Origin of the sequence: Amycolatopsis sp. NPDC024027 (genome assembly GCF_040638975.1) — a bacterium.
In the GTDB taxonomy this organism is placed as follows: Bacteria; Actinomycetota; Actinomycetes; order Mycobacteriales; family Pseudonocardiaceae; genus Amycolatopsis.
Window position 1 is genome coordinate 1 of sequence record NZ_JBEZYY010000003.1, and the last position, 112,396, is coordinate 112,396.

At 70.0% G+C, this 112,396-nt stretch carries 113 protein-coding genes and 7 pseudogenes (1 of these 120 cut by a window edge); 64 read left to right on the forward strand and 56 right to left on the reverse strand.

What is annotated here, in order from left to right; translation table 11 throughout:
* The first annotated feature begins 186 nt into the window (after positions 1–186).
* Complete coding sequence (locus AB0F52_RS09100) at positions 187–396, forward strand: hypothetical protein (protein ID WP_360166702.1); 210 nt, start codon at positions 187–189, stop codon at positions 394–396.
* Between the two features lie 514 nt (positions 397–910).
* On the opposite strand, the pseudogene AB0F52_RS09105 reads toward AB0F52_RS09100, so the two are convergent.
* From AB0F52_RS09105 to AB0F52_RS09150, 10 genes and pseudogenes are all read right to left on the reverse strand, one after another.
* A pseudogene (locus AB0F52_RS09105) lies at positions 911–1,250 on the reverse strand (hypothetical protein); the annotation flags it as partial.
* Positions 1,251–1,350: 100 nt separating this feature from the next.
* The gene (locus AB0F52_RS09110; RefSeq protein ID WP_360166705.1) at positions 1,351–2,112 is read right to left on the reverse strand and encodes a hypothetical protein; all 762 of its coding nucleotides are present in this window, start codon (positions 2,110–2,112) and stop codon (positions 1,351–1,353) included.
* Complete coding sequence (locus AB0F52_RS09115; RefSeq protein ID WP_360166708.1) at positions 2,112–2,723, reverse strand: RNA polymerase sigma factor; 612 nt, start codon at positions 2,721–2,723, stop codon at positions 2,112–2,114. The genes AB0F52_RS09110 and AB0F52_RS09115 overlap by 1 nt, the downstream gene beginning before the upstream one ends.
* A gap of 52 nt (positions 2,724–2,775) precedes the next feature.
* Entirely contained in the window at positions 2,776–2,928 is a 153-nt protein-coding gene (locus AB0F52_RS09120; protein ID WP_360166711.1) for a hypothetical protein, read from the reverse strand.
* An 82-nt stretch (positions 2,929–3,010) separates the two neighbouring features.
* Positions 3,011–3,493: an SOS response-associated peptidase gene (locus AB0F52_RS09125; RefSeq protein ID WP_360166714.1), complete on the reverse strand. Its 483-nt coding sequence runs from the start codon at positions 3,491–3,493 to the stop codon at positions 3,011–3,013.
* A gap of 6 nt (positions 3,494–3,499) precedes the next feature.
* A complete protein-coding gene (locus tag AB0F52_RS09130; protein WP_360168263.1) occupies positions 3,500–3,670 on the reverse strand; it encodes a DUF2188 domain-containing protein in 171 nt (56 codons plus the stop codon).
* Positions 3,671–4,394: 724 nt separating this feature from the next.
* Positions 4,395–4,868, reverse strand: a pseudogene (locus tag AB0F52_RS09135) (hypothetical protein); the annotation flags it as partial.
* Between the two features lie 179 nt (positions 4,869–5,047).
* Positions 5,048–5,524 (reverse strand): hypothetical protein, encoded by a 477-nt coding sequence (locus AB0F52_RS09140; RefSeq protein ID WP_360166717.1) that lies wholly within the window; start codon positions 5,522–5,524, stop codon positions 5,048–5,050.
* 97 nt (positions 5,525–5,621) lie between these two features.
* Positions 5,622–5,990, reverse strand: a complete 369-nt coding sequence (locus AB0F52_RS09145; protein ID WP_360166720.1) for a hypothetical protein — start codon at positions 5,988–5,990, stop codon at positions 5,622–5,624.
* 291 nt (positions 5,991–6,281) lie between these two features.
* Entirely contained in the window at positions 6,282–6,641 is a 360-nt protein-coding gene (locus AB0F52_RS09150) for a hypothetical protein (RefSeq protein WP_360166723.1), read from the reverse strand.
* Positions 6,642–7,302: 661 nt separating this feature from the next.
* Between AB0F52_RS09150 and AB0F52_RS09155 the strand changes: the two genes are divergently transcribed.
* The 4 genes from AB0F52_RS09155 to AB0F52_RS09170 all read left to right on the forward strand — a co-directional run bounded on the left by AB0F52_RS09155 (position 7,303) and on the right by AB0F52_RS09170 (position 10,738).
* A complete protein-coding gene (locus AB0F52_RS09155) occupies positions 7,303–8,058 on the forward strand; it encodes an SDR family oxidoreductase (protein ID WP_360166726.1) in 756 nt (251 codons plus the stop codon).
* A gap of 12 nt (positions 8,059–8,070) precedes the next feature.
* Positions 8,071–8,991 (forward strand): ABC transporter substrate-binding protein, encoded by a 921-nt coding sequence (locus AB0F52_RS09160; protein WP_360166729.1) that lies wholly within the window; start codon positions 8,071–8,073, stop codon positions 8,989–8,991.
* 669 nt (positions 8,992–9,660) lie between these two features.
* Positions 9,661–10,047 carry a hypothetical protein gene (locus tag AB0F52_RS09165; RefSeq protein WP_360166732.1) on the forward strand — a complete coding sequence of 129 codons (387 nt, stop codon included), beginning with the start codon at positions 9,661–9,663 and terminating at the stop codon, positions 10,045–10,047.
* 94 nt (positions 10,048–10,141) lie between these two features.
* Positions 10,142–10,738 (forward strand): hypothetical protein, encoded by a 597-nt coding sequence (locus tag AB0F52_RS09170; RefSeq protein WP_360166735.1) that lies wholly within the window; start codon positions 10,142–10,144, stop codon positions 10,736–10,738.
* A 112-nt stretch (positions 10,739–10,850) separates the two neighbouring features.
* On the opposite strand, the gene AB0F52_RS09175 is transcribed toward AB0F52_RS09170, so the two are convergent.
* Positions 10,851–11,579, reverse strand: coding sequence for a calcium-binding protein (locus tag AB0F52_RS09175; RefSeq protein ID WP_360166738.1), 729 nt, complete (start codon positions 11,577–11,579; stop codon positions 10,851–10,853).
* Between the two features lie 462 nt (positions 11,580–12,041).
* Between AB0F52_RS09175 and AB0F52_RS09180 the strand changes: the two genes are divergently transcribed.
* From AB0F52_RS09180 to AB0F52_RS09215, 8 genes are all read left to right on the forward strand, one after another.
* Positions 12,042–12,674 (forward strand): hypothetical protein, encoded by a 633-nt coding sequence (locus AB0F52_RS09180; RefSeq protein WP_360166741.1) that lies wholly within the window; start codon positions 12,042–12,044, stop codon positions 12,672–12,674.
* A gap of 170 nt (positions 12,675–12,844) precedes the next feature.
* The gene (locus AB0F52_RS09185) at positions 12,845–13,375 is read left to right on the forward strand and encodes a flavodoxin domain-containing protein (RefSeq protein ID WP_360166744.1); all 531 of its coding nucleotides are present in this window, start codon (positions 12,845–12,847) and stop codon (positions 13,373–13,375) included.
* On the forward strand, positions 13,372–14,784 hold the full coding sequence (locus AB0F52_RS09190) for a DUF4389 domain-containing protein (protein ID WP_360166747.1): 1,413 nt from the start codon (positions 13,372–13,374) through the stop codon (positions 14,782–14,784). Before AB0F52_RS09185 ends, AB0F52_RS09190 begins: the two co-directional genes overlap by 4 nt.
* Positions 14,785–14,818: 34 nt before the next feature.
* Complete coding sequence (locus tag AB0F52_RS09195; protein ID WP_360166750.1) at positions 14,819–15,772, forward strand: universal stress protein; 954 nt, start codon at positions 14,819–14,821, stop codon at positions 15,770–15,772.
* A gap of 69 nt (positions 15,773–15,841) precedes the next feature.
* Entirely contained in the window at positions 15,842–16,453 is a 612-nt protein-coding gene (locus AB0F52_RS09200; RefSeq protein WP_360166753.1) for a CBS domain-containing protein, read from the forward strand.
* Positions 16,450–17,346, forward strand: a complete 897-nt coding sequence (locus tag AB0F52_RS09205; protein ID WP_360166756.1) for a universal stress protein — start codon at positions 16,450–16,452, stop codon at positions 17,344–17,346. Before AB0F52_RS09200 ends, AB0F52_RS09205 begins: the two co-directional genes overlap by 4 nt.
* A complete protein-coding gene (locus AB0F52_RS09210) occupies positions 17,343–19,703 on the forward strand; it encodes a phosphoketolase family protein (RefSeq protein WP_360166759.1) in 2,361 nt (786 codons plus the stop codon). The genes AB0F52_RS09205 and AB0F52_RS09210 overlap by 4 nt, the downstream gene beginning before the upstream one ends.
* 168 nt (positions 19,704–19,871) lie before the next feature.
* Positions 19,872–20,510 (forward strand): response regulator transcription factor, encoded by a 639-nt coding sequence (locus AB0F52_RS09215; RefSeq protein ID WP_360166762.1) that lies wholly within the window; start codon positions 19,872–19,874, stop codon positions 20,508–20,510.
* On the opposite strand, the gene AB0F52_RS09220 is transcribed toward AB0F52_RS09215, so the two are convergent.
* Positions 20,507–21,496, reverse strand: coding sequence for a nitroreductase family protein (locus AB0F52_RS09220; RefSeq protein ID WP_360166765.1), 990 nt, complete (start codon positions 21,494–21,496; stop codon positions 20,507–20,509). The genes AB0F52_RS09215 and AB0F52_RS09220 overlap by 4 nt on opposite strands.
* A gap of 134 nt (positions 21,497–21,630) precedes the next feature.
* Here AB0F52_RS09220 and AB0F52_RS09225 point away from each other — a divergent pair, with 134 nt between their 5' ends.
* The 7 genes from AB0F52_RS09225 to AB0F52_RS09255 all read left to right on the forward strand — a co-directional run bounded on the left by AB0F52_RS09225 (position 21,631) and on the right by AB0F52_RS09255 (position 32,938).
* The gene (locus tag AB0F52_RS09225; RefSeq protein WP_360168266.1) at positions 21,631–23,382 is read left to right on the forward strand and encodes a GAF domain-containing protein; all 1,752 of its coding nucleotides are present in this window, start codon (positions 21,631–21,633) and stop codon (positions 23,380–23,382) included.
* Positions 23,383–23,550: 168 nt separating this feature from the next.
* Positions 23,551–26,181, forward strand: coding sequence for a GNAT family N-acetyltransferase (locus AB0F52_RS09230; RefSeq protein ID WP_360166768.1), 2,631 nt, complete (start codon positions 23,551–23,553; stop codon positions 26,179–26,181).
* 10 nt (positions 26,182–26,191) lie between these two features.
* On the forward strand, positions 26,192–27,337 hold the full coding sequence (locus AB0F52_RS09235) for an acetate kinase (protein ID WP_360166771.1): 1,146 nt from the start codon (positions 26,192–26,194) through the stop codon (positions 27,335–27,337).
* A 51-nt stretch (positions 27,338–27,388) separates the two neighbouring features.
* A complete protein-coding gene (locus AB0F52_RS09240; protein WP_360166774.1) occupies positions 27,389–27,856 on the forward strand; it encodes a hypothetical protein in 468 nt (155 codons plus the stop codon).
* Between the two features lie 104 nt (positions 27,857–27,960).
* A complete protein-coding gene (locus AB0F52_RS09245; RefSeq protein ID WP_360166777.1) occupies positions 27,961–30,633 on the forward strand; it encodes a cation-transporting P-type ATPase in 2,673 nt (890 codons plus the stop codon).
* A gap of 186 nt (positions 30,634–30,819) precedes the next feature.
* Positions 30,820–31,809: a nitroreductase gene (locus AB0F52_RS09250; RefSeq protein WP_360166780.1), complete on the forward strand. Its 990-nt coding sequence runs from the start codon at positions 30,820–30,822 to the stop codon at positions 31,807–31,809.
* A gap of 142 nt (positions 31,810–31,951) precedes the next feature.
* On the forward strand, positions 31,952–32,938 hold the full coding sequence (locus AB0F52_RS09255) for a hypothetical protein (RefSeq protein ID WP_360166783.1): 987 nt from the start codon (positions 31,952–31,954) through the stop codon (positions 32,936–32,938).
* A gap of 65 nt (positions 32,939–33,003) precedes the next feature.
* Here AB0F52_RS09255 and AB0F52_RS09260 read toward each other — a convergent pair whose 3' ends face one another.
* From AB0F52_RS09260 to AB0F52_RS09305, 10 genes and pseudogenes are all read right to left on the reverse strand, one after another.
* Entirely contained in the window at positions 33,004–34,041 is a 1,038-nt protein-coding gene (locus AB0F52_RS09260; protein WP_360166786.1) for a zinc-dependent alcohol dehydrogenase family protein, read from the reverse strand.
* 228 nt (positions 34,042–34,269) lie between these two features.
* Positions 34,270–35,289 (reverse strand): NAD(P)H nitroreductase, encoded by a 1,020-nt coding sequence (locus AB0F52_RS09265; RefSeq protein WP_360166789.1) that lies wholly within the window; start codon positions 35,287–35,289, stop codon positions 34,270–34,272.
* Positions 35,290–35,291: 2 nt separating this feature from the next.
* Complete coding sequence (locus tag AB0F52_RS09270) at positions 35,292–36,854, reverse strand: AAA family ATPase (RefSeq protein WP_360166792.1); 1,563 nt, start codon at positions 36,852–36,854, stop codon at positions 35,292–35,294.
* 151 nt (positions 36,855–37,005) lie between these two features.
* A complete protein-coding gene (locus tag AB0F52_RS09275) occupies positions 37,006–37,362 on the reverse strand; it encodes a hypothetical protein (protein ID WP_360166795.1) in 357 nt (118 codons plus the stop codon).
* Entirely contained in the window at positions 37,340–38,023 is a 684-nt protein-coding gene (locus AB0F52_RS09280; RefSeq protein ID WP_360166798.1) for a CBS domain-containing protein, read from the reverse strand. The genes AB0F52_RS09275 and AB0F52_RS09280 overlap by 23 nt, the downstream gene beginning before the upstream one ends.
* A 31-nt stretch (positions 38,024–38,054) precedes the next feature.
* Positions 38,055–38,663: a DoxX family membrane protein gene (locus AB0F52_RS09285; protein ID WP_360168269.1), complete on the reverse strand. Its 609-nt coding sequence runs from the start codon at positions 38,661–38,663 to the stop codon at positions 38,055–38,057.
* Positions 38,664–38,762: 99 nt separating this feature from the next.
* Positions 38,763–38,858, reverse strand: a pseudogene (locus AB0F52_RS09290) (acyl-CoA desaturase); the annotation flags it as partial.
* A 67-nt stretch (positions 38,859–38,925) separates the two neighbouring features.
* Positions 38,926–39,351, reverse strand: a complete 426-nt coding sequence (locus tag AB0F52_RS09295) for an STAS domain-containing protein (protein WP_360166801.1) — start codon at positions 39,349–39,351, stop codon at positions 38,926–38,928.
* 423 nt (positions 39,352–39,774) lie between these two features.
* Positions 39,775–42,468 (reverse strand): HAD-IC family P-type ATPase, encoded by a 2,694-nt coding sequence (locus tag AB0F52_RS09300; protein WP_360166804.1) that lies wholly within the window; start codon positions 42,466–42,468, stop codon positions 39,775–39,777.
* Positions 42,469–42,723: 255 nt separating this feature from the next.
* Entirely contained in the window at positions 42,724–43,032 is a 309-nt protein-coding gene (locus tag AB0F52_RS09305; protein ID WP_360166807.1) for a hypothetical protein, read from the reverse strand.
* 384 nt (positions 43,033–43,416) lie between these two features.
* Between AB0F52_RS09305 and AB0F52_RS09310 the strand changes: the two genes are divergently transcribed.
* From AB0F52_RS09310 to AB0F52_RS09350, 9 genes and pseudogenes are all read left to right on the forward strand, one after another.
* Entirely contained in the window at positions 43,417–43,980 is a 564-nt protein-coding gene (locus tag AB0F52_RS09310) for a hypothetical protein (RefSeq protein ID WP_360166810.1), read from the forward strand.
* A gap of 17 nt (positions 43,981–43,997) precedes the next feature.
* Positions 43,998–44,264 (forward strand): annotated as a pseudogene (locus AB0F52_RS09315) (sigma factor-like helix-turn-helix DNA-binding protein); the annotation flags it as partial.
* A 134-nt stretch (positions 44,265–44,398) separates the two neighbouring features.
* Positions 44,399–44,815 (forward strand): hypothetical protein, encoded by a 417-nt coding sequence (locus AB0F52_RS09320; RefSeq protein WP_360168311.1) that lies wholly within the window; start codon positions 44,399–44,401, stop codon positions 44,813–44,815.
* Positions 44,802–45,545, forward strand: a complete 744-nt coding sequence (locus AB0F52_RS09325; RefSeq protein WP_360166813.1) for a GAF and ANTAR domain-containing protein — start codon at positions 44,802–44,804, stop codon at positions 45,543–45,545. The genes AB0F52_RS09320 and AB0F52_RS09325 overlap by 14 nt, the downstream gene beginning before the upstream one ends.
* Positions 45,546–45,842: 297 nt before the next feature.
* Positions 45,843–48,965, forward strand: coding sequence for an ATP-binding protein (locus tag AB0F52_RS09330; protein WP_360166816.1), 3,123 nt, complete (start codon positions 45,843–45,845; stop codon positions 48,963–48,965).
* A gap of 98 nt (positions 48,966–49,063) precedes the next feature.
* On the forward strand, positions 49,064–49,261 hold the full coding sequence (locus AB0F52_RS09335; RefSeq protein WP_360166818.1) for a hypothetical protein: 198 nt from the start codon (positions 49,064–49,066) through the stop codon (positions 49,259–49,261).
* 439 nt (positions 49,262–49,700) lie between these two features.
* Positions 49,701–49,970, forward strand: coding sequence for a hypothetical protein (locus AB0F52_RS09340; protein WP_360166821.1), 270 nt, complete (start codon positions 49,701–49,703; stop codon positions 49,968–49,970).
* Positions 49,971–50,203: 233 nt separating this feature from the next.
* Positions 50,204–51,241: a hypothetical protein gene (locus tag AB0F52_RS09345; protein ID WP_360166824.1), complete on the forward strand. Its 1,038-nt coding sequence runs from the start codon at positions 50,204–50,206 to the stop codon at positions 51,239–51,241.
* 88 nt (positions 51,242–51,329) lie between these two features.
* Positions 51,330–52,961: a glycosyl hydrolase family 28-related protein gene (locus tag AB0F52_RS09350; protein WP_360166827.1), complete on the forward strand. Its 1,632-nt coding sequence runs from the start codon at positions 51,330–51,332 to the stop codon at positions 52,959–52,961.
* A 206-nt stretch (positions 52,962–53,167) separates the two neighbouring features.
* Here AB0F52_RS09350 and AB0F52_RS09355 read toward each other — a convergent pair whose 3' ends face one another.
* The 4 genes from AB0F52_RS09355 to AB0F52_RS09370 form a co-directional block, all read right to left on the reverse strand.
* Positions 53,168–53,443 (reverse strand): 5'/3'-nucleotidase SurE, encoded by a 276-nt coding sequence (locus AB0F52_RS09355; protein ID WP_360166830.1) that lies wholly within the window; start codon positions 53,441–53,443, stop codon positions 53,168–53,170.
* On the reverse strand, positions 53,440–53,661 hold the full coding sequence (locus AB0F52_RS09360) for a hypothetical protein (protein ID WP_360166833.1): 222 nt from the start codon (positions 53,659–53,661) through the stop codon (positions 53,440–53,442). Before AB0F52_RS09360 ends, AB0F52_RS09355 begins: the two co-directional genes overlap by 4 nt.
* 213 nt (positions 53,662–53,874) lie before the next feature.
* Positions 53,875–57,603 carry a glycoside hydrolase family 2 TIM barrel-domain containing protein gene (locus AB0F52_RS09365; protein ID WP_360166835.1) on the reverse strand — a complete coding sequence of 1,243 codons (3,729 nt, stop codon included), beginning with the start codon at positions 57,601–57,603 and terminating at the stop codon, positions 53,875–53,877.
* A gap of 185 nt (positions 57,604–57,788) precedes the next feature.
* Positions 57,789–57,998 (reverse strand): hypothetical protein, encoded by a 210-nt coding sequence (locus tag AB0F52_RS09370; RefSeq protein ID WP_360166838.1) that lies wholly within the window; start codon positions 57,996–57,998, stop codon positions 57,789–57,791.
* Between the two features lie 331 nt (positions 57,999–58,329).
* Between AB0F52_RS09370 and AB0F52_RS09375 the strand changes: the two genes are divergently transcribed.
* Complete coding sequence (locus AB0F52_RS09375) at positions 58,330–58,791, forward strand: hypothetical protein (protein ID WP_360166841.1); 462 nt, start codon at positions 58,330–58,332, stop codon at positions 58,789–58,791.
* Positions 58,792–58,867: 76 nt separating this feature from the next.
* Here the strand turns inward: AB0F52_RS09375 and AB0F52_RS09380 are convergent, their stop codons facing one another.
* The 3 genes from AB0F52_RS09380 to AB0F52_RS09390 all read right to left on the reverse strand — a co-directional run bounded on the left by AB0F52_RS09380 (position 58,868) and on the right by AB0F52_RS09390 (position 61,416).
* Positions 58,868–59,242, reverse strand: coding sequence for a hypothetical protein (locus tag AB0F52_RS09380; RefSeq protein ID WP_360166844.1), 375 nt, complete (start codon positions 59,240–59,242; stop codon positions 58,868–58,870).
* Between the two features lie 123 nt (positions 59,243–59,365).
* Positions 59,366–60,271: an intradiol ring-cleavage dioxygenase gene (locus AB0F52_RS09385; protein ID WP_360166847.1), complete on the reverse strand. Its 906-nt coding sequence runs from the start codon at positions 60,269–60,271 to the stop codon at positions 59,366–59,368.
* A 74-nt stretch (positions 60,272–60,345) separates the two neighbouring features.
* A complete protein-coding gene (locus tag AB0F52_RS09390; RefSeq protein WP_360166850.1) occupies positions 60,346–61,416 on the reverse strand; it encodes a maleylacetate reductase in 1,071 nt (356 codons plus the stop codon).
* 192 nt (positions 61,417–61,608) lie between these two features.
* Between AB0F52_RS09390 and AB0F52_RS09395 the strand changes: the two genes are divergently transcribed.
* Genes AB0F52_RS09395 through AB0F52_RS09425 form a run of 7 tightly spaced genes read left to right on the forward strand, consistent with a single transcriptional unit; the run spans position 61,609 to position 69,207 of the window.
* Positions 61,609–62,877 carry an NAD(P)/FAD-dependent oxidoreductase gene (locus tag AB0F52_RS09395; protein ID WP_360166853.1) on the forward strand — a complete coding sequence of 423 codons (1,269 nt, stop codon included), beginning with the start codon at positions 61,609–61,611 and terminating at the stop codon, positions 62,875–62,877.
* A 30-nt stretch (positions 62,878–62,907) separates the two neighbouring features.
* On the forward strand, positions 62,908–64,338 hold the full coding sequence (locus AB0F52_RS09400; RefSeq protein WP_360166856.1) for an APC family permease: 1,431 nt from the start codon (positions 62,908–62,910) through the stop codon (positions 64,336–64,338).
* Entirely contained in the window at positions 64,335–66,257 is a 1,923-nt protein-coding gene (locus AB0F52_RS09405) for a primary-amine oxidase (RefSeq protein WP_360166859.1), read from the forward strand. Before AB0F52_RS09400 ends, AB0F52_RS09405 begins: the two co-directional genes overlap by 4 nt.
* Positions 66,250–66,600 (forward strand): hypothetical protein, encoded by a 351-nt coding sequence (locus tag AB0F52_RS09410; RefSeq protein ID WP_360166862.1) that lies wholly within the window; start codon positions 66,250–66,252, stop codon positions 66,598–66,600. The genes AB0F52_RS09405 and AB0F52_RS09410 overlap by 8 nt, the downstream gene beginning before the upstream one ends.
* A complete protein-coding gene (locus AB0F52_RS09415; protein WP_360166865.1) occupies positions 66,597–68,039 on the forward strand; it encodes an aldehyde dehydrogenase family protein in 1,443 nt (480 codons plus the stop codon). The genes AB0F52_RS09410 and AB0F52_RS09415 overlap by 4 nt, the downstream gene beginning before the upstream one ends.
* 8 nt (positions 68,040–68,047) lie before the next feature.
* Positions 68,048–68,596, forward strand: a complete 549-nt coding sequence (locus tag AB0F52_RS09420) for a nuclear transport factor 2 family protein (protein WP_360166868.1) — start codon at positions 68,048–68,050, stop codon at positions 68,594–68,596.
* Positions 68,593–69,207 carry a response regulator gene (locus tag AB0F52_RS09425; RefSeq protein ID WP_360166871.1) on the forward strand — a complete coding sequence of 205 codons (615 nt, stop codon included), beginning with the start codon at positions 68,593–68,595 and terminating at the stop codon, positions 69,205–69,207. Before AB0F52_RS09420 ends, AB0F52_RS09425 begins: the two co-directional genes overlap by 4 nt.
* Here the strand turns inward: AB0F52_RS09425 and AB0F52_RS09430 are convergent.
* The 4 genes from AB0F52_RS09430 to AB0F52_RS09445 all read right to left on the reverse strand — a co-directional run bounded on the left by AB0F52_RS09430 (position 69,204) and on the right by AB0F52_RS09445 (position 72,732).
* Positions 69,204–70,376, reverse strand: coding sequence for an amidase (locus AB0F52_RS09430; RefSeq protein ID WP_360166874.1), 1,173 nt, complete (start codon positions 70,374–70,376; stop codon positions 69,204–69,206). The genes AB0F52_RS09425 and AB0F52_RS09430 overlap by 4 nt on opposite strands.
* Positions 70,373–70,621 (reverse strand): hypothetical protein, encoded by a 249-nt coding sequence (locus AB0F52_RS09435; RefSeq protein WP_360168272.1) that lies wholly within the window; start codon positions 70,619–70,621, stop codon positions 70,373–70,375. The genes AB0F52_RS09430 and AB0F52_RS09435 overlap by 4 nt, the downstream gene beginning before the upstream one ends.
* Positions 70,622–70,646: 25 nt before the next feature.
* Entirely contained in the window at positions 70,647–71,153 is a 507-nt protein-coding gene (locus AB0F52_RS09440) for a flavin reductase (RefSeq protein WP_360166877.1), read from the reverse strand.
* 79 nt (positions 71,154–71,232) lie between these two features.
* Positions 71,233–72,732 carry an ATP-binding protein gene (locus AB0F52_RS09445; protein ID WP_360166880.1) on the reverse strand — a complete coding sequence of 500 codons (1,500 nt, stop codon included), beginning with the start codon at positions 72,730–72,732 and terminating at the stop codon, positions 71,233–71,235.
* A 133-nt stretch (positions 72,733–72,865) separates the two neighbouring features.
* Here AB0F52_RS09445 and AB0F52_RS09450 point away from each other — a divergent pair, with 133 nt between their 5' ends.
* The 9 genes from AB0F52_RS09450 (at position 72,866) to AB0F52_RS09490 (ending at position 81,530) form a co-directional block, all read left to right on the forward strand.
* Positions 72,866–73,990 (forward strand): acyl-CoA dehydrogenase family protein, encoded by a 1,125-nt coding sequence (locus AB0F52_RS09450; RefSeq protein ID WP_360166883.1) that lies wholly within the window; start codon positions 72,866–72,868, stop codon positions 73,988–73,990.
* A gap of 26 nt (positions 73,991–74,016) precedes the next feature.
* On the forward strand, positions 74,017–74,382 hold the full coding sequence (locus tag AB0F52_RS09455; protein ID WP_360166886.1) for a hypothetical protein: 366 nt from the start codon (positions 74,017–74,019) through the stop codon (positions 74,380–74,382).
* 16 nt (positions 74,383–74,398) lie between these two features.
* Entirely contained in the window at positions 74,399–75,682 is a 1,284-nt protein-coding gene (locus AB0F52_RS09460; RefSeq protein WP_360166888.1) for an aromatic ring-hydroxylating dioxygenase subunit alpha, read from the forward strand.
* Entirely contained in the window at positions 75,675–76,181 is a 507-nt protein-coding gene (locus AB0F52_RS09465; protein WP_360166891.1) for an aromatic-ring-hydroxylating dioxygenase subunit beta, read from the forward strand. Before AB0F52_RS09460 ends, AB0F52_RS09465 begins: the two co-directional genes overlap by 8 nt.
* Positions 76,178–76,915: an SDR family oxidoreductase gene (locus tag AB0F52_RS09470; protein WP_360166894.1), complete on the forward strand. Its 738-nt coding sequence runs from the start codon at positions 76,178–76,180 to the stop codon at positions 76,913–76,915. The genes AB0F52_RS09465 and AB0F52_RS09470 overlap by 4 nt, the downstream gene beginning before the upstream one ends.
* Positions 76,912–77,868, forward strand: a complete 957-nt coding sequence (locus AB0F52_RS09475) for a PDR/VanB family oxidoreductase (RefSeq protein ID WP_360166897.1) — start codon at positions 76,912–76,914, stop codon at positions 77,866–77,868. The genes AB0F52_RS09470 and AB0F52_RS09475 overlap by 4 nt, the downstream gene beginning before the upstream one ends.
* Before the next feature lie 60 nt (positions 77,869–77,928).
* Positions 77,929–78,501, forward strand: a complete 573-nt coding sequence (locus AB0F52_RS09480; protein ID WP_360166900.1) for a TetR family transcriptional regulator — start codon at positions 77,929–77,931, stop codon at positions 78,499–78,501.
* Between the two features lie 84 nt (positions 78,502–78,585).
* Entirely contained in the window at positions 78,586–79,923 is a 1,338-nt protein-coding gene (locus AB0F52_RS09485; RefSeq protein ID WP_360166903.1) for an MFS transporter, read from the forward strand.
* Positions 79,920–81,530 carry an amidohydrolase gene (locus AB0F52_RS09490; RefSeq protein WP_360166906.1) on the forward strand — a complete coding sequence of 537 codons (1,611 nt, stop codon included), beginning with the start codon at positions 79,920–79,922 and terminating at the stop codon, positions 81,528–81,530. The genes AB0F52_RS09485 and AB0F52_RS09490 overlap by 4 nt, the downstream gene beginning before the upstream one ends.
* Here AB0F52_RS09490 and AB0F52_RS09495 read toward each other — a convergent pair.
* Entirely contained in the window at positions 81,476–81,703 is a 228-nt protein-coding gene (locus tag AB0F52_RS09495; RefSeq protein ID WP_360168275.1) for a muconolactone Delta-isomerase family protein, read from the reverse strand. The two genes, AB0F52_RS09490 and AB0F52_RS09495, sit on opposite strands and share 55 nt — an antisense overlap.
* Before the next feature lie 206 nt (positions 81,704–81,909).
* Here AB0F52_RS09495 and AB0F52_RS09500 point away from each other — a divergent pair, with 206 nt between their 5' ends.
* From AB0F52_RS09500 to AB0F52_RS09515, 4 genes are all read left to right on the forward strand, one after another.
* The gene (locus AB0F52_RS09500; RefSeq protein ID WP_360166909.1) at positions 81,910–82,200 is read left to right on the forward strand and encodes a hypothetical protein; all 291 of its coding nucleotides are present in this window, start codon (positions 81,910–81,912) and stop codon (positions 82,198–82,200) included.
* Between the two features lie 188 nt (positions 82,201–82,388).
* Positions 82,389–83,180 (forward strand): hypothetical protein, encoded by a 792-nt coding sequence (locus tag AB0F52_RS09505; protein ID WP_360166912.1) that lies wholly within the window; start codon positions 82,389–82,391, stop codon positions 83,178–83,180.
* A 981-nt stretch (positions 83,181–84,161) separates the two neighbouring features.
* Positions 84,162–84,668 (forward strand): nuclear transport factor 2 family protein, encoded by a 507-nt coding sequence (locus tag AB0F52_RS09510; RefSeq protein ID WP_360166915.1) that lies wholly within the window; start codon positions 84,162–84,164, stop codon positions 84,666–84,668.
* Positions 84,669–84,672: 4 nt separating this feature from the next.
* A complete protein-coding gene (locus AB0F52_RS09515) occupies positions 84,673–85,290 on the forward strand; it encodes a TetR/AcrR family transcriptional regulator (protein ID WP_360166918.1) in 618 nt (205 codons plus the stop codon).
* Positions 85,291–85,412: 122 nt separating this feature from the next.
* Here the strand turns inward: AB0F52_RS09515 and AB0F52_RS09520 are convergent, their stop codons facing one another.
* From AB0F52_RS09520 to AB0F52_RS09530, 3 genes are all read right to left on the reverse strand, one after another.
* Complete coding sequence (locus AB0F52_RS09520) at positions 85,413–86,099, reverse strand: SDR family NAD(P)-dependent oxidoreductase (RefSeq protein WP_360166921.1); 687 nt, start codon at positions 86,097–86,099, stop codon at positions 85,413–85,415.
* Between the two features lie 13 nt (positions 86,100–86,112).
* Positions 86,113–86,505: an ester cyclase gene (locus AB0F52_RS09525; protein WP_360166924.1), complete on the reverse strand. Its 393-nt coding sequence runs from the start codon at positions 86,503–86,505 to the stop codon at positions 86,113–86,115.
* Between the two features lie 91 nt (positions 86,506–86,596).
* Positions 86,597–87,205 carry a TetR/AcrR family transcriptional regulator gene (locus tag AB0F52_RS09530; RefSeq protein WP_360166927.1) on the reverse strand — a complete coding sequence of 203 codons (609 nt, stop codon included), beginning with the start codon at positions 87,203–87,205 and terminating at the stop codon, positions 86,597–86,599.
* A 94-nt stretch (positions 87,206–87,299) separates the two neighbouring features.
* On the opposite strand from AB0F52_RS09530, the gene AB0F52_RS09535 reads away from it, so the two are divergent.
* Together AB0F52_RS09535 and AB0F52_RS09540 are read left to right on the forward strand one after the other, a co-directional pair.
* Positions 87,300–87,572 carry an SDR family NAD(P)-dependent oxidoreductase gene (locus tag AB0F52_RS09535; RefSeq protein ID WP_360166930.1) on the forward strand — a complete coding sequence of 91 codons (273 nt, stop codon included), beginning with the start codon at positions 87,300–87,302 and terminating at the stop codon, positions 87,570–87,572.
* 11 nt (positions 87,573–87,583) lie between these two features.
* Positions 87,584–88,255 carry an NAD(P)-binding domain-containing protein gene (locus AB0F52_RS09540; protein ID WP_360166933.1) on the forward strand — a complete coding sequence of 224 codons (672 nt, stop codon included), beginning with the start codon at positions 87,584–87,586 and terminating at the stop codon, positions 88,253–88,255.
* Positions 88,256–88,552: 297 nt separating this feature from the next.
* Here AB0F52_RS09540 and AB0F52_RS09545 read toward each other — a convergent pair whose 3' ends face one another.
* Positions 88,553–89,206 (reverse strand): TetR/AcrR family transcriptional regulator, encoded by a 654-nt coding sequence (locus AB0F52_RS09545; RefSeq protein WP_360166936.1) that lies wholly within the window; start codon positions 89,204–89,206, stop codon positions 88,553–88,555.
* Positions 89,207–89,317: 111 nt separating this feature from the next.
* Here AB0F52_RS09545 and AB0F52_RS09550 point away from each other — a divergent pair, with 111 nt between their 5' ends.
* Positions 89,318–90,235, forward strand: a complete 918-nt coding sequence (locus AB0F52_RS09550) for an NADP-dependent oxidoreductase (RefSeq protein WP_360166939.1) — start codon at positions 89,318–89,320, stop codon at positions 90,233–90,235.
* A gap of 207 nt (positions 90,236–90,442) precedes the next feature.
* Here AB0F52_RS09550 and AB0F52_RS09555 read toward each other — a convergent pair whose 3' ends face one another.
* From AB0F52_RS09555 to AB0F52_RS09590, 8 genes are all read right to left on the reverse strand, one after another.
* The gene (locus AB0F52_RS09555) at positions 90,443–91,027 is read right to left on the reverse strand and encodes a TetR/AcrR family transcriptional regulator (RefSeq protein ID WP_360166942.1); all 585 of its coding nucleotides are present in this window, start codon (positions 91,025–91,027) and stop codon (positions 90,443–90,445) included.
* Positions 91,020–91,856 (reverse strand): alpha/beta hydrolase, encoded by an 837-nt coding sequence (locus AB0F52_RS09560; RefSeq protein WP_360166945.1) that lies wholly within the window; start codon positions 91,854–91,856, stop codon positions 91,020–91,022. The genes AB0F52_RS09555 and AB0F52_RS09560 overlap by 8 nt, the downstream gene beginning before the upstream one ends.
* A gap of 313 nt (positions 91,857–92,169) precedes the next feature.
* A complete protein-coding gene (locus AB0F52_RS09565; protein WP_360166948.1) occupies positions 92,170–92,490 on the reverse strand; it encodes a hypothetical protein in 321 nt (106 codons plus the stop codon).
* Between the two features lie 140 nt (positions 92,491–92,630).
* On the reverse strand, positions 92,631–93,068 hold the full coding sequence (locus AB0F52_RS09570; RefSeq protein ID WP_360166951.1) for an ATP-binding protein: 438 nt from the start codon (positions 93,066–93,068) through the stop codon (positions 92,631–92,633).
* 93 nt (positions 93,069–93,161) lie between these two features.
* On the reverse strand, positions 93,162–94,100 hold the full coding sequence (locus tag AB0F52_RS09575; protein ID WP_360166954.1) for a sensor histidine kinase: 939 nt from the start codon (positions 94,098–94,100) through the stop codon (positions 93,162–93,164).
* The gene (locus tag AB0F52_RS09580; protein WP_360166957.1) at positions 94,097–94,411 is read right to left on the reverse strand and encodes an STAS domain-containing protein; all 315 of its coding nucleotides are present in this window, start codon (positions 94,409–94,411) and stop codon (positions 94,097–94,099) included. Before AB0F52_RS09580 ends, AB0F52_RS09575 begins: the two co-directional genes overlap by 4 nt.
* A gap of 108 nt (positions 94,412–94,519) precedes the next feature.
* Positions 94,520–94,933: an STAS domain-containing protein gene (locus tag AB0F52_RS09585; RefSeq protein WP_360166960.1), complete on the reverse strand. Its 414-nt coding sequence runs from the start codon at positions 94,931–94,933 to the stop codon at positions 94,520–94,522.
* Positions 94,934–95,327: 394 nt separating this feature from the next.
* Positions 95,328–95,588: a hypothetical protein gene (locus AB0F52_RS09590; RefSeq protein WP_360166963.1), complete on the reverse strand. Its 261-nt coding sequence runs from the start codon at positions 95,586–95,588 to the stop codon at positions 95,328–95,330.
* A 787-nt stretch (positions 95,589–96,375) separates the two neighbouring features.
* Here AB0F52_RS09590 and AB0F52_RS09595 point away from each other — a divergent pair.
* Entirely contained in the window at positions 96,376–96,708 is a 333-nt protein-coding gene (locus tag AB0F52_RS09595; protein WP_360166966.1) for a helix-turn-helix domain-containing protein, read from the forward strand.
* 145 nt (positions 96,709–96,853) lie between these two features.
* Here the strand turns inward: AB0F52_RS09595 and AB0F52_RS09600 are convergent, their stop codons facing one another.
* Positions 96,854–97,198, reverse strand: coding sequence for a hypothetical protein (locus AB0F52_RS09600; protein WP_360168314.1), 345 nt, complete (start codon positions 97,196–97,198; stop codon positions 96,854–96,856).
* Between the two features lie 16 nt (positions 97,199–97,214).
* A pseudogene (locus tag AB0F52_RS09605) lies at positions 97,215–97,271 on the reverse strand (hypothetical protein); the annotation flags it as partial.
* Positions 97,272–97,383: 112 nt separating this feature from the next.
* Between AB0F52_RS09605 and AB0F52_RS09610 the strand changes: the two are divergent.
* Positions 97,384–97,518: a hypothetical protein gene (locus AB0F52_RS09610; RefSeq protein ID WP_360166969.1), complete on the forward strand. Its 135-nt coding sequence runs from the start codon at positions 97,384–97,386 to the stop codon at positions 97,516–97,518.
* A 306-nt stretch (positions 97,519–97,824) separates the two neighbouring features.
* Here the strand turns inward: AB0F52_RS09610 and AB0F52_RS09615 are convergent, their stop codons facing one another.
* The 3 genes from AB0F52_RS09615 to AB0F52_RS09625 are packed head-to-tail and all read right to left on the reverse strand — an operon-like array spanning position 97,825 to position 100,901.
* Positions 97,825–99,258: an alpha/beta hydrolase gene (locus tag AB0F52_RS09615; protein WP_360166972.1), complete on the reverse strand. Its 1,434-nt coding sequence runs from the start codon at positions 99,256–99,258 to the stop codon at positions 97,825–97,827.
* Positions 99,259–99,284: 26 nt separating this feature from the next.
* Positions 99,285–100,004 carry an ABC transporter permease gene (locus tag AB0F52_RS09620; RefSeq protein ID WP_360166975.1) on the reverse strand — a complete coding sequence of 240 codons (720 nt, stop codon included), beginning with the start codon at positions 100,002–100,004 and terminating at the stop codon, positions 99,285–99,287.
* Positions 100,005–100,016: 12 nt separating this feature from the next.
* Positions 100,017–100,901 (reverse strand): ABC transporter ATP-binding protein, encoded by an 885-nt coding sequence (locus AB0F52_RS09625; RefSeq protein ID WP_360166978.1) that lies wholly within the window; start codon positions 100,899–100,901, stop codon positions 100,017–100,019.
* A gap of 108 nt (positions 100,902–101,009) precedes the next feature.
* Here AB0F52_RS09625 and AB0F52_RS09630 point away from each other — a divergent pair, with 108 nt between their 5' ends.
* The 3 genes from AB0F52_RS09630 to AB0F52_RS09640 all read left to right on the forward strand — a co-directional run bounded on the left by AB0F52_RS09630 (position 101,010) and on the right by AB0F52_RS09640 (position 104,777).
* Complete coding sequence (locus AB0F52_RS09630) at positions 101,010–102,149, forward strand: histidine kinase (protein ID WP_360166981.1); 1,140 nt, start codon at positions 101,010–101,012, stop codon at positions 102,147–102,149.
* Complete coding sequence (locus tag AB0F52_RS09635; RefSeq protein WP_360166984.1) at positions 102,146–102,748, forward strand: response regulator transcription factor; 603 nt, start codon at positions 102,146–102,148, stop codon at positions 102,746–102,748. Before AB0F52_RS09630 ends, AB0F52_RS09635 begins: the two co-directional genes overlap by 4 nt.
* A gap of 805 nt (positions 102,749–103,553) precedes the next feature.
* Entirely contained in the window at positions 103,554–104,777 is a 1,224-nt protein-coding gene (locus AB0F52_RS09640; RefSeq protein WP_360166987.1) for an alpha/beta fold hydrolase, read from the forward strand.
* Between the two features lie 25 nt (positions 104,778–104,802).
* Here the strand turns inward: AB0F52_RS09640 and AB0F52_RS09645 are convergent.
* Positions 104,803–104,904, reverse strand: a pseudogene (locus AB0F52_RS09645) (IS5/IS1182 family transposase); the annotation flags it as partial.
* 355 nt (positions 104,905–105,259) lie between these two features.
* Here AB0F52_RS09645 and AB0F52_RS09650 point away from each other — a divergent pair.
* The 3 genes from AB0F52_RS09650 to AB0F52_RS09660 all read left to right on the forward strand — a co-directional run bounded on the left by AB0F52_RS09650 (position 105,260) and on the right by AB0F52_RS09660 (position 107,803).
* Positions 105,260–105,400: a hypothetical protein gene (locus AB0F52_RS09650; RefSeq protein ID WP_360166990.1), complete on the forward strand. Its 141-nt coding sequence runs from the start codon at positions 105,260–105,262 to the stop codon at positions 105,398–105,400.
* 290 nt (positions 105,401–105,690) lie between these two features.
* Positions 105,691–105,873, forward strand: coding sequence for a hypothetical protein (locus AB0F52_RS09655; RefSeq protein ID WP_360166993.1), 183 nt, complete (start codon positions 105,691–105,693; stop codon positions 105,871–105,873).
* A 1-nt stretch (position 105,874) separates the two neighbouring features.
* Positions 105,875–107,803, forward strand: a complete 1,929-nt coding sequence (locus tag AB0F52_RS09660) for a caspase family protein (RefSeq protein ID WP_360166996.1) — start codon at positions 105,875–105,877, stop codon at positions 107,801–107,803.
* Between the two features lie 219 nt (positions 107,804–108,022).
* On the opposite strand, the pseudogene AB0F52_RS09665 reads toward AB0F52_RS09660, so the two are convergent.
* From AB0F52_RS09665 to AB0F52_RS09675, 3 genes and pseudogenes are all read right to left on the reverse strand, one after another.
* Positions 108,023–108,283 (reverse strand): annotated as a pseudogene (locus tag AB0F52_RS09665) (recombinase family protein); the annotation flags it as partial.
* A 386-nt stretch (positions 108,284–108,669) separates the two neighbouring features.
* Positions 108,670–109,083, reverse strand: a complete 414-nt coding sequence (locus AB0F52_RS09670; protein WP_360166999.1) for a VOC family protein — start codon at positions 109,081–109,083, stop codon at positions 108,670–108,672.
* Between the two features lie 158 nt (positions 109,084–109,241).
* Positions 109,242–110,441, reverse strand: a complete 1,200-nt coding sequence (locus tag AB0F52_RS09675; RefSeq protein WP_360167002.1) for a low temperature requirement protein A — start codon at positions 110,439–110,441, stop codon at positions 109,242–109,244.
* Positions 110,442–110,539: 98 nt separating this feature from the next.
* Between AB0F52_RS09675 and AB0F52_RS09680 the strand changes: the two genes are divergently transcribed.
* The 3 genes from AB0F52_RS09680 to AB0F52_RS09690 all read left to right on the forward strand — a co-directional run bounded on the left by AB0F52_RS09680 (position 110,540) and on the right by AB0F52_RS09690 (position 112,333).
* Positions 110,540–110,752, forward strand: a complete 213-nt coding sequence (locus AB0F52_RS09680; RefSeq protein ID WP_360167005.1) for a hypothetical protein — start codon at positions 110,540–110,542, stop codon at positions 110,750–110,752.
* Positions 110,753–111,233: 481 nt separating this feature from the next.
* Positions 111,234–111,602: a cupin domain-containing protein gene (locus AB0F52_RS09685; RefSeq protein WP_360167007.1), complete on the forward strand. Its 369-nt coding sequence runs from the start codon at positions 111,234–111,236 to the stop codon at positions 111,600–111,602.
* On the forward strand, positions 111,599–112,333 hold the full coding sequence (locus AB0F52_RS09690) for an SDR family oxidoreductase (RefSeq protein ID WP_360167009.1): 735 nt from the start codon (positions 111,599–111,601) through the stop codon (positions 112,331–112,333). Before AB0F52_RS09685 ends, AB0F52_RS09690 begins: the two co-directional genes overlap by 4 nt.
* 39 nt (positions 112,334–112,372) lie before the next feature.
* On the opposite strand, the gene AB0F52_RS09695 is transcribed toward AB0F52_RS09690, so the two are convergent.
* Positions 112,373–112,396: the final stretch of a hypothetical protein gene (locus AB0F52_RS09695; RefSeq protein ID WP_360167011.1), read on the reverse strand. Its footprint extends 342 nt past the window's final position; the window shows 24 of its 366 coding nt (coding positions 343–366); its start codon lies off the right edge, out of view — the gene reads right to left on this strand; it ends in the stop codon at positions 112,373–112,375.

Genomic DNA, 112,396 nt, shown 5'->3' on the forward strand with positions numbered 1-112,396 from the left:
ATTGGTTTCTCGCGGGTGAGATGTCTCTGAGCCTTAATCGTTGGTGTTTGCTGGCCACCGCCCGCGGGCGCGCCCCCCCCCCCCCCCCCCCCCCCCCCCCCCCCCCCCACGCCCCCGAAGCCTCCGACGGAAAGACTCGATCAGCTGTCGGGTCGGTGGTACGTCGTAGCCGCGGCCGCGATCGTCGTGGGTCTGCTTCTCCTGCGCTGGCCGGCGGCCCAGCCGGCCCGGCAACCGAAGACCCACACCTGGCGGTTCGAAGCCGAACCCGACCGAGGACGCACCGAACTGGCCGCCGCCACCGCGGTCGCCCCATTCCTCGCCGAAGTCGAGGCCTACCCCGGAGTTCAGGCCGCGCACGCGACGCTCGCCGACATCCGCAAAACCCAGCACTAGTACTCCAGCCGCACTTCGTTAGGTGTGGTGTCGTCGTCGGTAATGACTGGTCTTGGCGCGATGTTGATGACGTCGTCGCCATCGTGACCAGGCCCAGGCGTGGATGCGGTCAGGCAGGTGGGTCAGGTGTGCCAGGAGACGGCGGATTTCGGCGAGTGGGGCTGACCCGTTTTGACGGACAGGGTCGTTGAGGTGGTCGGGCTACGCGGTGGGTGGCTTCGTAGGTGTTGGGGCTGAGGTAGCCGAGGCTGGAGCGGCCGCGGTGGCGCAGTTCGGCGTGCAGCCGTACGCGGGCGGAGGGCTTGGCACAGCGAGCGGTGGGCGTAGTAGGCGGCTCGGGAGACCTTCAGCAGGGTGCACGCGCGCTTGACGTTGCCACTGTCGGCAGCGTTCTCCGCCTCGATGAACGGGTACACGTTCACCGGGTCTCCTTCGCGAAGAAAGCTGTCGCTCGTTGAGGACTTCTACGTCCTCGGACAGGCGGCGGTTCTCCCGTCGCAACCGGGCCAGCTACGCCGAGCCTGCGCAGGCCGAGCACCAGCACCACCTGGCACGCCACATACAACACACCCGCGGCGAACACCGCGTCCCGCACCACGAACGTCAATGCCGCCAGGCAGAGCACATTCAACGGCGAGGTCGCCGTGTTGGTGGTGCCCTCGGCCAGCAACCCCCGATGCCCGTGGAACGCGAGATTGCGGGCATAGCTCAACGTGATGTACGCATCGTCGATCAGATGGGCACGTACCAGCATGAACACCAGCGCCGACGCCACGGCCACCCCGATCGGCAGCCACCCGGCCTGCGAGAGCAAGAACCGCGACCGGCCGAGCACCGAACGGTCGTTGCTCGATTGACGCGTCATGGGGCGAATTACGGGGAAACAGCTGTAACACCCGTGGCCGCTCGCAACCACCGAAAGGGAAAGCGCGGCATGAAAACCTGGGCCAGGCTCTATTGCAACGGGGCTTCGATGTCATGCCCGTTCTTCAGGCTCATCCGGGCGCGGTAGCTGGTGCTGCCCGGGATGCGCCCGGCGTCGTTGATTTTCACGGCGAACGTGCCGTCGCGCACCGTCGCGGGGTGCACCGAGTTGTCTGGCCCCACCAGCGAAACCGCGGTCACGTCGTCGGTCACGATCCCGAATCGGAACGTCGGCTCGTTGAGACCCGCGATGCCGGTGAAGCAGTTGAAGGGACGCTCGGCGGTGAGCTTCGCGTAGCCGATGCGCCGACCGGCCATTTCCTCGACGTCGGCACCCATCATGCCGACGGCTTTGCCGTCGTCGATGATGCAGACCGCCGCGGCCTTGTCGTTGCGGATGACCAGGAAACCGTGCGGGGTGTCCGTGTCGATCTTGGCGGCCGGTCGCCAGCTCTCCCGGTCGGGCACTGCTATCCCGTATGCGAGAGTGGCGTTCACACAGTTCCTGACCAGTTTCACATCTCCGGGGTCGGGTGCGGGCTGGGCTTGCGCAGGAGCCTCGGATCCGGTGCCGACGGGTACCGCGGTGGAGTTCCGGCCTGTGTCACGCACCGGCCCGAACACCGCCGCGGCACCGACCGCGAGGACACCGACCGCTGCGGCGACCGTCACCGGCGCGCTCGCCGTCCTACGGCGCGGAACCGCCAGTTCCGGCATGACCCGTCCCCACAGGGCGTCTCGCAGGTGGTCGGGCATCGGACGGTCCGGCGGCAAATCGAAATCGTTGGTCATCACAGCTCCTCGGTAGTCAGTCCGGTAGGGGTGGTGTCCTGCAAAACGCCACGCAGACGGCTGCGAGCCCGGGAAATCCGTGCGCGCACGCTCGCTTCGGCGATCCCGAGCACAGCGGACGCTTCCGCGGTGGACAAGTCACCCAGCAGGCACAGTTCGACGGCCCGCCGCTCGGCTCGGGGAAGCGTGGCGACCGCGTCCAGTACCACCCGCAACCGGCGACCCGCGTCGACCTGGCGGGCAACGTCCTCGGCGTGATCGCGCACGGCGCCACCACGCGGCAGGCGCGACAACGCACCGGAAAACCGGCCCAGCCTGCGCTGCTCGCGGCGGGCCAGGTTGCTGGTCACGGCGTACAGCCACGGCCGGGCACTGTCGTTCACCAACGTCACCTCGCCGAGGCGCCGCCACGCAGAGAGAAACGTCGAGGAGGTCAGGTCCTCGGCCACCGACCACGACCCGGTCAGCCGGTAGGCGTAGTTCCACACCGCACCGGCATGCCGGCTGAACAGCTTCCCGAACGCGGTGACGTCTCCACCCGCGGCCTGTTCCCACAACGCCTGGTCACTATCTGCCGGGGATGCCAGGGCATCCGCGCCGTCAGCCCGCATCCCTCGCCCCCACCTTTGATCCACAACTGCCATCACACCTCTTTGTCCCCGCTCATCCCCACAGCGTTGCATCCACCGGCCTCCGAACCCGGATACGCAGGAAGACCACCTCGGCGGCGTCGTCGAGCACGAGTTGCCTGCCCGCTCTCACGCCCAGGCGCACCTGTATGACGATGCGGTCAAGGCCGTTCAGCTCGCCGAGCAACCGGCCGTGCGGCAACCGGTGCGCAGCGCTTGAGACGAGAAGGTCCGCGGGTGGCTCGCGCTCGCCGCCGAGCCTGCGTCCGTCAACGCCGAACAGCTCGTCGAAGGGGTGCGCGTATAAACCGGGCCGAAGTCGCGACCCTGCTCGGCGCTGCCTCGGCCGTCGACCCGAAGGATGTCGGCGTCGGCGTGCAGGAAATGCGGACTTTCCCGTCGTCGCGGCGTTCCCACTCGTAGTAGCCGTCGGCGGGCACGAGGCAGCAACGTCGGGAGGCGTCGACCTTGAACGCGGGTTTCTCGGTGACCGTTTCGCTGCGGGCGTTGATCAGTTTGCCGAGCTTGACCTCTTTCGCCCACGGCGGCACTAGCCTCCAGGTCAAGGTGCGCAGCAGGCGCACCGGTTCTCCGGCGGGGTCGCTCCGGGGGCTGCGTTCGAGCACGATCCGGGCCTGCTGGGTCGGCACGATGTTCCACGACGGCGGAAGCTCGCCACCGTCGATCTCTGCCACGCCGAAGGCCGCGGCGATGTCTCTATCGCTTGTGGAGGAGGCGTAGCGGCCGCACACAGCAGGTCAGCCGGGGATGTTGCGAGGATCGTTGCCGTAGCTGTTGCGTTCGCCGATCGTGCCGTCCATGTTGCGGGTGAAGTGTTCGACCGTGTGTTCCCTGGCCGGCTCACGGCCCTGCTCGACAGCGACAGCTTTGACGTCGTGGCTTCCAAGCACCTCGGTGATGCCTTCGATCTTGTTGTGTCACTGGTCGTTCTCGTGGTTGGTCTCGACGCCGCCCTTCACCGGCAGGCGCCTTTCCCGTCCTTGATCGTTGCGCGACAGGCAGTACCCGGGAAAGCCTGGGTAACACATCGGCCTGCTCAAGCCGGTAAGGCAGCGAGAACCGAGATCGCTGCGGCGGGTACTTGGACACTGGTCGGCGGGCGGACGTCTGCTGACGGTGGATGCATGGTTGTGCCGCCCTAGGGAAGGGGAGATGCGGGCGCGGAAGGCCGTGCCGGGGCCGCTGTCGGGCAGCGGCGCAGTACAGGTGTAGCCGGGCCCGTGTCTGACGGATCACGATCGCGTCAGGCTATCTGGCCTTTTCGAGGCGCCTCGGCCATGACCGTCTCGACGAATGCGCGCGCCCGCACCGGATTCGGCATTGCCGCCACCCGCTACGCCCAGCGCTCGGCCTGACCCTCGTCGCCGAGCTGGCCCGCGCCACCGGAGGCGACGCCACCATCCACCTCCGCACCGCCACCCCAGCAACCCTGTCGCCGAACCGGGCTGCTCGCGGCTCTGGCCCGCACTGAGGACGGGCGGGCCGCCCCCGCGAGCCTCGGCCGGATCTCGTCAGCTGATGCCAGGGACGGACTTGGCGGTGGTCCAGTCGTCGAGCATGACGTTCTGGGCGGCAGTGAGGCTGCCTTGGTCGGCGTACACCACCTTCCAGGGCTGTGAGGACAAGCACCGGTCATTGTGGCTGGACGACGCTGCGTACGGCGGCGAGGAGTGCGGTCCGATGCCGGCCGAGGCGGTCGGCGGAGAGGGGTTCGTCGCCGGCCGCGGCTTGGAGTGCCTGGGGTGCGCTCAGCCAGCTTTCGGTCATCCGCAGGACGATGGCGAACAGATCCGCCGCCGGGATGTCGGCGCGCAGCCGTCCTTCGCGCTGGGCGGTGGTGACCGCGTCGAGGCGCCGGCGGTAGCTGGCCGTCTCCGCGTCGGTGGGTTCGGCGCGTTCGAAGGCGCGCCAGACGGCGATCCGCCGGGTCGCCGGGTTGGCCAGGACGTAGTCGAAGCGGGTCGCGGCGAACGCGGCATACCCGCTGCCGTGCCCTCGGCGATGTTCGCCTACCAGGGACAACTCCGCGATCGACCGCACCGGTCCATCGGCACACAACACCGCGTCGGCCAGCTCGAACAACGCGTCCGCCCGCCGGTTCAGACACTCATAGACCTGCTACCGGAACCCCGACAGCTCCCCATTGCCACGCCTGTCACTGGCATCAGGCACACTGATCACCGCAGCCCTTGATCGATCTTCCAACTGTCGCAAGAAGGAATGATCGACCAAGGGTTGCACTCATGATCGACAAGGGTAGGCAAGCACCATCCGAAGGTTGAAACTCAAGCTAGCAGCGCGGTCAGCCGCAGGTAGCCGCCGGCGCGGGCCCGGACGCTGACCTCGGGCAGCCGCAGCAGGGTTAGTGCGTGCGCGGCCAGGTTCACCTCGGTTCGTTGGACCTCCGCGGCGTGGCCGGTGACGGTGTAGAGCAGCATGAGCTCTTCTCGCTGGACGTTGATGGATGTGCCGGGCACGAGCTCGCCGCTGGCCGCTGCGACATGGTCCTCGGCGGTACCACCGGCTGCCGCCACGGCCCGGCCGATGATCGGCCCGAGCCGGTAGCGACGCACCTCCGGGTACTGCTCGACGGTGGCGTCAACGATGCGGCCCGAGGTCGGCAGCCACACCAGGCAATGCCCTTTGAAGACGTCGCCGTCCCAGTCCGGGTCCGGTCGGCCGTAGAGGGTCCGTTTGCCGGTGTAGCGGTTGCTGACCACTAGATCCGCAGTGCGGACATGCGCTGGGATGTCCAGCTGCATGTAGGCGCTGCAGAGTGAAGCTCTGTCAGCCGGACCCGGCCGGTCGGTGGACAGGCTTTGCTGCCCCGCCGGCCGGCCGGTCCGCTGCGCGCCGAGCTCAGTAGGTCACGGTGACCCACGAGCCGCAGTTGTCCGGATCGTTGCGGACGTCCCGGCACGCCTGGAAGGAGATCTTCCCGCCGGAACTGGTCACCGGGTAACTGCCACAGTTGGGCGATCCGCCGGTGAATTCGGCGCGGTTGGTCGGTTGGGAATGGCTGGTGCCGGGGTTCCACCAGGCGTAGGGTGACCAGCCGTCGGCTTTGGTGTCACACACCTGAAGGTGGTGTGAACCGGTCGTGTAGCAGACGCTCGAACCGGTCGTCGACGAACAGTTTGTCGCGGCCGAAGCCTGGCCCGCCGCGAACAACGTCATGAGCACGGCGAACGGGATCCCCGTCAGCAACAGCGTCAGTCGTCTCTTCACTTGCAACCCCTCTCTTTCCTGAATACGGCACGATATATGTCGTAAAACCGCGCGGTGATGCAACAGAATACCTGTCGGCAAATGGGTGATAACCGGGTTCGTATCCAAGCATTTCAACCAAAGGCGACACGTGATGCCCCGTGGCGTTCGGCAATCAAACCAGCTCCGCCGCATTCCCGTGCACGCACTGCGCCTGGGGAGATCACGGCCGAGACGTCGCCACGGTGTTCACCACCACGGCGGTCGGCGTACGCCAGCGCCGCCGAGTTGAATTCGCCCCCTCGACCGTGATCACGACAACAAGGCCGGCCGTGCGGCGGGAACGGCCGGTCCGTGTCCGGCGAGCTCGCTCACGCCATCGGGGGCGACGAAGAAATGCAAATAGTCCTCGTCGTACTTCGCCGGTGCCACGGCAGAAACCGGCGGCCTCCAGACCTCGAGCACGGCCAGCAGGGCGTCCTCGAGCTGAATGGCGCCCCGGTGGAGCCATCGATCGCATCCCACACAGACCGCGACATCAGGGTGGTTGCCGAGATGGACGAGTTCGTCGTCGTGTCGTTCGGCGCCGCAACACCAGCACCGTGGCGCACTCGTCGTGGCATCCTCGTGCGCAGGCTGTGCGGTCATCGCATGCGTCCGGGTGTCGGCCATCCTCGCTGTGACCCGCCGACAGTATCCCCGCCGAAGCTCCGCGCTGGGCACATTGCTGTTCGTTGGGTGCCGCCGACCTCGCACCGGCGCTAAAGGCGAATGGGCGCAAGAGTTTCGCCGGAACGGCCGCAGCCTCGTTGCAGATTGTCACTTGTGCGAGTATCCCGATACGACCAGGCTGGCGAAGTGCACTCGCTTGGCGGGTATCGAGCGTCGCGGCGGCAGGAGAAAACTCGGCGGTGGTGCGTGCCGAGTTCTCTTTGCGACGTGACAACCACGTCGGTTCTAGGGAGCGGAGCTCACAATGGTAGCCGCGCCGAGGACACACGCGGGCGGCTGTTCGGGGAGTTGCACAGCGGGTTCTGGTCATGGCCGGTGCCGAGCCGGACCGGATCGCGGCTCAGCCCGCCGCCGGGCGGGGTGAGGCGATGCTGCGTCGGCACGGGGAAGTGCCAGTTGACGCGAGTGGTCTTCCGGCGCCTCGATGAGCTGTTCCAGGACAGGCACCGGCGCGGACTGCCGGGGGAACTCGCCCGCGGCGCCGTCGAGCGGCTGCTGAACTCGCGGTTGCCGCCCGATCCAGAGTGCGCCGCGGCGGGCGGCCGTCGACACAGTGCTCCACCGGGGCGATCCGTCCCGGCAACGGCAAGGAGGCGGACTTGTGACCGAAGGAACCGGCCGGGTGGCGTTGGTGACCGGGGCCAGCAGCGGGATCGGCGCGGCGACGGCGCGGCTGCTCGCCGCGCGCGGAATGCGGGTGGTGGTCGATTACCTGCACAGCAGCCAGGCCGCCGAGGAGGTCGTGGCCGGGATCCAGGCGGCGGGTGGCCGGGCGATGGCCGTGCAGGCCGACGTGCGCGACGCGGCGGCGGTCCGGACCATGGTCGATCGCGTCGGAGCGGCCTGGGGCGGCATCGACGTCCTGGTGCACAACGCCCTGACGCCGTACGCGATCAAGCCGTTCCGGGACATGACGTGGGAAGAACTGGGCGGCAAACTCGACGACGAGATGCGGGCCGCGTTCGTGGTGACCAAAGCCGTCGTGCCGACCATGACCGGACGGGGCTGGGGACGGCTGATCTACCTCGGCACCGGCCTGAGCCGCCAGCCCCGCGCGGACATGATCGCTCTCGGCACGGCCAAGGCCGCGCTGACGCAGTTCGCCCGTTACCTCGCCCAGGAACTGGGACCGCGAGGCATCACGGTCAACGTCGTCGAGCCCGGCCCGGTGGCCGAAACCCGGATCTCGCACGTCCTCGACGAGGAGCAGAAGCGGCGGCAGATCGCCGCCACCCCGCTGGGTCGCCTGGCCCGCCCGGAGGACGTCGCCCGCGTGGTCGCCTTCTACGCCGGCGAGGACAGCGCCCACATGACGGGCACCACCGCCCCGGTCAACGGCGGAATGTCGATGTACTGAGGAGAAACGCTCATGCACACCATCGATCTCGCCTACGTCGGGCGAGGCCTGCACGAGGAACTCGTCGCCTACATCGCCGACCAAGAGGACTTCTACGCCGACGAAGGCGTCCACGTCGCCCTGCGCGACGGCTGCGACTGGAGCGAGGAGCGGCTGCGCCGCGGCGCCACCATCGGGCTCGGCCGCGTGCTGCTGTCCCGGCTGACCAGCGGCACCCCGTGGGTCGCCCTCACCGTCAACACCCACGCCCCGCTGTTCTGGTTCCTCGCCCGCGCCGGCCTCGCTGACCTGACCGACCTGGCCGGCCGACGGCTCGCGGTGCACGCGCCCCGCACGGCGCCGGGGTGCTTCGCCCGGATCGTGCTGCGCCGGGCGGGCCTCGATCCCGATCGCGACGTCGAGTGCGTGGTCCGGGCGCCCGGCGACTACGGCATGGACCTGCGTCACCTGCGCGAGGGCTCCATCGACGCCGCCTTCGTCGGCAGCACCATGGCCCCGGAGGCGGTCGCCGCCGAGCAGGGCTGGCGGGTCCTCGCGTGGGTGGGCGACCACTTCCGGATCCCGACCGTGGGCGTGGCCGTCGACCCCACCTACCTGTGGCCCGACGACCCCGGCGTCCAGGCGGTCGTTCGCGCCCACCGGCGCGCCCTGCGGGTGCTCCACGACGACCCCGGCACCACGGTGCGCTACATCCAGTCGTTCCTCGGCGGCCATACCGCGGCCGAAGCCCGGGCCCACTACGAGGCGTTCATCGCCCCGTACTTCACCACCGGCGGCCAGGTCGACTTCGCCGTCGCCGACGCCGCCATCACCGCGGTCGCCACCGAACTCGCCGTTCCCGTCACCGTGACCGCGACCGCGACCGCGACCGAGTTCTACCGCACCACGACCACTGCTGCCCACCAGGGCCGGTCCTCGACGCCGAGCGGGTGAGGTACCGAAGGGATCAGGCCTTGCCGCGAGGTGGCTCGGCGCTGTCCGGAATGGGCTCGGCCAGACGCTCGGGAGCGAGGCGCCGGGAAAGGAGCGGCGAAGTACTGCGTTTCGTGGGTCACGAAACCGTCGGCGAACTCCATGATGCTCACCGTGTTGGTGGGCACGCCGTCATAGGTGATCACGCATTCCCTGGCGATCCTGTTCGGCTACGGGTGTTATTGTCGTCGCTTTCGCGGGGCGGTCTTGACCGTTGCCGGCCGGGCTTTGGTGATCATCGTTCTTGCCTTCCGTCACGCAAGCGGAGGAACAGTCGGGCGATCAGGATCGTCAGGACGAGCATCAGCAACCCGACGACCGCCGCGTATCCGAAGTCGAAGAACCGGAAGCCGGATTCGTGGAGCCGCAACGGGACGGGTTTTGTCGCGTCCGTCGGGCGGCCGCTGATGGGACGGTGATGATGTCGAAGTACCGCACCGCTTCCGTGGACCTGATCAGCAGCGCCACCAGCATGGGAAGGTCGCGGAGTACGGTACCCACGAGGAGCTGATGGCGGCTCGGGGTGGGTACGCGGAAGCTGTTCAAGCTTCAGGCAAGACCATATCTGGACGAGCTGCCGAGCTGAGGATCGTCGCCCTTTGTGGGGGAAGTATGCCGGGGCGTCGGGTCGTGAAGCGCCCCGATCTGATGCTCTGCTGGTTCATCGTCGCGGGCGTGGTCCTGTCGCCGGTGTACAACACGGATCTGGTGCGTTCGCAGCTCATCGGCGACGCGCCGGTGGGGCCGTCCGGCAGCGTGGCCGTGCTGTGCGCCGGGCTGGCCCTGGCGTGGCGTGGGACGCTGCGTCGGGGCCACCTGCGCGCCGACCCGGCCACGCTGACCTGGGCGGACTTCGACGGCCGCCGCCCACGGGTGCTGACGCGGCGCCTGTTGGGCGGATGGGCCGTGCGGTTCGCCGCGGTGGGGTACTTCTTCGTGGTCGCCGGGGTGCTCATCGGGTTTCCGTCGGTCAGGCGGTTTTCCTGTATGCCGCCGTCGCGGCCCTGGCGCTCATGATGGCTCGGCGGCCGGCAATCCGCGGTGAGGCCGTGCTCCCGCTCGTGCCGGCTGTGCTCGGGGCGTTCCCGATCGGCCACTGTGGATTTTCGCGGTGGTGGTGCTTGTTGCCGCGCTGGTGGTGGCTTTTGCACCGTCTGCCGCTGTGACGGTGTCATGGTCGGAGCTGGTCCGGGCTTTTGGCGAGCGGATGGCTGAGCGCACCGCCACGGCGTTCCTCGACGTCTGGGCCCTGCTGCCCGCCGGCCGGCCCGTCCCGCGGGTCCGCCTGTCGGGCCTTCGCCCGGCGTTGCGTTATGTCGTGGTGGGGACCCTGGCGCGCCGCCATGCGCTGGGGTTGCCGGTGTTCCTCGCCCTCGCCCTCGCCGTGACCGCCGTGCACGCGACGTTCCCCGCGCTGTCGTCCGTCTGGCTGCTCGGACTCGGCGGCTACCTGGCCCTGCTGCCCTTCGCGGCGCCGATCGTGCAGCTGCACCGCGTGCCGGCGCTGCGCCGCTGGCTGACGACGTCCGAACCCAGGCTGCGGCTGACGACGGCGTCGGTCTTGGTGGTTCTCGCGGTCTTCTGGACTTCGGCGGTGGTTCTGCTGGGCGTGCCGGTGTCGCTCGCGTCGCCTGCTCGACGCCGCGCCGGGAGATCAATGGACAATACCGGTCGGCGTATTGGCAACACCCGCGGAATTCCGAGGTGAACCGCGCCCTCGACGCGGAACGGCCGCGCTCTCATTCGAGGCGCGGCCGTTCTCGTCGATCCTGTTCGTCCCGGTGCGGGCAACTGGATCAGTCGGTGGTAATGGGGTGATTTTACCGCGTGGTCGGGAGGAGGCAGGCGTAGCTCAGCGGGAGCAGGTTCACGAATGTTCCGCCGGACCCGGTGCAGATCCTGCCCGCCTCGGCGACGCGGCGGTTGGCGGGGTTGAGGGGGTTGAACACGCAGACGTATCCGACCGGGTTGACGGTGAGGGACAGTACGCCGCCGGTTGTGGTGCACAGCAGGGTGGCGTTCGCCGTGCCCGAGCCCGGGCCCGTCGTCGGCGGGGTGCTGGTGTTTTCGCAGCTGGCGTGGATGTCGGGGTCGGGTGCGGGTCCCTGGCAGGTGTCGGTACCGAGGCCGCCGTCGAGACTGTCCTGGCTGCCGTCGTTGGATGCGCCGATGAGGGTGTCGTTGCCGGCGCTGCCGGAGATCGTGTCGATGCCCAAGCCGCCGGTGAGGGTGTCGTTGCCGGTGCCGCCGGTGATGGTGTCGTTCCCGTCCCCGCCGTTGATCGTGTCGTCGAAGTCCGAGCCGGTGATCGTGTCGTTTCCGCCGTTGCCGTTGATGGTCTTGCCGGGGTTCGTGCCGCCGCAGTCGATCGTGTCGTTGCCGGGACTGCCGGTCACGGTCGTGTCGGTCTGGGTCACGCCGGGGCCCACGACGCAGTTGACGGCGGCCTGGGCGGTCAGCGGAGCGATCACCCACATGACCGGGGCCGCGAGGACTCCGGCCAGTGTGGCGACGAGTCCCCGGCGGAATTGAGTCTGTTGAATTCTCATGGTTTCATTTCCTGGATCGCAATTCGGCGATGACTCACGTGGACGCGGCGCGCCCACGTTACTGAGTTGTGCCGATCATGAGCCGCCCGCATCCGCTGTACTGCCGGCGTCCGCTCCTTGGTGCAGAAGAACCTCGGCTCGTGATCCGCATCCGCGATCATCGCGGAGCTGTCACGTCACCGAGGTCCGGGGCAACAACACACGAACCTACCCCTGCGTCCGCCTGGATCAATGTCCTGTCCCTCGAATGGACGCACACTCTCCGGCGCGCTCCCGCGACGCAGACGAGCTCTGCGCCCGAAGCTCGACGTATGGGGGTACGAAGAAAAAGGTTCAAACGCTTGGCTGTGGCTGAGACGATGAGCGCATCGACCAGCTCCGAGAAAATCGATATGAGCCTGCAGTGCTCGATCCCCACGATGGCGCCACAACGCCGGAAATCCAGCACTGAAGGGCATGCTCATGCGTACCTTCGGCCAAGCCGGTGTCATTGCCCTGATGGCCGTTACCTTTTCTGCCACCGGTGTAGCGGTGGCCACGGGGTTCGACGTGGTCGTGGTGACCGCGACGGTCGACGGCAAGGCCGGCCACTGGGTAACCAGCCGATCCGCCACGCCGGAACCGACGCCGGCGATCGGAGCGACGACGCCGTCGGCCACACCGTCGGCGGAGCCGGTCATCCCGGCCACGACAAACAAGGCCAAGTCCGTCCTCGTCGTCGCCGCTGTCGGCGGACTGGTGGGAGTCGGTGGGTTCGCGGTCGCCGCGTTCGTTCAGGACAGCACCACCGGCGGGGTGTCCGGCTCCGCCGAGGCGATGACCCCCGCCACCGTGACCGGTGCGCAGGTCGGCACGCTGCTGCCCGGCGAGAAGGCCTACGTCACCTTGACCCTGTTTAACCAGAACGCCAACGTGAAGATCAGATTGGTGTCCGTGACCGGCGCCGACCCGCTCCTGCCGACGCTCGCGGTGAGCGAGGCCAACTTCCCGTACAAGCTGACCGACGCCGTGAAAATGAAGGACGACACGGACATTCGCTGCCAGGCCATGACCTTCCACACGACCTGGACCGCCCAGTTCCAGGCCGTCCGCTAGGCACGACCGGCGACACCGCGACCGCAGCGGTGTGCCTCCGCGCTTTCGCGACCGCCGCGCCCGTCCGGGGCGGTCGCGGCAGGCGGTGCCCGAGCTTTCGGTGACTTTCGGCGAGTCCCGAGGGACATTGGCCCCTAAGCCGGGCCCGCCCCCCGCGCGAGGGTGGAAGCATGAAAATCCTCGTGACGGTGGCCAGTCGACATGGCGCCACCAGGGAAATCGCCGAGAACATCGCCGCCGCGGCCGGCACGGCGCTGACCGACGCCGGCGTGTGGTCGCAGATAGAGACCCGCGACGCGAGCCTGGTGACTTCAGTCGACGGCTTCGACGCTGTGGTTCTCGGTTCGGCTGTCTACATGGGACATTGGCTCGAGGCGGCCGCGAAGCTCGCCGAGACCTTCGTGGACGAACTCCGCGGGCTGCCGGTCTGGGTGTTCTCCAGCGGCCCTGTCGGCGAACGGGACCAGCAGGCCGACGAGCCGTCCGGCGTCGCCGACGTGGTGATGCGGCTCGGGGCCCGTGGACACCGGCTGTTCGGCGGCAAGGTCGACCACCACGCCCTGCACCTCACGGAGCGAGCGATGGTCGGCGCGTTGCGGGTCAAGGACGGCGACTACCGCGACTGGCCGTCGATCCGGGCCTGGGGTCGCGAGATCGGCTCGGCCCTTGCGGTGATCGAGGTTGCCGGGAGCCGGTCATGACGGCGCCACGCAGCTACCCCGTCCGGGTCGAAGCCACCCTGGACGAGCCGCTGTCGCGCGGACTGTGGCTGGTCAAGTGGCTCCTCGCCGTCCCGCACTACGTCGTGCTGGCGTTCCTGTGGTTCGCCTACCCCTTCGTCACCATCGCGGCGTTCTTCGCGATCCTGGTGACCGGTCGCTACCCGCGCTCGCTCTTCGCGTTCACCTCCGGTGTGCTGCGCTGGAGCTGGCGGGTGCAGTACTACTCCTACGCCGGGCTGGGCACTGACCGGTATCCGCCGTTCACCTTCGCCGACGTGCCGGATTACCCGGCCCGGCTCGAAATCGCCTATCCGGAGCGGCTTTCGCGTGGGCTGGTGCTCGTGAAGTGGTGGCTGTTGGCCATCCCGCACTTCGTGATCGTGGGCCTGTTCGCCGGGGGCGGCAGCTGGCTGCTGTTCGGCAACGGCACTGACGACGGCTTCGACTGGGCGGCCGGCGGGCTCGTCGGCGTGCTGGTGCTGGTCGCCGGGGTGGTGCTGCTGTTCACCGGCCGCTACCCGCGGCCGATCTTCGACTTCGTGCTCGGCATGGACCGCTGGGTGCTGCGGGTCGCGGCCTACGTGTCGCTGATGACCGACGAGTACCCGCCGTTCCGCCTGGACATGGGCGGCACGGAAGCCGACGTCGAACCGGTGCACCCGCAGCCGTCTCCGGCTCGGGTGTCCGCCTGGACCGGCGGGCGGATCGTCGCCGCGGTGTCCGGCGCGGTCCTGCTGCTCGGCGCGATGGGCCTGCTGACCGGGGGTGGCACGCTGCTGTGGGCCGACCGTACGCAGCGCGACGCCGACGGCTATCTTTCCGGCTCCACGACGCTGGTGTCGGACAGCTACGCGGTCCTGACCGACCCGGTGCGGATATCCGGCGCGCCGGACGTCGTCGCGGCTGTCGGGGACGTCAGGGTCCGCGCGACCGCTGCCGACGGCCACCCGCTCTTCGTGGGCATCGGCCGCTCCGAAGACGTCGCCGGCTACCTGGCCGAGACCGAGTACACGAGCTTGGGCAGCGTGGCCGACAACCGCTCCGGTGACCGAGTGCATCCCGGCGGTGCGCCTGCCACCCCGCCCGGTGGCGCCGGGGTGTGGACGGCGACCGCGTCCGGCTCAGGCACCCAGACTGTCTCCTGGCCGGTGCGTGACGGGCAGTGGACCGCTGTCGTGATGAACGCCGACGGCTCACGCGGGATCTCCGTGCGCGCCGAGGCCGGGACGACCGCGCCCGCGATCGGCTGGATCGCCCTCGGCCTGCTGCTCGCCGGTGCCGTTCTGCTGGCAGGTGGCGCCCTGCTCATCGGGCTCGCTGCCCGTCGTGCACACCACGCCGGGCCGCCGATCACTCCTGTCCCGCCCGATCTGCCGAGCCACGTCTGATCCGTCCACTGTGGCCGTTGGAGGAAGGAAGACCATGCATGGATTCATCGACGGCGCGATCGTCGCCGGGATCGATGGTTCGTCGTCGGCGGTGCAGGCAGCCGGGTGGGCCGGCGCCGAGGCCCGCCGCCGGGGCCGCCCGCTGCGGTTGGTGCAGGTCTACACCTTGCCGAATGTGTGCGCTCCGATCGCGTTCGGATCGCTGGACGATGTGCGGGAAGGCCTGGCGAAACGAGCCGAAGAGTGGCTCGCCGAGGCGCGGGCCGCGGTGCTCGAGAACCTGCCCGGTTTCGAGATCACCACGGCCGCTCGGGAGTGGAGCCCGGTCACCGCGCTGATTCAGGAGTCGCAGCACGCCGAGCTGGTTGTGCTGGGGTCGCGCGGGCTCGGTGGCTTCACCGGGCTGCTCGTCGGTTCGACCGCCGTGTCGGTGGTGGCGCACGCGCACTGCCCGATCGTCGTGGTTCGGGGCCGGACACCGCACAGTCCGCCTCCGGTCGCCGGTCCGGTGCTCGTCGGCGCCGACGGTTCACCTGACAGTGAAGCTGCGTTGGCGTTCGCCTGCGAGGAGGCGCAGTTGCGGGGAACTGGGCTGATCGTGGTGCACGCCTGGAGCGACACCCTCGCCGACGGCGTGCCGCGACTCCATCCGCTTCAGGTGGACGCGGCCGGCATCGATCGCGCCGAACGCGCGAAGCTCGCCGAGCAGGTGGCCGGCTGGCAGGAGAAATACCCGGACGTCCCGATCGAGCTCGACATCGCTCGCGGGCGGCCGGTGCGCACGCTGCTGGAGCGTGGGGAAGACGCTCAGCTCATCGTGGTCGGTTGCCGCGGCCTCGGTGGATTCACCGGCATGATGCTGGGCTCGACGAGCCAGGCGCTCATCGTGCACTCGCCGTGCCCGGTGGCCGTCGTGCGGCCCCAGCTGACCGGGAACGGGTCGTCAGTACCAGGCGGTCCGAGGGACGTAAGTCCTCGCGACCGGTGACCGACGCCAGCTGTGCCCGAGGTGCCGCCTTCCTAGGTTGGGAAGTGACTTGAAAGGCAGGAACCCCCGATGCGAGCACGCGACCTGATGACCGCGCCGGTGATCGCCGTGCAGCCGTGGACGTCCGCCAAGGAAGCGGCCGAGCTGCTGTCCACGCACGGCTTCACCGCCCTTCCCGTGGTCGATGACGACGAGGGCCTGATCGGCATCGTCACCGAGGCGGACCTCATCCGCGGCCGGATCCCGGTCGACGTCCGGAACGCGAACGAGCGCCGTGAAGCCGCTTCCGTGGGCAAGACGGTGGGAGACCTGATGACCAGCCCCGCCACCGCCATGAGCACCGGCACCGACGTCGCCGACCTCTGCCAGGCACTGGTCGACGCGCGCATCCGGGCGATGCCGATCGTCGACGGCTCGGCCGTCGTCGGCATCGTCACGCGCGGCGACATCGTCCGCGTGCTGGCCCGGGATGACACCGACATCGCCAGGGACGTCAAGCACCGGCTGGAGATCTACGGCGGCAGCGGCCGCTGGCAGATCGACGTGCGCGACGGCAATGCCCACATTCTCGACCAGTTCGACGACGATTCCGACCGGCACGTCGTCCAGCTGCTGGCGCTCGCCGTGCCCGGCGTCGTCGCCGCAGACACCGCTTACGCGGGTGAGGAGCAGAACCGATGAGCGCCACCGACCCGAGGATCACCGTGGGCGTGGACGGCTCCGCCGGTTCCTCGGCCGCCGTCGCCTGGGCCGCCCGGATCGCTTCCCTGCGGCACTTGCGGCTCAAGATCGTGTACGGAAGGCAGCCGACCGGCCTGTACGGCGGCGGCCTGTCCGGTCTCGCCGGTCTGGTCGACGCGATCCAGGCCGACGGCGAGCGGATCATCGCCGAGGCCCGCAGCCTCGCCACGTCCATCGACAAGAACCTCGTCATCACGACGGAGCTGCCGAACGATCCGCCCGTGACGATGCTGATCGACGAGTCCCGGCACGCCCGGATGCTCGTGGTCGGCCGGAGCGGTGCCGGCGGGTTCACCGGGATGCTGGTCGGCGGGACCGCGGCCACGGTCGCGAGCCACGCGCACGGCCCGGTCGCCGTGATCCGCGGCCGCCAGGCCACCACGAAGGTCCCCGACTCGGGCCCGGTCGTGGTCGGCATCGACGGCAGCCCCAACAGCGAACCGGCGATCGGCGTCGCGTTCGAGGAGGCCGCGTTGCGCGGCGTGCCGCTGGTTGCCGTGCATGCCTGGAACGACGTCACCTACGAGGACGCGTACGGCACCGCCCGGATCCTCACCCAGCCCGACACCCTCGAGGAGGGAGAACAGCGGCTGCTAGCCGAGCGGCTCGCGGGCTGGCAGGAGAAGTATCCCGACGTCGAGATCCGTTCCCTGCTCGTGCGCGACCGGCCCCGGCACGCGCTGCTCGAGGCGAGCGAGACCGCGCAGGTGGTGGTCGTCGGCAGCCACGGTCGCGGCGGCTTCACCGGCATGCTCCTCGGCTCGACCAGCCAAGCGCTGGTCCAGCACGCCGACTGCCCGGTGCTCGTCGTTCGTCCGGAGTGGACGAAGTGACCGCGCTCGACGTACGGCCGGCGGTGCTGAGCAGCGCCGAGCTGGTCCAGGTGGATGCCCTCTGGCGGGCCGCGAACTACCTCGCGGCCGGCCAGATCTACCTGATGGCCAATCCGCTGCTGGGCGAACCGCTGCGTCCCGAGCAGGTCAAGCCGAGACTGCTCGGGCACTGGGGGACCTCGCCCGGTCTGAACTTCGTCTACGCCCACCTCAACCGGGCCATCCTGACCCATGATCTGAACGCCATGTTCGTCACCGGCCCGGGCCACGGCGGCCCGGCGCTGCTGGCCAACACCTGGCTCGAAGGCAGCTACACCGAGGCATGGCCCGAGGTCACGCGCGACGCCGAAGGCATGCTGGAGCTGTTCAAGCAGTTCTCCTTCCCCGGCGGCGTGCCCAGCCACGTCGCCCCGCAGGTGCCGGGCTCGATCCACGAAGGCGGGGAACTGGGCTACTCGCTCGCGCACGCCTTCGGGGCGGCGTTCGACAATCCGGGCCTCGTGGTCGCGTGCGTGGTCGGTGACGGTGAGGCCGAGACCGGTCCGCTGGCGACGTCGTGGCACGCGAACAAGTTCCTCGATCCGGTCCGTGACGGCGCGGTGCTGCCGATCCTGCACCTCAACGGCTACAAGATCGCCAATCCGACCGTGCTGTCCCGCATCGCCCCAGCTGAGCTCGACGCGCTGTTGCGCGGCTACGGCTACGAGCCGATCTACGTCGAAGGCAGCGACCCGGAGACGATGCACCAGGCGATGGCCGCCGCGCTCGACTCGGCGGTCGCCGACCTCGCGGTCATCCACCGCAGCACCGGTCGCCCGGCGTGGCCGATGATCGTGCTGCGCAGCCCCAAGGGCTGGACTGGTCCGTCCGTTGTGGACGGCCTGCCGGTCGAGGGGACCTGGCGCGCACACCAGGTGCCGCTGTCGCAGGTCCGGCAGAACCCGGAGCACCTTCGCCAGCTGGAGGAGTGGCTGCGTTCCTACCGCCCGGAGGAACTGTTCGACTCTCGTGGCCGCCCGGTCGCCGACGTCACGGCGATGATTCCCGCGGGGGAGCGCCGGATGGGCGCCAGTCCGCACGCCAACGGGGGAGTGCTCCTGCGCCCGCTCACGCTGCCGGACATCGCGGCCCACGCTGTCGCGGTACCCGCCCCGGGTGCGACACAGGCCGAACCGACCCGAGTGCTGGGCCGGTTCCTGCGGGACGTCTTCACCCTCAACGCCGACCGGGCGAACTTCCGGCTGTTCGGCCCCGACGAGACGGCGTCCAACCGGCTCGACGCGGTCTACGACGTCACCGCCAAGCAGTGGCAGGCGGCGATGGAGCCGGTCGACGAGCACCTGTCCCACGACGGCCGCGTGCTGGAGGTGCTTTCGGAGCACCTGTGCCAGGGCTGGCTCGAGGGCTACCTGCTGTCCGGCCGGCACGGGCTGTTCAACTGCTACGAGGCCTTCGTGCACATCGTCGACTCGATGGTGAACCAGCACATCAAGTGGCTGCGGGTGCACCGGCAGATCCCGTGGCGGCGCCCGGTCGCGTCACTGAACTACTTGCTGACCTCGCACGTGTGGCGCCAGGACCACAACGGCTTCTCCCACCAGGACCCCGGTTTCGTCGACCACGTCGCCAACAAGAGCTCCGAAGTCGTGCGGGTCTACTTCCCGCCGGACACGAACACGCTGCTCGAAGTCGCGGCGCACTGCCTGCGCAGCCGGGACTACGTGAACGTGGTCGTGGCGGGCAAGAACGACAGCCCGAACTGGCTCGACGCCGAGCAGGCCGCGCTGCACTGCGCGCGTGGCGTGAGCATCTGGGAATGGGCCAGTACGCACACCGGCCGGGAGCCGGACGTCGTCCTCGGCTGTGCGGGTGACGCCCCGACGGTGGAGGTGCTGGCGGCAGCCCAGATCCTGCGCGCGGAACTGCCGGACCTGGCGGTCCGCGTGGTGAACGTCGTCGACCTGATGCGGCTTCAGCCGGAAGCCGAGCACCCGCACGGCCTCGGGGACCGCGAGTTCGACGCCTTGTTCACCCCGGACCGGCCGGTGATCTTCGCCTACCACGGCTATCCGTGGCTGATCCACCGCCTGGCCTACCGCCGCACGAACCACGTGGGGATGCACGTGCGCGGCTACACCGAGCACGGCACCACGACCACGCCGTTCGACATGCTGGTGCTCAACCACATGGACCGCTTCCAGCTGGTGATCGACGTGATCGACCGCGTGCCCGGCCTGGTCGCGCCGGCGGGCGTACTGCGGCAGCGGATGACCGAGGCTCAGGGGAAGCACCGCCGATGGATCCTGGCGCACGGCGAGGACCTGCCGGAGATCCGGAACTGGAGCTGGGAGGGCTGAGGCGTTGCCGATTCGGGGCAGCCGGCTCCGTAGAAGGGCCGGCTGCGCTTCGAACATGACCTTCGGCACCGGCAAAAGGACTTTCGTCACCGCTGGCCGGCGCTCTCCGGTCGTACGCTGAGTTCCGTCGGGCGGGCATCCGGTCCGTTCCTGTCCGGGAGGTCGGAGATGCTTCGGGTCTTTCTCGTCGACGACCACGAGGTCGTCCGCCGCGGCGTCGCCGACCTGCTCGACGAGGACGAGGAGCTGACCGTCATCGGTCAGGCCGGCAGTGTCTCGCAGGCGCTGGCGCGCATTCCTGCGCTCGACCCCGACGTCGCGGTGCTGGACGTGCGGCTGCCCGACGGCAACGGCGTCGAACTGGCTCGTGAGCTGCGCTCCAAGCTGCCGGAGCTCAAGTGCCTCATGCTCACCTCCTACACCGACGAGCAGGCGATGCTCGACGCGGTGATGGCCGGCGCGAGCGGGTTCGTCATCAAGGACATCAAGGGCATGGACCTGGTCTCGGCGGTGCGGGAGGTCGGCGCGGGCAAGTCCCTGCTCGACGCGCGCGCGACGGCCGCGCTGATGGCCAAGCTGCGCGACGGCCAGACGAAGAAAGGCCCGTTGTCCGACCTGTCGGACCAGGAACGGAAGCTGCTGGAGCTGATCGGCGAGGGCCTGACCAATCGGCAGATTTCCGAGCGGATGTTCCTGGCCGAGAAGACCGTCAAGAACTACGTCTCACGGCTGCTGACCAAGCTGGGCATGGAGCGCCGCACGCAGGCCGCCGTCCTCGCCACCGAGCTGCGCCAGCACGGGAGCTAGGCACTGAGCCGGTCCGGCTTCAGCAGGACCTCGTCCAGAGAACGGCGCGGCGCCCACGGCGCTGGTGTCCGGCGGCCGAAGCGCAGCACGACCTGCGGCCACAACCCCCCGCCCAGCAGGGTGCGCAGCTCCGCCCGTACCGCGGGGACCTCGACCGGCTGCGAGAGGAACGACGCGTCGAACCCGGCGGCGGTGGCTGTCAGCAGGACTCGCTGCATCGCCTGACCGGCCCGGATCCGGTCGGCCTGCTTGTCGTCGAAGGAGCCGAGGACCACGACCAGTGGATCGGAGCCGTCGGCCAGGCCCCGCCGTGGCGAGCCGAAGTCCCTCAGGATCCAGTCTCCGTCGTCCGAAGGCATCCCGTCGGCGGCGTATTCGGGGACGCCGTCGCGGCTGTCCCGGGGGCGAGTGGTCCAGTGTCGCCACTCGGCGAGGAACGCGGGGTCGGCCACCTGGGTGCGGTGGCTCTTGTGCACCAGGTCGCGCAGCCGGTCCAGCTGGTTCGCGTCCATCCGGGGCAGCCAGGCCTGCTCGGCCTCGGCGGCGTGGCGCAGCTCGGCGACGACCGTGTCCGGTATCACGTCGGCCTCGAACGGGTTGCGGTTCGTGTGGCGCCGCGGGATCGCGTCGGCCAGCCGGACGAGCCGCCGGTCGGGCTTCCGGGCCGCGAACGGCCGGACCACCGCGAGCAGTGTCGGGTCTTCGCGCCGGGGCAGCAGCGTCGTGGCCGGGTGCGCGCCGAGCGCGTGGATCGCGGTGCGCAGGTTGAACAACGCGGCCCCGCAGGACAGCAGCAGTTCCCGCCGGCCGGCGTCGGCCACCGGCAAAGCACGGTCCGGATCGGCGTGCAGCTCGATCCCCGCGGCCGTACAGCGGAACCGCCAGGGCTGCGTGTTGCGCGTGGACGGTGCGAGCACCGCCGCCCCGAGCACGGACTTCACCTGATCGGGATCCAGCAGGCCGATCGAGGTGATGGGTGGTGTCATGGTTCCCTCTCGGTGCCGTCGGGCGGCACACTGATGGTTCCGGACAGCTTCCAGTGACGGTCTCTCGTGCCACCGGACGGTGGAAAGGGGAGAAAGTCACCAGCGGTGGGGCTCGAGTGGACGATGTGAAGGTCGTGGGCACGGTGTCGGTGAACGAATCCGGACAGCAGCCGGACTACGGGTCCCGCCGGACGGCCGGAACGCTGTCCGGGCTGCGGCTGCGCGAGGTCCTGCGCGACCTGCAGGACCGGATCGAGCTGCTGATCGGCACCCGCGACAAGATGGACGGCCTGCTGGATGCGGTGCTGGCCGTCGCGTCGGGGCTGGAGCTGGACGCCACGCTGCGGCGCATCGTGCAGGCCGCGATCGAGCTCGGCGAGGCGAAGTACGGTGCGCTGGGCGTGCTCGCCGAGGACGGCTCCCTGTCCCAGTTCATCTACCTCGGGATCGACGACGAGGCCCGCCATCTGATCGGCCACCTGCCCGAGGGGCACGGTGTCCTGGGCGTGGTCATCGAAGAAGCGAAACCGTTGCGGCTCGAGGAGATCTCAGCCCATCCGGCGTCGGCCGGTTTCCCCGCACACCACCCGCCGATGCACTCGTTCCTCGGGGTGCCGGTCCGGGTGCGTGACGACGTGTTCGGCCGGCTGTACCTGACCGAGAAGAAGAGCGGGGAGCCGTTCACCGACGACGACGAGGTCGTCGTGCAGGCACTGGCCGCCGCGGCCGGCATCGCGATCGAGAACGCACACCTCTACGAACAGGCACGCGTGCGGCAGCAGTGGCTGGCCGCGACCAGCGAGGTGACGACCGAACTGCTGGGCGGCACCGACCCGGCCGAAGCGCTCAACACCATCGCAAGCCGGGCCCTGGAGCTGACCGGTTCCGACGTCACCATGCTCGCGCTGCCGAACTCGGGACGGCTCGACGTCGACGAGGACTGGGGTGACGACGTCGACGAGCTGACTGTCACCGTCTGCGCGGGGGCACGCGCGGCCGACTTGTCGGGCCTGCACATCGACCTCGACACGAACGTCGCGGGCGCGGTGTACCGGGACCGGACGCCCCGCCGCGCCACCGAGCTGGAGCTGGGGAAACACCGGTTCGGATCCGCGCTGGTGGTTCCGTTGCGGGCCGGTGACCGCACGAGCGGCGTGCTCATCGCGGTCCGGGAGACGGGTGCGCCGTCGTTCGGTGCCGCTCAGCTGTCGGTCGTCGCCTCTTTCGCCGACCAGGCCGCGCTGGCGCTGCAGCTGGCGGCGCAGCAGCGGGCCGCGCGCGAGCTGGACGTGCTCGGCGACCGCGATCGGATCGCCCGTGACCTGCACGATCACGTGATCCAGCGGCTGTTCGCGGTGGGCCTGTCGTTGCAGAGCACGCAGCGGCGGACGAAGTCGCCGGAGCTGCAGAAGCGGCTCGGGGACAGCATCGAGCAGATGCACGAGGTCGTGCAGGAGATCCGGACCGCGATTTTCGACCTGCACGGCGGCGCGGCGGGAGTGACCGGGCTGCGGCTGCGGCACCGGCTGCACGACGCGATCGCCGAGCTCACCGACGACGCGCCGGTGCATCCGACGGTCAGCATGTCCGGCACGCTCGACACGGTGCCGGCGCAGCTGGCCGAGCACGTCGAAGCGGTGGTGCGCGAGGCGGTCAGCAACGCCGTCCGGCACGCGGAGGCCTCGACGTTGTCGGTGTCGGTCGCGGTGAAGGACGACGTGGTGCGTGTCGTCGTGGTCGACGACGGCAAGGGACTGCCTGATGGCGTCGCGCAGAGCGGTCTCGGCAACCTGCGCGAACGGGCGGAGGTCGCGGGCGGGCGGTTCACCCTCGAACCCGGGGCCGGGGGCGGCGTGACGCTGGAGTGGTCGGCGCCGCTCGGCTGACCGTTCGTGCTGATGGCGCCGGTGAGCGGCGCACTTCGGTGACGAAGGTCCTCGGAGTTCGGGTAGTCCGGCCGCGTCGCGGTGCCCCCTTTCCGAGGTCTCCTTGACAGGCGACGCCAGACGGCCCGTCGGCCGGTTGCGCGCCCCCTGTGCCCGAGGAGTGACAGCATGAGTGTGGACGTGGGCTCCAGGGCCCTGCTCGCGGATGGCGACGTGGTGTTCGTGCGCCCGTTGCACCCGGCCGACACCGCCGAGGTGCTCGGCCTGCACACCCGGCTCACCCAGCAGGACACCTACTTCCGGTTCTTCGGCGCCCGGCCATCCAGATTGGCCGAACTGGCGGCGGAGATCGCCGCCGATCCCGGCCCAGGGCACTACGCCGTGGGCTGCTACCTGCGCGGCGAGCTCGCCGGGGTGGCGAACTACGAAGTCCTGGAGAACTCCACCGACGCCGAAGTCGCGCTCGTCGTCGACGCGGCCGTACGCGTTCAGGGCGTTGCGACCCTGCTGATGGAACACCTCGTCTCCCACGCCCGGAAAGCGGGCGTGAAGCGCTTCGTCGCCGAGGTTCTTGCCGAGAACGCCAAGATCATCCACGTCTTCGCCGACCTCGGGCTGCGGTTCGAGGCGAGCGTCGAGGGCCCCGAGCGGGAAGTTGTGATGATCCTCGAGGAGGACGCCACCTACCTGGACGCCGTGCTGAAGCGCGACGCCGTCGCCGACGCGGCCAGCCTGGCCCACGTCCTCACGCCCGCGTCGATCGCGGTGATCGGCGCGGGACGCCACCCTGGTTCCGTCGGGCACGCCGTGCTCGCCAACCTGCTCGCCGCCGGCTACCCGGGACACGTCGAGGTGGTGAACCCGCACGCCGGCGAGATCCTCGGCGTGCCGTCCGCGGCGAGCGTCGCCGAGCTGTCCCGGACGCCCGAACTCGCCGTGATCTGCCTGCCCGCAGTGGCCGCCGCCGACGCTGTCGAGGCTTGTGGCGAGCGGGGCGTGCGTGCCGTGCTCGTGATCTCCTCCGGCCTGACCGGAACCCCGGCGGGGACGCGGGTCCGCGAAGCCGTCAGCCGCTACGGCATGCGGCTGGTCGGCCCGAACTGCCTCGGCGTCGTCTCCACCGACCCCGTCTGCCCGCTGAACCTGACTTTTCTGGCCGGTGTGGTGCAGCCCGGCAACGTCGGCGTGGTCACCCAGTCCGGCGGCGTGGGGATCGCGCTCGCGGAGTCGCTGAACGATCTCGGCCTCGGCCTGTCGAGCCTGGTCTCGACCGGCGACAAGTACGACGTCAGCGGCAACGACCTGCTCATGTGGTGGGCCGCCGACCGCCGCACGGAACTGGCCGTGCTCTACCTGGAGTCGTTCGGCAACCCCCGCAAGTTCAGCCGGTTGGCCCGGCAGCTGGCCCGCACCCGCCCCGTGCTCGCGGTCCGCTCCGGCAGCGGGGGGACCGCGCAGCGCGCGGCCGCCTCGCACACCGCTGCCGCCGCGACCCCGGCCGTCACCCGCGACGCGCTGTTCGAACAGGCCGGGATCATCGCCGTCGACACCGTCGCCGAGCTGGTCGACGTCATCGCCGGGCTGTCCTGGCAGCTGCTGCCGGGCGGCCCGCGCGTGGCTGTGGTCAGCAACGCCGGCGGCGCCGGAGTACTGGCCGCGGACGCCTGCGAGCGCGAAGGCCTGGTGATGGCGGACCTGTCGGACGCCACCCGGAAACGGCTCGCGAAGATCTTGCCGCACGAAGCCGCGGTGCGGAACCCGGTCGACACGACCGCGGCCGTCCCCGCCGAGGTGTTCGCCGACGCGCTGCGCGCGGTGCTCGCCGACGACGGCGTCGACGCGGTGATCGCCGCGACCGTGCCGACCGCCGTCGGCGATCCCGGGACCTCGCTCGCCGCCGTGCTCCCGCCCGAGTACAAGACCGTCTTCGCGGTGCGGCCCGGGCAGCGCGCCCGCGTCGCCCCGCTGGTGCCCGGCACCGGGGTGACCGCGTGCTACGACGACCCGGCCGCGGCCGCCGCCGTCCTGGCTCGGCTCGTCCGCTACGAGCAGTGGCGGAACCGGCCCGAGACCGGCGGATCCCTGGCCCCGCTGGAAAATCCCGACGCGCTGCGGGCGTTCGCCGCCGGACGCAAAGGCTGGCTGCCGCCCGCGGATGCCGTCGAACTGCTGCGCCTGGCCGACATCCCGATGGTGGAGACCACCTACGTCGAGGCCGGCGACTCGATGGACGCCGCGGCTGCCGACCTGGGCTCGCCGGTCGTGCTCAAGGCCGACGCCGAGGGGCTGCTGCACAAGTCCGCGGGCGGGGGCGTGGTGCTGGACGTGCGCGGCGCCGACCGCATCCGCGACGCGTTCCGCATGCTCCGGTCCCGCTTCGGCTCCGCCCTGCGCGGGATCACCGTCCAGCCGATGGCCGAACCGGGCCGGGAGGTGCTGGTCGGCGTTCGCTCGGACCCGGTGTTCGGGCCCTTGGTCGTGTTCGGCCTCGGCGGCATCGACACCGATCTGATCGCCGACCACGCCGCCAGGCTGGCTCCGCTCACCGGGGCCGACGCCGACCTGCTGCTCGACGGCCTCCGCTCGGCGAAGGCGCTCTGGGCAGGGCAGCTCGACCGGGCGGCCGTGCGCGAGCTGCTGCTGAAGGTCAGCCGGCTCGCCGAGCTCGTTCCCGAGCTCGCCGAGCTGGACCTCAACCCGGTGCGCGTGAGCTCGGACGGCTGCGTGGCGCTCGACGTCCGCGCCCGGTTCGAGCCGGACACGTCCGCCGACCCGTTCCTGCGCCGCCTGCGAGACTGAAGGAGCGATCATGCGTGTGCTGACCCTGAACCCGGGTTCGTCGAGCATGAAGGCCGCGCTGGTCGCCGACGGCACCGCGGTCGGCTGGACCGCGTGGGACCTGGCCGACACCGGCGCGGTCGCCCAGGCGATCCGTCGCTGGTCCGATGTGGACGCGATCGCCGTCCGCTTCGTCCACGGTGGGGCGCAGAAGGCGCCGGCGCCGGTCGACGACGCGCTGCTCGCGAACCTCGAACGCCTCACCTCCCTCGCACCGAACCACCAGCCGCTGTCGCTGGAGGTCACGCGGGAGGTACGCCGGTCGCTGCCGGACGTCCCGGTCGTGGCCTGCTTCGACACCGCCTTCCACGCCCGGATGCCGGAGGCCGCCGCGCGGTATCCGCTGCCGCGGGCGTGGACCGAGCACAACCGCTTGCGCCGCTACGGTTTCCACGGCCTGTCGTGCCAGCACGCGCTGCGCCGCACCGCGGAGTTGCTCGGCCGGGAGCCGTCCGAGCTGCAGATGATTTGCGCGCACGTCGGCGCGGGAGTGTCGGTGACCGCGATCCGCGACGGCCACGGCGTCGACACCAGCATGGGCTTCACGCCGCTGGAAGGTGCGATGATGGCGACCCGATCCGGCTCGATCGACCCGGGCCTGCTGCTGCACGTGATGCAGACGGCGCCGATGAGCGCAGCCGAGATGTCCGACGCGCTGTTCCACCGCTCCGGGCTGGCCGGGATGACCGGTACCGACGGCGACCTGCGCCAAGTGCTGGCCGCCGCGGCCCACGGCGAACAGGACGCCGAGGTCGCCCTCGACGTCTACCGACACCGGCTGCGGCGTGAGATCGGCGCGGCCGCGACCAGCCTGTCGCGGCTGGACGCGGTGGTGTTCACCGGCGGGGTCGCCGAGCATCAGCCGGAGGTGGTCACCGCCGTCCTCAGCGGGCTCGGGGTGCTCGGCCTGCGTGCCGGCGATGTCTCGCACACCGGCCTCGACAGTGACAACCGGGGCTTCGCCCCGGGCCGGGGGCTCCGCCACCCGGAACCGCCGAAGGACCGGATCGTCACCGCGGCGGACTCGCCGGTGCCCGCCCTGATCGTCCGGCCCCGGGAAGACCTCGAACTCGCGCGCGGCGCCGAAGAAGCGCTCGCCCGACTGGCCGTGAGGTGAGCCATGCGGGTCCGACCGAGCGAAGCGACCTTCGCAGATCACATGGCGATCGTGCGCGCTCGAGACACCTCGGCGCGAGTGGATGACAACACCGGGTTCCACTGGGACCGGTCGTCACGGATGGTGCTCGCCGACGCGCTGGTGCGACTCGGCCCGAATCGCTGCGGCACGGAGGTCCGGCCGGACGAGGTCCTGCTGACCGAGCCGCCCACCCGGCGCGAGCGGGCGGGAGCCGCCGCTCTCCTCCCGGGCGACCCGGCCCGCCCCGACGTGGCGGCCGTCGTCCGGGCCGGCGACGCGCGCGGCACATCCGGCGGCGAGTGGGCGCGCTACGCGGCACCGCGCAAGCTCGACGAACCCGGTCGCGGGACGGTGCCGCGACCGGTCAGCCTCGCCGTGCTGGGCGTGCCGGCCGCGGCCGGCTTCTGGCCGGGCACCGCCCTCCGGATCGTCCGCCCGGGCTGGTCCCGGCGCTCGAGAACGTCGGCGCCGACGTCGCCGGGCACTCGTCGTTGCTGATCACCACGGCCGACGACAGCCGCCACCACGTCCTGGCTGCCCGGCATCCCACAGGCCGTGCTCCTGGTCGGCCTCGCCACCCCGAAACGAAGGAACCCCAGACGATGACCACACACCTGAAGCCGAAGCCGGACGCCGGCGAATCCCCGGCGATCGATGCCCGTGAGCCCGTCGCCCGCCTGCTGCGGGACCTGCGCACCGGCGTCACCGGCCTGACCGCCCGCGAAGCCGCCCGGCGGCTCCAGGTGAGCGGTCCCAACGCGCTGCCGTCCCACCGTGGCGCGAGATGGCCGCTGGCGCTGCTGCGGCAGCTGGTCCACCCGCTCGCGCTGCTGCTGTGGGTCGCGGCCGGGCTCGCCTGGTTCGCCGGGACGACCAGCCTCGCGATCGCGATCGTCGGGGTCATCCTGCTCAACGGCCTGCTGGCCTTCTTCCAGGAACAGCAGGCGGAAAAGGCCGTCGAAGCCCTCGGCCGCTACCTGCCCGACCGCGCGACGGTCTTGCGCGACGGCAGCGTCTGCCACGTCCCCGCGACCGAGATCGTGCCCGGTGACGTGCTGGTGCTCGCCGAGGGCGACCGCGTCCCGGCCGACGCCCGGCTCGTGGAAGGCACCCTCGACGTCGACGCCTCGATGCTGACGGGGGAGTCGGCCCCGGTGACGCGGATGGCCGACGTGCCTGATGACGCGTCCCGGCCGCTGGAGTCGCCGGTGCTCGTGTTCAGCGGCACGGTGTGCGTCGCCGGCGCCGCGCACGCGGTGGTGCACGCCACCGGGCGGCACACCGAGATCGGCCGGATCGCGTCGCTGTCGGCCCGGGTGGGGCGCGAGGAGAGCCCGCTGGAGCGGCAGGTGCGCCGCGTCGCGTGGCTGATCGCCGGCGTCGCGGTCGTGGTCGGCCTTGCGTTCCTGCCGCTGGGCTGGCTGGCCGGGCTGTCGTGGTCGGCGGCGTTCGTGTTCGCGATCGGCCTGCTCGTCGCGAACGTCCCCGAGGGCCTGCTGCCGACGATCACCCTCGCCCTGGCCGCCGGCGTGCGGTCGATGGCCAAGGAAGGCGCACTGGTCAAACGGCTCTCCGCGGTGGAGACCCTGGGTTCGACGACGGTGATCTGCACCGACAAGACCGGCACCCTGACCCGCAACGCGATGCACGTCGAAGAGGTCCGGGACGGGCTGGGCGTGACTCTGGAGGACGCGGGTGTGCTGGCCGCGTCCCTCGCCCGCTGCAGCACCGCCGACCTCGCCTCGGAAAGCGGCGACCCGACGGAGCTGGCGCTGCTGGGCTACGCGGCCGGCCACGGGACCGCCCTCGAGCCGACGACCCGGGAGACCGAGCGGCTGACCCTGTACTCGTTCGACCCCCGGCTCAAACGGATGTCCACTGTCGACTCCATTGGCGGCTCGCTGTACGTGGCCACCAAGGGCGCGCCTGAGCAGATCCTGCCCCGGTGCTCGTCGGCCTACGACACCTCCGGCGCCGAACTCCCGCTGACACCCGGGCTGCGGGAACGGATCAGCGAGCGCGTCGACGAGATGGCCGGGCGGGCCCTGCGCGTGCTGGCCGTCGCCCGCCGCGGCGTACCTGCCCTACCCGGGAGCCGCGAAGAGGCCGAGTCGGACCTGTGCCTGCTGGGGCTGGTGGGGCTCGTCGATCCGCCGCGTCCCGAAGTCGCCGCCGCCGTCGCGAACTGCCATTCGGCGGGGATCACCGTCCATGTCGTGACCGGCGACAACGGCCTGACAGCGGCGGAGATCGCCCGCCGCGTCGGGATCGGCGCGGACCGCGTGATCAGCGGCGACGAACTCGCGAAGATGCCGGAGCCGGCGCTCGACGAGGCGCTCACCGCCGGCGGGGAGATCGTGTTCGCCCGCGCCGCGCCGGAGGACAAGCTACGCATCGCCGACGCGCTGCGCGACTGCGGCGAAGTCGTGGCGATGACCGGCGACGGCGTCAACGACGCACCGGCCCTGCGCCGGGCCGACATCGGCGTGGCGATGGGCGTCGGCGGCACGGACGTCGCGAAGGAAGCGGCGACGGTGGTACTCACCGACGACAACTTCGCGACGATCGTCGCCGGTGTGCGGGAGGGACGGCGGGTCTTCGACAACGTCCGCAAGTTCGTGCTCTACATCTTCGCGCACGCGGTGCCGGAAGTGCTGCCGTTCCTGCTGTTCGCGGTGTCCGGCGGGCTGATCCCGCTGCCGCTGACGGTGCTGCAGATCCTGGCCATCGACCTCGGCACGGAGACGTTGCCGGCGCTGGCGCTGGGCCGTGAGCCCGCGGAGCCCGGCCTGATGGCCCGCGGCCCGCGCCGGCGCTCGGAAGGTGTGGTCACCGGCCGGATGTTGTTGCGTGCGTGGGGGATCATGGGTCTGCTGTCCGGGATCTTGGTGCTGGGCGCGTATTTCGCGGTGCTGTACGCGGCGGGCTGGCACCCGGGCGCGGACGTCTCGGCGGGTGCGCCGCTGCACCACGCGTACCTCCAGGCGACGACGGCGACCTTCGCGGCGATCGTGTTCTGCCAGATCGGCACGGCGTTCGCGTCGCGCACGGAGCGGGTCTCGCTGCGGGCTGTGGGGTTGACGACGAACCGGCTGCTGCTGGGCGGTATCGCGTTCGAACTGGTCTTCGCGGCGGCGTTGATCTACCTGCCGCCGCTGCAGACGATGTTCGGCACTGCGGCGCTGCCGGCGTGGGTGATCGCGCTGATGCTGCCGATGCCGGTGCTGGTGTGGGGAGCGGACGAACTCTTCCGCCGGGCGACCCGCGGCGGCTGAAAGTTCGGCTTCGGCCCGGTAGGGCGGCTCGTCGATGTCACCGCGATCGTGGGCCATCCACCGGGGACGTCGGTATGAGGCCGAATTCCGCGGTGGCCGGGGACTTTGTGCTCCGTTGCCGGAACCCGTCGAGGGCTCACGATGACTCAGGCGGAGCGTCCGGCTCCGCGTACCGGAGGGACCGCGATGACCGCTGTAGCACCGGCAGCACTGACCTCCGAGCAGATCGGCACGCTCGCCCGCGCCGTGAGCCGCGCGCCCTCGGTGCACAACACCCAGCCGTGGCAGCTGCTCGTCCGCGGTACCGAGGTGGATCTGCTGGAACGTCGCAGCGTTGTGCTGCGACGGCAGGACCCGTTCGGCCGGGACCGGATGATGTCCTGCGGCGCCGCGCTCACCAACCTCGAACTCGCGTTGCGCGTGCTCGGGCGGGACTGCCACGTCGCATTCCGGGACGACGAAGACGCCGTGGCCACGGTGACCATCGGCCGTCCGCGTGCGGTCTCCGACCGGGACTTCGCGCTCTACCACGCCATCGCCCGCCGCCGCAGTCATCGGCACGAGTTCTCCCACAGCCGGGTGGCGGCGGCAGTGCACACGGCGCTGGTCGTGGCCGGGGAGACGACCGGTGTGCATCTGGTGGTGCCCGCGCATCTGGACAAGTTCGCCCAGCTGCTCGGCTTCGCCACCCGGGTGCTCCGCGAAGACCGCGGCTACCAGCGTGAGCTCGCGATGTGGACCGCCCACACCACAGGCCCGTCGGCGACCGGGGACGGCGTCCCCGAGGACGCGCTGAGCCCGGAAGCCCTGCCGGTCGCCGGGCTGGTGCGCACCGACACCCCGGTGCCCGACGACGCCGTGCTCGCCGACCGGCTGGCCGCGGAGAACCTCCTGGTCGTCTGCACCGACGGCGACACCCGGGCCGAACACCTGGCCGCCGGGACGGCGCTGCAGCGCATCTGGCTGACCGCGACGGCGAAAGCCCTCGCGGCGTCGGTGATCACCCAGCCCCTGCACCTGACCGGATTCCGGGCCCGGCTGGTGTCGGAGCTGGTCCTGCCGGGGGTGCCGCAGGCGATCTTCCGCTTCGGCTACCCCGAGGTCCCGGCTGCTCCTTCGCCGAGGTTGCCTCTCGGCGAGCTGTTCCCCGACGGACACAGGGGAGGAGCCCGGTGACCGCCCGCGATCGAGATCAAGGGCTCCGGAAGTCTGATCGTGGGCCTTTGGTCACCTCGGCTCGTGACACACGACCGTTGTCCCGGCCCCGGCCACGCGGTGATGCTGAAGGGGATCGTCACCCCCGAGCCCGGAGCCACCGATGAGCCGACCGCATCCGACCGTGTTCGACCAGGCCTTCGCCGCGGCCGTGCGCGCGCCGTCTCCGCACAACACCCAGCCCTGGCGGTTCGTCGTGGACGGGGACGTGATCGAGATCTGGCTGGACCGGGAGCGCGTCCTGTCCGTGGCCGACCCCCACCGGCGCGAAGCCCGCCTGGCTTGTGGCGCGGCCGCGTTCAACCTGGCCATCAGCCTGCGGTCCCATGACCTCGCGGTGGTGGTGCGGACACTGCCCGACCAGGCCCAGCCTGACCTGGTGGCGGTGATCCGCCTCGACGGCAACCAGAAAGCCACCCAGGTCGAGCGCCGGCTCGCGGAGGCCGTGTTCCGGCGGCACACCAACCGCCGTCCGTTCCTGGACAAGGAAGTGCCACCGGGAGCGCGTACCGCGCTGAAGTCCGCGGCTTTGGCGGAGGGTGGCCAGGTCGAGTATCTCGACGCATCGGGCCGGTACTCGACGGTGGCGTCGCTGGTCCGGCAGGCCGAGGTGATGCAAGAGGACGACCTGGCGTTCCAGACGGAAACGGCCTTCTGGACCCACCGCCCGCCGGAGAGCCCCGACGGGGTGCCGAAGACGGCGGCCGGACCGCCCCCGGACCACCACGGCGTGGTCACGTTGCGCGCGTCGCACGAAGACGCGGCTCTGCCGGCCCGCGAGTACGAGCAGCAGCCGCTCCTCGCGGCGGTGCTCACCCGGGACCGGGGGCCGCACGCGGAAGTCCGGGCCGGCATGGCGATGCAGCGGGTGCTGCTCACCGCGACAGCCGAGGGCCTCGCGGCGTCATTCCTGTCACAGCCGTTCGAGACGCCTCGGACCCGGGAATCGCTGGACCGCATCTTCACCGGGCTGGGCCAGCCGCACACGCTGCTGCGCATCGGCTACGGCTACCCGACGCGGCTGACGGCCCGGCGCGCGGTCGCCGACGTGCTGACCCACCGCGCCAGGCCGGACGTGCCGGCCGGCTGAGCGTGAACCGGCACGGCGAAGCGGCCACTGCCCGATCCGGACAGTGACCGCTTTCGTTGTCGTCATCAGCTGCGGAACAGAGCGACCTTCAGCGCGTTGCTGTCCTGCGGGTGCGCGAACACGTCGTAGGCCTCGTCCATCTCGTCGAGGCCGAACCGGTGCGTGATGAACCGGCTCGTGTCCAGCCGCCCGGCGGCGAGCATCCGCAGCAGCATCGGTGTGCTGGAGGTGTCCACGAGGCCGGTGCTGATGGTGACGTTGCGGATCCACAGTTCCTCGAGGTGCAGCGTCGCCGGTGCGCCGTGTACACCGACGTTCGCGACGTGCCCGCCGGGGCGCACCAGCCTGGTGCACAGCTCGAAGGTCTCCGGGATGCCGACCGCCTCGATCACCACATCCGCGCCGAGCCCGCCAGTGGCTTCGTTGACCGCGGTCGCGGCGTCGGCGGGTAGGACGAGCACGTCGGCCCCGAACGACTTCGCCGCGTCCAGGCGCGCGGGTTCCTTGTCGACCACGATGATCGAGCTCGGGCTGAACAGCTGCGCGGTGGTGATCGCGGCCAGCCCGATCGGACCGGCGCCGACGATCGCGACGGTGTCGCCCGGCTTGACCGCGCCGTTGCGCACCCCGACCTCGAACGACGTCGGCATGATGTCGGCCAGCATCAGGGCGGCCTCGTCGCTCACCCCGGCCGGGAGCAGGTAGGTCGAGGTGTCGGCAAACGGAATCCGCGCGAACTCGGCCTGCACGCCGTCGATTCGATGGCCGAGGATCCAGCCCCCGCCGCCGAGGCACTGGCCGTAGGCCGCGACGCGGCAGTATTCGCACCGGCCGCAGGCGCTGATGCACGAGACGAGCACCCTGTCGCCGGCCTTCACGGAGCTCACGGCGGAACCGGTTTCGACGACTGTGCCGACCGCCTCGTGGCCGAGGATCCGGCCACGGTCGACGGTGGGCACGTCGCCCTTGAGGATGTGCAGGTCGGTGCCGCAGATGGTGACGGCGTCGATCCGGACGACCGCGTCGGTCGGGGCGGTGATCGTCGGGTCGGCGTGGTCGGTCCAGCTGCGCCGGCCGGGACCGTCGTACACGAGTGCCTTCATCGATTCTCTCCTTCGGTTCTTTCAGAACAGCGCGAAAGGGCAGCCGCCGGAGTGGCCACGGCTCCGCCAAAGCGGCGCTCAGGGACGCGGTGGTCAGCGCAGCCGCAGCGGCCGCCGGTGATTTCGGCTGGTTCGTGCTGCGGGCGGGCCGCAGCTCAGATCCCCGGTCAGCGCGCCGCGACGGCGTTCGTGCTCGTCCTGGTCGATCTCGCCACCGCGCGATCCCTTCTAGTGGCTCTGGTAGCGGAAGTGGTTCTTCGGCGGGGCTTCCAGCGGCTGCAGGACGTCGGCAAGGGCGCGCCGCGAAGTCGCGAGGAGCGGGTCGGTGTTGGCCGGCGCCCAGCCGATGCGCAGCACCATCTGCGGGTACGAGCCACCGGTCACGTTCTCGGTGACGGACTCGCGGACGTCGGCGATCTCCAGTGGCTCGGTGAACGGGCAGGAGGACAGGCCGAAAGCGGTGGCGGTCAGCAGGACCGCGCTGGTCGCCTCGCCCGCGCGCAGCCGCGACATCCGGTCGTCGGAGGCCGTGCTCAGCACCAGCAGCACGGTCTCGTCGTCCTCGGCCTTGGCGCCGGCCGGCTGGGTCAGGAGCGGGTCGGCGAACGCCCGGGCCCGCAGCGCGCCCGGGGTGTCGTCCGGCGCCGGGGAGTTGCGGGCCGGGACGCCGTCGGGCGCGAACTGACGCCCGCTCCAGGCCGCGAGTTCGGTGCGGTAGGCCGGGTCTGCGGCGTGGCGTCGGGACGCTTCTTCGATCGCGGTCGCCAGGTGGTAGCGGGCGGCGTTCTCGGCCGCCTGGAGCTCGGTGCCCTCCAGCGCCGCGGCTCGGGACATCGCCTCGACGTGCCGGCCGGGCACAACCCACGAGCTGAGGCGACGCCGGTCGGTGCGCCGCCGCGGGATCGCCGCGGCCATCGCGACCTCGTCCTGCGACGGTTCGTGCTGGTGCACGGTGACGGCCGCGAGGTGGTCGGGTTCGTCCGCGTTGGGGAACCGGTGTACGTCGGCGGCCCAGCCGAGCGCGGCCAGGCCGACCCGGAGATGGTGCAGCGCGGCGCCGCAGCTGAGCAGCAGGTCCCGCCCGTCCGGGTCGGTCTCCGCCAGCCGCCGGTCCTGGTCGGCGTACAGGTGCAGGGAGCTGTGGCCGATCCGCCAGGACCAGGGCTGGGAGTTGTGCACGGACGGGGCGCGGACCGCCATGGCCACCGCGGTCTTGACGGTGAAGTCGTCCGAGAAGCCTCGGTCCATCATCAGCCTGCTTCGCGATCGGTGTGGAGTTCCTCTGACGGCTCGACCCTCGCACCGGCCGTGCGCTCACCGGGAGGGCCGGAATGCCTCTGGGCCGGGGACTTTCGGTGTCCGGGTACCAGGCACGCCACCGCCAGCGCGAGCGACTCCCGCGGGGTCCCGCCGGTGTCGAGTGGGTGCGCTTCGGGCCACGGGTCGGCGTCTTCGGTCATCCGGTGCGCGATCTCCGGCGTGGCATCCGACAGGGTGGCCGTGCGGGCCGCGATGCGTTCCTCCGCCACGGCTTCCGCTACCTCGCAACGCACGGCCAGCACCGGGCCGCTCGCCGCCTCGGCGGTGTCGGTGGCGAGCCGGCGGTGCCGGGCAGCGGACCAGGACGCGTCCAAGACGACCGTTTCGCCGAGTGCCAGCAGTTTCCTGGTGCGACGGGCCAGTTCGGCGTATGTCGAGTCCGTGTGGGCGCCGTCGTAGAGACCCTGCCGGTAGCCCTCGGCGGGTAGTCGCACCGGCGCCGGCCCGGCCAGTTCCTTGCGCAGCCGGTCCGACTGCAAGAGGGTGGCGCCGAGCCAGTCGGCCAGGCCGCCGGCGATCGTGGACTTGCCCGTGCCGGGCGCGCCGCCGACGAGGATCAGCCGGACCCGGCCGAGCCGCAGGTGCCGCAGCGCGACGTCGGCGTAGTCACTGGCGAGTTCAGCGGCCTCCGCGTCACCCTGCGCGGCGCGCAGGCAGGCGACCTTGACCCGGACGAACGCCCGGTAGGCGAGGTAGTGGTGCAGCAGCGCCGGGGGAGCGGGATCGCCGGCGAATTCGCGATAGCCGGCGACGAGTTGTTCGGCCAGTTCCGGGGAACCGAGCCGTTCGAGGTCCATCGCGAGGAAGGCGACGTCGTCGAGGACGTCGACGTGCCGGAGGTGGTCGTCGAACTCGAGGCAGTCGAGCACGCGCGGGCCGTCGTCGAGGCAGAAGATGTCGTCGGCGAGCAGGTCACCGTGCCCGTCGACGACGTGCCCTTCGGCGATCCGCCGGTCGAACAGCGCCTCACGGCCGGCGAGGAACTCCTCGGCCAGAGTCTCGATCTCGATCGCCGTGGCCGGGTCGAGCACGGTCCCGTGGAAGGGCCGGACCTGCTCGAAGCTGTCGCGCCACCGGGCCCGGACCGCGTCGCGGGTTTCGTCCGCGTCGATCGCGGGGCTTCGGTCGGCCTGCGTGTGGAAGGCGGCGAGCTGCCTGGCCAGGTGCCGGATCGTCACGGCCAGGGGCGCGCCTTGGCTGACCAGCGTGGAGAGGCGGCGCTCCTCGGGCATCCGACGCATGACGATGAGGTGGTCGCACACCGAACCGTCGGGCCCGGTGACGTCGGAAACACCGAGGTAGACGTCCGGCGCGAGCCGCCGGTTGAGTGCAACCTCGCGGTGGCAGACGCGTTCGCGGGTCTCGCGGGCGGAGAAGTCGAGGAAGCCCAGGTCGACCGGCTTCTTGAGCTTGTAGGCGAGGTCTCCGACGAGGAAGACCACGCCGATGTGAGTTTCGTGCACACCGGCCCAGGCGGGCGAAGGAACGGCCATGTACCCGAGCATCGGCGGTTCCGTCCCCTTCCCGAAGGGCGTTAGGTCACCGGCTCCGCGGCGGAAGTCCCCGGCCGCAATCCCACGATCATCGCCGGGTGCGCGGTTCTCGCGTGCCGCCGGCCGGAGCCGCGTCCGTCATCCGGCTCGCTCACCGGCGGAGGTTCCTGAGGTGCAGGACGATCGTCAGGCAGCGCAACCCGTTGGCCAGGAAGACCGTGCATTCGGCGATGACCACGGCTCCGGCGATCGCGGCACGCCGGTCGCTCCGCTTCGCGAACCCGCGTACAGCAGATAGGTCATGCACGACTCGACGGACAACCAGACCAGGGTGAAGGAGCCTGATGCCCGTGAGCGCTCCGCCGGCGCGTTCGCGATTCCCGTTCTGCGGGATGGTTTCCCCCTCCGGGGCCGGCCCCGCGGCCGGCAGCCGCTTGGTCAGCTCGATGTCCGGTGTGCGCAGCAGTTCCGCAGGGTGAAGATGCTCAGGTCGCCGTGCTGTGCGCACCTTGGCCGGTCCAGACGAAGTCCATCCGGTTGCGTACGTCCACCACGCCGGCGACGGCACGGGTCATGCGTTCCGCTGTGGCCACGTCAGCTTCGTACTCGAGCCGCCCGGTCAGCAGGACAACGCCGTGCTCGACGCTCGCGCGTACGTTGTTCCGGTTGGCGTGCAGGGCTTCGTCGAACACGATGTGGTCGACGTCGGCCTGCACTTCGTCGTCGGTACGCAAGAACGTCCGGAGCACGTCACGTCGCGCGATGACTCCGACCAGCTTCTCCTCCCGCAGCACGAACAACCGGCGCACCTTGCTCTGCGTGAGCAGCCGCGCGGCTGCCGGCAAGGTGGCCTCCGGCGTGGTGGTGCCGGATGTCGTGGACATCAACGTGGCGGCGGTCTGGCCGGCGGCCTTGCGCCAGTCCTCTTTGGTCAGGTGACCGGCGAAGTGCGGGCAGCCGGCGCCGGGTACGTCGTCTTCGTGTGCCTGGCGGCAGAGCAGGTCGGCTTCGGTGACCACGCCGATCATCGCGCCGTCCGGAGCCAGCACCGGGACCGCGCTGACGCCGTTGGTGACGATTACCTGGACGAGGTCCTTGAACGGCAGTTCCGGTACGACGGTGATCACCTCTCGGGTCATCACGTCGCCGACCGTTGGCTTGTCTTGCAAGGTGTTCTCCTAGGGAGTCGAAAGGATCCGGTCAGCGGAGCCAGGGGGTGCGGCGGACGAGATCCAGCTTCGCCCAGCGGCGGCCGAGGCCCCAGGTGTCACCCGCGGCGAAGGCGGCCAACACGATGAGCACGACGAGGTACACGAGGTGGTAGTCGATCAGCGGGTTGGTCGACGACGTCGCCGTCCCGGCCGAAGTGGACTGAGCGAGCGGCCATTCGGCGATCCACATGAGCGCGAGCAGGACGGTGCCCGCGACGGCGGCCGGGCGCAGGGCCACGCCGAGCAGGAGGGCGACGCCGAGGCCGAGCAGTGCCAGCATGAACAGCCAGTCGGCCCAGTCGGCGCCGGCCCAGTCGCGCAGTGTCGACTGCATCGGTCCGACCTGGACGTGGCCGAGGAACCCTTTGGTCGGCGAGCCGCCGCTGATCCAGGCCTTCGCCGAGCTTGTGGAGTAGCCCAGCCCGAACATCTTGTCGAGGAAGGCCCAGAGGAACGTCAGGCCCATCACGATGCGTAGGACAGCCATTGCCGAGCCGCGGGCGAAAGGGACCTGCCGGCGCCGCTGGGCTGTCCGCGTTTGCGGCTGGTCGGGGATGAAGGGGGTGGTCAGGGACGGGCCGCGGTCCTGGACAGACATCGTGGGCTCCTTTTCGGTTGTGCACCGAGCATGGGCCGTCGCATCGGCCGGCGCTGGTGCCGAAATCCCCGGATCACGGTGACTTTGGTGCACAGCCCGGCGGTGGTACCCGACGGTCCCGCCCAAGGTCGTCACGACATAGAAACCCGTCGCGATCCCGATGTCGAGCCGGCTCAGCCCCCAGCCCCACACCAGACCACGACCGAGGAGGGGTTTCGGGCGGCCGGGAAGTGTCGTGGTGGCGAAGCGTGGTCGATTGTGGTCATGACGGTGCCGATTCGAGCGACGGGACAGGTCGGTGGGTTTCCACCGGTGGACGGCGGTCGTCATCTCCGCGTCGGGCGGGCGCGGCGACGGCCTCGGCCTGCGAGGTGTGGATGGCCAGTTGTTCGTGCAGCCGGGTGATCTGAATGGGACGCCAGGTCGCGCGGGTGGTGGCGACCACCCGCACGTCGGTGTGCGGCGCGGCCTGCCGGCGTGCGGCCAGCAGGACCTCGAGTCCTGCGGAATTCAGGAACTGGACGAGGGACAGGTCGACAACCAGCCGCCACGGTCGCCGGCTCAGCGCCGATTCGATCGCCTGGCGCACGGCGGGGACGGTGTGCAGGTCCACGTCACCGTCCACGACGAGCACGAGCGTCCGTCCACATTGCTCTGTCGCCACAGTCAGCGGCGAATACCGGCGCATCGGGGGCTCCTGCCCTCCGGGCACCTCGATGACCGCACGAACCACACCGAGTTCTGCCGCGCCTCCGCTGTGACTCCGTGGTGCCGGGAGTTCCGGCGGAGTGGGTTCCGCGAGTGGGCGGCGGAGACGACGAAGATCGAGTGATATGCGTCTCACGATCGTGGCTCCTGACCTTGCCGACCGCCACTGATCCTCACCGCTGTGACGACATGCCCGCGGCCGATGGACAGATGCGGCCGTCTTTGGCGGTCTATCGTCGCGAGGGCAGGGACTGGGCGCTCCGGCGCTGTCTCCCCGATCCTACCGCGATGCCGGAGCCAAATTGATGTTTCCGGGCCGCTTTCTGAATGCCCCACGCCGGCAGAGCGACCCTGGCTGATCAGCCGGTGTTGACGCCGTGAGCTGATCAGACCCGGCCACCGGTCATCGCGTCGTCGCCGGAACGAGGGGGACGGGATTCGGCCGGCCGGTTCGGCGTCGGGGACGCCAGAGGAACTTGTCGGCCTCCGCGACCACGAACGTGGTGACGGCGAGGCCGAGCACCAGCAGCCAGCTCCCGGCGGTCAGCGGCGCGGTGTGGAACAGCTCGTTCATCAGCGGGAGGTAGAGGATCGACACCTGCAGGGCGATCATCACGGCGACACCTCCGAGCACCCACGGGTTCCATCCCGTCGGCCGGAACCGGTCGAGGGACCGGCAGCTGAACAGGTACGCGATCTGCGCGAACACGAACACGGTGACCGTGATCGAGCGTGCTTCGGTGACGGACGCCCCGGCTCGCAGCTGCCAGGTGAACACGGCGAACGAACCCGCGACGAGGATGACCGACACGAGCGTGATCCGCCGGAGCAGGTCGGCGGTCATCAGCGCCTGGCCCGGTGGGCGGGGGCGGCGGGCCATGATGCCCGTTTCCTTCGGTTCGAACGCCAGCGCGAGGCCGAGGAAGACCGCGGTGGTCATGTTGATCCACAGCACCTGGACCGGCAGCATCGGCAGCTGGGCGCCGAGCACGATCGCGACCAGGATGACCAGTCCTTCGGCGATGTTGGTCGGCAGCGTCCAGGCCATGAACTTGCGGATGTTGTCGAACACCGCCCGGCCTTCTTCTACGGCGGCCTCGATGGTCGCGAAGTCGTCGTTGGCCAGGACCATGTCGGCGGCCTCTTTGGCGACTTCGGTCCCGCTGCGGCCCATCGCGACCCCGATGTCGGCCTTGCGCAGCGCGGGGGCGTCGTTCACCCCGTCACCGGTCATCGCAACCACGTTGCCGCGCTCCTGCAAGAGGGTGACCAGCCGCAGTTTCTGTTCCGGGGAAACGCGGGCGAACACGTCGACGCCGGCGAGGGCTTCGTCCGGGGTGGCGGCGATTTCGGCACCGGTGAGGACCACTGGTTCCCCGTCGGCCAGCGCGAAGTTCCGGGCGATCGCCCGGGCGGTTTCGCCGTGGTCGCCGGTGATCATCTTGACCGCGATCCCGGATCTCCGGCACGCGGCGACGGCGGCCACCGCGGCCGGGCGGGGTGGGTCGTGCATGGCCTGGAAGCCGACGAGGGTCAGTCCTTCCGGAGGCGCGCCCGCGGGAAAGGCGTCCTCGTCCGCCGGTGTGAACGTCGCGAAGGCCAGTACCCGCAGTCCGCGGCGGGCGAGGACTTCCGCGGTCTCCCGTTGCCCCTCCGCGAGCGGCTCGGCGGTCCCGTCCTCGTGCAGCTGGTCGTGGCACAGTGCGAGCACCTTTTCAGGCGCTCCCTTCAGGTATCCGGCCAGCCGGCCGTCCGCGGTCCGGTGCACCGTGGCCATCAGGTTCCGCCCGGACTCGAAGGGCAGCACGTCGACGCGCGGCTGAGCCGACCGCTCCGCGCCGACGTCCAGCCCGGCTTCCCTCGCCGCGGTGAGGAGGGCGGTTTCGGTCGGATCGCCGGTCGCCGTGGCCGTGCCGTCGGCGGGTTGCGCCTCGTTGCAGAGGACCCCGGTGAGCAGGCACTCCCGCAACGCCGGCGCAAGCGGACCGCCGCCGGTCCACTCGTGGGTGCGGCCGCCGGCGACCACGGTGGTCACCGTCATCCGGTTGGTGGTGAGGGTGCCGGTCTTGTCGGTGCAGACGACCGTCGTGCTGCCCAGGGTCTCCACCGACGGCAGCCGCCGGACGATCGCGCCGCGCCGGGCCATCCGGACGACACCGATCGCCAGCACGATCGACACCGCGGCGGGCAGGCCTTCGGGGATCGCCCCGACCGCCATCGTCACGGCTGCGGTGAACATCTCTCCGGCCCGGTAGCCCCGGAGCAGGCCGATGACGAACAGGACGACTGCCAGAGCCACGATGCCGACGGAGAGCCGGCGGCTGAACCCGGCCAGTTTGCGGGTGAGCGGCGTGGTCGGTACCCCGGTGGCGGTCATGAGCTGGTTGATCAGGCCCAGTTCGGTGTGGGCGCCGATCGCGACGACGACGGCCGTGCCTTCGCCCCGCGTCACGACGGTGCCCGCGTGCGCGATGTTCCGCCGGTCGGCGAGCGCGGTGGCCGGGGGGAGTGCGCCGGGTGTCTTCGTGACGGGTGCGGCTTCACCGGTGAGCGCGGATTCGTCGATCTGCAGTGAGTGTGCCGACAGCAGGAGGGAGTCCGCCGCGACCTTGTCCCCGGCGCGGAGGAGGACGATGTCCCCCGTGGCCAGGTTTTCGGCTCGCAGCCGGATCGGTGCACCGTCGCGCACCGCCCGGACTTCGGTGGTCACCATGCCGGCCAGCGCGGCGAGTGCGTGCTCGGCCCGCGATTCCTGGAGCAGCCCGACGACCGCGTTGAGCAGCACCACGGCGAAGATGACGCTCGAGTCGACCAATTGGCCGAGGCTGAGGGTCACGGCGGCCGAGGCGAGCAGGACGTAGACGAGTGGATCCTTGAACTGGCGGAAGAACCGGCCGAGTGCGCTGGTGGCCCGGCCGGTCGGTAAGACGTTCAGTCCGTTGTGGACGTTTCGGGCGGTGGCTTCGGCTTCGGTCAGCCCGGTTCGCTCGTCGGTCTCGAGCAGGTTGACCGTATCGGCCGCGTCGAGCGCGTGCGCCGGTGCCCGGACGGCCGTGTCGGCCTGCTCATCCGGCCGGGCCAGTGCCGGTACTCGCATGATCGTGTCCCGTCGATGGCCGTGGCGAACATTTCATCCCGATTGTCGAGGTCGCGGGGTGCTCGGCACAGGGCCGAACTGCTCCGCAGTTGTGGACCGAAGACCTCGGGCTCCTGAGCCGGTGGTTCCGTCTGCCCCGGGCCGAGGACGGCGGCCGCCACAGCGCCACGATGGCCATCGGCGAACGCCCGCTGATCACCTGGTCGTCTTCTCCTCGGCTGCGAGCCACGGGGACGGCCAGTCGCCGGCGACGGTTCAGTTCCGGGGACGCTCGTCGAAGCCGGGTGGCTGGGCGTCGACGATGTCGGTGGCCCGTACGAGGCTGGCCTGCTCGTCGGAGGGGGCCCCCTGGGGGCGGACGGGTACCCAGGTGGTGCTGGTGTGCTCGTCGCGCAGACTGTGCCCGGCGACAGTACCGATGTGCTCACGCCACAGCGGTGCCGAGCACGACGCCGGCCCGGTCTGACCGACGCGGCTGCGGTAGCGGACGAGCCAGCCGGGAGGGTAACCACCGCCGTGACGCGTCGGCCAAGCCCGGTACGTGTTGCCCGTCGGCTGCCTCACAACTCGCCGATCGGCCTGCTCGCCATCCACCGGCGCCCGCCTTCGCTCGCGGTGCACCGGGGTGCACGGCATCGGTCGCCGGGGTCTGGGGCGCGGTCTTCCAGCCTAGGACGGGCAGCGCCGGGAGCGGTTCACCCGGGCGAGTGGTTTTCCGCGAGGCGGCCGGCGAGAACCGTCGCGACGTAGAGACCCGTCGCGGTCCTGACCGCCGGTCTATGGTGAGGGTGACGCCCCAGACCTCGGCGGTCGTGTTTTCCGTGGCGCGGGCCGTCCGGCTCGGCGCCCGACCGGACGGCGAGGCACACGGTGGTGGCACGCGTGGCAGGACTGCTCCTGGTCGTCCCAGGCTGTGTCCTGGCCATGATCGGTGCGAGGAACACCCCCGTGGACGCACTGATCGGCTGGAGTCTGGTGGGAGCGGGCGCGGGGGTTCTCGTCGCCGTCGGCGCTCCCCGGCTGCGGCGTTGGCGGCAGGTCGGGGTGAGCGGGCCCGACGTGCCGACGGGCGTTGCCGCCGCGGCGGCGTTCATCGCGGCCTATCTGGTGATCGCCGGCCTGCTGGCCGCGTTCGGCGGCGGCCTCACCGCGGCTGTCCTGATCCTGCTCGCCGTGGCCGGGCTGCGAGCCGGGCAGCGCGACCGGCCCGGGTTCCGGGACACGCCGGCCGCCGCGCCGAACCCGCGGGACGTCCTGGCCCCGGCCACGCTGTCGACGTCTTCCGTGCTGGTGGCCGATATGGCGACCGAGGATCTGTGCGTGGCTTGGCGGCACAGCTACTTCCTCCTGTTCGTCACCGCCGACGACTCGGCGCACCAGCTCGTCGTCCAGCGTCGGCAGGACTTCCTCGACGAGATCGAACGACGGGACCGCCGTGGGTTCCTCCGCTGGCTCGACAGCGGCGCGAAGGCCGGCAGCGATCCCGCTCCGTACCTCACCACCCGAGGCTGACCGAGCGAGAGGACACCATGTGGGTGATCGACGGCGCACGGTGCCGACGTCAGTGTCCCGGTCCCGGAGTTCGCCCCGGTGCCCTCCGCACAGCCGGGGCCGCTCCGCCACGTCGAGGATCTCGAGCGGCGCGGCGGCGGCTGTACCTCCTGCTTGATCTGCTGGCCCCGCAGCAGCGCGACGGCGTGGTCCTGCGGGTCGGTTTCGGCTTGTCAGCCCGGGACACGGCGGGCGTGCTCGGTGTCGGGAGCGCGGGTGCGGTGCGGGTGAGCCGGCATCGGGCGCTGGCCGCACTGCACCGGCAGATCGCCGCCGCGCCGGTGCCGTGGCGGCGGGGCCGGCCCGATGGGGGAGGTACGGTCGGTGCCCGCAGCCGCGGTAGCGGTGCTGATCCGGACCTGGTGGTGTCGGAGTCGGTGTGGCGATCACGAACGCCGACTCGGGAGCGGCCGAGGCCGCGGCGCAGCCGGTGGCCGCGTTGTTCACGTTCCCGGTGCAGATCGGCGCGGTCCGGGTGGCGACCCTCGACACCTATCGTTCGACGCCAGGTTCGCTGAGTCCCGGCGAGCTGTCGACGGCGCTGCAGGTGGCCGACATCGCGGCGCTCGCCCTCTCGGGACTGCGCGCCGGACGTGGCCTTTGGCTGGAGGGGACGGCGGGCGCGGGGGTGCGGTACCGGGAGGTGCACCAGGCCACCGGGATGCTGATCGCGCATTTGGACCCTGTCCGCGTCCGCCGCCGTGGCCGGGCGGTTGCGGTTGGACGAGGCGTTTGGTGGGGATTCACCGTGAAGGCAGCTGACGAACCAGGAGATGGTGGGCATGGCCGACCGTGAACGACAGGTGACTCGGGCGTTCGTCGCGTTGGCGGACACGCTCGTCGACGACTATGACGTGGCCGATCTGCTGCATACGCTGGTGGTGCAGTGTGTGGAGCTGCTCGACGTCGCCGCGGCCGGGTTGACGCTGGTGGATGAGCGGGGTGGTTTGCAGGTGTTGGCGTCTTCGACCGAGCAGGCGCGGCTGTTGGAGCTGTTCCAGCTCGACATCGACGAGGGCCCGTGTATCGAGTGTTTCAGCACCAGCACGCCGGTGCTGGTGGCCGACATCGCCGGGGCGGCGGGGCGGTGGCCGCGGTTCGCGGCCGAGGCGGCCAAGGACGGGTTCGCGTCGGTGCACGCGTTGCCGTTGCGGCTGCGCAAGCAGACGATCGGGGCGCTGAACCTGTTCGGGTTGAAGCCGGGGGATTTGTCGGCGGAGGACGTGGCGCTGGCGCAGGGGCTGGCCGACACCGCGACCATCGGCATCCTCCACGAGCGGGCCTTCCGTCAGGAGGAGATTCTTTCCGAGCAGTTGCAGACCGCGTTGAACAGCCGGGTGATCATCGAGCAGGCCAAGGGTGTGCTCGCCGTCAGCGGGCAGTTGAGCATGGACGGGGCTTTCCGGGCGTTGCGCGGTTTCGCCCGGCGGAACAACCTCCGGCTCAGCGACGTGGCCCGCGCTCTGGCCGACCGCGAACTCGCGCCCGCGGCCGTGCTGGCCCCCGCGACGAGCCACCCGAACTGACCGGGTGGTCCCGGCCATTGTGGATGGCAGATTCAGGGGCCTCGGTGCGGTTCCGAGTGCCGGGGCTCGAGAACAAGCCGCCGTACCGTTGGTCAGCGGTGTGGCGACATCGAATACCGCGTGCTGTGCGCCTTGAGCGGAAAAACAAGGTCGAGAACAGCGGGGGAGTCGAATGGTTGTCCCGGTTTCATGGAAGATTCCTGCGATTCGTGCAAATTGGTATTGTCGTGTAAATAGACGCGTCGCGGTTGTGTTACGGGATGGCACAACCGGCGGCGGAGGTGGCACTCTGGTGCGATGGCTGGCGACGGCTCGGGCGATGTGGTGGGCAGGGATCCGGAGTTGTCTCTGCTTGATCGAGCTTGTGAGGCCGGCCGAGGTGGGCAGGGGTCGGCGATCTGCCTGACCGGCCCTGCCGGCATCGGCAAGACGACACTTGTCCATGTCGCCCGCGAACGTGCGCGGCAGCGAGGGATGCGCACGGCGAGTACTTGGTGTTGGGCAGAGGGGGCGCCACCTCTGTGGCCATGGCTCGATGTTCTTGCTCAGCTGGATCTCATGCAGGACGCCGGTGACATTGCCGCGCAGGGGTTCCGCGGCTTCCCGATCGTCGAGCACGCGCTGGCCACCATGGCATCGTCGAGGCCGCTGTGGATCGCCGTCGACGATCTCCACCACGCAGACGAGGCGACGAAGCTGATCACTCGCTATCTGGCGGCGCGAATCTCCGAATCATCGGTCGTCCTTCTGCATACACATCGGCCGATTGACATGACTTCGGACGGGAATGACCGTGTCATGGCGGAGATCGACCGAGTGTGCGACACCATGGCGTTGCAGCCCCTGCCACCTGCAGACATCGCCGAACTTGCCCGGACCCGTGGATATGACGAGCTGTCACCGGATGTCGCTGCTGCGCTGACTGCCGCCAGCGGCGGGATTCCCCTGCACGCTGTCGCTGCTCTCCAGGCATGGGCAGCCGACACGACCGCGACGCCGCCGACCGTCAAGTTGCGTGCTCATGTCGTGTCCAGGTTGGGCGACATTTCCGCTGATGACGCGGCCATCGTGGCGCGAGCTGCGGTCCTTGGCCAGGTGGTCGGAGTCGACCTGGTCGCCGCCGCGTGCGGCACGACCCCGTCGCGCGTCCTGAGTGCGGTCGGTGCGGCCCGAGACCGGAATCTGCTTCGCGTGAGCGACCCACGGGTTGTCGACTTCGGTCACGATCTCCTCCGCGAGGCGGCAGAGCAGTGGCTTGACGCAGACGTGGTCGCGGCAACTCACGCCGCTGCCGCAGACCTGTACGACCCTGATTCGTCTTCGCCGGAGGCCGACGTCGTCCGTGCCGCCCGGCATGCCGTGCAGGCAGCCCGTCGCAGCCCTGCCGCCGCGGCGCGTGCGGTCGATCTCGGGTGCCGCGCGGCGCAGGTGCTGGCAAACGGAGGAGCCCCCGAGGACGCGGCGACACTGCTTGGCCAGGCGGTCACGGCCAACGACCTTGCCGGGAGGCCCACCTCACGCGCACTTTTGCTGCTCGAACTGGCACATGCCGTCCTTCTCTCGGGCCGGCTCAATGCGGCACACGACAGCTACGGTGACGCTGTAGCCGCAGCACTCGAGGAGGGACTCCCTGTCATCGTGGCTGAGGCCGCGGCCGGGCTGGGATCTTTGTGGGTGAACACGGTGCGGTCGCCGACGGCTCAACGTCGAGTACTGCGGACCCAACGACAGGCGCTTGCGCGCCTGCCCGCCGGGCACACCGAGCTTCGCCTGCGACTTCGAGGGCGGATCGCTGCGGAGGCGATGTTCTGGGAGACGGCCGGCCCCGACGCGCTCCTCGGCGTCCTGCGCGATCTTGGTCAGCTCGACGAGCCGGCCACCATCCTCGACGTGCTGTCGGTGGCTCACAACCCCCTGTTGGGTCCGCAGCACAATGAACTGCGGTTGCGGATGTCCGAGGACATGCTGCGGGCTTCAGCTGCTGTCCCCGGGGGCATCCTGCCGCTCATGGCTCTGTGCTGGCGCACTGTCGATCTGTTCCTGGCCGGTGACCAACACGCCGAGCGAGCATTGGCAGACCTTCGTGACGCCGCGGAAGCCATGCAAAACCTCTCAGTGCTGTACGTCGTCCGCCTCCTCGAGGTCATGCTCCTGATCAACCGCGGCCGGTTCGAACAAGCCGAACGAGCAGCGCAGGCCGCGTTCGAACTAGGTACACAAACCCAGGATGCCGACGCCATCAGCTACCTCGGCGGCCACCTCGTCGCCATCCGCTGGTTCCAAGGCCACGAGCAGGACATGCTCGACCTGATGCAGCACATCGCCACCTCGGCGCACGTAGACGTCGTCGACCACTCCTTCGAGGCCGGGATCGCCGCACTCGCAGCCCGAACCGGGCAGGACGACCTCGCACGCCAGCACCTCAACCGGGTCAAAGGAGCCGGCCTCCATCAACTTCCCCGCTTCAGCACATGGCTCATGACTCTCGCCACGGTCGTCGAAGCGGCGTCCGCGCTGCAGGACCGAACCACCATGAGCGAGGCCTACGAACTGCTCGAGCCCTTCGGTGACCTGCCAGTCGCGCCTTCACTGGCGATCGTCAGCTTCGGCTGCGTCCACCACTGGCTCGCGACCGCCGCCGCCGCAACCGGCAGGCCAACCGTGGCCGAGGACCATTTTCGAGCCGCCATCAACACGAATATCGCGCTCGGACACCTGCCCGCCACCCTCGTGGCCCGCGCAGCCCTCGCGAACCTGCTCACCACACATCAGCCAACACCCACCCGGGAAGCTGAGGCCAGGCTTCTGCTCACCACGGCGTTGGAGGGAGCCAAGGCGCTCGGCATGGACGACGTGGCGGCCAGGTGGGAAGCCACAGCGAATCGCCTCGACCGCCGCAGGCACGTGCAGATCCGCGAAGCCGAAACCGGCAGCGGTCAAGTCTGGATCGTTGACTTCGCCGAGCATCAAGCCACAGTCCGCGACCTCGCAGGCATGCGGATGCTCGCCCAGTTGACCGCGTCACCAGGACAATGGATCGCCGCCAGCCGCCTGGCGTTCGAGCACCCGCCCCTCCCGCACGCAGCCCCTGACAGTCTGCTCGACCCAACGGCCCGGCGCGCACTCGAGGCACAAGTCCGCAAGCTCGGCGACGCCGTCGCCGAAGCCCGCGAGGCCGGCGACCTCGCGGCGCAGGCCGCCCGCGAGCAGGACATGGACGCCATAGCAGAGCACTTGGCCGCAGGAACAGGGCTGGCCGGCCGTGAACGCCGGTTCGCGGACGAGACGGAGCGTGCGCGGACCGCGGTACGCAAAGCCATCGTCCGGGCCATCAAGGAAATCGAACGTCACCATCCCGCCGCGGCCCAACATCTGACAGCCAACGTGGTCACTGGCGCAGAATGTCGCTATCAGGGATGAGGCAGGCCAGACGTCATTTCCGGGCGCACCGGTAGCCTGCCCTGGGAGCCCTCAGGCTCACGCCAGCCGCCTCCCTGTTCGTCCGCGGCCGTCCGGCCATGTCGTTCGTCGCGATTGCCAAGGTCGAGCAGGTCGGCGGCGTCGTCCGGTGCGCCTCCGTGGGCCAAGACTTCAGCCGCTCGCCGGCCGAGGGTGACAGCGTGCGTGGCCTCGGCGACAGATCGACGGGCCGCGTGAACGGCATGCCGCGCCGCGCGAACGACATCATCCGTCTCGTGGAGAGCTGCAGCCGCTGAATGAGCGGCCGCAGCCTCGTCCGGGGTCAGCCAACTCCGCGCCGCCGCGACAGCGGCGGTGACACGAGCTGGTGAAATCTCACGGACTTTCGCCACCGTGGTGACGTCGACGGCGAACTTGCCCGGCACTGCGGCGCGCGTGACGTACAAGGGTATTCCGCTACTGCCGCCATGAGCGCGTTCACCGCGTCGGCCGGGAGTGGACCCGCTTCGATGCAAGGCGCGATCAAGCCGGGGCAGTCCCGCATCCCGGCCCACGACGTCGGTCTGGTTTTCACATACGTCATCGCCACATTCCTTGGCCGCGTGTGCCGCTGCGTGGCACAACACGCGTCACGCCTTGAGGGCGTAGTTGTCTACGGGGAGGAAGTCCCATGAAGAACGGAAAGACGATCGCATTGACGGCCGCTGCTGCCACGATCCCACGGCGGAGTCGTGGGTGCTCAGCACCCTGGCGGTTTGCGCGGATCCGGTCGTCGGTGTCGGTTCGCCCGTGCAGCAGCTTTTCCCTGGGAAAGAAGGCCAGCTTTCTTGTCCGCAGGGCAAGAAAGTCTACGGTGTCGGCGGCGGCGGGTCTCTGGCCGACTCCGGCAATTCGTACCTCAACTCCGTCGTTCCCAGCGCTGATCTTCGTGACGCCAAGGTCACCATGACAGCGCCACCGGCCGGCGGCATGGTGGTGCAGGTGATCTGCGGGCCGGCATCATGAGGCACCTGTCCTGCGGCATCGCCGCGTTCTCGGCGTTGCTCCTCGCGGCACCTGCCGCCGTCGCACAGCCGTCTGAGGAATTCCTGGACGTCGATGCCAAACCGGTCCTGACGTGGAGTGTTCCTGGCAGGTCTGCGGCGAGTTGGGACGCCGACTACCACGAAGCGACGAGCTACGCGCCGGAGTGATCACCGATTCGGAGGGGGTGGAGTGCGATGGCAACAAAAGGAGCGGTGAACGCGTCGGTCGGTCTCGGGCTGGCGGTCGTCGGGGCGGTGTGCGGGACGGTGGCGGGCAGCCTGGCCACCGAGCAGAGCGTGGTCAGGCTGGTGGGACTATGCCTAGGCGCGGCCATTCCCCCGTTCGTCAGCACGGTCGGCCGGTGGCGCCCGGTCCGGGCCGGTCTCGCCGTGCTGATCACGGTGGTCGCGGCGCTGCTCACCTACTCGGGCTCGGTCGGTGTGGGAGCCGCGACCAATAGCAAGATCGTGCCTCCGCCGACCGAGCTGGTCGAGGAGATCAAGACCTGGCCTGCCAAGCGGACGCCGACAACCACTCCACCCTCTCCGCTTCGCCTGCTCGAGGCTATGCCGGCGAAACTGAGCTGCCGGCCGGTCTGTGACAGCAAAGTCACGATCAAGAGCACCGGTACGGCACCGGCCCACGTTGACACCGTGGATGTCGACGGCCAGGGGAAGGCGAAGTTCACCCGCACCGATGAATGCGTGGGAAAGACGCTCGAACCCGGTGACGAGTGCAGTTTCGAGGTGACGTTCAAGCCCGCCGGCGCCACCGGCACGCAGACCGGGCAGGTGGTGATTCGCGGCGACCAGGGCAACGAGACGAAGGTCGAGCTGAGTGGTACGCAGCCGCCGCCCCTTCTCGACCTCGGCGTGTCGTCGCAGGGACTGAGCTGCGTCCTGCAGCCCGGTGGGACGGTCGACGGCCGCGAGGCGCTCCAGGTCTTCTTCCACGTTTCGCTGACCGGCGCCACCCCCGAGCAGCTGCCGGGCCTCGTTCCGGTCAAGGTGACCAGTGTCCCCGGCGCGACGGTCACGGTGAACACCGCGGTGAGCGGGAGTTCGACCGGCTCGACGGTCGCCGCGCTGCCGTTGAGCGCACTCGACTACGGCCGCAGGCACTCGGTCACGGTCACCGTCGACCCCGGCCACAAGATCGCGGAACGCAGTGAGACGAACAACGTGCTCCGATTCCGCGTGACGATCCCGGCCAAGGCGCCGGCACCCCGAACCACCGAACTGTCCTGCTGATCGCGTACCCGCCCTCGGGTGACGTAGCACGTACTCGGCAATTCGGAAATCCGATACCACTGATGCATTCGCCGCTCTGGAGAACAAGATGACAGGAAAGTGCGCAAGCGTGGCCGACTTCGGTGCGAAAGGGGACGGGGTCACGGACGACCGTCCATATCTCCAAGCCGCGATCGATGCCTGCAAAGCGCGGGGAATCAACCGGTTGTTCGTTCCGTGTGGGATCTACCTGATCTCGCGGACCGTCTCGGAGGGCATCGGCGTCGGACTGGACCTGTCCGACGTGCACGGCCTCACGATCGTCGGAGAGGGCCCGGACGCCTCGGTCCTCAAGATGACGAAGACGTTCGACAAGGGCTGGCGCCTGATCCGCCCCCGCGACGCGTCGGAGGTCGTGTTCCGCGACCTGACGCTGGACGGCAACTGGTCCGGCGAGACCGGGTTCGCCGAGCACATCCACTTGACCGAGGTCACCTCGCAGAAGACCGACACTTCCGACGTCTACTTCGACAACGTCTGGTTCCGGAACTGCTGCGGCGACGGGTTCCGCACCATCGGCAACACATCCGGCCTGTTCGTTCGTCGCAGCCACGCCAGGAACTGCCGATTCCTCAACGTCAAGCGGGCACCGGTCAGCGGGCAACGGGGATCCATCGACTGCAGCGTGACCCACTGCTACATCGAAAGTGTCACCGACAGCGCTGTGGACTTCGAACCGAGCGCCCTCGGGCCGCCGTCCGACACCCCTGACCCTTCGCCGACGAGGTGGGACATCTCGCACAACACGATCGTCCACAACCCGTCCGCCGGGGCCGGTTTCGCTGTCTCTCTCGTGGGCCTGCGTTCACCCGGCATGGAAGACACCGGCTTCTGCTTCAACAAGGTGATCGGCGGGTCGGTGCAGATCAGGAACTGCCGTGGCATCAAGGTCATCGGCAACTCCGTCGTCAGCCGGACGACGGGGCCGAAGCGCCAAACCCCCACCCTGCAGATCACGCTGAGCACCGACGTCCACATCGCGGGGAACACCTTCACCAGACCCCGCGGGGCGGCGGCCGGCAACGTGCTGCTCGTCGGCACCGACGCGAGCGCTGGCAACGATGGAGTCCTCATCACCGGGAACTGCCTCCACCAGTACACCGAGGCGGACATCGTCCAGATCGCCTCGGCCAGGAACGTCGTCGCCACCGCGAACACGCTTCGCTACTACGGCGCGGCTGTGGGCGAACACCGCGGGTTCTTCGGTACTACGACGGTCCCCGGAGTTCCGCTGAGCAACGTCAAGTTCACCGACAACGACGTCGTCGGCGACGCGGGCGGCGGCTCACTGGCCCGGGGCGTGTTCGTCAACTCGAGGGAGTCGCAGGTCGGCCCGGTGGACGTTCGGGGCAATGGTGGCTCCGGGATGGTGATCGGCGCCGAGTTCAGGGGTGGTGTCGACGCCCCGGGGTTCACGGCCCAGCCGATCTGTCACGGCAACACGTGGCTGCTTTCGGACGTTGCGTACGCGGGCGCCTTCGGCCAGTGCCCCGGACTCGAAGCGATCATCGTGGCGACGAGCGGCAAACGCGTCACCTACGAAGGCGTAGGTGCGCCGGAGAACAACGTCACGGGCAATGTCGGAGACGAGTTCCACCAGACGGACGGCGTCGCCGGGACCCTGCGGCACGTCAAGGAGACCGGTGCCGGCACCACCGCAGGCTGGGTCGCCGTCAGGTGACGCGTCGCCCTGCGGAACTCGACTGCGCGCTCGCGCAGTGACATCGGGCTCGTCGCGCCGGCGTCGGGCGAGCGGCTGTGTCGCGGAGTAGAACTCGGCGGCAAACGGTGGGGTTTGCCGCCGAGCCGAAGTGCCGAAGATCGGGACGGCTGGGTTGCGACGTTGAAGCTGCACGTCGGGGTCCTCGGTCACCGACCGCAATGCCGTCACTGTCGGGTGGCCCTCGGCCAGGAGCCGTGCGTCGCTGCCCGGCGGCAACTCGCCCTCGACGACGACGGCGGCCCGGCCCGCCGCGGCGTCCCCACCTCGGCCCGGTTCGGGACGTTCAGGTTCAGGACCGTCCCGGCCGGCATTGCGGCGAGCCGGTCGGACAACGTCGCCGCGACGGCGACCGCGGTGTCCCCATGCTGTTCCGTGCCCGGTTCCGGTTCGACGTCGAGCGACACCGCGAGCGCGCGGGCCCCGTTGAGTGATGCCGTCAACGCCGCGCCGACGGTTCCCGAGTGCAGGACCGCGCGGGCGACGTTCGCGCCGCGGTCACCCGCACCGCGTGGTCCCGGCCGATGGGGTGCTGGGACAGTAGGCTCATCTCCTCCTGTCGAGCGACCCACGCCTCGTGCTCGGCCACGACGAGCTCGTTCAGCAGAGTCTCGGCCACCTCGCGCCACAGCTCCGGCGGGTGCAGGAACAGACCAGGCATGGTGTGACCTCCGCGCAGTCGGGGCTCGCGGCACTTCCGATCGCACTGTGGGAGCTCTCACCGGGCGTGTGGCTGATCGCCAAGGGCTTCAAGCCCTCACCTGACGACGCGGGTTGAGCGATTGTCCGGAACAGGGTGGTGGGTCAACGGGGACCGACCTGGCGCAGGTACCTCGGTACCTGCGCCAGGCCGGTCCGCACCCGGACTACCGGCTCACACGCGCTGGAGGGTGAATCGCTGGTTGGCACCGCCGCCCGGGGTCCACTGCGAGATGCGGGCGCCGTCGGCGGTCGACGCGCTGAACACGTCCATCGCCAGGCCGCTCTGGCGGTTGACCAGGCTCACCGTGCCGCCGCCCTGGTCCACCACGCGCCACTGCTGGCTCGCGGCGTTGGAATCGGGTTGCTGGCTGATGTCGGCGCCGGTGCTCGAACTCGCGACCTGCAACACCAGGCCGCTGTGCCGCGCCCGAATCCGGTAGTAGCCGCTACCCGAGTCGACGAAGTCGAACTGCTGGTTGAGCCCGCTGGACACCGACCACTGGATCAGCAGCGCGCCGGCCGCGGTGGACGCGCCGTTGATGTCCGAGGCCTTGCCGCTGTGCTGGGCCACCAGCCGGTAGTACACGCCGGTCTGCGGACCGCTGCCGACGCCCGCCGTCTCCACCGGTCGCCGGGACAGCGCCAGGGCCTGGCCGACATCCGGCAGGGGCCGCAGCCGGTAGGTGTAGGAGTAGTCCCGGTTGGCGAACAGCTTGTACTGGTCCAGAGTCTGCGCGCCCCAGCTGTCGTTGCCGCCGACGCCCATCTGGCGGTGGTTGAGCCGCAGCACGACCTCCGGCCGTCGCGTCAACTGGTAGTCGTGCCGGACACCGGTCGACAGGTCCTCCGGGGTGAAGTGCGACGCGTTCACCTCCAGCAGCGGTTCGCCGAACGCGAGCAGGCCACGGCCGCTGCCGTTGACCAACGCCACCCACCGCACGTCGGTCTTGTTGCCGTTCTCCTGCGGCCGGATGTAACCGGTCCACTGCCCCGAGACGGTCGAGGAGTACACACCGACGTCGGACCCGCTGTTGCGGTCCCAGTGGTTCTCCTCCGGCCCACGGCCGTAGTAGCGCACCTGCTCCAGGTCCGCGGGCAGGAACAGGATCGTGCCCACCTCCGGGATGTACGGCAGGCTGGTCGCCCCGGGGTGCAGGGTGTTGTCCACCTTGATCTCCCCGTTGCCGTACACCGTGTACGTCGTGGTGTACGTCGACGTGGTGCTGGTCGGCAGGGTGCCGGTGACCGCGATCCGGACGGCGCGGTCCGACGGCTTGCTGACGGAGAACCCGGTCACGGTCCGGTCCAGGCCGGCACGCCGCCAGGTGCCGTTGCGGCTGGGCTGGCCGTTGCCCCGGTCGTTGTCCGTGGGCGCGCGCCAGAAGTTCGGCACCGGGCCGGAGTTGACCAGCCGCACGCCCATCGCGTCGAACGAGCTGATCGTGCCGGTCGCCTTGGCGAAGACGACGGTGAAGTCCGTGCCCGCGACGGTGACTCGGTCACTGGCCTCGGTGACCGTCAACGCCGGCACGTCCGCCACCGGCGTCGGCACGACGGGCGGGCTGGAGAAGTTCACCGGGAGCTGTTGCCGCGCCACCTCGTACCCCGCGTCGGCCCAGGCCGTGGTGGTCGTCAGGGTGAACGACAGTTCGAGGAAGTGCTCCTCACCCGGTGCCGGGGCGGTCGGCCGCTGCACGGGCAGCTGCACGGTCTTGCTCGTCAACGGCGCGATGTCGAGCTGCGCGGCGGTGAGCGCTCCACTTTGGACGACTGTGCCGTCGGCGACCAGCGCCCACCGGCCGGTGAACTCGTTGACGTTGGTGAACAGGTGCTCGTTGGTGATCTTGACGACTCCGCTGGTGACGTCCGCGCCCGCCGAGACGGTGATCGCCTGGTAGACCCGCTTGACCTCGGCCGCCTTGCCGGACGGCCGCCGGTCCGCGGTGACGATGCCGTTGGCGCAGAAGTTGCCGTCGTTGGGGTTGTCTCCCCAGTCGCCGCCGTACGCGAGGTAGGTCCCGCTGCCGCCCGACGGGATCGGCCGGCGCAGGCCCTGGTCGACGAAGTCCCAGATGTACCCGCCTTGCAGGACCGGATAGCGCCGGACGATGTCCCAGTACTCCTTGAAGTTGCCGGTGGAGTTGCCCATCGAGTGCGAGTACTCGATCATCACGTACGGGCGGGTGTCGGAGGTGTCCCTGGCGCGGCTCTCGACCGTGGACGGGCTCTCGTACATCCGGGACCTGATGTCGCTGACCTCGCGCCGGTTGTCGCCCTCGTACTGGATGATCCGGGTCGGGTCGGCCGAGCGGATCGCGTTGCGCATCGTCACGAAGTTGCTGCCGCCGCCCGCCTCGTTGCCGAGCGACCAGATGACGACCGACGGGTGGTTCTTGTCGCGGTGCACCATCTGGACGGCCCGGTCCACGACGGCCGCGGTCCAGGCGGAGTTGGAGTCGGGGTAGTTGTCCCGCACGCCGTGGGTCTCCAGGTTGGCCTCGTCCATGACGTAGAGGCCGTACTCGTCGGCGAGGTCGTACCACACCGCGTTGTTCGGGTAGTGCGAGGTCCGGACGGCGTTGATGTTGAGCCGCTTCATCAGCTTGATGTCGGTGACCATGTCCTCGCGGGTCAACGCCTGCCCGCGGTCGGGGTTCGTCTCGTGCCGGTTGGTGCCGCGCAACGACACGGGCTGACCGTTGATCCGCATCAGGCCGCCCGAGAGCGTGAACTCGCGGAAGCCGACCCGTGCCGACGCGGTCTGGGTGACCGCGCCGGACGCGTCGCGCAGTTGCAGCACGGCGGTGTAGAGGTTCGGGTGCTCGGCCGACCAGAGCTTCGGGCCCTGGACGGCCTGGGAACCCTGCGCCGTCGCGTCCTGTCCGACCGGCACCGCGCCCACGTTCACCGGTACCCGCAGGGGCGACGGCCAGACGGCCTGCCGGTTGGTGTCGTAGAGCTGGACCTCCACCGAGTACGTCCCCGACTGCTGCGCGCCGCGGTTGCGCACCGCGACCTTCACCGCCAGGTCGGCGTTGGTGTAGTTGTCCCGCAACGGGGTGGTGAGCGTGAAGTCGCGCAGGTGCACCGCGGGCACCGAGTACAGGAAGACCGGCCGGAAGATCCCGGACAGCCGGATCATGTCCTGGTCCTCCAGCCAGTCCCCGTCCGGGAACCGGTAGACCTCGACCGCGACCAGGTTGGAGCCGGCCCGGACGTAGTCGGTGACGTCGAACTCGGCCGGCGTGTACGAGCCCTCGCGGTACCCGACCTTCGTTCCGTTGACCCACAGGTAGAACCCGGACTTGACGCCCTCGAAGTGCAGGTGGACCCGCCGCCCCTGCCAGGCGGCCGGGAGGTCGAACCGCCGGCGGTACTGGCCGACCGGGTTGAACCGCGTCGGCGCGAACGGCGGCTGGGCGTTCTCGTTCTGCCCGTTGGCGCCCCACCAGGGGTAGGTGTAGTTGACGTAGATCGGGAAGTCGTAGCCGTGCTGCTGCCAGTTGGCGGGTACCGGGATGGTCGGCCAGGCGGTGTCGTCGACGTCGGTGCGGTGGAAGTTCAGGTCACGGTCGGCGGGCTTGGCGACGTGCTTGAACCGCCACGTCCCGGTGAGGTCGAGCCGGTACGGCGACGTGGTGCGGTCGGCGTCCAGCGCCTGCTGGAGGTCGGCGTACGGCATGGAGGTCGCGTGCGGCGGCTCCGAGTTGACCTCGAAGATCCCGATGTTGTTGTTCCACTCGGGGTAACCGTTGGGCGGGTCCACCCACGCCGCCGCGAGTTCGGGTGCCGCGCCCGACGCGATCCCGCCCGGCAGAGCCACGGCCCCCAGAGCGGCGAGCCCCCCGCCGAGAACCGTGCGCCGGCGGATGGATCGTCCTTGGTCCTGCGGTTCGGACATCATCGTCTCCCGTGAGTGCGTGGAACGGTGGTGGCGGCGTCAGGTCCGCAGCTTCCGCTGCCGGTTCAGTCCGGGCTGTGCTTCGACATCGCCCAACGCGGGCACCACCAGCGGCACCGGGATCGTCGGTGCGGGGTGGGTGCGAGGTGGCCGACCGCGCGACATCCGGCTGGGGCGCGGGCTCTTCAACGGTCGGGAACGCCGACCCGCTGATCGGAGTAGCTCGTGTTGTCGATGTGCAGGTACATCACGTACGTCCGGGTGGTGGCGTTGTAGAGGACCTCGGGCCGTTCGACGAGGGTGAAGGTGCTCGCCGCCGCGTGGGGCCGCGGCGCGCCGGCACCAGCACCCCGGCCAGGACGACGAGCAGGGCGAGCGGCCGGTTCGCCTGGCACCTCGGAACCTGGTGCGGTGAGCTGGACATCGGTGCCCTCTCCACGGGAGCAGTCGGTGTCGAACCGGTTGGCTCGATGGGTTCGCCAGGATGGTACGAACCCGGTCGGCGGCAGGTCAACGACGTCTTGCGCCCGACGGCGGCAGGTGATCATCCGCCGGACGTCGCCGCAGCCCGGGGAGCGCCATGGATCCTTTGTGCCGTCTCGATATCGCCGAGTGTGACCGAGCGGATCCGGCAGCCACTCCCCGACGGCGAGACCGCGCGGGACGTGAAATTTACGCCGCCACCGAGCAGGCCGTCGAATCGGTTCGAAGACGGCCGGTCACTGGTTGCGCAGCACGATCTCCAGGTTGTGCGCCTCTTCCTCCGTCTGCGGGCCTGCGGCTCCGAACGCCTTCAGCTTGCCTGCGCTGGTGCTGCGCCCGACCGACAAGCAGACCGTCGAGAGGACGTTCGGCGCGATCCGGTCGCTGCTGTTCGAGGCGCTACCCGGCTACACCGGCGTCGACGTCTACGACCGCGGCGCCGATCCCGAGGCCGACGCGACGTTCACGGTCGAGGCGATGGCGAGCCTGATCGCGACCTGGACCGTCGGAGTGTGGCAGAACCGGCGCCTCGGCGAGCACTCCCCGGCTTGGGACCCGGGCGGGGTCCACAGCCCCGAACACGCTGTTCGCCGCGGCGAGGAACCAGGGCGGGTTCGTGATGCAGATCTCAGCTCGGGATCTGGTAAGCAGCTTTCCGAATGCACTCAAACCTCGTACGGACTTACGTGTGTCGCTTCGTGGTAACCGAGTTCGATCAGCCTGGTGCGGAGGGCGGCGAACCCCACGTCATGCCGACTGCCGCTGAGGGTGCGCAAAGCGTTCAGGGCCGTCTGTGCGATGTGGTGGCTTTCCCACCCATCACCGTGTCCTTGGAGGAGCAGAAGGATTTGCACGAGAACCTTGACCGGGACCGCAGTGCGTTCGGCGTCAAGGAGAGCGGTCCAGAAGGCGGAATACCGGCGGTGTCGGGTCCACCGGCTGCGCCGAGTGGGTCACGATCGTGGCCCCAGGGGGCGGCGACGGCGAGGTTGTCGGTCAGTGCGACCTCGATGATCCGGTCGACAGGGCCGGCTCCGTCGAGGATCTGCCGCGCGACCTCGGCGTCGTGGTAGTTCACCACGAGGTCGTTTTCCGGGCGGGGATGGGCCTGCCGGACATGATGCGCCGTCACCGCGGCCGCATCGCTGCCCTCCACCTCAAGGACCTCGACACGGCGCGCGTCCGAAACTCCAGGCGGAGCCGCTGCCCTGCATCGAGTCGATGGAGCAGGCTTCCGCCCTCGTCCTGAGCCCCTGATCCGGATCTCCGGGCTGCCGGATCAGCCGTCACCGCGGCGGTCTTCCGGTTCCCCGGGAGCGAGCACGATGTCGAACCGCACGCGCGACCAGGTGCCCTCGACCTGCCTCCCGTCGGGCGTAGGAGTCCCGGGCTCTTGCTTCTCGAAGTCGCGAATCAGGGACGGCCGGACGCCGAAGACACTGTCGTGCTCGAGGAGTTCGTCGCCGCGGACGAAGATGTGCGTGACCAGGGTGCGGCGGCCGGGGTGACTGACCATGAAGTGCAGGTGGGACGCGCGCATCGGGGACCGGCCCGCCGCTTCGAGCAGCCGGCCGACCGGGCCGTCGTGCGGGATCGGGTAGGGGGTCGGGGTGACGGCCCAGAAGCGGTAGCGGCCGTCCTCGTCGGTGTGCAGGTGCGCGCGGCCGGCGGTTCTCCCGTCGTCGTACTGCACGTCGTACCGCCCGTCGGCGTCGGCCTCCCACACTTCAATCCGGGCGTCGGCGAGCGGGGTTCCGTCGGTGCCGGTGACGGTGCCTTCGACCCAGCACGGCTCGCCCGCGGCCGGGCCGGCGATGTCGCCCCCGAGGGGGATCCGCGGTGCGCCGTCCACGAAGAACGGTCCGAACACGGTGGCTTCCGTGGCGTCACCGCGGGCCGGGTTGGCGACGGTGATCGTCTGCATGGACGCGCCGAGCACGTCGGAAAGCAGGATGAACTCCTGGCGCTTGTCGTCGGTGACGTGACCGCAGCGGGTGAGGAACTCGATGGCCGCGGCCCACTCCCGTTCGGTGAGCCGGACCTCGCGGATGAACGCGTGCAGGTGCCGGACGAGCCCGGTCAGCAGTTCCCGCAACCGGGGATCGGGGCAGGTGCCGAACGAGCGCACCACGCGGTCGAGCAGCTCCTGTTCGCGGGCGTGCTGGGCGGTGCTGGTGGTCAGCACTGGTCCTCCTTGACCTCGTCACACTGGCGGTAGCGACGGTAGAAGGGGAGCCGGTGCGAGGGGAATCGGTACTGTCACTCCTGCGCGTACGGGATTTCTTCAGTCCCGGCCCAGGCGGCCCGCAGCAGCGTCGTGAGGGTGCCGACGTCGAGTGGGGCGGGATTTCCCGGCGGGGCAACGGAAAGCACCGCCTCGGCGGCGCGGCCGATGCCGGCTTCGGGCATGCCGTAGTCCCGCAGGGCGACCGGGGCCGCGAGTTCCGCGCGCAGCTTCGCGAGCCCGGCGACCGCCGACGGCGCGTTCAACGCGGCGGCGATGCGGTGTTCCGCGTCGGGGGCCGCGGGCGCGTTCAGCGCGAGGACGTGGGGGAGGACCACCGCGTGCGTCTCCGCGTGGGGAAGGCCGAACATGCCGCCCAGGACGTGGCAGATCTTGTGGTGCAGCCCGGAGCCCGCCGACGCGAAGGCCACCGCGGACAGGTAGGCCCCGTAGAGGGTCTGTTCGCGGCCGGGTAGCCCGGCGGGGTCGCCGGCCACGCGACGGAGTCCCGCGCCGAGCGCGCGGATTCCTTCCCCGGCCAGCGCCGCGTTCACCGGATTCGCCCGTGGTGCCCACAGCGCGTCGACGCAGTGCGCCAGCGCGTTCAGCCCCGAAGCCACGGACAGGCCCACCGGGAGGGTGAGTGTCAGTGACGCGTCGTAGACCACCGTCCGGGGCAGCACGCGGGCGTCCGTCCCGGTGGTCTTGCGGTTCGCGTCGGTCAAGCCCCAGACGTCGGTCGCCTCGGAACCGGCGTAGGTGGTGGGAACCGCGATGATCGGCAAGCCGGTGGTGAGGGCGACGGCCTTCGCGAGCCCGGTGGTCGAGCCGCCGCCCACGGAGACGAGGGCGTCGACGTCGCGGGCGGCCGCCGTTTCGCGAGCCCGCCGGGCGACCGGCGCCGGGACGTGCTGGGCGACCTCGTGGTGCCACCCCGCGACCGGCAGGGTTCCGGCGACGCGCCGCGCGAGGTCCTTTTCGGACTCGGCCGCGATCACCATGATCCGCGCATACCCGCGTTCGGTGGTTTCCGCGGCCAGTTGGGCCGCCGCTTCGCCGGAGGCGAACCGGATCCGTTGCGGCAGTGTGTCGTGGACGAAACGCATGGGTTGCTCCCGGCTGCTCGTGGTGACCGGGAAGCTACGCGGCAAACTATCCACTTGACAAGTTTGCCGGGAGCCTTCACTCTCGTGAACACCGCTCGCCAGGCAGGCGCCGCGAAACCCTTGCCGGCGCAGTGCGCCTCAGCCGGACGCCTCCTCGAGGCGCATCCCGCTTCGCCACCACGAAGGCAAACCATGAACCCTCGCAACGACGTGATCGTCATCGGTGCCGGCTTCGCCGGGCTGACCGCCGCCAGAGAGTTGAGCCGGCACGGCAGGTCCGTGCTCGTCCTGGAAGCGCGTGACCGGATCGGCGGACGCACGTGGACCGAGACCCGGTTCGGGCTCCCTCTGGAACTGGGCGGCACGTGGGTGCACTGGACCCAACCGCACGTCTGGGCCGAAATCACCCGTTACGGCCTCGAAGTCACGCGGAGCCCGCTCCCGGAGCGGGCGTACTGGCACGCCGGAGGACGCTCGCACGAAGGCACGCCGGACGAGCTGCTCGCGCTCTTCGACCCCGGCATGACCACCATGCTCGCCGACAGCCGGAAGTGGTTCGACCGTCCTTACGAGCCGTTCCGGCGTGCGGACTTCGCCGCCCTCGACGGCGAATCCGTGCTCGACCGCATCGCCACCCTGGACCTGGCCGACGACGAGCGGGAACTGCTCGAAGGCATGTGGGCCCTCAACTTCAACGCCCCGCCGGAAACCGCGGGGTTGACCCAGGCGCTGCGCTGGTGCGCCGCGGCGTCGGGCAGCTGGCAGCTGCTCTTCGAGGCCTGCTCGACGGTCAAGCTCAAGCACGGCACCCGAAGCCTGGCCGAGGCAATGGCTGCCGACAGCGTGGCGGAGATCCGGTTCGGCACCGTCGTGACCGCGGTGACCCAGCACCCGGCAGGCGTGACCGTCACGACCGAACCGGGCGAAACCTTCGAGGCCGCCGACGTCGTGGTGACCCTCCCGCTCAACGTCCTCGGAAGCATCCGGTTCGCACCGGACGCCTTCGCCGGGGTCACGAGCCAGGCTTCCCAGGGCCTGAAGACCTGGATCAAGGTGCGCGGCGACGTCGAACCGTTCCTCGCCTTCGGCGGCAAGGACCTCCCGCTCACCTACGCGCACAAGGAGTACGCCGTCGACGGCGACTCGATCCTGGTCGCGTTCGGGCCCGAAGCCGCCCGGCTGCGTCCCGACGACGTCGACGGCGTGGCCAAGGCCCTCGCGGTCTGGCGCCCGGACCTCGACGTCGTGGACGCCGTCGGCCACGACTGGGTCGCCGACCGCTTCTCCGGGGAGACGTGGCCGATGCTGCGCCCGGGACAGCTCCGGCAGTTGCAGGCGCTCCGGCGGCCCCACGGCCGGGTCCACCTCGCCGGCTCCGACCACGCCACCGGCTGGGCCGGGTTCATCGACGGAGCCATCGAAACCGGGCTCACCACCGCACGCCGCCTCCTCGGCCCTTGACCCCACTCCCGACCACCACCGGAGACCCCCATGCCGGACACACCCCGGACCAGTTTGAAGAAGGACGCCCTCGGCATTCCCAGCCTGTTGTTCTTCGTCCTCTCGGCCCAAGCGCCGTTGACCGGCATCGTCGGCGCGGCCGGCCTCGCCATCGCGCTCGGCGACGGCGCCGGCGTGCCCGGTGCCTACCTGGTGGTCGGGCTGATCATCGTCGTGTTCGCCATCGGCTTCACGACCATCGCCCGGCACGTCGACACCCGCGGCGGGTTCTTCGCGATCATCCGCGCCGGCCTCGGCCGGCGGGCCGGGTCCGGCGGCTCGCTGCTCGCGTTGCTGTCCTACAACACGGTCCAGTGCGCGATGTACGGGCTCTTCGGCGTGAGCCTCTCCGGACTGGTCTCGCGGCAGCTCGGGGTGAGCACCCCGTGGTGGCTGTGGGTCGGCCTGGCCATCGTGCTGGTCTGGTTCCTCGGCTCCCGCAAGATCGAGCTCGGCGCCCGGGTGCTCGCCGTGCTGGTCGCGTGCGAGGTGCTCCTCCTGGTCGTCTTCGCCGTCGCGGTCCTGGCGACGCGCGGTCTGTCGGCACTCGACGTCCCGGCCAGCTTCAGCCCGGCCGCCGTGCTGGCCGGGGCGCCCGGCATCGCGATCATGTTCGGGATCGCCTCGATGTTCGGGTTCGAGTCCACCGCGATCTACTCGGCCGAGGTCAAGGACGCCCGGCGGACCGTGCCCCGGGCCACGTACGTCGCCGTCGTGCTCATCGCGGCGTTCCTCGCCCTCGTGACGTGGATGCTCATCACCTACTACGGCGCCGCGCACGCCCAGGACGCCGCCTTGACCGCGCTGAGCAGCGATCCCGCGGTCTTCGCCCTCACCCCGCTCAACGACGTGCTCGGCACCTGGGCCGGGACGGCCGCGGACGCCCTGCTGTGCACCTCGCTGTTCGCCGGCATCCTCGCGTTCCACAACATGGTGACGCGGTACTTCCACGCCATGGCCGGCGGCGGGATCTTCCCGGCCCGGCTCGAACGGACGAACCGGCACCAGGCCCCGGCGGCCGCCTCGCTGACGCAGTCGCTGCTCGCCGCCGTGGCCGTCGCGCCTTTCGCGGCATTGGGCGTCAACCCGATCGCCACCCTGTTCAGCTGGTTCAGCGGGCTCGCCGTCGGCGCCCTCGTCGTCCTCTACACCCTGACCTCGATCGCGGTGGTGGCGTACTTCCGCCGGAACCCGGCGGGGGCGAACGTCTGGACCGGGCTCGTCGCGCCGGCGCTGGCCACGGTGCTCATGCTCGGCGTCCTGGTCTTCGTGGTGGGCAACTTCGGGGTCCTCACCGGCGGCAGCGCGCTCACCGGCTGGCTCCTGCTCGCCTCCGTGCCCGTCGTCTTCGTGCTCGGGTGGACCGGCGCCCGGCGGGCGAAACCGGCCGTCACCGCCGTCGAAGTCGTCGAAATCGCGTGAACACCTCTGAGGGAGAAACCATGCAGCACCCCCTGTCCGCACTGACGTCCGACGAGATCCGGGCCACGAGGAAGATCCTCGACGAAGCCGGCCTCACCGGCGAACACACCCGGTTCTCCTACGTCATGCTCAGGGAACCGCACAAAAAGGACGTCCTCGCCTGGGACGGCACGAGCGCATTGCCGCGTGAGGTCTCCGTGCTGCTGACCCAGCTCGACCCGCTGTCGCTGAGCACCGCCGTCGTCGAGCTCGGCTCGGGAGAGGTCGTTTCGCGAACCGAACTCGACCCGGCCGCGGTCGGCTTCGGACCTTGCCTGGACGAGGACTACGACCTGGTCGAGGAGATCGTCCGGACCGACCAGCGGTGGCTGGACGCGCTCGCCAAGCGCGGCATCACCGACGCCGGGAAGGTCCGGGCGGTGCCGCTGTCGGCCGGCGTCTTCGGCTACGACGACGAGGTCGGCGCCCGCGTGTACCGCGTTCTGTCTTTCTACCAGGAAAAACCGGGTGAGCTGCCGTGGGCGCATCCGGTGGGCGGCGTCATCGCCCACGTCGACGTCGGCAACCGGAAGGTGCTGCGCGTGGTCGAGACCCACGTCGAGCACGTGCCCCGGGAGTCCGGCGACTACCTGGACGACGCCGTCCGCGGCCCCGAGCGCACCGACCTGAAGCCGATCGAGATCACCCAGCCCGAAGGCGTGTCCTTCACCTTCGAAGACGGCGTGCTCAGCTGGCAGAACTGGCGGATCCGGCTCGGCTTCAACGGCCGCGAAGGCCTGACCCTGCACCAGATCTCCTACGGCGACCGGCCGATCGTCTACCGGGCGTCGGTGGCCGAGATGGTGGTCAACTACGGCGATCCCGGACCGACGCACGGCTGGCAGAACTACTTCGACCTCGGCGAGTACCAGTTCGGCCGGCTGGCGAACTCCCTGGAGCTGGGCTGCGACTGCCTCGGCGAGATCACCTACGCCGACGCGGTGGTGGTCGACGACCACTGCGAACCGAAGACCATCCGCAACGCGGTCTGCATCCACGAAGAGGACATCGGCGTGCTGTGGAAGCACAACGACTACTTCACGGGCACTTCGGAGACCCGTCGCCAGCGTCGCCTGGTCGTGTCGTTCTTCGGCACCATCGGCAACTACGACTACGGCTTCTACTGGTACTTCACCCTCGACGGGACGATCGAGCTGGAGGTCAAGGCCACCGGGATCCCCTTCCCGTCCGGCTACGACGGCGAAGACCCGTACTTCGCCGAGCTCGCGCCCGGGCTCGGCGCGCCGGTGCACCAGCACCTGTTCTCCGTCCGGCTCGACCTCACCGTGGACGGCGTGCGCAACCACGTCGACGAACTCGAGGTGGCGCCGGTCCCGATGGGCGAAGGCAACCCGTGGGGCAACGCGATCGGCCGCAAGCGCACGCGGTTGCACACCGAAGCCGACGCCCAGCGGGTCGCGGCGAACCACCTCGGCCGGGTCTGGGCCGTGTCGAGCACCGACCGCACCAACCGGCTGGGCCGGCCCACGTCGTACGTCCTGCACCCGCAAGGGCAGCCGACCCTCCTCGCGGACGAAGCCTCGTCAATCGCCCACCGAGCCACGTTCGCCCGCAAGCACCTGTGGGTGACGCGGTACGACCGCGACGAGCTGTGGCCGTCGGGCTACACCGTCAACCAGAACCCGGGCGGCGACGGCCTGCCGGCCTACGTGGCGGGCAACCGGCCGGTCGACGGCGAGGACATCGTGCTGTGGCACACGCTCGGGCTGACGCACTACGTGCGGCCGGAAGACTGGCCGATCATGCCGGTCGACCACGCCGGCTTCAAGCTCAAGCCGGACGGCTTCTTCGACCGCAACCCCACCCTCGACGTGCCCGACCTGAGCAAGCGGCACACCGGGTGCGAGTGCGATGGGTGACCGCTCTCTTCGGGCCTGGCTGGCCGCGTTGGCGCTGCTGGGCGCCGTCGCGCACGCCGGTGCCGGGCTGATCGATTCCGGCCCCGGGCTCGCCGTGGTGTTCGCGGTGATGGCAGCGGCGTGCGTGCCGTGTGCGGTGCACGTCTGGCGGCACGACAGCGCCCGGGCGTTGCTCCTGATGGGCGTCACCGCCGCGGCGATGGTCCTCGTTCACCTCGTGCTCATGGCGCCGGCCCACGGCGGCCACGGCTCGCTCGCCGTGCTCACCGTCGTCGAATCCCTGGTCGCGGCGGGCGTCTGGTACGCGCTGCGGCACCGTTCCCGAGAACTGGAGCAGTCATGACCGCCTTCACCACCGACCTGTACCTCGACGGGGCCTGGGTGAGCGGGGGAGCGGGGACCTTCACCACGCTCAACCCCGCCACGGGGGAGCCCCTCGCCGAGGTCGCTTCGGCCGGGCGGGCCGACGTCGACCGGGCGGTCGCGGCGGCCACGCGCGCACTGCGCGGCGACTGGGCGGCGACCCCGCCGTCGCGAAAGGGCGCCCTGCTCCACCGGCTCGCCGACCTCGTCGAGCGGGACGCCGACCGGCTGGCGTGGCTGGAGTCCCTCGAGATGGGCGCGCCGGCCGGGATCGCGCAGGGCCTGTTCGTGCCCAACCTGATCGCGTCGCTGCGGTACTACGCGGGTTGGGCCGACAAGATCAACGGCGACCAGCTGAGCACCGACGGCTACTTCGGCCGGGCGACGCACTCCTACACCCGCCGCGAGCCCGTGGGCGTGATCGCCGCGATCGTCCCGTGGAACTCGCCGCTGATGATCCTCGGCTGGAAGCTGGCCCCGGCCTTGGCCGCCGGGAACACGGTCATCGTCAAGCCCGCCGAGGACGCCTCGCTGGCGATCCTGCACCTGGCGGAGCTGGTCGCCGAAGCCGGGTTCCCGCCGGGCGTCGTGCAGGTGCTGCCGGGGATCGGGAGCGTGACCGGGGAAGCCCTGTCCGTCCACCCCGGCGTGCACAAGGTCAGCTTCACCGGCTCCCCCGAGACCGGCCGGCGGATCCTGCGCAACTCCGCCGGCAGCTTCAAGCGTACGACCCTGGAACTGGGCGGGAAGTCCCCGCAGATCGTCTTCGCCGACGCGGACCTCGCCGCGGCGGTCCAGGGCGTGGCCACCGGCATCTTCACCAACCAGGGCCAGGTCTGCGCCGCGGGCAGCCGGATCTTCGTCCAGCGCACGGTGCTGGACGACGTGCTCGGCGGGCTCGAAGCGGCCGCCGTCGCGCAGGTGCTGGGCGACCCGTTCGACCCGGCCACCACCATGGGGCCGCTCATCAACGCGAACCAGCGCGAACGCGTCCTCGGCTACATCCACAAAGGACAGGGGGAGGGCGCCAAGCTCGTCGCCGGCGGCGGAAAACCGGACGGACCGGGCTTCTTCGTGCGGCCGACCGTCTTCGCCGGCACCAACGACCTCACCATCGCGCGCGAGGAGATCTTCGGCCCGGTCGCCACGGTGATCCCGTTCGACGACGACGCCGAGGCGATCGCGCTGGCCAACGACAACGACTACGGCCTGGCGGCCACCGTGTGGACCCGCGACGTCGGCCGGGCGCACCGCGTTTCCGCGGCGCTGCAGGCCGGTGCGGTGGGCGTGAACGGCTGGTCGCCGCTCGCGCCGCAGCTGCCGTGGGGCGGCCTCAAGGCCAGCGGCATCGGCCGCGAGCTCGGCTACGAAGGGATCCTCGCCGACACCGAGGCCAAGACCGTCACGATCGTGCTGTGAGGAGCGCAATGACACTCGAAGAACTGACCCGGCGCGTCGAGGTGCTGGAGGCCGAAGCCGAGATCCGCCGGGTCCAGGCGCGGTACATGTTCCTGTGCGACACGCCGAACCCCGAGTACGGCGTGCCCGACGACGCGAAGCGGATCGAGCTGATCCTCGAGCTCTACACCGAGGACGCGGTCTGGGAGGGCGTCGGGGAGTACTACGACAACCAGTTCGGCCGGGTGGAGGGAAAGCAGGCGATCCGGGAGCACTTCCAGCGGTTCTGGGGCGAGAAGCAGGACCCGGCGCTGCTGCTCAACGCCCACTACCTGACGTCCGAGCAGATCCACGTCGACGGCGGCACCGCGACCGGGCAGTGGATCCACATGCAGCCGTGGCTGTTCTCCGACGGCAAGTCGCTGCTGCGCTCCAGCCGGCTGAACAACGCCTTCCGCAAGGAACCCGACGGCCGCTGGAAGATCACCCGCACCCGGACGGAGAACGTCTTCGTCGCCCCGCTGCCGGACCACTTCGCCAGCGACTACCCGGCGGCGTCGGTGCTGCTCAGGCCATGACCGGCGAGGTGGTCGTCCACATCGTCGACGACGACGAGGACCTGCGGCAGTCGCTGGCGTTCCTGCTGGGGAGCGTGGGCATCCAGGCGCTGACCTACCCGGACGCCCACGCCTTCCTCACCGAGTTCGACCCGGCCGAGCCCGCGGTCGTCATCGTGGACGTGCGGATGCCGGGCCTGAGCGGGTTCGGGCTGCAGGAGGAGCTGACCGGCCGCGGGTACCCCGCGCCGGTCGTCTTCTGCTCCGCCCACGGCGACATCCCGATGTCCGTGCGAGCCCTCACCCGCGGTGCGGTGAACTTCCTCGAGAAGCCGTACGAGCCGCAGAAGATCCTCGAAGTCGTGCAACAGCAGCAGGCCGAAGCCGGTCGCCGGTTCGCTTCGCACGCCGCACGGCAGGAGGTCGTGCGGCGGCTCGGTGGGCTCACGCAGCGGGAGCGCGAGGTGCTGCGGTTCGTCATCGACGGGATGCCCAGCCAGGCGGTCGCCCACCGGCTGGGCACCAGCGTGAAGACGATCGACGTGCACCGGGCGCGGATCAAGGCCAAGACGGAGGCCGAAAGCCTGGGCTCCCTGGTGCGCGACATCTTGGCGCACCGCGTCGAGGTCTAGGCCCTCAGCGCGTTCTCCACCCGGCAGCCAGTGGCGAGCAATGCGGTTTCCTCGCCACTTCTGCCCACCAGCTGTATCCCGAGCGGCCGTCCGTCCGATGCCGACAGCCCGGGCACGGCGACCGCGGGCAGGCCGAGTGCCTGCCACGGGCGGCTGAGCACCGGGTCGCCGGTCGCGTGGAGGCCGGCCGGTGCCGGGCCAAGAGCCGCCGGACCGAGGATCGCGTCGTACGACTCCAGCAGCAGGGTGATCCGGGCCCGTGCGTCCCGGATGACGCGCATCGCCGCCGCGTACTCGGCTTCGGTCGTTTCGAGTCCGGTCCGCAGCAGAGTCGCGAGGGGAACGCTCAGCCGCGAGATGTGCGCCAGCTCCGCCGCGCGCTCCCGCGCCGCCTCATACGCCATCACCACCGGGTGTGCGGCCGTCAACGCGGCCACCGAAGCCGGGAACTCGTCGAGCACCGCTCCGGCCGCGGCCAACCTGCGGGAAGCGAAGTCGACGGCCGCGCGCATCTCCGGCTCGACGGGCGGGCGCCACAGCAAGAGCCGTGGACGGGCCGGTAGCCCGGCCTCGGGCTCGCCGGTGAGCGCGGAAAAGGCCAGCGCCAGGTCGGTGACACCGGCGGCGAAGGCCCCGTGGCTGTCGAGACTCGGGCTGAGCCCGGTGACACCGTCCATGGGGAACCGGCCGTGGCTCATGACCAGGGACGCCACCCCGCAGAATGACGCGGGCCGCGTGACCGAGCCCGCGGTCTGGGAGCCGAGCGCCAAGGGCACCTGGCCCGCGGCAACCGCGGCGGCCGAGCCGCTCGACGAGCCGCCGGGCGTGTGGCCGAGTGCGCTGGGGTTGTCCGTGGGACCGGGGGAGAAGTAGGCGAACTCGGTGGTGACGGTCTTGCCGACCGGGACGGCCCCGGCCGCGCGCCAAGCCGTCACGATCGCGGCGTCGGACTCGGCGGCCCGCGCGTCCGTGCGCAACGGCGAACCGCAGCGGGTCGGGAACCCGACGACGTCGATGATGTCCTTGACGCCCAAGGGAACCCGGCCGTCCGCAGGAAAGTTCAGCTCGACCCAGGCCTGCAGCCGCGGTTCGGTCTCGGCGATCCGCTCCCGCGACCGGGCCAACGGGGTCGGTTCCCGCAGGGACCACGGCGCACGCAGGCCGGTCACACTTCCTCCCAGGCGGCGTCGGCGACCCAGTAGTCCATTCCGCTCTCGCTCACGCCGTGCCGCCACTCCGACGTCCGTTTGAGCAGCGGCTCGACCCGGGCGGTGACCGCGTCCGCGGCGTCCGGACCGTCGCCGGGCACCTGCCAGTGGACCCAGTTCAGCTCCCGGCCTCCATCGTCGTGGACGAACAGGTCCACGTGCCGCCAGCCGTAGCCGTGGGTGTCGTTGTAGCAGGTCAGCGTCATGCGGTGCACGGCGTTCCCTCCCCGCTCAGGCGGCCGGCGTGCTCAGGCTGTGGAACCGGCGCTGGAAGTACACGAGCGCGCCGTGCTCGGAGCTGCTGGCCACCGCCTCGACCTCGACGAACAGCACCGAGTGGGACCCGAGCTCCTGATCGGCGACGATCCGGCCGACCACCGACGCGGGGGCGCCGGCCAGCAGCGGGACGCCGTGGGTGTCGGTGTCCCACGGGCCGTCGGCGAACCGCTCCTCGGTGGGCACCCGGGTCGCGCCGGCGAAGTGCCGGGCCAGCTCCTCGTGACCCGCGCCGAGGACGTTGACCGCGATCCGGCCGTTCCCGACGAGCACGGCGTGCGAGCGGCTCGACCGGTTGACGCAGACAAGCATCGTCGGTGGCGAGTCGGTCACCGAGCACGCGGCGCTGACGGTCATCCCGGCCTTGCCGTACGGGCCGTCGGTGGTGATCACGTTGACCGCGGCGGACAGGTTGGCCATCGCGGCGCGGAAGTCCCGCTGCGTCCGGGTCAGTTCGGTCACGCTTCCTCCCGTTGCTGGACAGGGTTCGACCGTAACCGCGAGCCGAACCCGGCCGGTATTGAGAGTTCTCCCGCTCCGGCTAAGGGTTTCCCCTAGCGAGCGGCAGCGCGAAGCCGAACCGCGAGCCGCCTTCCGGCCGCCGCTGCGCCCAGATCCGGCCGTGCTGGCGGGTGATGATCCGGTAGGACAGGGCCAGCCCGATCCCGCTGCCGCGCTCCTTGGCCGTGAACGACTGGGCGAACGGGTCGTGCGGCAGGCCGCGCCCCTGGTCGTCCACGGTGAGCACGCCCTCGTCGCCGTCGATCGTGGTCGTCAGCACCATCCGCCGGTCCTCCGGCGGGCACGCGGCCAGCTCGTCGATCGCGTTGAAGCAGAGGTTCAGCAGCACCTGCCCGGTGAGCACGCGCTCGCACCGCACCGGCACAGGCTCGGGATGCTCCCGCACGACGATCTCCACCCCGGCCGCGTCGGCACGCAAGCGGACGAAGTACAGGCACTCGGCGAGGATCTCGCCCAGGTCCGCGACCTGCCGGACGTGCTCCAGGTGCCCGACGAAGGCACGTACCGCACTCACGATCGTGCTGGCGCGGTCGATCTGCCGCACGGCGCTCCCGATCCCGAAGGTGAGCGGCTCGGCCGCGGCCTGGGACAGCTCGCCCGCGGCGGTCAAGGCTTCGGCGTGCCGGGTGGCCCCGCCGAGGAAGTTTCCGGCCGCGGCGAGAGGCTGGCCGAGCTCGTGCGCGATCGCCATCGCCATGTCACCCATCGCCGTGTAGCGCGCGAGGTAGTTCTCCCGCTGCAGCTCACGCTCCCGCCGAACCTCCTCGTGCACGCGCCCGGACACGTCGTGCAGGAGCATCAGCCACGCGTCGTCGACGTCTCTCAGCCGTTCCAGGCTGCCCTCCAGCCACACCGGATCGACCTCACCCCGGACTGCCAGCTGCACCGCCGTGACCGGGACGGCGCGGTCGCGGACCGCGTCCCAAGTGGACGGACGGCCACCGAGCCGCAGCGTCCCGTGGCGCTCCAGCGGGCCGAGTTCGCCGGCCGGATCCGCGCCCAGGAGGGCGAGTGCGGTGTCGGTGGCGAACCGCACGTGACCGGTCCGGTCGAGCATCAGCGCGACCGTGGAGGTGTGGTGCGCGAGCGCGTCGACGTAGGAAGTCGTCAGCCGCAACCGCTGCTCGATTTCCTGTTCGCGTTCGATGTCGCGGAACTGCACCATCACCGCCGGACCCTGGGCCAGCTCGACGCGGACCGCGTGGACGTCCGTGGGGATCACCCGGCCCGACCGGCTGCGGTAGTGCCACTCGTACCGGCAGGTGCCCTTCTCGACGGCTTCCTGCAGCAACGCCCGGCCGATGACGCGGTCGTACTGCTGCGCCGAGCTGCTCATGTCGTTGGCCTTGAGCGGCCGCAGCTCGCTGACGCTCCAGCCCAGCAGCTCGCTCGCGGCCGGGTTGGCCCACAGGATCCGCTTGGTGTCCGCGTCGTGCACAAGAACGCACATGCGGCTGGCGTGCATCATCGCGACGAAGTCGCCGGTGACCAGCTCGGGGGCACGGGGATCCACCTGCATCGGGCCAGCGTAAGCCTGTCGGCGCCGCCGCGCGCTGAAGGAATCCCCTACGCCGGGCGTGGGCACTACCAATTTCGCCCGCCCGCCCGGCTCCCTACTTTCGAAGAGCAAGCTGCGACGAGGAGGAGGCGCGATGGCGCACGAAAACGAGCTCGCGGGCGTGCTCGCCGAACTCGCCGAGCGGAGGCTCGAGTTCCGCGAGCAGCGGTACGTGCCGAAGGACTTCATCGCCCGGCTCAAGCAACTCGGCCTCTACCGCGCCGCGACCCCGGCGAAGTTCGGCGGCGAGCCGCTGCCACCCGCCGAGTTCCTGGACCGCATCGAGCGGATCTCCGCGGTCGACGGTTCGACCGGCTGGGTCGCGAGCTTCGGCTCTTCGCTGATCTACCTGGCCGCGCTGCCCCTGGAAACGCAGGCCGAGCTGTACCGCGACGGGCCGGACGTCGCCTTCGCCGGCGGGCTGTTCCCCATGCAGGCCGCCGCGCCCACCGAACGCGGTTACCTGGTCGACGGGCACTGGAAGTTCGCGAGCGGGTGCATGGGCGCCGACGTGCTCGGCGTCGGGCTCGCCGGCGACGCCGACACGGCCGGCAAGCCGCGCACGGCGCTGCTGCGCCCGGACCAGTGCGAGATCATCCAGGACTGGGACGTCGTCGGCATGCGCGGCACCGGTTCGTTCGACGTCGTGGTGCGCGGCGTCGAGGTCCCTCGCGAATGGACGTTCATCCGGGGCGGCGAGCCCACAGTGGACGAACCCCTCTACCACTACCCGGCGCTCGCCTACGCCTCGCAGGTGCTCTCGGTGGTCAGTGCCGGTGTCGCGCGCGCGGCGCTCGACTACGCGAAGGAGGTCGGCGGCGGGTACGCCGGGGTGACCGGCGCGCCGAAACTCGCCGAGCGCCCGTACTACCGCATCGAGGTCGCCCGGGCCGAAGCGGAGTTCCGGTCGGCGCGAGCGTGGTTCTACGACCTGAGCGACGAGGTGTGGCAGGAGGTCCTGGCCGGACGTCCCGCCACCGACGCGCACAACGCCGAACTGCGGCTCGCCGCGGCCCACCTCGCCAAGGTGTGCTCCGACGTCGTCGGCAGGCTGGTCGAAATCTCGGGAACCGCACCGATCCACGTCGGACACCCGCTGCAGGACCTGGCCGGCGACGCGCTCGTGCCCAAGCAGCACGCGTTCCTGGGCCCGTCGGTCTTCGACGCGGCCGGTGCTGTCCTGATGGGACTGCCGCCCACCACGCCCGGCTTCCGCTGACCCCCACCCGACCACAAGGAGACCGGATGCGCGTGCTCTTCTGCATCGGCATCAACCAGAACTTCTTCGATCTGCCCGCCGACGGCATCACCACCGGGCACGTGTGGCAGGCGACCGTATCCATGATGGACAGCCTCAAGGCGTTGCCGGGCGTGGACTTCATCGCCGACTTCGACGACGACGCCCACGTGGTCGGCCCGTCGGGCGGCTGGCCGTGGACCTGCTACCTCCTGGCCGACGTCGACAGCCAGGAGACCGTCAAGGCCGCCTGCAACCTCTTCCGCACCACCCCGGTGGGTGACGGTGAAGCCAAGCTGTGGCGGTTCGCCAAGGTCGAAGCCCGCATGGGCCGCGCGCTCACCGTGCGCGAAGACGTCGAGCTGCCCGACTGACCCCGGACGGAGGATCATGACCGACAACATCGTGGCGAGCGCGCCCGCGGACCTCGTCCGCGAAGACCGCGTCGCCGGCCGCCTGTACACCGATCCGGAGATCTTCGAGCAGGAGCTGACGAGGATCTTCGAGCGGACTTGGGTGTGGGTCGCTCACGACAGTGAGCTGCCCCGGCCCGGGACGTTCAAGTCGACGTTCGTCGGCCGGCAGCCGGTGGTGGTGACCCGGGACCGCAAGGGCACCGTCCACACGCTGGTCAACCGCTGCCGGCACCGCGGCGCGAGCCTCTGCGAGAAGCCGTACGGGCAGGCCAACGGGTTCACCTGCCCGTACCACGCCTGGTCCTACGGCCTCGACGGCACGCTGCGCGGCGTCCCCTACCCCGACGGCTACGAAGGGGTGCTGGACAAAAAGGACCTCTCGCTGCGGAAGCTGCGTACCGAAAGCTTCCACGGGATGATCTTCGCGACGTTCGCCGAGGACATCGAGCCCCTGGAAGACTTCCTCGGCGACGCCAAGCTGTGGATCGAGCGGTTCTTCAAGCAGGGCGGCGGTTACCCGGTCAAGGTGCTCGGCCGGCACCGGTTCAGGTTCCGCGGCAACTGGAAGATCCAGCTGGAGAACACCACCGACGGCTACCACTTCCCGATCGTGCACCGCTCCTGGATGGCGTCCGTCGACGCCGAAACCGCGGACATGATGTCGTTCATGACCGACCCCGCGGCCATCACCCACCACCTGGGCAACGGCCACAGCGTGAGCATCATGGTGCCCGACCACGCCGACCTGGACGCCGACGACGGCACCGAGCCGCTGCAGCCGCGGTTCGACGGGCTCGTCGCGGAGCTGAAGCGGCAGGGCCTGGACGACCTGGGCGTTCGCAAGCTGGTCCGGGCCATGCACGGGACCGGCTCCAACCTCAACCTGTTCCCGAACGTGTCGATGTCGATCTCGTTCCTCCGGGTGCTGCGCCCGATCTCGGTCGACGAGACGGAGATCGAACACGTGGCACTCGGCCCGGACGGGCCCGCCGGGATCGTCGACCCGGTGAACCGGGAGCGGCTGCGCATCCACGAACACTTCCAGGGCCCGTTCGGCTTCGGCACCCCCGACGACGCCGAGGGCTGGGACCGCGTCCAGCGCGGTGCCCGGGCCGTTCCCGAGATGCCGATCCTGGTCAACCGCGGCCTGGCGCGGGAGAAGACGAGTCCGGAAGGCTGGCCGACCTCGCACGTCACCGACGAGACCGGCATGCGCGCGGCCTACCAGCAGTGGAAGCGGATGATGCACGATGACTGAGGCAACCGCCGTGACCCCGGTTTCCGCCGACCCCCGGGTGCAGCGGGCGATCGAGCTGATCTGGCGCGAAGCCGAGCTGCTCGACCGCAAGGAGTACGAGGCCTGGAACGGGCTCTACACCGAAGACGGGTTCTACATCATCCCGGTCGACCCGGACACCCAGGACTTCGCGGGCACCCTGAACATGGTCTACGACGACGCCCGGATGCGGCGGATGCGCGTCACGCGCATGACCGAGGGCTACGCCATCGCGGCCGTCGACGCGGCCCGGACCGTCCGGACCGTGTCCCGGTTCGTCGCCGAGTCCGTTTCGGACACCGACGTCGTCGTCCGCTCGGCGCAGGTCCTCGTCGCCTACAAGCGCGGCCACCACGACATCTGGGCGGGAGACCTCGTTCACCGGATCCGGTTGTCGGGCGAGGGGGACCGGATCGTGCAGAAGGTGATCCGGCTCGTCGACTGCGACGACGTCGTCCCGGCCGCGGGGTTCCTGCTGTGAGCGCCGGGCAGGTCGCGGTGGTCACGGGCGGGGCGAACGGGCTCGGTGAGGCGATCGTGCGCCGCCTGCACGCCGACGGCTACCGAGTCGCCATCGCGGACCTCGACGGCTCCGCGGCCGACGCCCTGGCGAAGGAACTCGGCCACCGGGGGAGTGGGTATGCGGCCGACGTGGGCGACCGCGCCGCCCTGGAGCGCCTGCTGGCCGCGGTGCTGGCCGATTTCGGCGCTGTGCACATCCTCGTCAACAACGCCGCTCGCACCCAGGCCAGGCCGGTTTTCGACATCACGCCCGACGAGCTCGAAGCCGTCATGAAGACCAACTTCGGCGGGACGTTCACCGCCTGCCAGGTCTTCGGTGCCCACCTGGCCGAGCGCGGCTACGGGCGCATCGTCAACATGGCGTCCCTGGCCGGGCAGAACGGCGGGACCGCGACCGGCGGGCACTACGCGTCGTCCAAAGGGGCGATCCTGACCGCGACCAAGGTGTTCGCCCGGGAACTGGCGTCGCGGGGAGTGACGGTCAACGCCGTCTCGCCCGGCCCGCAGGACAGCCCGGTGGTGCGTTCGCTCATCGGCGAGGAGAACCTCGAGGACTACGTGAAGAACGTCCCGGTGGGCCGGCTCGGCGACCCGGCGTTCATCGCCCGGATGGTCGCCCTGCTCGTGTCCCCGGAAGCCGCGTCGGTCACCGGCGCCTGCTGGGACGCCAACGGCGGGTTGTACCTGCGATGACGGTCATCAAGGTCCGCGTCGCGGAGGTCACCGAGGAGGCCGCCGGCGTCCGTGGCCTGCGCCTGGTCCGCGACGACGGCCAGCCGTTCGACCGGTACGAGGCCGGGGCGCACATCGACGTCAAGGGGCCGACGGGCGTGCTCCGGCAGTACTCGGTGTGCAGCCCGCCCGAGGACATGTCGGCGTTGCTCATCGCGGTCAAGCTCGAGCCGGCCTCGCGAGGGGGCTCGGCGGCCCTGCACACCGTCGAGCCGGGCGACACGCTGGAGATCGGCGCACCGCGGAACCTGCTGCGCCTGGCCGAAGAGGCGGATCGCCACGTCCTCGTCGCCGGCGGCATCGGGATCACGCCGCTCTTGAGCATGGCGCACGAGCTGCATCGGCGTGACCAGGAGTTCGAACTGCACTACTTCGCCCGGAAGCGTGACGAAGCGGCGTTCGCCGACGTGCTGGAGCACCGCGCCGCGTTCCGGGACCGGGTGCGGCCGCACTTCGGGGTGCCCCGGGCCGAGCAGCCCGCGCTGCTCGAAGCGGCCGCGTCCCGGCTCACCTCGGCGAGTCACGTCTACACGTGCGGGCCGGACGGGTTCATGGCGCGGGTCTCGGCCGTGTTCGCCCCCGTCGTGGGGGAGGGGCAGGTCCACATCGAGCACTTCGTGGCCACCGAAGCCGACACCGGCCAGGATCGGCCCCTGACCGTCGAGCTCGACACCGGTGAGGTCTTCGACGTCCCCGCCGGCAAGTCCATCCTCGCGGTGCTGACCGAGAACGGCATCGACGTGTTCAAGTCCTGCGAAGAGGGGATCTGCGGCTCCTGCGTCTCCGGGGTCCTGGACGGCGTCCCCGACCACCGCGACCAGTGCCTCTCCGCGGCGGAGAAGGCGGCCGGCGACCGGATGGCGCTGTGCGTCTCCCGCGCGGTCGGTGAACGGCTGAAGATCGAACTGTACTGACCGGCACCTGCCGGTGGCCCGCCGTTACGCTTGTCCTGGACGAGCGTCGGGAAGGGCACGATGAGCGGAGTGGCGTACGGGAGCGGCCGGCAGGCCCTCTTGGAGGCGACGATCCGGATCGTCGCGACCCAGGGACTGCGGGGACTGACCTACCGCGCGGTGGCGGCCGAGGCGGGGGTCACGCACGGCTCCGTCCGGTATCACTTCGGCGACCGCGCGACGCTCATCGAAGAGGCGCTGGTGTACTGCGTCGAGCGCAGCATCGAGGGTACGGAGCTGACGTCGGACCTGCCCGGCTTCGACGGCTTCGCCCGCGGGCTCGTTTCCTTGGTCGTGGCCGACCCCGACGCGCAGGCGTTCCAGTACGAGCTGATGCTCGAGGCTCGCCGGCGACCCGAACTGCGCGACACCGTCCGCCGCGTCAACGAGTCCTACCGCGTCGCCACCCACCAGGAGCTCGCCCGCCACGGCCTCGACGACCCGGACCTGACCGATCTGGTCTGCGCCGCCCTGGACGGCCTGGTCTTCCAGCAGACCGCTTTCGCCGACACCACGCGGACCGAGCACGCCGTGAAGGTGCTGCGCAAGCTGCTCGAAACCTACGCCGCGGCCGGGAAAGCCCACCGCGGCTGACGGCCGGCCGTACGGGATTCCTTCAGGCACGTCGGGGAAGTCTCCACTGGAGACGGTCCGGACGGCTACCTACATTGCCTGACTATGAGCAATGTCGCTCCAGAGCGCAAATCCAGTTTGGCGCGGATCGCCTTCGCCAGCGGCGTAGGCACTTCGCTCGAGTTCTACGACTTCGCGATTTACGGCACAGCGACCGCGCTGGTGTTCACGGACACCTTCTTCCGGGCGGACGACGCCTGGTTCGCGGCCTTCATGGGGTTGGCCACCTTCGGAATCGGCTTCCTCATGGGCCCGATCGGTGCGCTGCTGTTCGGGTGGATCGGTGACCGTTACGGGCGGCGGCGCGCGTTGCTCCTCACCTTCATGGGCATGGGGGCGGCCACGGTCGTGATGGGGCTGCTGCCCACGTACGCCCAGATCGGCGTCGCGGCGCCGATAGCGCTCGTGGTGCTGCGCCTGGTCCACGGACTCACCGGTGGCGGTGAGAGCGGGGGAGCCGCCGTGCTGGCGATCGAGCACGCACCCCCGGAGAAACGCGCACGATACGGTGTTTTCACCGCACTCGGGGCTCCGGCCGGCACGATCCTGGCCAACGTGGCTTTCGCATTGGTGCTGCTGGCGCCTCCGGACAGCGTCCGGGATTGGGCTTGGCGCGTGCCGTTCCTGTTCGGCGGAGTAGTGCTGCTGCTCGGCCTGTGGATGCGGAAGGGAGTGGCGGAAAGCCCGGTGTTCCAGGAGATGATGCGGGAGGAGAAGTCCGTCGTCCGGCGGCAAGTACCCGTGGTGCAGGTCTTCCGTGACCACTGGCGGCGGTTGCTCCTCGCGGCCGGGCTCAGCATCGGGATCAACGCCATCGCGTTCACCCTGTCGATCTACATGCTTTCGTACGCCACCGCCCCGGCACCGGACGGTCTCGCGCTGCCCCGCCAGCCGATCATCATCGGGAGCATCGCCGGGTTGCTGCTGCACGGCGTGGCGAACGTGCTGAGCGCGCACTTGTCCGACCGGGTCGGCCGGCGTCCGGTGATGATCGCGGGCACGATCGTCTCGATCGCCGCCGCGCTGGTCATCTTCCCCCTCGCCGAGCACGGCACGGTGGCTTCGACGGACGCCGCGATCATCCTCGGGTTCTTCGCGACGGGCCTGCTGTTCGGCCCCATGTACACCTATCTCACCGAGTTGTTCCCCCGTGAGCAGCGACAGACGGGCATGGGCATCGCGTTCCAGACGGGCGCGGTCCTCGGCGGCGGCACCGCTCCCGTGATCGCCAACCGGATCGTCGCCGGTACGGGCAACGCGTCGAACGTCGGCTACTACCTCGCCGCGGTGCTCGCGGTCTCGCTCGTCTGCCTGCTCATGCTCCCGGAGACGGCACCCGCGAGGATGCGGGCCAAGGTCGAACTGAGCGGAGGCCTGTCGTGACTGTCCTTGCCGAACTCGTCGTGCGGAACGCGATCGTGCACACGATGGTTCCTGGTGCCGCACCGGCCGAAGCTTTCGCCGCCTCCGGTGGACGGCTGGTCGCGGTCGGCGACGACGAGACCATCGGCAAGCTGATCGGCTCCGGGACGCAGGTCGTCGACCTCGACGGGGCACCGGTCGTCCCCGGGCTCGTCGACGCCCACAACCACCACGCGCTCGCGGGCCGGGCCGAACTCTTCGAAGTTCGGTTTCCCAGCACGGCCACGGTCGCGGAGATCGTCGAAGCCGTTCGTGCCTGGGTGGCCGCGCACCCGGATCAGGAGTGGGTCACCGGTGGCACCTGGGGCGTCGGGCTGCTCGACGCACTCGCGGACCCCGCAGCCCTCAAGGCTCTCGACGCCGTGTCGGCCGGCAAGAAGGTGCTGCTGACCGACGACTCCCACCACAACAAGTGGGCGAACACCGCGGCGATGGCGGCGAGCGGAATCGACGCCCCGACGGGCGTGCTGATCGAGGCCGCGGGAGCGCTCGTCCAGAAGGCCTTCGCGCAGGCGACGGATGCCGACCCGGAGTTCTGGGCGGCGTGCTCGGCACGCGGCGTCGAGCTCATGAACTCGCGGGGCATCACCGCGTTCCTCGACGCCGGGGCCACCGAGGGCGTGCTGCGCGGACTGGCCAGGCTGGACGAAGACCACCGCTTGAACGGGTGGGCCGTCTCGGCCATGCTGGTCAACGACTTCGTCATCGGTGCGGAGAAGCTCGGAGCCGAGCTGTTCGCCGTGCGCGAGCAGACTCGCACCCGGCACCACCGGCCCGATTTCGCCAAGGTGTTCCTCGACGGTATCCCGCCGACCTACACCGCGGCGTTCCTCGACCCGTACGCCCCGAGTGCGGACCACGGCCAGTGCTTCCGCGGGGCGACGGTGATGGACCAGGAGACACTGGAGAACTGGCTCCGCCGTGCGGACAGCGAAGGGCTCGGCGTGAAGGTGCACTGCACCGGCTCGGCGGCGGTTCGCCAGGTGCTCGACGCCGTCGAAGCGGTACGGGCTTCCGGCGTGTCGGCGATCGTCCACGTCGCCCACGGCCAGTACGTCGCCGAGGAGGACATTCCCCGGTTCGCCCCGCTCGACGTGGTCGCGGAGATCTCCCCGCCGTTGTGGTTCCCGTGCGACATCGTCGACGTCATGCGCTCGATCCTGCCCGCCTCCTGGTCCACCCGGGTTCATCCCAACCGCTCGCTCCTCGACGCGGGGGCACGCCTAGCGTGCGGCTCGGACTGGCCGGTGGCCCCCGATCCGAACCCGTGGCCCGCGATCGCCGGTCTTGTCACGCGGGCAAACCCGTACGGCACGCATCCCGGAACGCTGTGGCCCGAGCAGGCCATCACGGTGTGCGAAGCCCTGGACGCGTACACGGCGAGCGGCGCCGCTGCCGTCGGTCTCGCGGACGAGATCGGCTCCTTGGCCGCAGGCAGGTCGGCCGACTTCGTGGTGCTCGATCGGGACCCGTTCGCTGTCGAGCCTGTCGAGCTCGCTGGGACGGAGATCGTTCAGACCTGGTTCGAGGGACGGCCGGTCTTCTCGCGGTCTTCTTCGAAAGGATGACGGGCCAGTGCCGTGACACTGATGTCCAAGGAGGACATCAGTGGGAGCGCGGAGAGCAGGTCGTGCAGTTCGTCGTTCGATTCGACTTCGAAGACCGAGAAGCTGGCCCGCGTCGTGGTTTGCCCGTCCTGGAAGCGGTACCGGTCAGCACGACGTCGAAGCCGGCGCCCGATTCGGCTTCTTCGTCTTCAGGTGGTGGCGCCGCCCGGAATCGCGCGACCCACACCAGCGACGGGTCGGGCGCCTGCCACGCGTCTGTCGTGTTCGGTCAAGCTCCGGCGTGGTGTGGCCGTCGTTTTCTTGGTCGCCGAGTCGGATGTTGATCTGGTCGACGAGGTCGTTTTCGCGGATGTAGAGGGTCTTCGGCCGCGGCTGGTTCGTGGGTTGGGTGCTGGTGTGGCCGTGGCGGGTCGGCCAGGGCGAGGTGGACTGGGACGCGTTCTTCGGCACTCAGCGCGACATTGAGTTCGACGGGGTGGCGACGGTGTGCGTGTTCGCGTGGGAGGAGCGGGCAGTCGAGTCGTCGAAGTTCATGCTGGAGCGTGTCATGACGAGACCCGTCGCGAGCGAACCCAGGAACGCCGGGCAACGACCTCAACCTCACCAGCGCGAACTCTGGAGCCGCGCCGCCAAGGGCACGCTTCGTCGGTCTGAACGCAGCGGCGTGTGACGGTGAACCGCACCACCTTGTTCCTGGTAGCGCTGACGCTGGTTGATCTTCACAGACGGCGGGATCCGTCGGATCGCGTCCAGTGGGGATCTCGCGGGCCCCGTTGCTCTGGAGCTGGCAGGATGTGGTGCAGGGGAGTCGTGCTTGTCGGACGCGCGTTCCCTTTCCTGGCCCGAGGATTGGACGCGATGGGACGCTCGTCGGTTTTCACTTTCCAGTACATCGCCATCGACACGGAGGCTGGTGTCACGCCGGAGGAGTTCGAGACCTTCGTGCGTGGTGAAGGCGTTCACCTGCCCTTGTACCCGGGGTGGCGGTGGACTCTGCTGCGCGGGTTGCGTGGAGAGCGGACCGGGCAGTACCTGATGTTGTACGAGATCGAGAGCGCCGAGGAGCGCGACCGCTACGTCACGGCCCGGGGTGAGCAGACCGAGCCGGCTCGGCTGTTCTGGGCGCGGCACCCCGAGGCGGAGGCGGTGCTGGCGCGGTGGCGGCGGCTGGGAACGTTCGCTGAGCTGCCGACGTTGTTCACCGACTACCGGTTGCTGGCCGACAATCCGCGGAGCACGGTCACGCCCGGCCCCCGCTACCGCGACCGTCCGGGGGAGGAGCCCGTCGCCCGGGTCGTCGGGATCCACAACCTGGCGTTGCGCGCCGGTGTGACCGAGGAGGTGTTCGATCGGTTCATCGCCGAGAACCACCACCGGATCGACGATTACCCGGATTGGCGGTTCCACGTGCTCAAGGGCGAGCGGGGCAACCGCCTCGACCAGTACGTGATGATGATGGAGATCGCGAGCCTGGAGGCGCTGGACGTCTTCTATCCCGAGCCCGACATCGCCACCGGCGAGGCTGCGGAGTTCGCGGCCGCCCACCGCGACACCAAGCAGATGTACGAGGAGTGGAAGCAGCTGGCGTCGTTCTCTGGCTCACCGCAGATCTACACGGACTACCTCGCCGTCGCGGAGAACCCTGCGTAGTCCCGCACGACCGGGAGAGGCCCGGCATCATGTGGTGGTGAGGTGGTGGGTGCGGAGCCGCTCGACGAGGTGCTCGCCGATGCGCTGTACTGCGGCTACATCGGACGGGTCATCGTCGACCTCGGCCGGTGGGCTCGCCCGCGGGTGCAAGGCGGGCGGGGGGCGTGTGTTGGTGACTGGAGTTTGCAGATCCGCAAGACCCTCGCAACGCGACCACCTGCTCGACCACGGTAACCACCGTGCCCGACAACGACATTCATGTTGTGATCTTCGTCGTTGTCATCGACGCAGGACAGCCCCGGACACGGCGGCCTCCGGCGTCCACTTGGTACTGGGTCAGGACGGCATCACTCCCGTGGAACTGCTCGAGACTGGCCGGCGCGAAGTCACCGGGTACGGCGGAGTGGCCAAGCAAGGCGAGGCGGTCTCCGCCATTCGAACCGACACCGGCTTCACCGTCACGCTCACCGGAGGTGAGCTCGTACAGGGCGGCCGACTGCTCGTCACCACCGGGGTACGGGACGAGCTTCCCGACATCCCGGGCGTGCACGAACGATGGGGCCGCGACGTCGTGCACTGCCCGTGTTGTCACGGCTGGGAGGTGCGCGGCCGGGCGACATGGTCGAGGAGCCGGTCGCCGCGCTGGAGATCGCCGACGACGAACTGTGAGGGGTACGCCTCCGCGGCGGCCGGGTGGTGCAGCGTACGGCGATCGTCGTCCTGCCCAGGTCGGTGACGAAGTCTCCCGTGTTGGCGAGCCGGGGACTCGAACCGGTGCCGTTCCCGGCGGGTGACCGGTTCGGCGAGTACTACGAGAGTGACCGACCGGCGCCACGGCAGTCCGGCGGGAGGCGGGCTTCATCACCCAGGGGGGACCTTCGACTCTGCGGTTCCCAGGCCAACTCACGCGTTGCTGTTTGCGACAATCTGTCGTAAACTTTTGCGACAGGTTGTCCTGAAACTCTGGAGAGGAAGTTTCCCATGAACCCGCTGGCCGATCGTGCCGATCTCGTCGAACTGCTCGGCCGGTATGCCGACATCGCGGATCTGAAGGAGTACGCCGAGCTGCCCCGGCTGGTCTTCACCGACCCGGTAACCCTCGACTTCGAGGCAGTCGCCGGGATCCCGCCCATGACCACGCCCCTGCGCGACTACGTCGAAATCCTTCGTGCCTCCTTCGCGCCCTTCACCGCCACCCACCACGTCATCAGCGGGCACGTCATCGAGCTCGACGGCGACACTGCGACGATCCACGCGCACGTCCGTGCCGAACACTGGGTTCCGGAAGCCCTCGCGCGCGGTGGGCCCGACCGCTGGCTGGTGGCCGGTTTCTACGACAACGAAGCGGTCCGCACGGCGGAGGGCTGGCGCCTCAGCCGCGTCAAGCTGACCGCGACGTACCAGGAGAACGCGCACCTGTCGGGTGCCGCCGTGGCCGCCGGGCAGCAACCCCGCGAGGCGGGCGTGGCCGGGCCGGCGGCAGGATGACCGGATGCCGCGGATCCGAGGAGCCAGCATCGAGGAGCACCACGAACTGGTGTGGGCCGACCTGGCCGAAGCGCTTCGGGACCTGCTGCTCGAGCACGACTTCGACGCGATCACCATGGGTCACATCGCGGCCCGCGCCGGGCTCGCGCGCAACACCTTGTACAACTACGCCGGCGACAAGAACGCCCTCGTCCTGGCCCTGACCCGGCGGGCGTGCCGTCCGCTGCTCGAGCGGGTGGCCGCCATCGCCGCGCGGACGGCGGACCCGGCCGCCGACCGGATGCGCGAGATCGTCGAGGCAGTCCTGGCGGCGTGCACGGACCAGGCGCTGCACCTGATGTTCCGGCCAGGTTCCGGCCTGCCGGTCGCCGAAGTGCCGAAAGGGCCGGGCGGCCCATTCCACGCGATCGTGGCCGAAGTGGAGAACGTCGTCCGGGAAGGCATCGCGCGCGGGGAGTTCCGGGACGTCGGTGATGTGCCGCTCACGGTCGAACTGCTGTCCGGTGCCATGCGCGCGGGCGCCGAACGCATCAGCCGCGCCCCGGCCACCTACGCGGCCACCGTCGGCGCGGCGCAGGACGTCATCCTCGCGTCCTTGGTGGACCACCCGGATCACCCCTGAGCCCCGCCGGGCAGTCGCGGGCAGCATGGACGAGATCGCCCGGTACAAGAACGCCGACATCGTTGCGGAGGCGACCAACGGCGCCCGGGAGACGGCCTGCCTTGGCGGCACCGGCGAACCGTCTACCAGGGCAGGGTCCCGTTTTCGTCCTGGAAGGTGCCGGTGGGGCCGTCTGCGGCGAGGGTGGCCAGCCGCACGATGGTCTTGGCGCTTTCTTCTGGGGAACGTCCGATACCGAAGGCCGCGGTCATGTCGGTGGCGGTGGTGCCGGGTTCGACGGCGTTGAACTTGACGCCGGGGTGGGCTTTGGCGTACTGGACGGTCAGCATCGTGGCCGCTGTCTTGGAGGCGGAGTAGAGCGCGAGCGGCAGGTGGTACTCCGGCCGGTCGGGGTTGTTGACCGCCCAGAAGGATCCGGCGCTGCTGGAAACGGTGACCACGGTGGGGTTGGCGGACTTGCGCAGCCAGGGGAGCGCCGCTTCGGTGACGCGCACTATCCCGACGGCGTTGGTGTCGAATGCGCGCAGGGCGGTGGGGCCGTCGAGGGCTTCGCCGGCGAGGATGCCGGCGTTGTGCACCAGGACGTCGAGCCGGCCTTCGGCGGCGCCGATCGTGGCCAGCGCGTTGCTCACCGAGGCGTCGTCGGTCACGTCGAGTTGCACGAATCGCGCGCCGAGGTCGGCGGCGGCCTTCTCGCCCCGCTCGGGGTCGCGGGCGCCGAGGTAGACGTCGTGTCCCTGCGCCAGGAGCTGCTTCGCGGTTTCGAAGCCGATGCCCTTGTTGGCGCCAGTGATCAGGGTGACAGTCATGGGTTTCTCGCTTTCAGGCGGTCAGCTGCCGGCGCAGTTCACCGGCATCGTGCAGGGCGGTCATGTGGATGAACCGTCCATTGTGGACCTGGTAGATGGCGTACTCGGTGATCTCGAACGAGGTGCCGGTGGGGGCGACACCGAGCCATTCCTGGGCCGGAGTGCCGGTGTTGGTCAGGCGGGCGGCCAGCCGGTCGCCGTCGAAGAGGAGTTCCTTCAGTTCCCAGTGCAGGTCCGGAACCGCGGCGACGTCGGCTTTCTGGACGGCGAGGAGGTCGTCGCGGGTGGCCGGCTCGCCGTTGAGGGTGGTCCGGTCGGCGATGAACTCGGCCATCCGGTCGAACCGGTGAGCGTTGAGCTGCTCGAGGTAGCGCAGGTAGAACTCGCGCAGGTCGGTGTCGGACATGGCGCCTCTGATCTCGTCGACTTGTGCATCGATCGATGCGTAATCCGACTGTAGCAGATTCCGCATCGATCGATGCGGAATCTGGGAAGGGTTACGCGAGCGGCCAGGCGTGCAGGGCGGCGTCGGCCATCTGCTGGAGTTCGTCGCGGTGGACGCCGCCGGCGGCCTGCACGGCGATGCCGTAACCCAGCGCGGTGACGTACCGGGCGAGCACGGCGGGGTCGGCGCCGGACGGCAGGTCGCCGTCGTCGATGGCTCGCTCGAACCGGGCACGCAGGGCGGAGTAGCCGTCGTCACGCCAGCTGACGAGCAGGTCGCGGGCCGCCCGGCTGGAGTCGCCGGTGGCCAGGGCGCCTTGGACGCCCAGGCATCCGTGGGGTCCGGCGGGTTGGGTGGTCGTCCGGATCGTGCCCGCGATGAGCGCGGTGACGACCTCCAGTGCGGTGGGCTTTTCCAGGGCGCGGGCGAAATAGGCACTCGGCCCTTCGGTGTAGCGCTCCAGGGCCTTGCGGAACAACTCTTCCTTGTTGCCGAAGGTCGCGTACATGCTGGTGGTGGAGATGCCCATCGCCTCGGTCAAGGCAGCCAGGCTGGCGCCCTCGTAGCCGTGCTCCCAGAACACCAGCAGCGCGCGCTCCAGCGCCTCGTCGGGATCGAATCCCCTTGGCCGGCCGGCGGGCCGGCGCCGTTTGGTGTCCACCTCCGCAGTCTAGCTGTTTCGCAGCGATCGATGCGGAAGGTGGTACGGTCCGATTCTGCAACGATCGATGCAGATCTGGACGGAGGGTGCTTGCGTGGGATTACTCGAGGGCAAGACCGCGCTGGTGACCGGAGGCAGTGCCGGGATCGGCCTGGCGAGCGCGGTGCGGCTGGCAGCCGAAGGTGCGCACGTTTTCATCACCGGTCGGCGCAAGACCGAACTCGTCGCGGCCGCCGAGCGGATCGGGTCCGGGGTCACCGCGGTGGCCGGGGACGTTTCGGACCTGTCCGACCGACACGCCCGCGGTGTCGGCGCTCACCCCCGCTCCGGTCGCCTGTACGTCGACGGCGGCCTGAACCAGATCTGAGGAACGAACCCATGACAGTGATCGGCATCATCGGCGCCGGTGAGGTCGGCAGCCAGATCGCCCGCGCAGCGATCGCGAACGGCTACGAAGTCGTCCTGGCCAACTCACGAGGGCCCGAGACCCTGAGAAACCTCGTCGACGAGCTCGGCCCGGCCGCCCGCGCAGCGACCGCCGCGACCGCCGCGGCCGCCGGCGATTTCGCCGTCGTAGCCGTGCCGCTCAAGGTGGTGAAAGACATGCCGGCAGCCGAGCTGGCAGGCAAGATCGTTCTCGACACGAACAACTACATGATCTGGCGCGACGGCCACATCCCGGTCATCGACTCGGGTGAGAAGACCGTGTACGAGCTACGGCAAGAACACCTCCCGCGCTCGATGGTCGTCCAGGCATTCACCCACATCCAAGCTCCCCGGATCACCACCGCGGGCAGGCCGGCGGGCCACCCCCGCCGGCTCGCGCTGCCGGTCTCGAGCGACTTTCCCGGAGCCGTGAAACTCGTGACACGGCTCTACGACAGGTTCGGGTTCGACGCGGTCGACAACAGCCCGCTCAGCGAGGCATGGCGCAGCGCTCCCGGGCAACCCGCGTGGGACGCGCTCCAGCACCAAACCCGCGACGAGCTGATCGCCAACCTCACCCGGGCGCGACGAATCACGACAACAGGTGGTCGAGACAGAGGTTGAGCCCGGCCTCCAGATGGGCCGCCGAGCCGGTGGAAGCAGGACGGTCACTCCACCTTGGACAGCGGCGACCGCCGCCGCGGCCGTCGTCTCGGGGTCGAGTGCCGGGTTGGCCTCACCAGCGGCCTGCGCGGCTTCGACAGGGGCCCGGACGCACGCCTGCCAGCGCTGCACAAGCTGCGCCGTCACGGCATCCGGGGGCCGGCTGTACCGGCCCACGTCGGTGAACAGCACCCCGAGCAGGCAGCACCGCCCTTGGTCGCATCGGCCCAGCAAGTCGCCAGGCCGAAGGCGTGAGGGCTACCGAACTTCGGATACGCCGGCAGCGGGGAACGTCGCGAAGGTCTGCACGTGGTCGATGGCTGCCAGCAGGGCGTCTTTCAGCGGGGCGGTGTCGCGGGCGACCTGGGCGAGGAGCATGCCACCCTGGAAGGCAGCCAACAGAAGGCAGGCCAGTCGAGTGGGGTCGGCCTCGGCGCTGAGGCGGCCGTGCCGCTGCATGCGTTCGAGTCCATCACGGAAGATGTCTCGCCACTGCTCGAACGCGTTGGCGAGTTCCGTGCGTACGTCGAGGTCGGTCTTGATGATCTCGGCGGCGAGTGAGCCAAGGCTGCAGCCTTCCTGGTAGGAGCCTTCGTAGGCGATGTAGTGGCCTGCCCATTCCCGGAGCGAGTCGAGGCTGTCGAAGTGGGTGAACCGCTCACTGCGATGGAAGGTGAGGACGCGTTCGGCCTGCCACTCGATGACCGCGAGGACCAGGCTCTCCTTGGTCGGAAAGTAATGGTTGAGCTGTGAGCCGCTGACGCCTGCTGCGCGGCGGAGCTGCTCGTTGTTCGTCGCGTGGACGCCCTTGGTGTAGATCAGCTCCGCGGCGTGCTCGAGGATGCGGGCGCGGGTCGCCTGCCCCTTGTCCGTGAGCTTCTGGCGGACCCGAGCACCCGTGGTGGCTTCCATACCGCACACGATACCCCAGAGTGGGCTTGACAGCCCATTTTGCGGGGTGTTCACTGCAATAAGTGGGCTAGCTAGCCCAAAATAGTGAGCACGAGATCTACGGAGGTACCGATGAAGGCAATCGTTGCGACGGATCGGGCTGCGGAGGCAGCAGGGATCACGCTCGCGGAGCGGCCGGAGCCGACGCCGGCGATCAACGACGTTGTCGTTGAAGTCCATGCGTCGGGCTTCGTTCCGGCGGAGTGGGAGTGGCCCTCGACGTGGGTCGATCGCTCCGGTCACGATCGAGTCCCGGCGATCATCGGCCACGAGTTCGCCGGGGTGGTTTCCTCCCTCGGCTACGGCACGACGGGACTCTCGCTGGGGCAGCGGGTGTTCGGGATCACCGACTGGCACCGTGATGGAACTCTGGCCGAGTACGCGGCCGTGGAGGCACGCAATCTGGCGCCGCTGCCGGGGAACGTCGACTTCGCGGTGGGTGCGAGCCTGCCGATCTCCGGCCTGACCGCGTGGCAGGGCTTGTTCCGGCACGGTCGTCTCCGGGCGGGGCAGAGCGTCCTCGCCCACGGCGCGGCCGGCGCGGTCGGGTCGGTGGTGACGCAGCTGGCCCGGGAGTTCGGCGCCTACGTCATCGGTACCGGGCGGGCGGCGGACCGAGAGGCGGCGCTCGACTTCGGCGCGAACGAGTTCCTCGACCTCGACCACGACGATCTCGATGACGTCGGCGGGGTCGACCTGGTCTTCGATGTCATCGGTGGTGACGTCCAACGGCGCTCGGCGAGCATCATCCGAGCTGGTGGGACGTTGGTGTCGGTGGTTGGGCTCGCCGAGGCTCGCCCGGTCGACGGCCTCGCGATCGACTTCGTCGTCGAGTCCGTTCCGAGTCAGCTGGTGGAGATCGTCGACCGGGTGCGGGACGGGCGCCTTCGCGCGCACATTGGCGCTGTCGCGACGCTCGACGACGCCGTCCCTGTGCTGAACCCGGTCGAGCGGCGCAAGGGCAAGACTGTCATTCGTGTGCGCCCCTGAGTGCTCTGCATACGCTCGATCTGCGGGTCTCGGGCATGGGCGTGTGCTTGCCTCCATCGGTGAAGCATGTGAAGCGCTGACGATGATCCGCTCGATCAGGTGAGCGAGGTTGTCGCTCATCGAGGCCCCTCGTTGCCGAGGAGGATGAATGAGCGCCTCCCGAGGAGCAGCCGCTCGGAGATGAGCGTGCCGGACCACTGCAACTGCTCACCCGGTTCCGCGACTGTGGCGGTGGGCTTTCAGCCCCTGATCGATGAAGCCGAGCATCCAGGTGAAAGTGTCATCGACGTGGGTGTTGATCTGGAAACCGCTGATCGCTTCCAGGGACGAGAATCCGTGCAGGAGGCTGCGCAGCATCCGCAGGGCGTGGATCTCCTGGCCGGGATCCAGCCCGTACCCGTGCAGCATGGCCGTCCAGGAGTCGAGGACGCGACCGACGGCCGGGACCAGTGGGTCGTCCGGCCCCGTGACGACGGCGGTGTTGCCGGCGGCATACCGGCCGGGGTGTTCCACAATGTACGTCCGCATCGCATGCGCTCCGGCGACAAGCGCCTCTTTGCCGGAACGCCCCTGGATGGCGTCGCGGATGGCGTCCGCGAGCTCGTTCATGGCCAGGACGGCGATCCGGTGGGCGAGGTCGGCCTGGCCGGCGACGTGCTTGTACAGCGAGGGCGTCTTGACCCCGAGCCGTTCAGCCACCAAACCCATACTGAGCCGCTCGAAGCCGACCTCGTCGGCCAGGGCGGCCCCGGCCTCGGTGACCGACGCCGGGTCCAGCCCGGCCCTAGGCATTGGCCAGCGTCTTGGCCAGGAACGGCAAGGTCAGTGTCACGACCTCGTCGGGGGTCTGGGCGTGCGGGTAGTGACCGGCGCCATCGATGACCACCACTTCCCCGAGCCCGTCAGGCAGGTCGGCGACGATCTTCTCGCCCTCGGCCAGCGGATCGGCCCAGTCGGGATCGAGGCTGCCCTCGATGACCAGCACCGGGCAACGGACGTTGACCAGCTGGGCGCCGGCGTCGGTCGGCGCGGTCTTGCACATGGCCTGCAATACCTTCATCCGGCCGGGCTCACTCAGCTTGGCTTCGATCCGGCCCAGCTCGCCGGCCCAGTCCGCCGGCTTCGTCGGGTACGCCAGGTCCAGGTACTTCTTCCAGGCCGACAGGCTGCCCAGGGCCATGGTCATACCCAGCCGGGTGGAACCGGCCCGGTGGCGCTTGACCCGCAGCAGCCCACCCAGAGAGACCGACTGCTTGCGGGTGAACGGCGCCAGCTCGACCACGCCCGTGATCAGATCGGGCGCCGTGGCGGCAGCGATGGTCGCGGCGCCGCCGCTGATCGACTGCCCCATGATCACCGCCGGACCGCCGAGGTGGCGTACGAGCGCGACCAGGTCACCGGCGATGTCCGTACGACTGTAGCCGTCCCAGCCGAGGCTGGAGTCACCGCAACCGCGGATGTCGACGTTGGCGACCCGGTACCCGGCCGCGACCAGAGCCGGAACGACGAACCGGTAGGAGTGCCTGCTGTCACCCATGCCGTGCGCCAGAACAACGAGAAGGCCCTCACCGCTCACGTCGTAGGCGATGGTGTTGCCGGCGATGTTCAAGTACTCGGGCACGATGTCCTCCACGGAAGCTAACGTCTGTAGCTAAAAGCTATCGGTGTTAGCTTCGGGTGTCAACGTGTACCCCGCGCAAGCGCTCGACCAGCGCTATCACGGTGAAGAGGATGCGGATGCGCTACCGCGCCGATCGCTGGGCAGTCTGGTCCACGGCAGATGCCGCAAGCAGTCGGCACCGCGTGGTCGAGGCCTTGGCGGGCCGGCGTGCCTCTGGAGATGGGCCGGGCCGTCGCGGGTGACCCGGCGGGCCTTGGCCCCTCGGTGGATACCGCGTTCGCGGTGCTGTTGCGGGGATTGCTGAGCCAGGCGGTCAGCAGAGGTAGTTTGCCCACCGGGCGGTGGCCAATACCCTCGCCTGGTCGCCCGCGGTGGCCGGTTCGCATGTTCCGGTGACGCAGGAACTCCGGCTGCCGATGATCATCAACGGCCGGTTGAGTCCGGAGTGGCCGATGTAGACGGTCTTGGTGGTGACGACGTGCCCGGCGAATCTGCGGTGCGGCGAAGCCGAGTCCGGGTTCCAGGACGACGACGGGGAAGCGGCCGGCGTGACGGGGGCGTCGGCGACGGCGTGGATTTCGTCGAAGCTGGTTTCGCCCCACCCGGCGGACCGCTCATGTGCAGGCCCGCCCAAGCCCGGGGGGTGTAGGGAGCCGGTTTCGCGTCAGCCTCGGTGACCGGCTCGGCTGCCCGGATGGCGCTGTAGCCGACGTAGGCGCTGAGCCCGGCGACCACCATGGTGTGCCGTGGGCATCGGGGGTGAACCGATCGTGGTCAGGGGCAGGGTGCTCGGGCCTGGCTGCCGCAGGAGAGCCGCGCCCAGACGGTCTTTCCGTCGGAGTCCGGGTTGTCGTGCACGCTCCAGGTGTCGGTGAGCTCGCGGATCAGGGACATGCCGTACCGGGGGGCGTCGTGGGGGTCCGATCGCGACGTGGGAGGGAGTGGGTGCGCCGGTGAGAGGTCGTCGACTTCGACGACCACACGGCATGGGGTGGTCAGGGCGGTGATGCGGGCCCGGACCGGTCTGCCGCCGTGGAGGTAGGCGTTGGCGGCCAGTTCGTCGATCACCAGCAGGACGTCGTGGCGGTGTTCGGTGCCGAGGTGGGGAAGTAGGCGCGTGGCCCATCGGCGTATCCGAGCCAGGGCCGACGGGTCGGTGCCACGCAGGTCGATGACCCAGGGCGCGGCACCGTCGACGTGGTCACCACGCACCGTGCGGGTTCTCCCTGACGTTGCTCACCCGATCGGCATACCCCGTGAGTCACTGCGCAAACGTCTCGTCCGCCGTGGCTGCGTCACCGGCGGTCATAGCCGGAAGTGGACGCGGAAGGTGGTGCCGTCGGTGCTGGTGTGGAGCCGGACCAGGTCGGCCATGTGGTTGACCAGCAGGAGGCCGCGGTTGCGGTGTGCCTCCGGTGGGACGGGGTGCCGTCCGGCCAAGGGGTCGGTCAAGGTGCCCTGGTCGCGGACCTGGCACAGGAGGTGCCCGTCGGCGGTCCAGATCCGCAGGCGGCCGGTGCCGCCGCCGTGGTCGATGCTGTTGGTGACCAGTTCGGTGACGACCAGTTCCACGTCGGCGACCTGGTCCGGTGACAAGCCGGCCTGGTGGGCGTGGGTGCGGGCGAGGTGTCGGGCCTGGGCGAGATTGGTTGCGTCGACGGTGAGGTCGGCGGCCTCGGCGGGTTCGGGCAGCGGCTGGTTGTAGCCGGCGATGATCGCTTCGGGGTCGTACGCGGCGCTGGAGCGTTCGCCGGTGGCGTCGATGAGCAGCGGATGGGTCGCTTCGGCGTCGGCCAGTACTGCCGGTGTCAGGTTCTGGGTGTCGTAGGGGCAGAGGATGGTGACGTCCCGGCCGGTGAACGCGAGGTTGATCAGGGCTTCGTGCTGGACGCAGGCGGGGTATTCGTGGTCGCTGCGGCTGGGCCAGATGGGTTCGCCGATGATGCGGACGTGCCGGTCGGGGTGGGTGTCGGCGAAGGCGCGAAGTACACCGGGGATGATCCGGCCGGGGTTGCGTCCGGCGATGCCCATGTCCATCAGGGTGACCTGGTCGGCGTCGGCGCCGAGTTCGGCGCGCAGCAGGGCGACGTTGGCCGCGGGGACCGACACGGCGACCGGTTCGCCCGCGGCGAGTCCGGACCGGATGAACGGCACGGTGCCGGCGAGGTACTCGTCGGCATCCCGGTAGAACAGGGCCGGATGGACGAACGGCTCGTGACCGCGCGTCTTGACGGGCGTGCTCATGACACTTCCAGTTCTTCGATCACGATCGTCGCCGGTTCGGCGGGGTAGAGCAGTGTCAACATCCTACGGAGGATCGTCGGGGGGCGGGTGAGCGTGAGCGGTGCCGCGGCGACCAGCATGGCGGTGCCGCGGGCGTCGATGAACGACAGCTGTGAGAGATCCAGCTGGGCGGACGCGCCGTCGGCGGTCGCTGATTCCAATGCGCTCTGCCAGATGTCGCGGGTGCTCAGGTCGACGTCGCCGATGACCTTCACCCCGCGTTGACCCGGTATCCGGACCACCTGCAACTGGCTGCGATGAGAATCAGTCACCCGGCCAGCCTACGTTGGGCATCCGCCACCGGCAGACTTGCGAGTCTCTCCGCGGTGATCGACCAGCGAAGTGACCCGGGACATGCGCCGGCCACCACTGGCCGGGAATCACCGCAGCCGCGCCACCAGGGACAGCCAGGCTTCCGCGCCGGCCCGGTTCGCGTGGATCGGCAGGACGCGGTCGAGGTGCAGCACCTGGATGGGTCGCAGGACGGCCCGTTGACCGGCGATGACTGCGCAAGGCAGTCCGCGGGCGTGGGCGTCATGGACAGCCTCGATGAGGGCGGACAAGCCACTCGAGGAGCAGAACGTGACGTGGGTGAGGTCGATGATCAGTGCCTCGGGGCGCAGCCGCAGCTCGTCGTGCAGCCGGTCCTGCACGCGCGCGGTCACGGCCAAGTCGACTTCGCCGGCGATGGCCACCGTGGTGTGCTCGTGGCGAGCGGTGACCATGATGGTGAGGGGGCGGGGGAGTCCGGAAGCCGGCTCGCGCAAGCTGGGGGTGCGGGCGGCGTCGAGCATCGGAGGCCTCCTCGTCGACGGGAAGCCGGATCGGCCGCGAACCTCCCGCGGTGCGGGCCTGCCCTGGTGCGGGCAGGCCGAAGAACTGCGGGCGGCTGCCGGTCTGAACCGCCGGTGCGCCACGAGGCGGCGAGTCAGGCGTGCCCTCGCGCGGCGGTGTGACACGCCTTGCCCGGTTCCGGAGCGTGATCCGGGTCGGGCACGGTCGGGTAGTGCCCCATCGGTGGGCCCTTCAACCATTCACTGCGCCGCCCTGTCCCGACGCCACGTTCAGCTCACAGCTGACCTCGATGCTCTCAGTTGCTCGTTCGTGCTGCCGGCGGGCTCGACCCGCCGTGTCCGGCCGCTCGCTCGCCGCCACGCTGCCTGCCGCGCGGCGGCGTCCATCGGATGCTCAGGCGCCGAGGCGGCTGTAGAGGCGGCTGGCCAAGGACGCCGCCAGCTGGTTCAGCGCGGCCAGCGGATCGAGCTGCGCGAACTGCCCCAGCAGCTCCGCCGCCGCGTAGGCCTCCTCCGGGGACAGCACCGCCGTCCACCGTTCCCGGCGTCCCTGCTCCAGCAACCGCGTCAAGGCTTCGGCGTACTCGCGCATGTCGCGCACCCCGGCAAGGCCGTACCGCTCGCCGAGCGGATCAACCGCGGCCTCGTCACTCATGGTCGTGCGCCCTTCTCTCTCCGTCGGCCTCACCCGTTCGAGGAAATCTATGTCGGTCGGAGTAGACATTCAACGGCGGGTGTGTGTAGTGTTCTTCTCGTAGCGAGAGAGACAACGTCAAGCAGGCGCGGGAGAGGACGTAACTACCCGCGAGGTGAGACAAGGCGGTCAGGCAGCACGGAGCCGATCCAGAGAACAAGGTTTCGGCTGGTGACCGGGAGCAGTACTCCAGGACCGAGGTTGTGAAGAGGTTTGACCGAGTAGTGCCGGTCCTGGAGCGGTAGTGCAGGACGCGGGCGGAGCATCTGTGCCCGTGAAGATCAGCAGTTGTAGTTGTTGTTTGTCGTAGTTGTTTGTGAAGTGAAGTAGTTGCAGGACCGGTCAGGTGGCCGGAGCCGATCAACGTAGGGGGCTCCGGGCAGTGGCCAGCGGCGTCAGCGTGCTGGGACCGATCAGTGGAAGGGTTCCAGCCGTGGCGGTCGCAGCAGCAAGTGCAGTACCAGCAAGTGCAGTGGCAGTAGGCAGTAACTGGAATATCGAAAGAAGGAGCGGGAACCATCATTGGATCGCCCGCAGCGGTTGGGTTTTGCCGCGCGGGTGCCGCAGTTCCATCGAGTTCGGAGGTGGTGCTCGGTCACGAGTGAGCGATCCCCGCATGGTCCGGTTGTGTGCCGGGTGCGGGTGCAGGAAGCCGGCGGTCGCGCCGGTTGACAATGGTGTATACCCAACCCTTGAGGACCCCGGGTGCCGTGCTGGCACCCGGGGTCCTTTGTGATGTGGAGGTGGAATGATTCCTGACCAAGCAGGACCCGGCACGCCGAGTGCGGCCGACAAGTTCGACGACGAAAACTATCCCGGTTACACCATGGGCCGGGCCGCCGACATGCTCGGCACTACCCAAGGCTTTCTGCGCAGCCTCGACGAAGCCGGGCTGATCACCCCGCAACGCTCCGCCGGCGGGCACCGCCGCTACTCCCGGCACCAGCTGCGCCTGGCCGCTCGTGCGCGCGAACTGGTCGATCGGGGCACGCCGATCGATGCCGCCTGCCGCATCATCACCCTCGAAGACCAGCTCCACGAAGCCCAGCGTCGCAACACCGAACTGACAACCAGCGACTGAATCCGACTCGGCACGCGGCTCCGCCGCGTGCCGATCTGCCGCCGAAGCCCGCGACGCTGCGCGGATACCCGACCACCGGCGCGCCACGCAAGTCCGGCACTCGATGGCGGCCCCGGTAGTCACACGCTGAGCTCCTGGTTGTCCGTCACCGGAGGCTTGGCCACTCCGGCCGGCGGGTGAGCTGCTCCTTGCGGCGCACGAGCGCGGCCCGGCTATGGCGGACCGCTCGCAGCCGCAGCACCGCTACGCCCCCGAGTGCCGGCACCACCACGAGCAGTTCGGGTTCGACCCGATGCCGCAGGGTCGTGATGACCAGGGCGCCGGTGGCGAACAGCAGCCAAGCAGTCAAGCCGAGCCAGCCGGCGATCACCCGGTCGCGGGCGAACAACGGAGCCCGGCGCGTCACCGCCCACGCACCGAACGCGGCCCAGGCCAGCCCGACCGCCACGAGCACGGCGAACGCGACCTTCGTCCGCGGCGGCAGTCCCACCACAGATCTGCGCGCACGCCTCGAGCGAGAGGTCTTCGAGGTGGAACAGCAGCAGCACCTCGCGTTCCCGCACCGGCAGCGCGCCCAAGGCGTCGCCCAGTACCTCCCGGTCGGTCAAGGCGCTCGAACGTCAGAACGCGGCGCTCGTTGCCGCGGCCCACAACCAATAGCGGAAGGGCACACCGATGAGCACGAGTCTGCTGCTCCAGGACAAGACGGCCGTGATCGGCGGAGCCGGCGGCGCCACCGGTCACGCCGTCTGCGCCGGCCCCGACCACCGCCCCTTCCTCGGCACTCCGCCGCGGCCCGGCCGAGGTTGATCACCCGCGGCAGCACCGGCCCGGCGAACGCGTGAGGGCCGCGGCGCGGCGGGCTTTTCTTCGCGCCGCAGGAGGTGCGGGCGGGGCAGACCCGGTGATGTCCTCGCGTATCACCGGCGTCGGCGAGGAGTTCGAGGAGACCTTCGGCGATGCTTCGAGCCGGTGGCGCCGTGAGCTGTCCGTCTCGTCGATCTTGACGGCTTCCAGTGCCCAGTTGAGGACGAGTGCCTGGTTGTCTGGTTAGTCTTCGGCTGACCCGAAAAGGGGTGCCACCCCAGGAGACGGGGGTGGCACCGCCGCCCGCGGTCAGCTTCCCGCGGCGCAGAAGGTGTCGTCCGGCCGCTTCCCGGTCACCAGGTACTCGGTCACGAGCGAGTTCCCGCACTTGCTGGGCGTGAACAGGTAGGCCCCGTGCCCGCCCTGGTCGATCGTGATCATCCGGGCGCGCTCGCCGAACGCCGCGCGCAGCTTGCGGGCCCCGGACAACGGCGTGCCCGGATCACGCTGGTTCTGCACCATCAGCACGTTCGCCGGGCCGTGGCCGGTGATCCGCACCCGCGGCTCACTCGGCGGCGCCCAGTACGCGCACGCCGCGATGTTCGCGCTCGCCGCACCGAGCAGCGGGTAGCGGACCCGGTCGACCGCGACGTCCAGCTGGTAGCTCGCGATCGAGCGCGGCCACGCCGAGTCGCCGCAGATCACCGCGAACCGGGACGCCAGCAGGTTTTCCACCCCGGTCACCGGTTCCGCCGGCGGCTTCGGGGCCCGGCCCTGCTCGAGCCCCTGCCAGTCCTCGGCCAGCTTCGTCAGGTCCGTCGAGTACAGGCCTTCGAACGTCAAGCCGCGGAAGATCGAGCCCGTGATGCCCTCGACCGGCGCGCGGTCCAGCCGCGCCGCCAGCTCGTGGAACTTGGCCGTCACCTGCGAAGGTGTCGTGCCGAGCCCGTACTCCGGGTGCGCCGTGGCGAAGGCCGCGAAGTCCGGGAACCGGTCCTCCATGCCCCGCCCGAAGCCGCGCATCGCCTCGATGTCGTAGCCGCCCGGGCCGAGGCTGCTGTCCAGCACGAACCGGTCGCCGCGCTCGGGGAACAGCGTCGTGTACACCGCGCCGAGGTACGTGCCGTAGGACGCGCCGAGGTACGACACCTTCGCTTCACCGAGCGCCGCGCGGATGCGGTCCATGTCCCGCGCGGTGTTCGCCGTGGTGACGTACGGCAGCATCGACCCGGTTTTCGCCTCGGCGCACTGCTTGGCTTCCTGCTTCGCCAGCGCGGCCTGCTTCGCGACGTCGGCCGGGCCGTTCGGGTACGGCAGGTTGCCGACCGCGATCTGCTCCGGAGTCAGGTCGCACGTCACCGGCGTGCTGTGCGCGACCCCGCGCGGGTCGAACCCGATGAGGTCGTAGGAGTCGAGCACGTCCTGCGGCAGCCGCACGAGCTTCAGCAGCTGCGGGTAGTCCAGGCCACTGCCGCCGGGACCGCCCGGATTGGTCAGCAGCACGCCTCGCCGCTTCGCCGGGTTCTTGCTCGGCAGGCGCGACACGGCGACGTCGATCGTGCGCCCGTCCGGATCCCGGTAGTCCAGCGGGACCTTCATGGTCGTGCACTGCAGATCCGGTGTCGGGAACGCCCCGGCGGGGCACGGTCCCCAGTCCAGGACGGCCGGTGCGGCGGAGGCCGCGGGGACGACGGTCGTCGCGCCGGCCACGGCGATCGCGACGGCCAGCAAGGTTTTTCGCATCGGATTTCCTTTCGTTCGCACCGCGGTCAGCGGCGCGGTTCCCAGCGGAAGAGCCGCGTCGCCAGCACGACCGCGACGAAGACCCAGGCCAAGGTCGGGGCGAACAGGATCATCGAGTCGGCGACCGGGCGGCCGCCGTTCCACGCGTCGAGCACCAGCTCGGCCGCGGAGCCGCCGGGCAGCAGGCGCTTGAGCAGCGTCAGCTCGCCGGTGCCGGTGAGACCGACCCAGCCGGCCACCGCGATCACGCCGACGCTGATCGGCAGCGTGGTCACCTGCGCGTGTTCGGGCGAGTTCGTCAGCCCGGCCGTGGCCAGGCCCAGCGCGAGCATCATCACCACGGTGGCCACGACGGCGGCGGCCAGCAGCAGCGGGTTCGCCGGCTTCCCGGTGACCACGGCCAGCACGGCGAGCAGCACGGCGATCTGGACCACCGCGATCGCGGTGACCGGCAGCAGCAGCCCGCCGAGGATGCCGGCGTCCCCGGCCGCGGTCGAGCGCAGCCGCTTGAGGAACAGGTTCTGGCGGCGGGCGGCCAGCGTTGTCACCGTCGTGGTGTAGAGGCCGATGCCCAGCACGAAGAACAACGTCAGCGTGGCGATGTAGCCGAGGCTCCCCACCTCGGTGAAGACGTCGTGCCGGGCGATGAAGAACGCGCTGAGCGCCGCCGGCAGCACCAGGGCGGTGACCAGCACGAGCCGGTTCCGGAAGAGCTGGATCAGCTCGCCGCGGGCGATCGTCAACATGGGTTGCCCCTCTCAGGAGTTTTCGATGGCGCGGAAGACGTCGTCGAGCCGCGTCGGCCCGGCCTGCAGGTCGAGCAGCTCCACGGCCTGGTCCTGCGCCCAGGCGAGCAACGTGTGGAGGTCCTTCTGCAGGCCGAAGGTCTCGACGAGGTACTTGCCGTCCACACCCCGCGTGGCGAGCAGCGGCGGCGACGGCGCGTGGGCCGGGAGCCCGAAGTGGATGGTCGAGGGCAGCGTCCGGGTCAGCTCGGCGACGGTGCCTTCGCGGTGGAGGGCGCCCTGGTGCATGAGCCCGATGCGGTCGGCGCGCTGCTGCGCTTCCTCGAGGTAGTGCGTGGTGAGCACGACGGTCGAGCCGTCCTCGCGCAGCCGGTCGACGGCGTCCCAGAGCGCGTCCCGCGACTGGATGTCGAGGCCGGTGGTCGGCTCGTCGAGGAAGACCAGTTCGGGCGTGCCGTAGACGGCGGTGGCGAAGTCGAGCCGCCGCTTCTCCCCGCCCGACAGCTGCCCGACCTTGGTGCCCGCCTTGCGGGTGAGGTCGACGACGCCGAGCACGCGCCCGACGTCGTCGTGCCGTCCGGTGAGCCGCCCGACCAGCCCGACGGTCTCGCCCACGGTCAGGTCGGCGGAGAACCCGCTCTCCTGCAGCATGATCCCCAGCCGCGGGCGGACGGCGGCGCGGTCGCGGGGGTCCTTCCCGAACACCCGCACAGCACCCGAGGTCGGCGCGCGGTGACCTTCGACCGTCTCCAGGGTCGAGGTCTTCCCGGCGCCGTTCGTGCCGAGCAGGGCGTACAGCTCCCCGCGATCCACTTGGAACGAAAGGTCTTTCACGGCGGGGAAGCCGCCGTAGGTGAGGGTGAGGCGATCGACGTCGATGACCGGTGTCGTGGACATGCCCCGAATTCCAGCGCGGATCGGCGCGGCCCGGCAGTGCGGCGACGTCACCCCGGGATGTGACGTGGTGTCACTGGTGCGGCCCGCTCAGCCGGATACGCTCGGCTGGTGGAGGTGCCGATGATCACGCGCAGGACGTCCTGGACCGGCGGGAAGGTCCAGGAACGCCTGCGCCGGCTGAACCTGATCACGACCGTCCCGCCGCTGGCGCTCGTCGGCGTGTTCCTGCTGCTGGTGACCGCCCGGTCCTGGTGGCACGTCGTCATCCAGGTCGTGGGGCTGGTCGCCGCGCTGGCGACGGCCGAGCGCTGGACCGCGGGCGACTACCTCCGCGTCGCGCGGCCGAGCCTGGTCGTCACCGCGCTGGTGTGCCTGGCCGGGGCGCTGACCGACGACACGGCCGCGTTCTTCGGGCTGTCCGTCGTGGGGTCGTACCTCATCCCGCCGCTGCCCCGCCACCGGCTCGCCGCGCTGGCCGGGCTGACGGTCCTGATCGCGGCGCTGGGCGCGGCGAACGTCCTCGTGCACGACGACCGGATCGGCTGGCGGCTGTTCCAGTTCGCCGCCGTCCCCGCGGCCGCCACGCTGGTCTCGACCGGGTTCATGTTCGTCAGCCAGCGCTTCTTCGACCTGATCGCGGAGCTCGAACAGTCCCGCGACCGCGAAGCGGAACTCGCCGTCACGCGGGAGCGCGTGCGCTTCGCCTCCGACCTGCACGACATCCAGGGGCACACCCTGCACGTGGTGAAGCTGAAGGTCGCGCTGGCCGAGAAGCTGCTGGACCGCGAACCGGATCGGGCGCGCGAGGAACTGCGTGAAGTGCACGACCTGGTCGGCGAAACCATCGTCCAGACCAAGGAACTCGCCTACGCTCAGCGCCGGCTGAACCTGTCCGCCGAGCTGGAGAACGCCAAGAACCTCTTCGAGGCCGCGGGGATTCACGTCCGCGTCGCGCGCGAGTCCGAAGTGGACGCCGCCGCGGGCGAACTGCTCGGCCAGGTGCTGCGCGAGACGACGACCAACATCCTGCGGCACGCCGAAGCCCGTCAGGTGGGGATCACGCTCGCCCGGCGCGGGATCGTGATCGTCAACGACGGCGCCCCGGACGCCGGCCCGCTCGAGCTCGGCGGGCTCGCGGTGCTCCGGCAGCGCTTGGCGGAGCACGGCGCCGAGCTGGAAGTCTCGCACTCCGGCGGCCGCTTCCGCACCGCGGCGGCCTTCCCCGCGCCGAAGGAGGCCCGACGATGACGACGGTGGTGCTCGCCGACGACGAAGCCCTGCTCCGCAAGGCACTGGCCGCGCTGCTGCCGCTGGAAGGCGAGATCACGGTGCTGGCCGAGGCCGACGACGGCGAAACGGCGGTCGCGGCCACCCTCGAACACCGGCCGGACGTGCTGGTCATCGACCTCGAAATGCCCCGCGTGGACGGTCTCGGCGCGGTCGAGAAGATCCGCCGCGCCCGGCCGGACCAGGTGATCCTGATGCTGACCCGCCACGCCCGCCCCGGCGTGCTCCGCAAGGCGCTGAAGCTCGGCGTCCAGGGCTTCGTCAGCAAGGCGGCGGAACCGGCCCACATCACCTCGGTGATCAAGACCCTGCACGCGGGCAAGCGCTGGATCGACCCGGACGTCTCGGCCCTCGCCGTCGTCGACGACTGCCCGCTGACCGACCGCGAGCTGGACGTCCTGCGCGCGACCCGTGAGGGTTTTTCGGTGGCCGACATCGCCGGGCAGCTGCACCTCGCGGAGGGCACGGTCCGCAACTACCTGTCCAACGCGATGCAGAAGACCCAGACCCGCACCCGCCACGAAGCGGCCCGATACGCCCGTGAGCACGACTGGCTGTAGCCGGTCGGCCCCGAATGGCGGGAGCAGCTCGTGCATCCGCCTGTAGTCAGGGCCTGCGGACATCATGAGCCTGGACCCGGCCGGCACCGCCGCGAACACTGCGCTATGGGGTGGAAACCCGCGTCGAACGCGTTCGAGATCGCCTTCGACGGCCGCCTCGCCGCCGGACGTGAGGAGCTCCCCGGCAAACCGGGTGCACCGCCCGTTGACAGACCCGGGTCAGATGCACAGGACCGGACTGTGGGTACCGAGGGGGTCGATGATCTGCACAACGTTCGTAGAGACAGACGGCGCGTTGACAGACGTAGCACCAGCGGACATGCGGGTTGCGCGGCAGGGGCGTGGTTGTCGGGTGATTTGTCTCCTCGTAGTGGGCCTTGGCATGGCGTGCGCACGTGGTCCAGCGCGGGTTTGGGGCCGGGTATGACTTCGACGTTGCCGTTGTCGCCTTCGGTCAAGGCGGCCGCGGTGCCGCAGCCGGGACCGGTAGGCGCTGAGCCGGTGGGGTGAGCCCTACCAGGGTGCCGGTGGTTCACTTCATTGTTCCTCCTCCGGGCCGTCACTAGCGTCGGCTGGAGAAATCCCGACAGGCGACTTGGGGAAGCCAGGACCGTCCACCAGGCCTGCGTTGCTCAGTCGGTGGTGGCTCGATCGGGAAGTCGGTCACCGCGCGATGATCGCTGCTGGATCTCCGACGCGCCTCGGCAGGTGCCGGGCGCGCCGCTCGGCGACCACGACCTCGCCGGCAGCGGATACCGCACTGGGTACCGGCAGTACAGCTTGTGATCGACAAGGGGGCTCGTGAATGGAACCACGAACGATCGAGGTCGTCGACGCGGGCGGCTCCGAGAACGAGAAGCAGCCAAAGCGCAAGCGGAGTTTGCGGCGGATCATCATCGTGACGGTGTCCGGGCTGCTGGTGCTCGTGGTCGTCGCGGTCTTCGGGCTGGGCTGGTGGGTGAGCGAAGCGCAATTCAAGCCGGACCACCAGTACTACACGCACCCCGACCACTCCGACGTCGTGCGCGAAATAAGGGAAGCCGGTCCGGGGAAGAACGTGGTCATCGGCTCTCCCGGTGAGCACGCCCGCCGGCATGGGACGTACCGGATGGTCTGGGACGGCGTCGAAGCGACGGTCGGCGAGATCGTCGCCGAGTCGCCGGACTCCGTGGAACGCCCGATCCTCCGTGGCCCGGCGCCGTCGGTCGGCACGACGGTGGACGTGACCAGCGTGATGATCACCGACCCGAAGACCTCGCTCGGGCTGGACTACTCGGAGATCTCGGTGGCCACTGAACTCGGCCCGGCTCCGGCCTGGTACATACCGGCGTCCGGGCCGGACGATTCGACCTGGGTGATCGCGGTACACGGCCAGAACGGACGCCGCAATTCCATGCTGGCGTCCCCGATCTTGCACCGGCTCGGCCTTCCGGTGCTCGCGATCACGTACCGGAATGACGAGGCTGCTCCAGCTTCACCGGATGGTTTTCTGCACTACGGCGAGTCCGAATACCGGGATGTGGAGTCGGCGGTCCGCTACGCGCAGGGCAAAGGCGCGAAGCACGTGGTGCTGTACGGCAGTTCGATGGGCGGCCTCATCGCCGGCCAGTTCCTCGTCCGTTCGTCTCTGGCGAATGTCGTCACCGCGATGATGCTGGACTCGCCGCTGATCAGCATGCCGATGGTGGTGGAGTTCAACGGGCAGCAGTACGGAGCTCCCGCACCGGCGATCTGGCTGACCGGCATGGTCGTCCACTGGCGCACCGGCGTCGACCTGGATCAGCTGGACCTGATCAACCACCCGCCGGCCACGAAGCCGCCGACGCTGCTCATCGCCGGTTCGGGGGACTCGCAGGCTCCGGTGCAGATGGACCGTGATTTCGTCGAGGCAGCCAAGAGGATGAACTGGCCGGTGGAGTACCAGGAGTTCGACGGCGCGGAACACGTCGAGTCGTGGAACTCCACCCCCGTCCGCTACGACAAGGCGGTCACCGACTTCTTCAGCCGCACGGTGGTGAATTCGCGATAACGCGGCCGTCCGATGGGTTCAGGGGTCAGTTCTGAATGAATTTGCGTAGGCAGACCACGGAGCAGGCCAGGCTGAGTATGGCTTGGTGCACGTCGGCCCGTCTTTCGGTGCGGATGCGTAGGCGGCGGCCCCAGCGGGCGTCTGCAGGGTCAGGGTGTGGGCGGCGTCGACCAGGCGGTAGCCGTAGGGCGGCCGTCCGCCGAGGTAGCGGCCTTGCTGGGTGGCCAGCAGGGCCATCAGCGCACGGTGGTCGCGATTGCCGAGATCGACCGGGCCTCCTGCTTCGGGCAGCCACAGTTTGATGCCGCGCCGAACGCGCCAGGCGTAGATGGTCGCGAACTGGGTGCCGGTGAAGGCACGTTCGTATTCGCCGACCACGATCGCCTCGATCGCGGACTCCGAACTGGCTGCTGCGGTGTCGTCGAGGCTACGGCGTATAACGCTCTATTCATTGACGTTCGTGACTTCGCGAGCTCGCACCTGTGACTCCCTCGCTGAAGGCGGGGGAACTGTCCTTGTCGGTGTGGGCGACCGCGCAGACGTCCACCGCGGCACAACGCAAAGACCGCTACGTTCCCGAGTCCGCCGAGTGGACCACGAAGGTGCATCTGCGGCGGGAGTGAACCGATCAGCTTCGGTGGAGACTCTGGTCGCTGGACCCCGGGAAAGCGAATCCGGCAGTCATTTGGGGTGGTCGCCGGCCGTGTTGTGGATATAGTCGTGAACTGCACTCTGGATGTGTGCGTTGAGGCGGTGAGCCATGCGGACGGAACCACCATTGCTGGGCGTTCGGCCAGCTGTGAGGCCGGACGGAGATGCTGAGGAGCTCGCGGAGGCCACCCGGCAGGTCCGCGGTGAGCTGCTCGCCCTGGACGTCGAGGCGGTGCAGATACCCACCGGAGGTGATGCGCCGGTGGGTAGCAGGGGGCCGGAGCTCACGGCCACGGGGGCCCTGATCGTCACCGTCGGCCGGTCGCAGCAGCGCAGCGTCCAGCTCGAACTCGACGGAGACCCGCTGGAGCTGACCGGGGTGTCGAGCAAGGAGCGGTGCCGGCTGAATGACGAATGGCTGCTGCGGTACGGAAGCTGGCAGTGACATGGATTCCGCGCGCAGCGCGCTGATCGTCGCGAGCTCGAACTACACCGATCCGGGACTGCGTCAGCTGCGAGCGCCGGGCAGTGACGCCGAGGCGCTTGCGAGGGTGTTGCGGGATCCCGCGATCGGCGGGTTCGAAGTGCGCACATTGCTGGACGAGCCGGCTCACCACATCACCCTGGCGGTGGAGGAGTTCTTCGCCGACCGCCGCCCGGACGATCTCCTGCTGGTGCACTTCTCCTGTCACGGGGTGAAGGACGAGGAAGGCGAGCTGTACTTCGCCACGAAAGACACGCGGCTGCGGCGTCTCGGCGCGACCGCGGTGGCGGCTGACTTCGTCAACCGGCGCATGAGCCGCAGCCGGTGCCGGCGGATCGTGCTGCTGCTGGACTGCTGCTACGCCGGGGCCTTCGAGCGCGGTATGACCGCGCGGGCCGGTGCCGGCATGGAGATCCAGGCCCAGTTCGGCGGTCGTGGCCGGGCGGTGATCACCGGGTCCAGCGCGATGGAGTACGCCTTCGAAGGCGAAGAACTGACCGACGCCCAGCAGACGCAACCGTCGGTGTTCACCGGCGCCCTGGTGACCGGGCTGTCGACCGGCGAGGCCGACCGGGACCAGGACGGCATGGTCGCGCTCGACGAGCTGTACGACTACGTCTACGACGCCGTCCGGGCGACAACCCCCAATCAGACACCGGGCAAGTGGTTGTTCGGGGTACACGGCGACCTGTACATCGCCCGCCGCGCCCAACCGGTCACCACACCCGCGCCGCTGCCGGCCGAACTGCACGACGCGGCCGACAGCCCGTTCGCCTCCATCCGAGAGGCAGCGGTGCGCGAGCTGACACGCCTGCTGCACGGTCGGCACGCCGGTCTGGCACTTGCCGCGCGACAGACCCTGCAACGCCTCACCGACGACGACAGCCGCAGCGTGGCCACCGCCGCCGGCGCGGCGATCAGCAGCTCGCCGACCAGCCGTGCGGCACCCACCCCGCCGGCTGTCCCTGCCCCGCTACCCGACGCCAGCCATCTCCCCGCGACGTCCGATACCGCAGCACAGTTCGACGCGTCGACCGGCACCGAACCTGCCGTGCCGGTCAACGAGAGCGATCCACACCCGGAACCTGAAACCACGACGAAACCACGCCAACCCACCACCGCATCGGACACCGGGCCGCCGGCGACGATGTGGGCCGAGCGCGGCCTGCTGACGGCCGGGTGCCTGGAGATCGCCGGCGCGGTCCTGTCGCTGCTCAGCATGTTCCCGTACTACGTCGGGAGTTTTCACACCGTGGACGAGGCGAGGTTCACCTGGAACACGGTGATCGCCACCGCCGCGGCCGTGATCGCGGGTGTACTGCTCCTCGCACCGGGCACGAGACGACTGGCCGGGCCCGGGTTTCTCCTCGGCAGCGGCGTGCTCGCACTCAACGCCATCATCGTCGGCATCACGCTGAACGCCTCGCAGCACTACGGCGTCCCTGGCGCGGGGATGTGGCTCGACGTCACCTCCGGGGCGGTTCACGTGCTCGCCATCGTCATCGTCGTGGTGTGCATGGTGGGCTCGGGCTCGCTTCGCCTCACACGTCGACCCGCGCCGTACTCGTGGCTCACCGTGCTCGCCGGTGTCGTCGGCGCGGTCGCGCTCTACATCGAGCAACAAGGCAAAGAATGGTTCGTGCCCGAAGTGGACACGGCCACCGTCACCTGGACAAGCGTCGCCGCCGCCGCCATCCCCATACTCGCGGCGACGATCCAGCCCCACCGCTTCGCCATCGCCCTCCTCGCGGGATGGCTCGCCACCGGCTTGGGCATCCTCGCCTTCAACTCCATGACCGGCGTCACCGTCTTCACCACCACCCTCGGAGCGCTCGCGATCGCCCTCGCCCTCCTCGTCCACGCCGAACGCCGATCCCCACCACTTGCATAGCCGGCCGATATCCGCCATGGCATTTGCTGGAGTCGTCGTTCGCTGACGTGGCGGCCGCCGGGCGACCGGCAGCGGTAACCTGGCCGGCCGTTCGCCCAGTGCGAGCCGTCGCTCTGGTGCCGTGTCGGTTCCACGCCTGGCGCCCGGTGTATCGAGGGTTTCAAGGATCCCGATCACCGTCCGGACGATCCACTCGTGCTTCGTCCGGTGTCGGTTGCGGTCCCGGTCGGCGCTTGATGGACATGGGACGCCGCGGTCGTTCAGCTCTCGCGCGATGCTGGCCACGCTACGTCCGGTGGCTCGTTGCTGGAAGATCCACTGCACCCACGGTGCGGTGGCCGGTCGGGTTCCAGGCGGTGCAGGCGGCGACCCAGCTCGCGTGGGCGCGGTTCGGGTGGGGGCCGGCGTCGGCGAGGGCAGAACACAATCGCCCGGCACCGATGACGAGATGGGAGCCGATCTGTACCCGAATGGCCGCATTGCAGCTCGGACGACCCGTGTGCGCCGTAGGTAGTCGACCTCTCTCCGTGGCTGGCCGGCGGGGGAGGCATCGAATGTCGACACACCCCGTTGTCCCGGTGGCCGACGAACCACGGACGAGTTGTGTCGCGTGAATCTGTTGGGCGCTTCCGGGTCCACCTGCTGGCGCCGCCTGACCGAATGGCACGAGACAGGCGTCTGGCGGCACGAACGCTTGCTCGCCGAGCGGCGTGTCGCTAGGGTGCTGGACCCGTCGGCCGCGCTGGTCTACTCCAGTCATCTGCATGCCCTTGAGGGGGAGCACACCGGGCGCAGTCCGGTCAACCGTCGCCAACCCACCTGCAAGTTTTCGCCTGGCGCGCCGCGCGAGGAGTACTTCAAGAAGATCAGCCAGATCGCGCAGGACGAACGCGCCACACGACTCGTCTTTCGTCCGGGTCGCGGAAGTAACACCGCACCTCGGCCCCGCGGTCCTGCGGCTCGGTCAGGAACTCCGCGCCCTTCGCGCGGGCTCGAGCGTGGAACTGCGCGATGTCGGCCACCCGGACGTTGAGGAACGCCGACACCGGGTCACCGGGCTCGGGCGCGGTCAGGGTCACGTCCGGCTTGTCCGGGGTGGGGCCGCCGCCGGGGTTCATGATGATCCACGTGTTGGCGACGCGCACGGTGGCGGGGTTCTCGGCCGGCACGACGCGCCCGCCGAAGATCTCGGCGTAGAACTCGCGCGACACTTCGACGTCGCGCACGGTCAGGAAGTGCGTCACAATCAGGCCCTGATCCGGCGCGGGAAAACCTTCCATCACTGAAATCTCCTCACGGTCGTCGTCGCCGGCGAAGACCGGACAGCGGTGGGATTTGTGACCGTCGCCGCGGACTCCGGCCGTCGTGCTTCATACCGAGAATCTCCCGCCGGACCCTCAGGTGAAGTCCTGCGCGGCCGGTTCGAGGATGTGCTCAGTCATGAGAGATTTCTTTCCAGGGCGATGGTGAAAGCGACCAGCACGGCGCAGGCCGCTGCGATGCCCGCGACCACGACGGCCACACCGGTCCACGGCGCGGCGAGCGGGAGCAGGAACACGACGGTGGCGCAGGCCAGGACCGCGCCGGGACGCAGGACGGCCGTCGCCACGATGGGCACGTGAACCAGCCACAACAGGACCAGGAACACACCCACGGAAGCCGCGACGGCGTAGCTGATCAGAAGCGGTGAGGCCGGCAGGTGGTGCCCGGTGTCCTCGACCGCGACCTCCAGGCTCGCGCCGAGTGCCGCGAGCGCCGCGAAGATGCCGAAGTGGCCGTAGCCCCACAGGTAGGACCCTCCACGGCGATCGCTCAGCCCGGCCCCGGCCGGTTCCAGGAAGTACAGCCACCAGGTGGCGAAGAGCAGCACGAGGCCGGAGACCGCGATCGTGACGAACGCGGCGCTGATCTCCGCCGCCTGCAAAGCGCCCCGGACACCCGTGATCGCGGCCAAGACGCTCTCGCCGAGCAGGATGATCGTGAACAACCCGTAGCGCTCGGCGATGTGGTGCGGGTGCCAGGTGGTGGCGCCGGGCCGCTCCACCCAGCGCGGCACCGCGAGTTCCGCCGCAGCCAGCGCGAGGAAGCACACCGGCCGTGTGCCCGGCGAAAGGACACCCGCCTCGCCGAGGAGGAGCCAGCCCACCCAGCCGATCTGCAGGACGGTGATGCCGGTGGCGTAACGGAACGCGGTCCGCCTGCGCGCCGGATCCTCGAGGCCCGCCCGCAACCACTGCGTGACGAGGCCGATCCGCATGACGAGGTAGCCGGCCGCGACGGCGCGGTAGTCGCCGCCGGCCGTCGCGGGCACCCCGGCGGCGAGGACGAGCACCCCGGCCATCTGCACCATGGTCAGCAGCCGGTATGCCACATCGTCGGTGTCGTAGGACGACGCGCACCACGTGAAGTTCATCCACGCCCACCAGATCGCGAAGAACACGTGGAGGAACCCGGTCAGGCCGGTCCAGGCGTGTCCGTCGGCGATGTGGTGCGCGAGCTGGGCGGTGGCGGCCGCGACGGCGACCACGAAGACGAGGTCGAACAGCAGCTCGAGCTGGCTCGACGCGCGGTGCGGCTCGTCGATCGGGCGCGCGCTCATCCGGACGCGGATCCGGATCCTGGTGTTCGTCGGCGGCAAGGGCTCGCTCCATCCCACTCGTTCGGTCGCGAGCTAGGACAGCGCAGCGCCCGCGTTCGTGACCGGGCGACGGGTCACCACAGTCGCATGGAGGAGACATGAGCACGCCGGACAACGGACAGTTCCTGCACGGGCTCGAAATCGAGGTGGAGGCTGAGCTGGGCATCGCCGAATCGAGCCACCTCGAAGACGCCGCCCGCACCCCGGTCACCGAATGGCTGTTCGACCCCACCGACGCCGAGCGCTACGAGGTCAACCTCCGCGGTCTTCTCGGCGCTGTCGAAGCGGTCGAGGAAGGGGAAACCAGGTGAACAGATCCCTGGCATCGAAGACCGGTGTCGACGAACCGGTCATGTCGGCCCAGCCCGGCTTCATCCGCTCCCGCCTGCACCGGCCGCTCGCCGACGCCCCCGAGGTGCGGTTCGTCCACATCGCCGAGTGGTCCTCGGGCACCGCGCTCGACAAGGCCACCGGCAACCCCTCCCGACCGCGGCGATCGCCCCTGTTGAAACGGCCGGGCGCCGAGGCGGCGCGGTGCCGGCCACGGCCGCTCGGCACGTTCGACGGCTCACGGGTGGATCTGCAGGCCGACCCCGGCTTCCAGCCGCAGGGACTGCCAAGCTCGGCGCCACCGACCGCGGCGCGGCGGTCCAGCGGGGCCGCGAACTGCGCCTCCTGTCGGCCGGCGGCACCCTCGCGACGCCGCCCCGCGGCACGTGACGGCCGGCCGGTCACAAATCGCCCGGCTGTCCGGTCCTAGCGGATGTACCCGTTCGTCGAGGAGGTTTTTTCATGTCATTGACCGTGCTACAGGAGGCGAAACCGCCGTTCATCCCGGAGGGGGCGCACGCGATGACGATCGTCATCGAGTACCCGCCGGGCGACCCCGGCACCCCGCCGCACCGCCACCCCGGACCGGCTTTCGGCTACGTGCTGGAGGGCGAGATGGTGTTCGAGCTCGAAGGCGAGCCGCCGCGGGTCGTCCGCGCCGGTGAGGCGTTCTGGGAGCCGGGCGGGGACGTCATCCACTACCAGGACGGCAACAACCGCGATGACCTCCCGGTGCGGTTCACCGTCACCATGCTGTGCGAACCGGGCAAGCCGATGGTCGACCTCGTGAGCGAGGACGAACTCCGGGCGAAAGGATGGTCGAGGAAGTGAAGATCGCCGTCATCGGCGGGACCGGGCTCATCGGCTCCCGCGTCGTCACGATCCTGAACAACAGCGGGCACGAAGCGGTCCCGCATTCGCAGTCGACCGGGCTGGACCTGCTCAGCGGAAAGGGCCTCGCCGAGGCGCTGGCCGGGGCCGACGTCGTCGTCAACCTGACGAACTCGCCGACCTTCGACGAGGCCTCGCCCGCGTTCTTCAGGACGACCATGGACAACCTGCTGGAGGCCGCCGGCGCGGCCGGCGTCGGGCACGCGGTCATCCTCTCGATCGTGGGCGCCGAGCTGGTGCCGGACCTGGTCTACTACCGCGCCAAGGTGCTGCAGGAGGACATCCTCAAGGCCGGGCCGGTGCCGTACTCGATCGTGCGGGCCACGCAGTTCTTCGAGTTCATGGCCGCGACGATGTCCTGGACTTCCGACGAGAACGCCGTCCGCCTGCCCTCGACGCGCATCCAGCCGATCGCCGCGGACGACGTCGCCCAGGCGGTCGCCGACGTAAGCGCGGGTGCCCCGCTGCGGGGGACCCGGAACGTCGCCGGGCCGGAGGTGTTCGCCCTCGACGAGCTGGGCCGGATCACCCTCGCCGCGCAGGGTGACGAGCGTCCCGTCGTGACCGACGACCAGGCCGGCCTGTTCGCGGCCGCGTCCGGCGATGCCCTCATCGCCAAGGACGGCGCCGTCATCGCGAAGACCACCTACCGGGAGTGGCTGGCACGGTGAGGTGACCGGGCCGGCACGGCGACCGCCGTGCCGGCCCGGTCAACCACGGTGCCAGCCGTCCAG

Coding starts and splice junctions, on each gene's coding strand:
- AB0F52_RS09110 (WP_360166705.1), bottom strand. CDS start 2,112: ATGACCAACGATTTCGATTTGCCGCCGGACCGTCCGATGCCCGACCAC.
- AB0F52_RS09115 (WP_360166708.1), bottom strand. CDS start 2,723: ATGCGGGCTGACGGCGCGGATGCCCTGGCATCCCCGGCAGATAGTGAC.
- AB0F52_RS09140 (WP_360166717.1), bottom strand. CDS start 5,524: ATGCAGCTGGACATCCCAGCGCATGTCCGCACTGCGGATCTAGTGGTC.
- AB0F52_RS09150 (WP_360166723.1), bottom strand. CDS start 6,641: ATGGCCGACACCCGGACGCATGCGATGACCGCACAGCCTGCGCACGAG.
- AB0F52_RS09160 (WP_360166729.1), top strand. CDS start 8,071: ATGCACACCATCGATCTCGCCTACGTCGGGCGAGGCCTGCACGAGGAA.
- AB0F52_RS09175 (WP_360166738.1), bottom strand. CDS start 11,579: ATGAGAATTCAACAGACTCAATTCCGCCGGGGACTCGTCGCCACACTG.
- AB0F52_RS09180 (WP_360166741.1), top strand. CDS start 12,042: ATGCGTACCTTCGGCCAAGCCGGTGTCATTGCCCTGATGGCCGTTACC.
- AB0F52_RS09185 (WP_360166744.1), top strand. CDS start 12,845: ATGAAAATCCTCGTGACGGTGGCCAGTCGACATGGCGCCACCAGGGAA.
- AB0F52_RS09190 (WP_360166747.1), top strand. CDS start 13,372: ATGACGGCGCCACGCAGCTACCCCGTCCGGGTCGAAGCCACCCTGGAC.
- AB0F52_RS09195 (WP_360166750.1), top strand. CDS start 14,819: ATGCATGGATTCATCGACGGCGCGATCGTCGCCGGGATCGATGGTTCG.
- AB0F52_RS09200 (WP_360166753.1), top strand. CDS start 15,842: ATGCGAGCACGCGACCTGATGACCGCGCCGGTGATCGCCGTGCAGCCG.
- AB0F52_RS09205 (WP_360166756.1), top strand. CDS start 16,450: ATGAGCGCCACCGACCCGAGGATCACCGTGGGCGTGGACGGCTCCGCC.
- AB0F52_RS09215 (WP_360166762.1), top strand. CDS start 19,872: ATGCTTCGGGTCTTTCTCGTCGACGACCACGAGGTCGTCCGCCGCGGC.
- AB0F52_RS09220 (WP_360166765.1), bottom strand. CDS start 21,496: ATGACACCACCCATCACCTCGATCGGCCTGCTGGATCCCGATCAGGTG.
- AB0F52_RS09230 (WP_360166768.1), top strand. CDS start 23,551: ATGAGTGTGGACGTGGGCTCCAGGGCCCTGCTCGCGGATGGCGACGTG.
- AB0F52_RS09235 (WP_360166771.1), top strand. CDS start 26,192: ATGCGTGTGCTGACCCTGAACCCGGGTTCGTCGAGCATGAAGGCCGCG.
- AB0F52_RS09245 (WP_360166777.1), top strand. CDS start 27,961: ATGACCACACACCTGAAGCCGAAGCCGGACGCCGGCGAATCCCCGGCG.
- AB0F52_RS09250 (WP_360166780.1), top strand. CDS start 30,820: ATGACCGCTGTAGCACCGGCAGCACTGACCTCCGAGCAGATCGGCACG.
- AB0F52_RS09255 (WP_360166783.1), top strand. CDS start 31,952: ATGAGCCGACCGCATCCGACCGTGTTCGACCAGGCCTTCGCCGCGGCC.
- AB0F52_RS09260 (WP_360166786.1), bottom strand. CDS start 34,041: ATGAAGGCACTCGTGTACGACGGTCCCGGCCGGCGCAGCTGGACCGAC.
- AB0F52_RS09265 (WP_360166789.1), bottom strand. CDS start 35,289: ATGGACCGAGGCTTCTCGGACGACTTCACCGTCAAGACCGCGGTGGCC.
- AB0F52_RS09270 (WP_360166792.1), bottom strand. CDS start 36,854: ATGGCCGTTCCTTCGCCCGCCTGGGCCGGTGTGCACGAAACTCACATC.
- AB0F52_RS09285 (WP_360168269.1), bottom strand. CDS start 38,663: ATGTCTGTCCAGGACCGCGGCCCGTCCCTGACCACCCCCTTCATCCCC.
- AB0F52_RS09295 (WP_360166801.1), bottom strand. CDS start 39,351: ATGCGCCGGTATTCGCCGCTGACTGTGGCGACAGAGCAATGTGGACGG.
- AB0F52_RS09300 (WP_360166804.1), bottom strand. CDS start 42,468: ATGCGAGTACCGGCACTGGCCCGGCCGGATGAGCAGGCCGACACGGCC.
- AB0F52_RS09325 (WP_360166813.1), top strand. CDS start 44,802: ATGGCCGACCGTGAACGACAGGTGACTCGGGCGTTCGTCGCGTTGGCG.
- AB0F52_RS09330 (WP_360166816.1), top strand. CDS start 45,843: ATGGCTGGCGACGGCTCGGGCGATGTGGTGGGCAGGGATCCGGAGTTG.
- AB0F52_RS09335 (WP_360166818.1), top strand. CDS start 49,064: ATGTCGTTCGTCGCGATTGCCAAGGTCGAGCAGGTCGGCGGCGTCGTC.
- AB0F52_RS09350 (WP_360166827.1), top strand. CDS start 51,330: ATGACAGGAAAGTGCGCAAGCGTGGCCGACTTCGGTGCGAAAGGGGAC.
- AB0F52_RS09360 (WP_360166833.1), bottom strand. CDS start 53,661: ATGCCTGGTCTGTTCCTGCACCCGCCGGAGCTGTGGCGCGAGGTGGCC.
- AB0F52_RS09365 (WP_360166835.1), bottom strand. CDS start 57,603: ATGTCCGAACCGCAGGACCAAGGACGATCCATCCGCCGGCGCACGGTT.
- AB0F52_RS09390 (WP_360166850.1), bottom strand. CDS start 61,416: ATGCGTTTCGTCCACGACACACTGCCGCAACGGATCCGGTTCGCCTCC.
- AB0F52_RS09395 (WP_360166853.1), top strand. CDS start 61,609: ATGAACCCTCGCAACGACGTGATCGTCATCGGTGCCGGCTTCGCCGGG.
- AB0F52_RS09400 (WP_360166856.1), top strand. CDS start 62,908: ATGCCGGACACACCCCGGACCAGTTTGAAGAAGGACGCCCTCGGCATT.
- AB0F52_RS09410 (WP_360166862.1), top strand. CDS start 66,250: ATGGGTGACCGCTCTCTTCGGGCCTGGCTGGCCGCGTTGGCGCTGCTG.
- AB0F52_RS09415 (WP_360166865.1), top strand. CDS start 66,597: ATGACCGCCTTCACCACCGACCTGTACCTCGACGGGGCCTGGGTGAGC.
- AB0F52_RS09420 (WP_360166868.1), top strand. CDS start 68,048: ATGACACTCGAAGAACTGACCCGGCGCGTCGAGGTGCTGGAGGCCGAA.
- AB0F52_RS09425 (WP_360166871.1), top strand. CDS start 68,593: ATGACCGGCGAGGTGGTCGTCCACATCGTCGACGACGACGAGGACCTG.
- AB0F52_RS09435 (WP_360168272.1), bottom strand. CDS start 70,621: ATGACGCTGACCTGCTACAACGACACCCACGGCTACGGCTGGCGGCAC.
- AB0F52_RS09445 (WP_360166880.1), bottom strand. CDS start 72,732: ATGCAGGTGGATCCCCGTGCCCCCGAGCTGGTCACCGGCGACTTCGTC.
- AB0F52_RS09450 (WP_360166883.1), top strand. CDS start 72,866: ATGGCGCACGAAAACGAGCTCGCGGGCGTGCTCGCCGAACTCGCCGAG.
- AB0F52_RS09455 (WP_360166886.1), top strand. CDS start 74,017: ATGCGCGTGCTCTTCTGCATCGGCATCAACCAGAACTTCTTCGATCTG.
- AB0F52_RS09460 (WP_360166888.1), top strand. CDS start 74,399: ATGACCGACAACATCGTGGCGAGCGCGCCCGCGGACCTCGTCCGCGAA.
- AB0F52_RS09465 (WP_360166891.1), top strand. CDS start 75,675: ATGACTGAGGCAACCGCCGTGACCCCGGTTTCCGCCGACCCCCGGGTG.
- AB0F52_RS09475 (WP_360166897.1), top strand. CDS start 76,912: ATGACGGTCATCAAGGTCCGCGTCGCGGAGGTCACCGAGGAGGCCGCC.
- AB0F52_RS09480 (WP_360166900.1), top strand. CDS start 77,929: ATGAGCGGAGTGGCGTACGGGAGCGGCCGGCAGGCCCTCTTGGAGGCG.
- AB0F52_RS09485 (WP_360166903.1), top strand. CDS start 78,586: ATGAGCAATGTCGCTCCAGAGCGCAAATCCAGTTTGGCGCGGATCGCC.
- AB0F52_RS09505 (WP_360166912.1), top strand. CDS start 82,389: ATGGGACGCTCGTCGGTTTTCACTTTCCAGTACATCGCCATCGACACG.
- AB0F52_RS09510 (WP_360166915.1), top strand. CDS start 84,162: ATGAACCCGCTGGCCGATCGTGCCGATCTCGTCGAACTGCTCGGCCGG.
- AB0F52_RS09515 (WP_360166918.1), top strand. CDS start 84,673: ATGCCGCGGATCCGAGGAGCCAGCATCGAGGAGCACCACGAACTGGTG.
- AB0F52_RS09520 (WP_360166921.1), bottom strand. CDS start 86,099: ATGACTGTCACCCTGATCACTGGCGCCAACAAGGGCATCGGCTTCGAA.
- AB0F52_RS09525 (WP_360166924.1), bottom strand. CDS start 86,505: ATGTCCGACACCGACCTGCGCGAGTTCTACCTGCGCTACCTCGAGCAG.
- AB0F52_RS09540 (WP_360166933.1), top strand. CDS start 87,584: ATGACAGTGATCGGCATCATCGGCGCCGGTGAGGTCGGCAGCCAGATC.
- AB0F52_RS09545 (WP_360166936.1), bottom strand. CDS start 89,206: ATGGAAGCCACCACGGGTGCTCGGGTCCGCCAGAAGCTCACGGACAAG.
- AB0F52_RS09550 (WP_360166939.1), top strand. CDS start 89,318: ATGAAGGCAATCGTTGCGACGGATCGGGCTGCGGAGGCAGCAGGGATC.
- AB0F52_RS09555 (WP_360166942.1), bottom strand. CDS start 91,027: ATGCCTAGGGCCGGGCTGGACCCGGCGTCGGTCACCGAGGCCGGGGCC.
- AB0F52_RS09575 (WP_360166954.1), bottom strand. CDS start 94,100: ATGAGCACGCCCGTCAAGACGCGCGGTCACGAGCCGTTCGTCCATCCG.
- AB0F52_RS09585 (WP_360166960.1), bottom strand. CDS start 94,933: ATGCTCGACGCCGCCCGCACCCCCAGCTTGCGCGAGCCGGCTTCCGGA.
- AB0F52_RS09590 (WP_360166963.1), bottom strand. CDS start 95,588: ATGAGTGACGAGGCCGCGGTTGATCCGCTCGGCGAGCGGTACGGCCTT.
- AB0F52_RS09595 (WP_360166966.1), top strand. CDS start 96,376: ATGATTCCTGACCAAGCAGGACCCGGCACGCCGAGTGCGGCCGACAAG.
- AB0F52_RS09610 (WP_360166969.1), top strand. CDS start 97,384: ATGAGCACGAGTCTGCTGCTCCAGGACAAGACGGCCGTGATCGGCGGA.
- AB0F52_RS09615 (WP_360166972.1), bottom strand. CDS start 99,258: ATGCGAAAAACCTTGCTGGCCGTCGCGATCGCCGTGGCCGGCGCGACG.
- AB0F52_RS09620 (WP_360166975.1), bottom strand. CDS start 100,004: ATGTTGACGATCGCCCGCGGCGAGCTGATCCAGCTCTTCCGGAACCGG.
- AB0F52_RS09625 (WP_360166978.1), bottom strand. CDS start 100,901: ATGTCCACGACACCGGTCATCGACGTCGATCGCCTCACCCTCACCTAC.
- AB0F52_RS09635 (WP_360166984.1), top strand. CDS start 102,146: ATGACGACGGTGGTGCTCGCCGACGACGAAGCCCTGCTCCGCAAGGCA.
- AB0F52_RS09640 (WP_360166987.1), top strand. CDS start 103,554: ATGGAACCACGAACGATCGAGGTCGTCGACGCGGGCGGCTCCGAGAAC.
- AB0F52_RS09660 (WP_360166996.1), top strand. CDS start 105,875: ATGGATTCCGCGCGCAGCGCGCTGATCGTCGCGAGCTCGAACTACACC.
- AB0F52_RS09670 (WP_360166999.1), bottom strand. CDS start 109,083: ATGGAAGGTTTTCCCGCGCCGGATCAGGGCCTGATTGTGACGCACTTC.
- AB0F52_RS09680 (WP_360167005.1), top strand. CDS start 110,540: ATGAGCACGCCGGACAACGGACAGTTCCTGCACGGGCTCGAAATCGAG.
- AB0F52_RS09685 (WP_360167007.1), top strand. CDS start 111,234: ATGTCATTGACCGTGCTACAGGAGGCGAAACCGCCGTTCATCCCGGAG.